A 112,143-nucleotide genomic window follows, 5' to 3' on the forward strand; every position below is an offset into this window, starting at 1 on the left:
CCGCTGGCGGCGCAGGAGCATGTGGCGTTGAGTGCGCTGGCCGGGCATACGTTGTTGATGCGCGAGTCGGGTTCGACCACCCGCCGTTTGACCGAGGAGTTGCTGGAGAGCGCCGGGGTCAGTTTCGGGCCGTTGCTGGAGATTGGCAGCCGCGAGTCGATCCGTGAGGCGGTGCTGCGCAATATCGGCATCAGCATCATTGCCCGCCAGGAAGTGCCGCATGATCCGCAACTGCGGGTGCTGACCATCGAGAATGCGCCGCAGATTCCCGAGTATCTGTATTGCCTCAAGGAGCGCAAGGGCGCGCGGTTGCCGGCGGCGTTCCTTGGCTTGGCTCAGGAAATGTCTCCGGCCTGAGATCTCCATCTATCTTGCTGGCCTCATCGCGAGCAGGCTCACTCCTACAATGGAATGCGTTCCCCTGTAGGAGTGAGCCTGCTCGCGATGGCGCCAGTCCAGACACCGAATAATCTGAACCAAAATCCCCGAATACCACTATCGGCCGTTTTTGCCTCACTGCCACATGACGGACGCATTACAACTCTAGGATTGGCCCCATCTGCTTGATGAGGTCTGTCCATGAATCCTGCCATCGCAACTGCCCTGACCAACCCCGGTGCGCCGATGAAAGTGCGCGGCGTACAGAAGCGCTTCGGCGCGTTCACCGCGCTGGATAACGTCTCCCTCGATGTCGCCGCCGGCGAGCTGGTGTGCCTGCTCGGCCCGTCGGGTTGCGGCAAGACCACGCTGCTGCGCTGCATCGCCGGGCTGGAGAAGCAGGACAGCGGCGAGTTGTACCTCGGTGATCGCGATGTCTCGCACCTTGCACCGCAGGCCCGGGACTACGGCATCCTGTTCCAGTCCTACGCGCTGTTCCCCAATCTGACGGTCGAAGCGAACATTGCCTACGGCCTCGCCGGCAGTGGTCGCGACGAAGTGCGCCGTCGCGTCGGGCAGATGCTGGAACTGGTCGGCCTCAGCGGCAGTGAGAAAAAGTACCCGGGCCAACTGTCCGGTGGCCAGCAACAGCGAGTCGCGCTGGCTCGCGCCCTGGCCCCGGCGCCGTCGCTGCTGTTGCTCGATGAACCGATGTCGGCCCTCGACGCCCGTGTCCGCGAGCATCTGTGCACCGAACTGCGCCAACTGCAGCGCAACCTCGGCATCACCACCCTGATGGTCACGCACAATCAGGACGAAGCCATGCTGATGGCCGACCGCATCGCCGTGATGAACAACGGCCGCGTCGAGCAGTACGCCACCCCACAGGAAATCTACAATCGCCCGGCCACGCCGTTCGTGGCCGAGTTCGTCGGGCAGGGCAACTGGCTGCCGTTCCAGCGCAGCAGCGCCAGTCACGCCCGGGTTGGCGGGATGGATGTGCGTCTGGCCGATGGCAGCGTGAGTGGCGCTTCGGGCCGACTGTTCTGCCGTCCGGAAGCAATCAGCGTCAATCCGTTGGTGCACGAAGAAAACCTGTTCCCTGCGAAAGTCCGTGAGATCACTTTCCTCGGCAATCGCTGCCGCATGAGCTTCGAACTCGACCAGTTGCCGGGCCATTCGCTGCTCGCCGAACTGGCGCCGGAAGCCATGCCGCGCCTCGGCGCCCAGCAGATCATGGTCGCCTTGCCACCGCGCAGCCTGCAGGTGTTCGCCTGATGAGCGCGAACATCGCACTGCCGCTACCGCACAAGCAGGCGCGGCAGGTGTCCGGCGCCGAGGTCGGTGACCGGATTTTTGTCCTCGGCGGCAAACTCCTGCTGCTGTTGCTGCTCGGTGTCGCGGTGCTGCTGCCGTTGCTGGCAATCTTTTGGCGCGGTTTCAGCAGCGAGGCCGGGCAGGGCGGTGGCTGGCTCGCCGCCAAGGATCTGGTGAGCAGCGAGAATTTCCACTGGCTGCTCGGCAACAGCCTGAAAGTTTCCCTCAGCGTCGCGGCCATCGTCGTACCGCTGGCCTACCTGTTTGCCTACGCCCTGCAACGCACCCTGATTCCGGCCAAGGGCATCTGGCGCGGGATTTCCCTGCTGCCATTGATGGCGCCATCGATGCTGCCGGGGATCGCGCTGGTCTATCTGTTCGGCAACCAGGGCATGTTGCGCGGGCTGCTCTCGGACAACATCTACGGGTTCTGGGGCATTGTGCTGGGCGAGGTGATCTACACCTTCCCGCATGCGCTGATGATTTTGCTGTCGGCGCTGTCGCTGGCGGATGCTCGGCTGTTCGATGCGGCGTCGAGCATGGGTGCCAGTCCGGCCAAGGCTTTTCGCAGCATCACCTGGCCGGCGACCCGCCAGGCTGTATTCGCCGCGTTCTGTCTGGTGTTCACCCTGACCATCACCGATTTCGGTGTGCCGGTGGTGGTCGGTGGCGACTATCAAGTGCTGGCGCTGGAGGCCTACAAAGCCGTGGTCGGCCAGCAACAATTCGGGCGCGGCGCGCTGATCGGCATGGTGCTGTTGCTGCCGGCGCTGTTCAGCTTTGGCGTCGATGCCTGGCTGCGTCGTCGTCACGGCGACTCCATGAGCGGCCGTGCGCAAGTGTTCAAACCAGTGCCGTCGAAATTGCGCGATGCCTGCTATCTGGCGATTGTTTTGCTGATCAGCGCGGCGTTGCTGCTGGTGTTCGGCATGGCGGTGTTTTCGTCGCTGGTGAAGTTCTGGCCTTACAACCTGTCGCTGTCGCTCAATCACTACCAGTTCAACGAGACTGCCGGCGGTGGCTGGCTGGCCTACGGCAACAGCTTGAAGATGGCGCTGGGCACGGCATTGATCGGCAGCGTGCTGATCTTCACCGGCGCTTACCTGATGGAGAAAACCCGCAGCCAACGCGGCCTCAACCTGACGTTGCGCATGCTCAGTTTCATCCCGATGGCAGTGCCGGGGCTGGTGCTCGGTCTGGGTTACGTCTTCTTCTTCAACCTCAGTGGCAACCCGCTGCACGTGCTGTACGGCACGATGACCCTGCTGATCGTCTGCACCATTGCGCACTACCTGACCACCGCACAAATGACCGCCACCACCGCGCTGCGTCAGCTCGACGCCGAGTTCGAAGCCGCCGCGCTGTCGCTCAAGGCGCCGCTGTACCGCCATTACCTGCGGGTCACCGTACCGATCTGTTTGCCGGCGCTGCTGGATATCGTGCGCTACCTGTTCGTCTCGGCGATGACCACGGTGTCGGCGGCGATCTTCCTCTACAGCCCCGACACCATCCTCGCAGCGGTCGCGGTGCTGAACATGGATGACGCCGGCAACGTCGGTGGTGCGGCGGCGATGTCGACCCTGATTCTGTTCACCTCGGCGGGCGTGTCCTTGCTGCTGGCGTGGGCTTCGCGCGGCTTGCTGCGCCGTTCCCAGGCCTGGCGGCAAACCGCGCCCGGTCACTGATTTTCCCAACCTCAACTCAAGACAGGAAAACGATCATGTTCAAGCCTATGGCCCTGGCCGCTGCTGTGCTCGCTACTTTCAGCCTGAATGCCTTCGCGGCAAAAACCGAGTTGACGGTGTACACCGCCCTCGAAGCCGAGCAACTGACCGCCTACAAGGCTGCGTTCGAAAAGGCCAACCCGGACGTCGAGATCAAGTGGGTGCGCGATTCCACCGGGATCATCACTGCCAAACTGCTGGCCGAGAAGGCCCGTCCGCAGGCTGACGCGGTGTGGGGCCTGGCCGCGTCGAGCCTGGCGATCCTCGACCAGCAGGGCATGCTGCAAAGCTATGCACCGAAGGATCTGGGCAAGATCGGCGCGAACTACCGCGACGCCGCCAACCCGCCAGCCTGGGTCGGCATGGACGTGTGGGCCGCGACCATCTGCTTCAACACCGTCGAAGCCGAGAAGCAGGGCTTGAGCAAACCGGTGAGCTGGCAGGATCTGACCAAGCCTGAGTACAAGGGCAAGATCGTCATGCCGAACCCGGCTTCGTCCGGCACCGGTTTCCTCGACGTCAGCGCCTGGCTGCAAACCTTTGGCGAGAAGCAGGGTTGGGCCTACATGGACGGTCTGCACCAGAACATCGGCCAGTACGTTCATTCCGGTTCCAAGCCATGCAAACTTGCGGCGGCGGGTGAATTCCCGATCGGCATTTCCTTTGAGTATCCAGCCGTACAGCTGAAGCGCCAGGGCGCGCCGCTGGACATCATTCTGCCGAAGGAAGGCCTGGGCTGGGAAATCGAAGCCACAGCGGTGATCAAAGGCACGCCGCATGAAGAGGCAGCGAAGAAACTCGCGGACTTCTCCGCCAGCGCCGAGGCGATGGACCTGTACAAGGAGAACTTCGCGGTTCTTGCCCAGCCGGGCATCGCCAAGCCGCAGACCGAACTGCCGGCCGACTACGAGCAGCGCCTGATCAAGAACGACTTCGCCTGGGCCTCGAAGAACCGCGACGAGATCCTCACCGAGTGGCGCAAGCGGTATGACGGCAAGTCCGAGAAAGTTGTCGCGAAGTAAGATCTTTATCGACTGACAGGGCCCCATCGCTGGCAAGCCAGCTCCCACAGGGTTTTGCGGTGAACACGAATTTTGTGCACACCTCGATACCTGTGGGAGCTGGCTTGCCAGCGATGACGGTCTCTCATTCAGAGCACCTCTAAATGACCCAACACCAAGACCTGCTGATCGTCGGCGCCGGCATCCTCGGCCTGTCCCACGCCTACGCCGCCGCCAGACGCGGCCTCAAGGTCAGCGTTTTCGAGCGCACCGCCACACCCCTTGGCGCCTCGGTGCGCAACTTCGGTCAGGCGCTGGTCACTGGTCAGCCACCCGGCTCGATGCTTGAACTGGCCAAGGCCAGCCGCGAGATCTGGGGCGGCTGGGCGCAACTCGCTGGTCTCAAGATCAAGCGCAACGGCTCGTACCTGTTCGCTCGCACGGAAGCCGAAGAGCAACTGCTCGAAGCGTTCTGCGCCGGTCGCGCCGTGGAACACGGCTATAACGTCGACTTGCTGCGCGGCGCCGCACTGCGTGATCTGTACCACGGCCAGTTCAGCCACCACCGCGCCGCATTGCACGGCCTCGACGATCAACAGCTGTACTCGCGCGAAGCAATCCCCGCGTTGATCGACTATCTGCGCCGCGACCTCGGCGTCGAGTTTCACTTCAGTACGCTGGTGCGCGACGTCGAACCGGGGCACCTGCACAGCACTGCCGGCAGTTACACGGCGAAGCAGATCATCGTCTGCTCCGGCCACGATTATCAGACCCTGCTGGCCGAGCCGATTGCCGCGCTCGACCCGCAGATCTGCCGCCTGCAAATGCTCCGCGCCAAACCGCAGATCGAGCTCAACCTGCAACACGCCTTGCTCACCGGTCTGAGCTGCGTGCACTACGGCGCCTTCGCCGATCTGCCGCAAGCGGCGGCGGTGCAGGCGCAGATCCTGCGCGAGCAACCGCACTTGCACGACAACGGCATTCACCTGCTGATCAGCCCGACGCCGTATGGCGAGCTGATCATCGGCGACTCGCATCATTACGGCAGCGATCCGTCGCCGTTCAACGCCGAGCAGATCGACAACTGGATGCTCGAACTGGCCGAACAGACGCTGGGCTGCAAGGTGCAAGTGGTCGAGCGCTGGCAGGGCGTCTATGGTGCACGGGGGCCGGGGCCGTTTTCGTTGCTGCGCCCGGCCCCGGGGCTGAGTGTGGCGCTGATGCACACCGGCGTCGGCATGAGCGTCGGCCCGGCACTGGCCGAACGCAATGTCGCGCAGCTGCTGGAGGAAATCTGATGGATCACCAACAAGTCGTCGCTCGGGTATTCGGGTTGTACGAGCGCTTCGGCACCAGCGATTACATCGGCGAGCCGGTGTCGCAGATCGAACACATGTCCCAGGCTGCGGAACTGGCGATTGCCGAAGGCTTTGATGATGAAGTGGTGCTGGCGGCGTTCTTTCATGACATCGGCCATTTGTGTGCCGAGGGGGCGCAGAACATGGGCGGTTATGGCGTGGTCAGCCATGAACGCCTCGGTGCGGATTATTTGCGTGAGGCCGGATTCAGCGAGCGCCTGGCGCGGCTGGTGGAGTATCACGTACAGGCCAAGCGGTATCTGACGCTGCGTGAGCCGGGGTATTTCGAACGCCTGAGTGAAGCGAGTCGCCGGACGCTGGAATATCAGGGCGGGGTGATGACCGAGGCAGAGGCGGATGCGTTTGAGCGCGATCCGTTGTGTACCGTGAGTTTGCGCATGCGGCAGTGGGATGAGTTGGCCAAGGAGATGGATGTACCGGTGATTGACCTTCAGGTGTTGAAGGAGAAAGCGGCGCGTCTTTTGTCTTCTTAGGTCTTGGAACTGAGTGGCTGCCATCGCTGGCAAGCCAGCTCCCACAGGTATCTCGGTTGATCACAAAAATAGTTTGCACCGAGAGCTCTGTGGGAGCTGGCTTGCCAGCGATAGCGTCAGTCCGGGCGCTACAGATCTGCAGCCAAAGACTCAATCTGCTCCTGCCGCTCCGCCTGATTCAGCTTCGCATGCGGATTGAGCGAAGACCACTGCGGATGCGCCCGGGCCTTGCTCAGCGCATCCGGCAACTTGCCCTCGCGCCAGGTCTTGTCCTGCGGGGTGGCGACCTGAACCGCGTCCATCGCCGCATGCCCGCGCTGATCGAGCGCCAACAGCAACTGCCGTTGCCGCAGCGCCAACAACCGCAGCACCCCGTCATCCACGGTCAACTCCCGCTGGCCCTTGATCTTGCCGAGCAGGCGACTGCCATAACTGCGCGCGGTTTGCAGCGCACCGCCGGCAATCGCACCGGCCAAAGCCGCCGCACCGAGGGTAATCCCGCCGACCAGCAGATCCACGCCAGCCCCGGCTGCAGCGCCTGCTGCAATTCCGCCGCCAACACGTACACCGAGTTGCTTCAATGTTTCCGGGTTGAACAAGTCGTCGCCCCAACGCCCGTCGAGTAACGGCAAATCACTGGCCGCCGCGTCCTGCGGGCGAAACGCGTAGAGCTTGAGCAATGCCTCGACGCATTTCTGTTCGCGCTGGCGCACGGCTTTGCGCAGGTCGCTGATGGCTTGCTGTTCCTGCTCGGCCTCGCTGACCACACTGCGCCGGCACGCCGCACAATCGATCAGCAGTTCAGCGATCAGGCGCGCCGCACTTTGCTGACGGGCGAGACGCTGGGCCTGTTGATCGGCGATCAGGCGCTCCAGTTGCGGACGGGCGTTTTCCAGCAACAGCGCAAGGCTTTCGTACAGGCGCCGCTCGCCATCTTCCGGCGGTGCAACGCTGTCGAAGCGCACCAGCGCATGCAGGCCAAGCCGCGCCAACGCTTCGCGCCAGTCCGGTTCGCGATGGTTGGCGCTGCTGACGAAATTCAGTACCGGCAGCAGCGGTTTGCCGCAACTGGCGAGCACTTCCAGTTCGTCGCGATATTTGGCCAGCACCGGTTCGCGGGCGTCGATCACATACAGGCCGGCGTCAGAGGCGAGCAGTTGCCGCAGCACTTTGGCTTCCTGTTCGAAACGCTGGCGCGCCTCGCTGCCGTCGAGAAACCGTGCCAGTCGCGCCGGGCCGTCGAGGCGTTCGCCGGGGCGCTCCAGACGCTCGAGGAAATCCAGCAGGGCGATGGCATCTTCCAGACCGGGCGTGTCGTAGAGATCGAGCAGCGGCTCGCCGTCCACCGACAACCGCGCACCTTCGACATGCCGGGTGGTGCTCGGGCGGTGCGAGACTTCGCCGAAGCCGACGTCGCGGGTCAGGGTGCGCAGCAGCGAAGTCTTGCCGACGTTGGTGTGGCCGACCACCGCGAGTTTCAGCGGCGCTTTGTGGGCATCAGTCATGACCGTTCTCCAGCCAGTTCATCGGCGCGCAATCGGCGAACGGCAACTCCAGTTGTTGCAGCGCCACGTGCCAGTCGCCGAGGCGGGCGCTGTCCAGCGCTTCACCGGGCGGTGCTTGCAACAGCCAGACCCGGGTGGCGCCGGCGTTGCGCGCCAGTTCGGCGATCAGCGCGAGGCTGCCGCGATCCGGCGAGCGCCGTGGGTCGCAGGCGATCAGCAGGCGCTCCGGGGGGAAACGGCTGAGTTGTTCCAGGAGTTTGTTGCGCGATTCGCGGCTGTCGAGGATTCCGGCGTTGCTCACGGTTTTCGGCAGGGCCGGCGGCCACGAGCGTTGATCGTCGAGTTCGATGCCGACCAGCAGGGCGCCGTCGCTGGCGTGTTCGCTGACGCTGCTTTCGACCCGATGCAACTGCTGCGGTGCGGCGTCGTTGATGCCCAAGCGTTCGCTGGTGGGCATCAGGCGTTCGCGCAACTGGGCATAACCGGGCAGGTTCAGGTCCAGGGTCAGCGCGGCTTTGCCGCGATTCCAGCGCCAGAAACACAACGCGGCCAGCAGCAGGCGCGGCAGCACGCCGTAGACCACCAGCACGCCGACCAGCCAGGTCGCCCAGGCCTGTCGCGCGCTTTCGATGTCCAGCGCGGCGGCGCCGCTGGCGCGGATCATCTCTACGGTCGGCACGTTGAAGCCGAGCAGCGCCGGCAGCGCGCCGAGGGCTTGGGTCAGGTTGATAAAGGTGTCGGCGCTGAGGATTGTGGTTTCCCAGACGAAGCCGTAGCGCCGGGTCGCCATCAGCGTCAGCAATAGCACCAGTGCGCTGAGCATCGCCAGCAACCACAGGCCATTGACCAGTGTACCGAGGACCCAGTGATTGAGTTTCCTGCGTTGCAACATCAGCAGCAGGGCCGGCGCCAGTTGCGCAGCTTTCGCGTCACGGGCGAGTTTTTCACTGAGCCACAGCCACAATCGGCCGAGGGTGGCGCCGTGTTCGCCGGCAAAGACCAGCCCCAGCGCCCAGCTCAGCAGCAGAATCAGGTTCAATCCGAGCAGGCTGCCCAAGGCCCAGAATACATTGACCGGTGTCTGGCTCAGCGCGGCGAAGGCCAGACCGGCACCGCTCAGCAGCGCGAAAATCACCAACAGCACCAGCGCCAGACGCGCGCCTTGCAGCCAGTGCTTGAGTGCTGCGCTCAGCCCGTCACGCTCGGCCAGCCACACGGCGCGGCGCTGAATACGGCCCGGCAGATCGCCGCCGGCCGCGCGGGCCAGTCGATTGGCTTCCAGATCCTCCAGGGGACCTGCGTGTTCTTCGCGCAGGCGGATGGTTTCCGTCAGCCAGAGGTTTTGCAGTGGAGTCAGTTCAGTCACGCGCCATTCCGTTGCTCGATTGAGCAGTGAGCATAACCGCTGTGGCGCTTATCGGGTCAAGCGAGGCTCTGGTATCCTCGCCGGCATGACTAAATCACTCCCCCTCAGCCTGATCGCAGCCCTCGGTGAAAACCGCGTGATCGGCGTCGACAACAGCATGCCCTGGCACCTGCCGGGGGACTTCAAATACTTCAAGGCCACGACCCTCGGCAAGCCGATCATCATGGGCCGCAAGACCTGGGACTCCCTCGGTCGTCCGCTGCCGGGGCGCTTGAACATCGTGGTCAGCCGTCAGGCAGACCTGGTGCTGGAAGGCGCGGAGGTTTATCCGTCGCTGGAAGCCGCGGTGGTGCGCGCCGAAGAGTGGGCGAAAGCGCAGGGCGTCGATGAGTTGATGCTGATTGGCGGCGCGCAGTTGTATGCGCAAGGGCTGGCGCAGGCCGATCGTCTGTATCTGACCCGTGTGGCGCTTAGCCCGGAAGGCGATGCGTGGTTTCCGGAGTTCGATCTGAACCAGTGGAAGCTGGTGTCGAACGTGCCGAATCCGGCTGAGGGCGACAAGCCTGCGTACAACTTTGAAGTCTGGGAAAAGGCTTGATTAACCTGTGGCGAGGGAGCTTGCTCCCGCTGGCCTGCGCAGCAGGCCCAAGATGTTGGGGTCGCTTCGCAACCCAGCGGGAGCAAGCTCCCTCACCACAAGTGTGTGTTGCTGTCAGGCCTGAGCAAGCTCCGCATGCTCATCCGCATCCAGCAGTGCTTTATCCGTCTGCTGCATCACTTGGCTGGTGATCGCACCCGCGGTGATCGAACCACTCACGTTCAACGCCGTACGACCCATGTCGATCAGCGGCTCAACCGAAATCAGTAGCGCCACCAGCGACACCGGCAAGCCCATCGCCGGCAGCACGATCAGTGCCGCGAATGTCGCGCCGCCACCGACCCCGGCCACACCGGCCGAACTCAAAGTCACAATCGCCACCAGCGTCGCGATCCACAGCGGATCCAGCGGGTTGATGCCGACCGTTGGCGCAACCATCACCGCCAACATCGCCGGGTACAGACCGGCGCAACCGTTCTGGCCGATGGTCGCACCGAACGAGGCGGCGAAACTGGCGATCGACTGCGGAATGCCCAGACGACGGGTCTGCGCTTCGATGCTCAGCGGAATGCTCGCCGCGCTGGAGCGGCTTGTGAACGCGAACGTCAGCACCGGCCAGATCTTGCGGAAGAAACGCAGCGGGTTGATACCAGCGGCCGACACCAGCAGGCCATGCACGACAAACATCAGGCCCAGACCGAGGTACGAAACCACGACGAAACTGCCGAGCTTGATGATGTCCTGCAGGTTGGAACCGGCCACCACTTTGGTCATCAGCGCCAGCACGCCGTACGGGGTCAGCTTCATCACCAGACGCACCAGACGCATCACCCAGGCTTGCAGGGTGTCGATGGCGTTGATCACTTTCTGACCTTTTTCGACGTCATCCTTGAGCAGTTGCAGTGCTGCAACCCCGAGGAACGCAGCGAAGATCACCACACTGATGATCGAGGTCGGCTTGGCCCGGGCCAGATCGGCGAACGGGTTCTGTGGAATGAACGACAGCAGCAGCTGCGGCACATTCAGGTCGGCGACCTTGCCGGCGTAGTCGGTCTGGATGGTTTGCAGACGGGCCATTTCCTGCGTGCCGGCGACCAGGCCTTCGGCGGTGAGGCCGAACAGGTTGGTCAGGCCGATACCGATCAGCGCCGCGATCGCGGTAGTGAACAGCAGGGTGCCGATGGTCAGGAAGCTGATCTTGCCCAGCGATGAGGCGTTGTGCAGACGCGCAACCGCGCTGAGGATCGAGGCGAACACCAGCGGGATCACGATCATTTGCAGCAGCTGCACGTAGCCGTTGCCGACCAGATCGAACCAGCCGATCGAGGCTTTCAGTACCGGGTTGCCGGCACCGTAAACGGTGTGCAGGGCAACACCGAAGGCTACGCCCAGCACCAGCGCGAGCAGGACTTTTTTCGCCAGGCTCCATGTAGTGTGGCGGGTTTGCGCCAGACCGAAGAGCAGGGCGAGGAACACCAGCAGATTGAGGATCAGCGGCAGATTCATGAAGACTCCGATAAGACTTGTGCCAGTCGCCTTCTTGGGCAACTGCGAACCGGCAAGCCTAACAGTTTGATTTCCAATGAATTAATACCGAAATCGCAGGTTGTCCGTCGTTTTTGGAATAAGCGCTTGTCGCTCTCGGCAATGCAACTGGCGTTGAGGAGACGTAAGCGGTCGCTGACAGACGAGGACTGTCACACTTATTTGTTAGCGTCGATGTCTTTCAGTCAGGGAGAAAACGCCGATGAAGTTCGCACCGAAAATGCTCGCTGTGGTTCTTGGATTGGGCTTGGCCGCTCACGCATTCGCCACCGACCTGAAGCACTGGCCGGCGGATCAGGCCAAGGCACTCGACGCGATGATCGCCGCCAATGCCAACAAGGGTAACTACGCGGTGTTCGACATGGACAACACCAGTTACCGCTACGACCTCGAAGAGTCGTTGTTGCCGTTCATGGAAAACAAGGGCCTGATCACCCGCGACAAACTCGATCCCTCGCTGAAACTGATGCCGTTCAAGGACACCGCCGAGCATAAGGAAAGCCTGTTCAGTTACTACTATCGCCTGTGCGAAGTCGATGACATGGTCTGCTACCCGTGGGTAGCGCAGGTGTTCTCCGGCTTCACTCTCAAGGAACTCAAGGGCTACGTCGATGAGCTGATGGCGTCTGGCAAACCGGTGCCGGCGACCTACTACGAAGGCGATGTAGTGAAAAACATCGACGTGCAGCCGCCGAAAGTCTTCACCGGCCAGGCCGAGCTGTACAACAAGCTGATGGAGAACGGCATTGAGGTCTATGTGATGACCGCCGCCTCGGAGGAACTGGTGCGTATGGTCGCGGCTGATCCGAAGTACGGCTACAACGTCAAACCGCAGAACGTGATCGGCGTGACCACGTTGCTGAAGAACCGCGAAACCGGCGAGCTGACGACCGCGCGCAAGCAGATCACCGCCGGCAAGTATGACGAGAAGGCCAACCTCGGCCTCGAACTGACCCCGTACCTGTGGACCCCGGCGACCTGGATGGCCGGCAAGCACGCGGCGATTCTGACCTACATCGACGAGTGGAAAAAACCGGTGCTGGTGGGCGGCGATACCCCGAGCAGCGACGGTTACATGCTGTTCCACGATGTGGATGTGGCCAAGGGCGGCATTCACTTGTGGGTCAACCGCAAGGACAAATACATGACCCAACTCAACGGCATGATGGCCAAACACGCAGCGGCGCAGGCGAAGGAAGGGTTGCCGGTGACGGCGGACAAAAACTGGGTGATCGTTAAACCCGAGGAAATTCAGTAAGACCGGGTCGCTCCCATCGCTGGCAAGCCAGCTCCCACAGGGTCCAAGGTCAAACACAAATGGTGAGAGCACCATAAATCCCTGTGGGAGCTGGCTTGCCAGCGATGGGGCCCTCATGTTCACCCATTGATTCGATCAGGCAAAAAAATGCCCCGCACTTGGCGGGGCATTTTTGTTTTGGCGATTCGACGCTTACAGCCCGTCGAGCATCGCCTTGTTACGCACCGCACCCTTGTCGGCGCTGGTCGCCAGCAGGGCGTAGGCCTTCAGCGCGGTGGTCACTTTGCGGGGACGTTGTTCGACCGGTTTCCAGCCTTTCTTGTCCTGCTCGACCCGGCGCGCAGCCAGTTCTTCATCGCTGACCAACAGGTTGATCGAGCGGTTCGGAATGTCGATCAGCACTTTGTCGCCGTCCTGCACCAGACCGATCGCGCCGCCGGCCGCAGCCTCTGGCGAAGCGTGGCCGATCGACAGACCGGAAGTACCGCCGGAGAAACGACCGTCGGTGAGCAACGCACAGGCTTTGCCCAGACCTTTGGACTTCAGGTACGACGTCGGGTAGAGCATTTCCTGCATGCCCGGGCCGCCTTTCGGGCCTTCGTAGCGAATGATGACGATGTCGCCTTCCTTCACTTCGTCGGCGAGGATGCCGCGCACGGCGCTGTCCTGGCTTTCGAAGATCTTCGCGTTGCCTTCGAAGACGTGGATCGACTCGTCGACGCCGGCGGTTTTCACCACGCAGCCATCAAGAGCGATGTTGCCGTACAGCACGGCCAGGCCGCCTTCTTTCGAATAGGCGTGTTCGAAGCTGCGGATGCAGCCGTTTTCACGGTCGTCGTCGAGGGTTTCCCAGCGGGTCGACTGGCTGAACGCAGTCTGGGTCGGGATGCCCGCCGGGCCGGCCTTGAAGAAGTGATGCACGGCTTCGTCGGTGGTCTGGGTGATGTCCCACTTGGCGATGGCTTCTTCCATGCTGCGGCTGTGCACGGTCGGCAGGTCGGTGTGCAGCAGGCCGCCACGGGCCAGGGAACCGAGGATGCTGAAGATGCCGCCAGCGCGGTGCACGTCTTCCATGTGGTACTTCTGGATGTTCGGCGCGACCTTGCACAGTTGCGGCACGCTGCGCGAGAGACGGTCGATGTCGCGCAGGTCGAAATCGATCTCGGCTTCCTGGGCGGCAGCCAGCAAGTGCAGGATGGTGTTGGTCGAACCGCCCATGGCGATGTCGAGCATCATTGCGTTCTCGAACGCCTTGAAGTTGGCGATGTTGCGCGGCAGTACCGATTCATCGTTCTCGCCGTAGTAACGCTTGCACAGCTCGACGATGGTGCGGCCGGCCTGCAGGAACAGCTGCTCGCGGTCGCTGTGGGTGGCCAAGGTCGAACCGTTGCCCGGCAGTGCGAGACCGAGGGCTTCGGTCAGGCAGTTCATCGAGTTGGCGGTGAACATGCCGGAGCAGGAGCCGCAGGTCGGGCAGGCGCTACGTTCGTATTCAGCGACTTTCTCGTCAGAAGCGCTGGAGTCGGCGGCGATCACCATGGCGTCGACGAGGTCGAGGCCGTGGGAAGCGAGTTTGGTCTTGCCGGCTTCCATCGGGCCGCCGGATACGAAGATCACCGGAATGTTCAGGCGCAGGGCGGCCATCAGCATGCCCGGGGTGATCTTGTCGCAGTTGGAGATGCAGACGATGGCGTCGGCGCAGTGAGCGTTGACCATGTATTCGACGGAGTCGGCGATGATCTCGCGGCTCGGCAGCGAATACAGCATGCCGTCGTGACCCATGGCGATGCCGTCATCCACGGCGATGGTGTTGAATTCTTTCGCGACGCCACCGGCACGTTCGATTTCCCGGGCAACCAGTTGACCGAGGTCCTTGAGGTGCACGTGGCCCGGCACGAACTGGGTGAAGGAGTTGGCAATGGCGATGATCGGCTTCTTGAAGTCGTCATCTTTCATCCCGGTGGCACGCCACAGTGCGCGGGCGCCGGCCATGTTGCGGCCGTGGGTGGATGTTTTCGAGCGGTAATCTGGCATGGAGCACTCCGGGCGGCTAATCAGGTATCAAAAGGGAGTGAGCTTCTATTGACGTCTGGAACACTCAGAAATGGCCGTGTGTCCTGGATGTTGCCGATGACTTTGCGGGATCGCCGCTTGCCTCAGCCTGAGCTCATAAACCCGCCGGGGGATGAATGGCGATGAATCAGCCGATTCTACACCGCTGGCGTCTGGAGGGAATGGCGCAAAGCATTGTTCCAGTGCCGACGGTGCGTGTGGCATGACGACCGGCAGGCTCAATCGCTGCCAGAGGGCGTGACGGCGCCGTTCTCGATGATGCTGGCGCGATGGCTGATCCGCTTGTTCAACGCCAGCGCGATGCAGCTGAGCAGGACAAAACAGTAGCCGAGGGTGGCTTGCAGGTTGCTTGGGCTCAGGCTGATCAAGGCGCTGATCAAGCCACCACAGATGAAAATGATCGTACTGCCTGCCGAAGCCGAGGTGCCGGCATTCTCGGGAAACAGGCTCATGGCCCGCGACGTGGCTGCGGGGCGTGCGATGGTGGTGCCGGCGGTGCAGATCAACATCGGAATCAGCACCGTGGCCGCCGAGAGCGCAAGGTGCCTGGCCATGAACAGCATCACCAGCCCCGCCAGCAGAATCAGGCTCAGCCCGACCACCATTTGCTGTCCGGGCGAGATTCGCCGGCTCAACAGCGTGGCGACGATCCCGCCAGTGACATAGGCCGCACCGTAGATGAGCAGGATCAGCGAGAAGTCGTAGGCTGAGAGCTGCAATTGATCCATGAAGATCAGCGGCGAAATGACGATGAAAGAGAAGTGGCAGGCGAATGCGAAAGCCGAAATCAACCAGTAGCCGACGAACTCGAAATCCCCCAGCACCCGTCGATAGGCGCGGAGAAAGTTGAGCGGTGTAGCTTTGACGGCGGGCCGACCACCGTCCAGAAACAGCCAGGCCTTGAGCAACACCACCACTGCCAGAGCGATGAACAGCCAGAAACTGCCACGCCAGCCCAGGGTCGCCTGCAGAAAGGTGCCGGCCAGCGGTGAGATCGAGATAAAGATCCCCGATGCCGTGACCATCAGGATCCGCAGACGATCACGCTCGGCGCCCTCGAACAGATCCTGCACCAGAGCCTGTGACAGGACGAAACAGCCACAACCGATGGCCTGCACGATGCGAAAGGTCATGAACAGCATGTAGTCACTGGTCATTACACAACCGATGGCGCCGAGGATCGAGACAGCCATGCCGGCGAGCAACAAGCCCTTGCGCCCGATAACGTCGGACAACGGCCCGATCAACAGTTGGGCAAAGGCAATCCCCACCGCGAACAGGCTGATCGACAGGGCGATGTCGGTCGGAGTGCTGGCGAAGTGTTCAGCCAGCGCCGGGAACGACGGCAGCAGGACGTCCAGCGGAAACACCCCCAGCAGCACCATGGCCAAAAGCAGGCTGACCGCCCCGCGTCGTTGTCGGGTCGTTACCACTGTTCTTCCTTCAAGCATCGATCAGTCCTGCCTTGGCGAAAAGTTTGCGGTTGTTGGGTAGCGCGAAGAATCCGGCTTTTTCGAGTGCAGCAAGCGTAGCCGTTGCTCCGGATCTGGCACGCTCACGGCTGGCCTGTTCGTTGGTCAGGCTTTCGAGGATTTCCCTGATTGCGCCTTCGCCAATGCCGGCACGGCGCAGGCTTTGGTGCAGCCATTGCTCGTCGACTTCGAAGAAGGTCGCCAGGGTCTCCAGCAAGGTTCTGGCCGCGAAGGCGCGCTGGCGGCTGTTCAGGGTCAACCAGAGGTAGTGGAAGACCTCGGAAAAAAACCGGCTGTGGCGCGCTTCATCAGCGAGATGGTCGCGCAACATGTCATTCACGCTGCTGACCAGCGTTTCCCGACACACATCCAGCAGTTCCCGGGCAATGATGGTTTCTGAAACGAAACCGAGCAGAAACCATGCCAGCGGGCGTTTGCTTTCCGGCGTTCGGGCGATCTGACCGGTCAGGCGGGTAATGCGCAGCGGTATCTGCGGACGACCGGTGAAACCATGCAGTTCGGCGATCTGTTCGGCCAGACGATGGGAGAACAGCGCGTGATAACCCTCGTCGGTATAGAGCTGCAGCGCGGCGGTTTTCATCCGTGAAGGAATGTATGCGGGTAACTCGCCGTGGACGATGGTTTCCACGGCGCGGTTGACGATGCGGTGCTCGAGCAGCGTGGTGTAGTCGAGAAAGTGCACCAGGTGACTGGCTGCGAGCCGATGCATGACCCTGCTGCCTGCGGCTTCGATGGCCGGGTGGGACAGGTACGGCAGGAATGCCGGCGGAAACCAGAAGCGCGTTTGCAGTTGCAACGGCAGGTCTGCGGGTAACTGGTAGGCGTGCCGGCTGTTGCGCACCGAAGCGTGGTTGTCCCAATCGCCGAGGGTGAATCGAAGCGCCGAGGACTCTGGCGCTTCGGGCTGATCCGCGGTTGGCGCACTCATGGACGCGTCTCCTGCAACAGGTCACGCATTTCCTGACACATCGCCTGACCGTCACTGGCACCGCAGCCGACAAAGAACAATGGTTGTTCAGCGCTGCCTTCGAGTTTGAGCAGGGCTTCGACCTGACGATCGGCAAACGCCCCTGTCAGCCACGTTCCCAGGCCCAGCGCCGTGGCCACCAGTTGAAAGGTCTGCGACAAGTGACCGGCCTCGACGAACGCCATGCGATAGGCGCGCGAGTGTTCATACTTCCACCAGAGCTTGTCGAAACGAGCGGTGATGAACAGACCCAGCGGCAGATTGTTGATGAAGTGCTGACCCGCCAGCAAATGGCCGAGCGCGGGTTCGGGCAATGGATTGACCCGGCTGAGCGCATGTTCTGCCGGGTGATAGGCGTAAATGCCCGGTTCCAGGCCCTCGATATTGCGTGCCAGAAGAAATCCTTCACAGGCATTCAACCCGCCACCTGAAGGACTGCTGCGACGGGCGCCGAGTCCTTCGGCGATGCTCTCGTCGCGGTCATTGTCGCGATGGCGAAGAAAGCCCAGCGAGAGATACAGCAGCGTGCCGACGTCATTGAGGGTGATCGCTGCGCCAGTGAATGAGCGGCAGGTTTTTCTCAGACGCAGGACATTGCCCAGGCTGGCGACGGTCAGAGCCGCAGAGGCGGGCAGGGTGATCAGAGGTTTGTCTTGATGGATCGGGCGATCTTGCGTGGGTGCCGGTGTGGTCAGCACGGCGCTGCAATGGTTCAGGTATTGCCTGGACCACTCTTGAATATTCTGGGGTATCTGTTCGCAGGGAATGTTCTGGGTGCCGATATGATAAATCTTCGACAATTCATCCCAGCCCCATGGCGGACTGTCTATTTTTGCAACGGTTAATATGCCCGCGTTCAGAAGTCGTGAGTCTATTATGTTGCGTCTGTCGAACTGTTCCGGGTTATTGATAAGTTGTGCAAGTCGACAAGAGTAAGTCAGGTCCAGTTCGTGTTGGGTGTGATCTTTATAGTTCCAGACAATTTGTCCGGGTGTGCGCGGCAATATGAATAAATAAGGATTGATGTGCATGTTGTATTGATCACTCTGGAAAAGGGTCGAAAGAACGCTGGGGTGCCGGCACTCCCCAGCGTTCTGGCTCACTTAGCGGGCTTTAGGCGCAACCAGGAAGGCCAGGTTTGCGATTTGGTTGGTTTCCAGAGTAATTGCTTTCATAAGTATGAACTCCTTGTTCATTGAGAGTGAGTGTCACCGTCGTGGTGACAACTTAATAATAGGTTGTAATGAATTATTGGCAAGCGATACTTGGGTAGGAAATTTCTATTAATTTTGTCGGAGTGGGCGTGTTGCAAAGGCGGGCTTGTAAGTTTTAACTCTTGAAATTTAACGCGCAGGGAAATGTCCTGCGTACAGGTAGGAAGTTTGTTGTAGGAAAAGGAAGTGGATTCGACGACATTGCATCGTCGTTAGGCCAACGGGGAGCCCGCAGGCTCCCCGTTCATGGGCCGATCAGCTGTTCGGCAGCAGGCGGCAGGTGATGCTCTTGATGTAGCGAGTCTCGGCGATGGCCGGGTGTACCGGGTGATCCGGACCCTGACCGCCGCGCTCGAGCATCTGGATGTTGCGGTCCAGGTGACGGGCGCTGGTCAGCAGGATGTTCTGCAGATCGTCCTCCGGCAGGTGCATGGAGCACGAAGCGCTGACCAGAATGCCGTCCTTGGTCAGCAGGCGCATGGCTTGCTCGTTCAGACGACGGTAGGCACCTTCGCCGTTCTTCATGTCTTTCTTGCGCTTGATGAACGCTGGCGGGTCGGCAACGATCACGTCGAAACGTTCTTCGCTGGCCTTGAGTTCCTTCAGCGCTTCGAAGACGTCGCCTTCGATGCAGGTCATCTTTTCGGCGAAGCCGTTCAGCGCGGCGTTACGCTCAACGCCGTCGAGGGCGAAGCCCGATGCGTCGACGCAGAACACTTCGCTGGCGCCGAACGCGGCAGCCTGCACGCCCCAGCCACCGATGTAGCTATAAAGGTCGAGGACGCGTTTGCCTTTGGCGTAAGGCGCGAGGCGGGCGCGGTTCATGCGGTGGTCGTAGAACCAGCCGGTTTTCTGGCCACCAATGACTGGCGCTTCAAACTTCACGCCGTTCTCTTCCAGGGGCACCCACTCCGGCACCAGACCGAACACGGTTTCGACGTAGCGATTGAGGCCTTCGGCGTCACGGGCGGCGGAGTCGTTCTTGAACAGGATGCCGCTTGGCTTGAGCACTTGGGTCAGCGCTGCAATCACGTCATCTTTATGCGCTTCCATGGTCGCCGAGGCAATCTGCACCACGAGGATGTCGCCGAAGCGGTCGACCACCAGACCCGGCAGCAGGTCGGAGTCGCCGTAGACCAGGCGGTAGAACGGCTTGTCGAACAGACGCTCGCGCAGCGACAGGGCCACGTTCAGGCGATGCACCAGCAGCGACTTGTCCAGCGCCAGTTTGATGTCGCGTGACAGCAGACGCGCGCAGATCAGGTTGTTCGGGCTCATCGCGACGATGCCCAGCGGCTTCCCGCCAGCGGCTTCGAGGATTGCCTGGTCGCCGGCCTTGAAGCCGTGCAGTGGCGTGGCAGCCACATCGATTTCGTTGCTGTAGACCCACAAGTGGCCGTTGCGCAGGCGACGGTCGGCGTTGGCTTTGAGGCGCAGGCTAGGCAGGGACATGACGTCGCTCCGGAAAAAAGAGCGGGAGTATACCGTGTTGATGCGTGTGCAGGTTCAGCGCTGGACATGTGGCGAGGGAGCTTGCTCCCGCCGGGCTGCGAAGCGGCCCCAATTCATGCCACTCGATTCATCAGGAAGAACCGGTTGGCAGGGCTTGCGACTGCTGCGCAGCCGAGCGGGAGCAAGCTCCCTCGCCACAGAGGCGCGTCAGGCAGAGAGCGCGTCGATCAACTCACGGCTGAACGCCGGTATATCATCCGGCTGACGGCTGCTGATCAGGTGGCCGTCCTTGACCACGTCTTTATCGACCCAGTTGGCCCCGGCATTCACCAGATCATCCTTGAGCGTCTTGTAGCTGGTCATGGTCTTGCCATTGACCAGCCCGGCGGAAATCAGCAGCCAGCTGCCGTGGCAGATCACGGCGATCGGTTTGCCGGCGGAGGCGCCGGTCTTGACCAGATGCTGGGCATCCTGGTCGATGCGGATGGTGTCGGAGTTCTGCACGCCGCCCGGCAGGACGATCGCGTCGTACTGCTCGCTGCTGGCGCCTTGGAAGGTCTGATCGACCTTGAAGTCATCCGCCGGCTTGTCGTGGTTCCAGCCTTTGACCTTGCCGGCCTCGGCCGAAAGTATGTCGACCTGAGCGCCGGCCTGCTCCAGTGCTTGTTTTGGCCCGGTCAGTTCGACCTGTTCGAAACCGTCTGTTACTAAAATGGCGACGCGTTTGCCAGTGAGGGAAGTAGCCATCGATAAGCTCCTGAGTCTGCGGGAAATTACCGCCGAGCCGGTGCTTGATTGTCCGGTCGGCCTTACAAAGTCCGAAGCCTGAGCGTGAATGAAAGTTCCTGACAATTGCCCACTGGTGTGTCTTCGTGCGGTTTTTAGAGGTTAGAATCGCCGCCTGTCCCAGAGTGTGTACTTATGTCCCAAGAGCTGACCACCGAACAGATTCAACAATCCCTGCAGGGCATCAGCGTGCCCGCGCAGCCGCAGATCATGGTGGATCTGCAAATGGAGCAGTACATGCCCGACCCGGACCTGGAGGTGATCGCCAAGCTGATCGCCCAGGATCCCGGCCTGTCCGGTTCTCTGCTGAAAATCGTCAACTCGCCGTATTACGGCCTGAGCAACAAGATCACTTCGATCCAGCGCGCGGTGAACCTGCTGGGCAGCCGCTCGATCATCAACCTGATCAACGCGCAGTCGATCAAGGGCGAGATGAACGACGACACCATCGTCACCCTCAACCGTTTCTGGGACACCGCCCAGGACGTGGCGATGACCTGCCTGACCCTGGCCAAGCGCATCGGCACCCAGGCTGGCGATGAAGCCTACGCCTTGGGCCTGTTCCACGACTGCGGTGTGCCATTGATGCTGCAACGCTTCCCCAATTACATGTCGGTACTGGAAAAAGCTTACGCCAACGCCAGCGCCGAATGCCGGGTGGTGGATACCGAGAACGCCGAGTTCAATACCAATCACGCCGTGGTCGGCTACTACACCGCCAAGTCGTGGCGCCTGCCGGAACACGTCAGCACGGCGATCGCCAATCACCACAATGCGCTGGCGATCTTCAGCGACGAGTCCTCGCGCAACAGCCAGATGAAAAATCTGCTGGCGATCCTGAAGATGGCCGAGCACATCTGTGCGTCTTACCGGGTACTGGGCAATCAGACCGAAGACCACGAATGGAACAGCATCGGCGCGCTGATTCTCGATTACGTGGGTCTGTCGGACTACGATTTCGAAACCCTCAAACAGACGATCCGCGACCTCGGCGCGCATTGATTCGAGAACGCCATGCCTGAATTGCCGGAAGTCGAAACCACCCGCCGGGGCATTGCTCCGCACCTGGAAGGCCAACGCGTCAGCCGGGTGATCGTGCGTGACCGCCGGCTGCGCTGGCCAATCCCCGAAGACCTTGATGTGCGCCTGTCCGGGCAGCGCATCGTGCTGGTCGAGCGGCGCGCCAAGTACCTATTGATCAATGCCGAGGTCGGCACGTTGATCAGTCACTTGGGCATGTCGGGCAACTTGCGGTTGGTCGAAGTCGGGTTGCCGGCGCTCAAGCACGAGCACGTCGATATCGAGCTGGAATCTGGTCTGGCGTTGCGCTACACCGACCCACGGCGCTTCGGCGCGATGCTGTGGAGCAACGATCCGCTCAATCACGAGTTGCTGATTCGCCTCGGGCCGGAGCCATTGACCGATCTGTTCGACGGCGAGCGCCTGTTCCAGTTGTCGCGCGGGCGTTCGATGGCGGTCAAGCCGTTCATCATGGACAACGCGGTGGTGGTGGGCGTCGGCAATATTTACGCGACCGAAGCGTTGTTCGCCGCCGGGATCGATCCACGCCGTGAGGCCAAGAGCATCTCCCGGGCGCGGTATCTGAAGCTGGCGATCGAGATCAAACGCATCCTGGCCGCAGCCATTGAGCGCGGCGGCACTACGTTGCGGGATTTCATCGGCGGCGACGGGCAGCCCGGCTACTTCCAGCAGGAACTGTTTGTCTATGGTCGCGGCGGTGAGCACTGCAAGGTCTGCGGCACCGGCCTGTGCGAAGTGAAGCTCGGTCAACGGGCCAGTGTGTTCTGTCCGCGTTGCCAGACCTGAGGCAAAAAGCTGAAAAAGTCCTACGGTCTATAGTGAGTTGTCTCACTGTTCAGCCCGAAGGATCGTGCCATGAAGTCCTTGCAAGTCCTGTTTTCCGCACTGCTGCTGTGTTCCAGCCTGGCCGTTCAGGCCACGGAAAACGGCAGCGGTGATCCGCGTTACGCCATCCAGAACCCTCCCGCCTACGCCATGATTGGCGATTTGCTGATTGCCCGGCCTTTATTGGTGGTGGCAACGGTGCTGGGTGCGGGGGTGTTTGTGGTGTCATTGCCGTTCACCGCGCTGGGTGGCGGGGTGGGCGATGCGGGGCAGGCGTTGGTGGTGGACCCGGCGAAAGCTGCGTTTGTGCGGTGTCTGGGGTGTACGGGGGAGGGGTTTGAGCAGCGTGAGTGAGCTGATCCGAGATCAGCGGTGTTATTGATGGCCTCATCGCGGGCAAGCCCGCTCCCACAAGGATTTCGGTGTTCACACGATTTGTGTATCACCACACAACCCTGTGGGAGCGGGCTTGCCCGCGATGGCGTCGGAACAGGCGCTGAAGAACTCAGGCCTTGCCGGTGATCTTGCGGTACTTCTCCATCAACTGTTCTTCAGTCTCTGGATGCGCCTCGTCCAGTGGAATGCAATCCACCGGGCAGACCTGCTGGCACTGCGGCTCGTCGTAGTGGCCGACGCACTGGGTGCACAGGTTCGGGTCGATCACGTAGATCTCTTCGCCTTGGGAAATGGCGGCGTTCGGGCACTCGGGTTCGCAGACGTCGCAGTTGATGCAATCGTCGGTGATGATCAGGGACATGCTAACTCCAGCCGGGGCGGCAGGCCCGGGCGCTATCAATCAATGCGCGCAATTGTGCCGCATTGGCGAGCGCAGTGCACGCGGCTGCGATCAAGGGCACAGACAGCTGCGATCAAAAAACAAAGATCGCAGCCTTCGGCAGCGCCTACTTTTTGAAGCGCAGGGTCAGCGCGTCAGCCACGGCGGGGTGGACGAATTTGCTGATATCGCCGCCCAGCGCGGCAATTTCCCGCACCAGGGTCGAGGAAATGAACGAATAACGCTCGGACGGAGTAAGAAACAGACTCTCCACGTCCGGGGCCAGTTGGCGGTTCATGTTGGCCAGCTGGAATTCGTATTCGAAGTCCGACACCGCACGCAGGCCACGCAGGAACACATTGGCGTTCTGCTCTTTGGCGAAATGCGCCAGCAGCGTCGAGAAGCCGACCACTTCGACGTTGGGCAGGTGCTTGGTGACCTCGCGAGCCAGTTCAACCCGTTGTTCCAGCGGGAACAGCGGATTTTTCTTCGGGCTGGCGGCGACCGCAATGATCACGTGATCGAACAGGCGCGAGGCGCGTTCGACCAGATCGCCATGGCCCTTGGTAATAGGGTCGAAGGTACCTGGGTACAACACTCGGTTCATCGCGTCGTCCTGGCGGGAGTCCGTTGGGGAGTCGGATGGTATCGCAGCCGTCCCGGTCGGCCAAGTCGCCTGTTGGGTAAGAAAGCACTATAGACGCCGTGATAAACCGGTTTTTTCACGGATTTCTCAGTCGATCGGCGAGGGATGTCGCCAATTGCGCGGTCAGGCCATACACCGACAATTGCGGGTTGGCGCCAATGCTGGTGGGGAACAGCGAGCCATCGTGAATCGACAGATTGCTCAGTTGATGATGCCGACCGAGGCTGTCGGTGACCGCGTTTTTCGGATCTTCGCCCATCGCGCAACCGCCCATTACGTGGGCGCTGCCCAGGCGTGTGCGATACAGCTCAAGGCTCAAACTGTCGATCAATGTGCGCGCTTCGGCCAGATTCTTCACGTAGCGTGCGTCGGCGTGCATCGGCATCACGGTTTTGGCGCCGCCGGCAAACTGGATCTCGGCCATGCTGTGAAAGGCGCGGCGCAGGCCTTCCCAGGCGTAAGGGGAGACCTGATAGTCAAGCACTGGCGAGCCATCGCCGCGCAACTCGACACTGCCGCCGGGGCTGTCCGGATGGAAACCGTCGCGCAGCAACGCGAGCATCGCGTGGGTGTGCGGCAGATCAGCCATGTGTTCGGCGTTCTGCTGGCCGAAGCCACCGAGCAGCGTCGCCGCCAGCGCGGGTTGCAGCGGCGGCACTTCGAGTTTGTAGCCCATCGGCCCGCTGGTGCCGTCCTTCCATTGGAAATGATCCGAGTAGATCGACTGCGGCGCGCCGTAGAACGGGTTGATCACTTCGTCGAAACGCCCAGCGGACATGTTCACCAGATGCAGAAAGGTACGTTTGCCGAGGCGCTGATGCGGATCCGGTGCATCCGAGCGCAGCAACAGGGCAGGACTGTTGATGCCACCACCGGCCAGCACGTAATGCCGCGCCTTGATCGTGATTTTGCGTCCGGTCGGCGCGACGCAACGTTCGTCCATCGCCACGCATTGCAGGCCGGTGATCTTGTCGCCGCTGATCAGCAGTTTTTCCGCGCGGGCCAGGTACAGCAACTCGCCGCCCTTTTCCAGGGTTGCCGGGATGGTCGTGACCATCATCGACTGCTTGGCGTTGGTCGGGCAGCCCATGCCGCAGTAACCGAGGTTCCAGCAGCCGCGCACGTTGCGCGGGATCACGTGCCAGCTGTAGCCGAGTTGTTCACAGCCTTTGCGGATTACGTCGTTGTTGGCATTGGGCGGAACCATCCACGGCGCGACGCCCAGACGCTGTTCCATTTTCTCGAACCATGGCGCCATTTCGGCAGGGCTGTGGCCTTTGACGTTGTGCTCTTTCGCCCAGTGTTCGAGGGTCGGCTCGGGTGTGCGGAAGCTCGATGTCCAGTTGATCAGCGTGGTGCCGCCCACCGCACGGCCCTGGAGGATGGTGATCGCGCCGTCCTTGCTCATGCGGCCGATGCCTTCCTGATAGAGGCTGCTGTAGGCCTGGTCTTCGAGCATCTTGAAGTCGGAGCTGGTCTTGAGCGGGCCTTCCTCGATCAGCAGCACCTTGTAGCCGGCGGCGCTGAGGATTTCTGCGGTGGTGCCGCCACCGGCACCGCTGCCGATGATGGCCACGTCGGCTTCCAGCGTCAGGTCGCCGGTCAGTTGTGCGCCGTTGTAGGTTTTCCAGCCACGGGCGAGGCCTTCGCGGAACGGGTCGGGTACGGGCATTGATCAGGTTCTCTTTATTATTCTGGGTGCGGTGGTGTGCCGGCTGGCGCCTTCGCGAGCAAGCCCGCTCCCACATTGAAATGCATTCCCTTGTGGGAGCGAGCTTGCTCGCGAACGGCGCGACTCGATTTCAGACCGTGGGCGGGCCGGGATAGCCGCAATGCGCCCAGGACTCAGCGCGGGTGTACCAGGCCATCATCACCATTTGCTGCAATGAGCTGTGGCCCATGCGCAGCAGGCTCAATGAACTGTTCTGCCAGCGCTCGAGGAAGTTGCGCATCGCCTCGGGGCTGGCGTTTTCCCAACTGCCCCAAATGCCCGTGAGCGGCCCGCGGGTGACCGCCATGCCGAGCACATCGAACAATTGCCGGGTGAGTTTGAGCATCTCTGGCGACAGGTGATCGAGGCTGTAATCCAGCGACTTGAGGGTGCCATCGACGGCGCCGGGCATTTTTTCGCTCGCCACGGCGCCTTCGAGCATCACCGGAATCAGTGCGCGCAAAAACAGCAGGTCGCCGTCGCGCAGGGTGACGAAGCCATTGGCCGCGACACTCGATGAACAACCACTGAGGCTGGCGCCGAGGCCGGCGGTGGCGAGAAATGCTGTGGCGCCGAGGCTGAATTTCAGCAGGCCACGGCGCGACAGGGCAGGTGTTTCGGTCAGGCTTGGGTGCATTGTTGTTATTACCCGGCGGTGACGACGATTAGCGGATGAACAGCTTCTGGATCAGTTTCTGGATCGATTTGCCGTAAGGCGGGTAGATCAGCTTCGCGGCATTGAAGCGCTGTTTGATCAGCACGCCCTTGGCCTTGCTGAAAGTCAGGAAACCTTCGTGGCCGTGATAGTGGCCCATGCCCGACGGGCCGATGCCGCCGAATGGCATGTCATCCTGCGCCACGTGCAGCAGGGTGTCGTTCAGGCACACGCCACCGGAATGGGTTTCGTGCAGCACGCGGTTTTGTTCGCGCTTGTCGTAGCCAAAGTAATAAAGCGCCAGAGGTCGCGGGCGTTGATTGATGTAGGCAAACGCCTGATCGAGATCCTGATACGGCACGATCGGCAGCAACGGGCCGAAGATTTCGTCCTGCATCACGGTCATCTCGTCAGTGACGTTGAGCAGCAGGCTGTGCGGCATGCGCCGGCCCTGGCCCTGTTCGAACAGCGGGATCAGCAGCGCGCCCTTGCTCGTGGCGTCGCTGACATAACCGTTGAGCCGGGCCATTTGGCGCTCGTTGATGATCGCGGTGTAGTCCGGGTTGTCAGCGAGGGTTGGATAGAAATTGTTCACTACCTGGCGATAGGCTTCGACGAACGCACCGACGCGGTCTTGCGGCACCAGCACGTAATCGGGGGCAACGCAGGTCTGCCCGGCATTCAGGGTCTTGCCGAAGGCGATGCGTTCGGCGGCGTCCTTGAGCGGCACGTCGCGGGAAACGATGGCGGGGGACTTGCCGCCCAGTTCGAGGGTCACCGGGGTCAGGTTTTCCGCTGCGGCGCGCATCACGTGTTTGCCGATGCTGGTGGCGCCGGTGAACAGCAGGTGATCGAAGCGCAGACGGGAAAACGCCACGCCGATGTCGGCCTCGCCGAGCACCACGCAGACCAGGTCTTCGGGGAAAATCCGCCCCAGCAGAGTCTTGAGCAACTGGCCGGTGGCCGGGGTCGATTCGCTGAGCTTGAGCATCACCCGGTTGCCCGCCGCGAGTGCGCCGACCAGCGGGCCGATGGCCAGATACAACGGGTAGTTCCACGGGACGATGATGCCGACCACCCCGAGCGGCTGGTACACGACCTTGGCCGACGCCGGCTGAAAGGCCATGCCGACTTTGCGCCGTGACGACTTCATCCAGCCGTTGAGGTGGCGGCTGGCGTAATGGATGCCGTGCAGGCTGGGCATCAGCTCGGCGAGCAGGGTTTCATCAGCGCTGCGATGACTGAAATCCGCGCTGATGGCATCGACCAGCGCCTGCCGCTCGTTGCTGAGCAACTCACGCAACGCCTTGAGCCACTGTTGGCGTTGTTCTGCCGCTGGCATGGGGTTGGCGGCATAGGCGGCGCGTTGTGCCGCGAACAGCCGATCAAGCTCTTCCAGAGGCTGTTGCAGCGTTTGCAGATAAGCAATGTCGGCAGTCATGGTCGGCTCCGGATTTATTGTAGTGATGACTTTCTAGAGTCTATGCTCTAGAAAGTCAAATGACTTCCCGACACAGCTTTGTTTTATCAAGTTCCGGTTAGGTCGTAAGATGCCCCTCACCGCACTCTGAATTAAAGCTCAAGCCATGGCCCCACGAATAAAAACCAGCGAGCGCATCGTGCAGAACAGCCTCGAACTGTTCAATCAGCAGGGCGAGCGCAGCATCAGCACCAATCACATTGCCGCGCACATGGAGATTTCTCCGGGCAACCTGTACTACCACTTCCCCAACAAGCAGGCGATCATCGCCGTGCTGTTCAGTGAGTACGAGAGCCTTGTGGACAGCTTTCTGCGCCCGCCGCAGGGGCGCGCCGCCACGGTCGAAGACAAGCGCTATTACCTCAAGGAGTTGCTGTCGGCGATGTGGGGCTACCGCTTTCTGCATCGCGATCTCGAGCACCTGCTCGACAGTGACCCGGATCTGGCCGCGCGCTACCGGCGTTTCTCCCAGCGCTGCGTGATCCAGGGCATGGCGATCTACGAGGGTTTCGTCGCCGCCGGCATCCTCAAGATGGACCGGGTGCAGATCGAATCCCTGACGATCAATGCCTGGATCATCCTCACCTCGTGGGTGCGCTTTCTGTGCACCACCCGGGAAAACTCCAACCACCTCAGCGAACAGGCCATCAAGCGCGGCGTGTATCAGGTGCTGGTGCTGGAAGCCGGATTCGTCACCGATCAGGCCCGCGAAGAGGTGAATGCCTTGTTCGACGAGTTCTACGTGCCGCTGGCCCAGGCCCTCGAGGAAGGGCGCTAAACCATTTCGAAGTCGCTCACAGGAGTCCGTTATGCCGATTGCGCAACTGCTCAGCCCGAATGCACTGGATGCCCGCAAGGAGCAGCCGGGGCTGGTGATTCTCGATTGTCGTTTTGCCCTCGAAGACCCGGACTACGGGCAGCGCAGCTATGCCGAAGGACACATCGCCGGCGCCCGCTTCGCCGACCTTGAGCGCGATCTCAGCGGCAAGGTGATCAAAGGCGTCACCGGACGTCACCCGCTGCCTGAGCCCGCGGCGTTGATCGAGCGTCTGCAGGCCTGGGGCATCAATGCCGACAGCGATGTGGTTTTGTACGACGACGGCCCCGGTGCCTATGCGGCCCGCGCCTGGTGGTTGCTGGCGTGGCTGGGCAAGCGCGACGGCGTGTTCATTCTCGACGGCGGGCTCAAGGCCTGGCACGCCGCCGGTCTGCCGCTGAGCCTGGATGCGCCGTCGGTCAGCCGGGGCAATTTCAGCGGTCAGCCGGACATGAAACTGCTGCTGAGTGCCGAACAATTGCACAAGCGGCTTGATCAGCCATCGCTGACGTTGCTCGACGCCCGGGCCTTGCCGCGCTTCAAGGGTGAGGTGGAGCCGATCGATCCGATCGGCGGGCACATTCCCGGCGCGCAATGCGCAGCGTTTACCGAAAACCTTGGCAGCGACGGACGCTTCCTGCCGGCGGAGCAGCTCAAGCAGCGCTTTGCCGCGAAACTAGGTGATCGTTCGCCAACAGAACTGGTCGCCTATTGCGGCTCCGGGGTGACGGCGTGTCACAACCTGTTTGCGTTGTGCCTGGCGGGGTATCCGCTGGGTTCGCTGTATGCCGGGTCGTGGAGTGAGTGGATCAACGAGCCTTCCCGGGGCATAGCCACGGGCGAGTAATCCCGACTGTAGGAGTGAGCCTGCTCGCGTTAGCGTTGTGTCTGTCGACATCAATGTTGCCTGATCAGCCGCCATCGCGAGCAGGCTCACTCCTACAAGGGTTATTCGGTGTTTGAAGAGGGGCGTCGGGCACTGCGATACGCCGCCGGCCCCACGCCATAAACCTGCTTGAACTGCCGGCTCAGATGACTCTGATCGGCAAAGCCCAACTGCATGGCGACTTCCACCGGCAGACAACCACTCTGCAATAAACCCCGGGCGGTGGCGATGCGCTGCTGCATCAGCCAGGTGTGCGGCGGCATGCCGGTGGCGCGGCGAAATACCCGGGCGAAGTGGAAGGGCGACAGGTTCACCGCAGCCGCCAGTTCTTCCAGCGACGGCGGCGCAGCCAGTTGCGCATGCAGCAGCTCCTTGGCCATCACCACCGCGCGGTGCTCCTTGCCCGGTTTGCCGTTGATCTGCACCGCCGCATGTCGCTGCAACAGCAACATCATCATTTCGCGCCACATCGTTTGCTGTTGCAGCGCGGTGGCCGGGCTTTCCAGCAAGCGATGCAACTGACAGAAACCGTTGACCAGATCCGGGTCGCGGTACAGCGTCGCGCCAAACGCCGGCATCGGTGCGGTAGGCAGTTCCAGTTCTTCGAGCAGGGACACGATCTGCCCGGTATCGGGATAAAACGCCCGGTACAGCCAGCCGTCTTCGGTGCCCTTGTGGCCGGTGTGCAATTCGTCCGGGTTGATCAGCACCAGGGTGCCGCTGCCCGCAAGGTGTTCGGCGCCGCGATAGCGATAACGCTGGGCACCGGCCATGATCATACCGATCACATAACCGTCGTGGACGTGCGGGGCGAAGCGATGCTCGATGTAGCGCGCCGACAGCAACTCGACCCCGGCCAGCGGCGCGGTTTGCCAGAAACGGATCGACTCGCCCTGATCGCTCATGACGTCACACGGGCCAGCCATTGCGGGATGCGCCGTTCCAGGTAGTAACCGGGTTGGCGGAATGTGCCATCGACAAAGCCGACATGCCCACCCTTGGCCTGCAGCTCGAACCGGGTGCTGGCGGACAACTCCTCGGCGGTCGGCAGGCTGTGGGGAAACACGAACGGATCGTCAGCGGCCTGAATGATCAGGGTCGGCGTGCGGATTTCGCCGAGAAAGTAGCGACTCGACGCCCGGCGATAGTAATCCTCGGCATCGGTAAAGCCATGCAACGGTGCAGTGATTCGGCCATCGAAGTCCCAGAAGGTGCGCATGTTCTCCAGCGAACCGAGCGCCGCCAGAGCCGCCAGGCCATCCTCGCGCCCGTCGTGCTGGAACTGGCGTTGCTTGTTCTTGATGTAGGCGACCATCTCGCGCATGAAGTGCGCCTGATAGACCTTGGAAAACCCCTGGCCAATGCGGTCGGCACACTGATCAAGCCGAAACGGCACCGACACCGCCACTGCACCGAGCACGCCGCTGTCGCTGCCGGTCTCGCCCAGATGCTTGAGCAACACATTGCCGCCCAGGGAATAGCCCACCGCATACAGCGGCGCCAGCGGGCGCTTGGCGCGCAGGTGTCGGATGGCTTCGGCGAGGTCTTCGCTGGCGCCGGAGTGATAGCTGCGCGGCAAAAGATTGGGTTCGCCGGAGCATCCGCGCCAGTTCAGCGCGACACTGGCCCAGCCTTGCGCGGCGAGTGCCGCCTGGATCCCGGCAACGTAAGGCGAATTGGATGAACCGGTCAGCCCATGCAGCACCAGCACCAGCGGCGCCTCGGCGCTGTGCGGGCCGTGCCAGTCGAGATCGAGGAAATCCCCGTCGTCCAGCCACAGGCGTTCACGCTTGCGATCAAGGTGCACGGTTTTGCGCCACAGCGGCCCCCACAAGGTTTGCAGGTGCGGATTGCCGAGGCCGAAGGCGGGGGTGAAGCGTTCAGTTTCCAGAGGGCACACACCTTTTGTGGCGAGGGAGCTTGCTCCCGCTGGGGCGCGAAGCGGCCCTTTTTTGGGACTGCTGCGCAGTCCAGCGGGAGCAAGCTCCCTCGCCACAGGGTTGTTCAATACGTTCAGTTAACAGCCATACGTTGCCACAACGCGTAGTACACCCGCCCGGATTTCTGTTCGCGGTGCAGGCGCCAGTTGCCCGGCAGGCCCAGCGTCGAAGGCGCGGTTTCGCTTTCAGTGTAGATCCACGAATCCGGCGCGAGCCATTGGCGCTCTTCCAGCAAAGTGCAGACCGCTGGCAGCAGGTTCTGGTTGAACGGCGGATCGAGAAATACCAAGTCGTACGGCGTGGCGACCTGGGTTTCCAGATAGCGCAGCGCGTCCGCGGTCTGCACCTGGCCGTTGGTGCAGCGCAGGGTGCCGAGGTGTTCCTTCAGGCTCGATACCGCGACGTGGCTGGCATCCAGCGCCTGACCCATGGCTGCGCCACGCGACAGTGCCTCGAGAAACAGTGCGCCGCTGCCGGCGAACGGGTCCAGCACCTTGGCCCCGGCCACATACGGTGCGAGCCAGTTGAACAGGGTCTCACGCACGCGATCCGGTGTCGGGCGCAGGCCCGGCGCATCGGGGAAGCTCAGTTTGCGGCTGCGCCATTCGCCGCCGATGATGCGCAACTGGTTCACACCGTTGTGAACGTTCTGCGCAGGTTTTTTAGGACGAGTAGCCATTAATGCTCCGGAACCCCGAGCGGTTGCTCGGCAGGTTTATCAGATGGGGCCGGTAACGGCTTTTGCGGCACGGTCGGGCCAGCGCTGACGATGACCAGTTTGTCCGTGCTCAGGTGTTTGTTCATCGCGTCTTTGACCTGCTCGACAGTCAGGCTCTGGGACTGACGCATGAAGTCATCCAGATAGCTCAACGGCAGATTATAGAAGCCCATGGCGCCCAGCTGGCCGACGATATCGGCGTTGCTCGCGGTGGACAGCGGGAAGCTGCCGGCCAGTTCGCGTTTGGCGTCGTCGAGTTCTTTCTGGGTCGGGCCGGTCTTCAGATAATCGGCGAGCACGTCCTGCACCAGTTTCAGGGTGCCTTCGCTCATTTCCGCGCGGGTCTGCAGGTTGATCATGAACGGGCCGCGAGCCTGCATCGGGCTGAAACCCGAGTACACGCCATAGGTCAGGCCACGCTTTTCGCGCACTTCGCTCATCAGACGCGTGCCGAAGCCGCCGCCACCGAGGATCTGGTTGCCCATCGACAGCGCCGCGTAATCCGGGTCGTCACGGTCGATACCCAGTTGCGCGAGCAACAGGTTGGTCTGCTTCGACGGAAACTCGATGTGATTGACGCTGGCCTTCGGTTCCTGCGGCTGGGCGATCTTCGCCAGCGCCGGGCCTTTAGGCAGGGCGCCGGAGACCTGATTGGCAATCGCCTCGGCTTCAGCACGCGACAGGTCGCCGACCAGTGCGATCACCACGTTGCCGGCCGCATAGGCCTTGGCGTGGAACTCACGCAGTTGCGCCAGTGTGATCTTCGGCACGCTCTGCGGGTTGCCGTCGCTGGAATGCGCATACGGGTGGTCGCCGTACAAACGCTTCATCAACTCAAGGCTGGCGAGTTTGCCGGGGTTCTGTTTCTGGTATTCGAAACCGGCGAGCATCTGGTTCTTGATGCGCGCAAAGGAATCGGCCGGGAAGGTCGGTTTGCCCACCACTTCCGAGAACAGCTTCAGCGCCGGTTCACGTTGCTCGGCGGCACTCAGGCTGCGCAGCGAAGCCAGCGCCATGTCCTTGTAGGCACCGTTGCCGAAATCCGCACCGAGGCCTTCGAAGCCTTGGGCGATGGCGCCGACGTCCTTGCCGGCCACGCCTTCGTTGAGCATGGCGTTGGTCAGGACTGCCAGACCCGGTGCATTGCCGTCCTGGCTGCTGCCGGCGGCGAAGATCAGACGCATGTCGAACATCGGCAGCTCATGGGCTTCGACGAACAGCACCTTGGCGCCTTCAGCAGTGTTCCAGGTCTGCACGTCGAGCTTGCGGCTGGCCGGAGCCTTGCCATCGAGTTCGGCCAGCGATTGCAGTTTCTGGCTGGTCTTGGCGTTATCCAGCGCTTCGCTGGCGTCGGTTTTGACACCGGGCATCAGATAGAACGCGGCAGCGCCGATCACTGCAATGGCGATCAGGCCGAGCAACAGGCGTGGGGATTTGCGCTCACTCATGAGTCGTCTCCAGTGGCAGGACATGGGCGACGCTGAGACGTTCGCGGGTGAAATACAGCTTGGCGGCGTTCTGGATGTCTTGCGGGGTCACGCTTTCCAGATCGGCGAGTTCGGTGTCCATCAGTTTCCACGACAGCCCGACCGTTTCCAGTTGGCCGATGGCGGTGGCCTGGCTGGTGATTGAATCACGTTCGAATACCAGGCCGGCAATCACTTGTGCCCGCACGCGCGCCAGTTCTTCGGCGGACGGTGCGGTGGTTTTCAGCTGTTCCAGCAATTTCCACAGACCGGCTTCAGCTTGCGCCATGGTCTTTTTCTTCTGCGTGTTCGGTGTCGCCGACAGGGTGAACAGGGTGTCGCCCCGGGTGTAGGCGTCGTAGCTCGAGGAACCGCCGGAAACCAGCTCTTCGCCGCGTTCCAGTTGCGTCGGGATGCGCCCGCTGTAGCCGCCGTCGAGCAGCGCCGAAATCAGCCGCAGGGCGTTGACCGAGCGCTTGTCTTCAGCGGTGGCGATGCTGGGCACGTTGAAACCGAGCATCAGGCTGGGCAGCTGGGTCTGCACATGCAGGGTGATCTGGCGCTCACCCGGCTCGGCCAGTTCCAGCGGTTTCTTCGCCGATGGCACGTCGCGCTTGGCAATCGGCCCGAAGTAGCGTTGGGCGAGGGTCTTCACTTCGTCCGGGGTGACGTCGCCGACCACCACCAGCGTGGCGTTATTCGGCACATACCAGGACTGATACCAATGCCGCAGCTCTTCGACCTTCATCCGGTCCAGGTCCGCCATCCAGCCGATGGTCGGCGTGTGGTAGCCGCTGGCCGGGTAAGCCATCGCCTTGTAGCGCTCGTAGGCCTTGGACATCGGCTTGTCGTCGGTGCGCAGGCGACGCTCTTCCTTGATGACTTCGATTTCCTTGGCGAATTCGTCGGCCGGCAGGCGCAGGTTGGCCATGCGGTCGGCTTCCAGTTCGAAGGCCACGCCCAGACGGTCGCGGGCCAGCACCTGGTAATAGGCGGTGAAGTCGTCGCTGGTGAAGGCGTTCTCTTCGGCGCCCAGGTCGCGCAGGATCAGTGAGGCTTCGCCGGGGCCGACTTTCTCGCTGCCCTTGAACATCATGTGCTCGAGCGCGTGGGACAGACCGGTCTGCCCCGGGGTTTCGTAGCTGGAACCGACCTTGTACCAGACCTGCGACACCACCACCGGCGCGCGATGATCTTCGCGCACGACGACCTTGAGGCCGTTGTCGAGGGTGAATTCGTGGGTCGGTTGCGGGTCGGCCGCCAGGGCCGAAAGGGGCAGGCAGACTGTGCTGAGCAGCAGGCCTGCAGCGCGGCGGGCTAGAGCATTCATTCGTTTTTTAACCTGTTGGGCTGCCCGCTTGGTCTTAGCGTCGGCGGGCGAGAGGGTGCTAGGATACTGATCCGTTTTACCGGCGACCACGCCTATCAGGTTTTCAGGCCTGATGCGGTTGTATAGGTTGGCGGCAGAAAGCTGCGGTTTATCGACTAGACTTCGCTTTTTCGCCGATTTTGCCGGTTTAGTCCTTCGTTAATACGAATCTTTGGGGTGCCGCTGGCGCCTCGACAAAATGTTGCGCGTGAACAAGCTGGATGAAACACAGTCTGTTCTGCATCGAATATTTATTTGCCGGGGCGCCCTTATGGCGCGTCGCTACCGTGAGATAGCCGTCCTCCATGTTTGGTTCCAACGACGACAAGAAGACCCCAGCTGCGGCTGGCGAGAAGAAAAGCCTGTTCGGATGGCTGCGTAAGAAACCGCAGGAACCCGTCGTCGAACAGCCGCCCGCGATTCCTGAACCGGCTCCGACGCCAGCGCCTGCCATAGAAGAAGAGCCGGCGCCGATCGTGCTGCCGATTGCCGAGCCGGTGCTGCAACCGGTCGAGCCCGAGGCAGAACCTGAAACCCCGGTGGCGGCCGAGCTGCCACTGACGCCGGCGGCCGAGCCGTGGCTCACCCTGCCAGTGGCAGAGGAGCCGGTGGCCTTGGTCGAAGAGGCCGCGCCGCATGTGACACCGCCGATTCCGGCGCCTGCCGCGTTCGTCCCTGAAGTCGCTCCGGCGCCAGTGGTTGAGCCGGTTGTCGAGCCTGCGCCGGTTGTTCCCGAGCCAGTGACCCCGGTGGTCGTCGCCCCTGTTGCGCCGGTCGTTCAGCAGCCCGAGCCTGCACCTGCACCTGCACCTGCACCTGCACCTGCACCTGCACCGGTCGTCGCTGCTCCGGTGGTGCCGGTGGAAGTGGTTGCTGAAACGCCAGTGGAAGCCCCGCGCAGCGAAGAAACCAAAGTCGGCTTCTTCGCCCGCCTCAAGCAAGGCCTGTCGAAAACCAGCGCCAGCATCGGCGAGGGTATGGCCAGCCTGTTTCTCGGTCGTAAAACGATTGATGACGATTTGCTCGATGAGCTGGAAACCCGTCTGCTGACCGCTGACGTCGGTGTCGAAGCCACTACGCAGATCATTCAGCGTCTGACCCAGAAGGTCGCCCGCAAAGAATTGGCCGACGCCGACGCGCTGTACAAGTCGTTGCAGGCCGAGCTGGCGGCGATGCTCAAGCCGGTCGAGCAGCCGCTGAAAATTGCCTCGCAGAACAAGCCGTTCGTGATTCTGGTGGTCGGCGTCAATGGCGCTGGCAAGACCACCACTATCGGCAAACTGGCGAAGAAGCTGCAACTGGAAGGCAAGAAAGTCATGCTCGCCGCCGGTGACACCTTCCGCGCCGCTGCCGTTGAGCAGCTGCAGGTCTGGGGCGAGCGCAACAAGATCCCGGTGATCGCCCAGCACACCGGCGCCGACTCTGCTTCGGTGATCTTCGACGCCGTGCAAGCCGCCAAGGCCCGTGGCATCGACGTGTTGATCGCCGACACCGCCGGTCGTCTGCACACCAAAGACAACCTGATGGAAGAGCTGAAGAAGGTGCGCCGGGTGATCGGCAAGCTCGACGCCGACGCGCCGCACGAAGTGCTGCTGGTACTTGATGCCGGCACCGGTCAGAACGCGATCAACCAGGCCAAGCAATTCAACCAGACCGTCGAACTGACCGGCCTGGCGCTGACCAAGCTCGACGGTACCGCCAAGGGTGGGGTGATTTTCGCCCTGGCCAAGCAGTTTGGCCTGCCGATCCGCTACATCGGCGTCGGTGAAGGCATCGACGATCTGCGTACCTTTGAAGCCGAACCCTTTGTCCAGGCACTGTTTGCCGAGCGGGAGCGTTCATGATTCGTTTCGAACAGGTCGGTAAACGCTACCCGAACGGTCACGTCGGCTTGCATGAGCTGAGCTTTCGAGTCCGTCGTGGCGAATTTCTGTTTGTCACCGGCCACTCCGGTGCCGGTAAATCCACGCTGTTGCGCCTGTTGCTGGCGATGGAGCGTCCGACCAGCGGCAAACTGCTGCTGGCCGGGCAGGACCTGAGCACCATCAGCAACGCGCAGATTCCGTTCCTGCGTCGGCAGATCGGCGTGGTGTTCCAGAACCATCAGTTGCTGTTCGATCGCACGGTGTTCAACAACGTCGCGCTGCCGCTGCAGATTCTCGGCTTGTCCAAGGCTGAGATCGCCAAGCGCGTCGATTCGGCGCTGGAGCGCGTGGCGCTGTCGGATAAAACCGATCTGTACCCGGGCGACCTGTCCACCGGTCAGCAACAGCGCGTCGGCATCGCTCGCGCCATCGTCCACCGTCCAGCCCTGCTGCTGGCGGACGAACCGACCGGTAACCTCGACCCGCGTCTGGCGGCCGAGATCATGGGCGTGTTCGAAGACATCAACCGCCTGGGCACCAGCGTGCTGATCGCCAGTCACGACCTGGCCCTGATTGCGCGTATGCGTCACCGCATGCTGACTCTGCAACGCGGCCGATTGATCGGCGACGGGGAGGCCGGCGTATGAGTGCGACACGCAGTCCAAAGGTTTCCGAGCGCGTGGCCCCGAAGGCCGCCGATCCGCAACCGCCAAAGAAGAAAAAACACGACGATGACGACGGCCCGGACTTTTCCACGCTGTTGCGTTCGTGGATCGAAAGTCACCGCGCCAGCCTGCTGGACAGCCTGCGGCGCCTCGGCAAGCAGCCGATCGGCAGCTTCTTCACCTGCATGGTGATGGCCGTGGCGCTGAGCCTGCCGATGGGCCTGTCGCTGCTGATCAACAACGTTGAGCGTCTGGGCGGTTCGTGGCAGCGTGCGGCGCAGATTTCGCTGTACCTGCAGCTGGATGCCACGCCCGCGCAGGGTGAATCGTTGCGCGAGCAGATCAAAGGCATGCCCGGCGTCGCTGATGCCGAATATGTTGGTCGTGATCAGGCGCTGGAAGAGTTTCAGCAGCAGTCCGGTCTGGGCGAAGCTCTGCGCGAGCTGCCGGAGAACCCGCTGCCAGGCGTGGTGCTGGTGACCCCGAACGAGGTCGACAAGCCGACTCTGGAAGCATTAAGACAAAAACTTTCCGAGCTGCCGAAGGTACAACAGGCGCAACTTGATCTAGTCTGGGTCGAGCGTCTGGCCGCCATCCTCAAGCTCGGTGACCGTTTTGTCTTCGGTCTGACGGTGCTTTTGGTGTCTGCATTACTTTTGGTGATAGGCAATACCATTCGTCTTCATATTGAAAACCGCCGCACAGAGATAGAAGTGATTAAACTCGTCGGCGGCACTGACAGCTATGTACGTCGCCCCTTCCTTTATATGGGCGCGTTGTATGGCTTCGGTGCGGGGGTTCTGTCCTGGGGTGTGCTGGCGTTCGGCCTGAACTGGCTGAACGACGCGGTGGTTGGACTGGCCGGCTTGTACGGCAGTGATTTCGCGCTGGCCGGAGTGCCAGTTGCCGACGGTCTGTCGCTCTTGCTTGGCGCGGTGCTGTTGGGTTATATCGGTGCATGGATTGCAGTCGCACGTCATCTCAGGGAGCTGGCGCCGAAGTAGAATCTTTTTTGCGCGTGATTGACCTTGCGGTTTTTTTGGGAACTTGTACTTGAATTCCCGGTCAATTTTTCGCAGTGCCGAGAGGCACGAGTATGTAAGTGGGAGGTTTTTTCGCATGACCAATTCTTTGCAACCTGCGTACGCGTTGGTTCCGGGTGCGAACCTGGAAGCCTATGTGCACACCGTCAACAGCATTCCATTGCTGACGCCGGAGCAGGAGCGTGAACTGGCCGAGAGTCTCTACTATGAGCAGGATCTGGGGGCGGCTCGGCAGATGGTGCTCGCCCACCTGCGATTTGTCGTACACATTGCCCGTAGCTATTCCGGCTATGGTCTGGCTCAGGCTGACCTGATCCAGGAAGGTAACGTCGGCTTGATGAAGGCGGTAAAACGCTTCAACCCGGAAATGGGTGTGCGTCTGGTGTCGTTCGCCGTGCACTGGATCAAGGCGGAAATTCACGAGTTCATCCTGCGCAACTGGCGCATTGTGAAGGTCGCGACCACCAAGGCCCAGCGCAAGCTGTTCTTCAACCTGCGCAGCCAGAAGAAACGTCTGGCGTGGCTGAACAACGAGGAAGTTCACCGTGTGGCGGAAAGCCTCGGCGTTGAACCACGTGAAGTGCGCGAGATGGAAAGTCGCCTGACCGGCCACGACATGGCTTTCGACCCGGCTGCTGAAGCCGACGACGACAGCGCTTTCCAGTCGCCGGCCAACTACCTGGAAGACCACCGGTACGACCCGGCGCGTCAACTGGAAGATGCCGACTGGAGCGACAACTCCAACCACAACCTGCACGAAGCGCTGGAAGTGCTGGACGAACGTAGCCGCGACATCCTCTACCAGCGCTGGCTGGCAGAAGAGAAAGCCACGCTGCACGACCTGGCGCAGAAGTACAACGTGTCGGCCGAGCGGATCCGTCAGCTCGAGAAGAGCGCGATGAACAAGCTCAAATTGTCGATCGCCGCCTAACCGGCGCCTCGGCAAACAAAAACGCCCCGATCAGTGATGATCGGGGCGTTTTTGTTTAGAAGATCAAAAGATCGCAGCCTGCGGCAGCTCCTACACGGGACTGCTTTGCACCTGTAGGAGCTGCCGCAGGCTGCGATCTTTTGCTTTTAGCTACTGCGCCCAAGGCGCCCGGCGCGAATCATCCAGCCCCAGCAAATAACTGGTCCCGCCCAACTGATTCATTTGCTGCCGAATCCACCCGGCCCGCCGCGATACATACGCTGTCGGATGGCTGGCGCTCCACACTCGCGGGTTAGGCAACACCGCCGCCAGATAACTCGCCTGCTGCCGCGACAGTGACTTGGCGCTCACACCAAAGTGATGACGTGCTGCGGCTTCGGCACCAAACACCCCGTCATCCCACTCGACGCTGTTCAGGTAAACCTCAAGAATCCGCTGCTTGGGCCACAACACCTCGATCAGTGCGGTAAACCATGCTTCCAGGCCTTTGCGCAGATAGCTGCGACCGGACCACAGAAACAGGTTCTTGGAGACTTGCTGACTCAAGGTACTGGCACCGCGAATCGAACCGCCGAGTTCGTTGTGGGTCAGCGCAGCCTGAATCGCGCCGAAGTCAAAACCCCAGTGCTCGGGAAACTTCTGATCTTCGCCGGCCATGACCGCGACCTTAAGGTCGTCGGAGATCTCGTCCCACGGTTTCCAAGTGCGCTGCAGGTCAATCGGCTCGCCGTCGACCCAGGATTCGATCTTGCGCTCGACCATCAGCGCCGTGCCCGGCGGCGGCACGAAGCGAAACAGCAACACCAGCAATACGCTGCCGCCCGCGAACCAGAGCAGGGCCTTCGTGAGACGACGCAAAAGTGAACGCAGCATAGAGATGGCTTGGCCGAACCGATAGAGCGGGCCATTATACAGACCCTGCCGAACGAGTCTGACTGGAGTTCCACATGCTGCGTGGCTTTTTGATGCTGGCCGCTTTCTTTGGTTTTACCGGCGTCGCCCTCGGCGCATTCGCCGCCCATGGCCTGAAAAATCGCCTCACGCCTGAGTATCTGGCGATCTTCCACACCGGCGTGACCTATCAACTGGTGCACACCCTGGCGTTGTTCGGTGTGGCGCTGCTCGCCACGCAGATTCAGGGGCGGCTGGTGACCTGGGCGGGTATTTCGTTCACTGTCGGCATTCTGCTGTTCTCCGGCAGCCTGTATGTGCTGACCACCACCGGCATCAGCAAGCTCGGCATCATCACTCCGTTCGGCGGTCTGGCGTTTCTGGTTGGCTGGCTGTGTCTTGGACTTGCCGCCTGGCGCCTGCAGTAAACCGCTTGACGCTTGGTGCTGACCTTTAGGTCATGATCGGGCTAGAATGCCACCCCCTAAAAATGATGGCGGCCAGGCGCATGCGCATTCAGTTGAACGGCGAATCCCTTGAACTGCCCGACGGTGAAACCGTTGCGGCCCTGATTGCCCGTATGGACCTGACCGGTCGCCGGGTGGCAGTCGAACTCAATCTGGATATCGTCCCGCGCAGCCAGCATGCCGACACCATCCTCAACGATGGCGACAACGTCGAAGTGGTGCACGCCATCGGCGGCGGCTGATCGCCGGCCCGCAAGGGCACAGAATTCTGCAAGACCCTCACCCCTAAAGAGGATTCCCCATGAGCATCGTTCGCAGCGACAAGCCTTTTGTTCTGGCCGGTCGTACTTACCAGTCGCGTTTGCTGGTCGGTACCGGCAAGTACCGTGACATGGAAGAAACCCGTCAGGCCATCGAAGCCTCGGGTGCCGAGATCGTCACCTTCGCCGTGCGCCGTACCAACCTCGGACAGATCGAAGGCGAGCCGAACCTGCTCGAAGTGCTGTCGCCGGATCGCTACACCTTCCTGCCGAACACTGCCGGTTGCTACGACGCTATCGAGGCCGTGCGCACTTGCCGCCTGGCCCGTGAGCTGCTCGATGGTCATAACCTGGTGAAGCTGGAAGTGCTGGCCGACCAGAAAACCCTGTTCCCCAACGTGATCGAAACCCTCAAGGCCGCCGAAACGCTGGTCAAGGAAGGCTTCGACGTGATGGTTTACACCAGTGATGACCCGATCATCGCTCGCCAACTGGCGGAAATCGGCTGTATCGCGGTCATGCCGCTGGCCGGTCTGATCGGTTCCGGTCTGGGGATCTGCAACCCGTACAACCTGCAGATCATCCTCGAAGAAGCGAAAATTCCGGTGCTGGTGGATGCCGGTGTCGGCACCGCCTCCGACGCCACTATCGCCATGGAACTGGGCTGTGACGCGGTGCTGATGAACTCGGCCATCGCCCACGCCCAGCAACCGGTGATGATGGCCCAAGCCATGCAACACGCGATCGTCGCGGGCCGTCTGGCCTATCTCGCCGGTCGCATGCCGAAAAAACTCTATGCCAGCGCCTCTTCGCCGCTGGATGGTCTGATCAAGTAAGAGCCATTGATGACTGAATCGAACGACACGCCTCTCCAGACGGAAGAGGGCGACGAGCGCCAACACCGCCGCATCAAGAGTTTCGTGATGCGCGCCGGGCGCATGACCGAAGGCCAGCAACGCGGTCTGGATCAGGGCGCGCCGCTGTTCGTGCTGCCGCTGGCCGACGCGCCGGTGGATTACGATCAGGTGTTCGGCCGTTCCGCGCCGCGTTCGCTGGAGATCGGTTTCGGCATGGGCCACTCGCTGCTGGAAATGGCTGCGGCGGCACCGGATCAGGACTTCATCGGTGTTGAAGTGCACCGTCCGGGTGTTGGCGCGCTGCTCAATGGCGTGCTGACTCAGGGTCTGACCAACCTGCGGGTCTACGATTGCGATGCGATCGAAGTGCTCAACCGCTGCATCGCCGACAACAGCCTCGATCGCCTGATGCTGTTCTTCCCGGATCCATGGCACAAGAGCCGTCACCACAAGCGTCGCATCGTTCAGGCGTCCTTCGCCGAGCTGGTGCGCAGCAAGCTGAAGGTTGGCGGCATCCTGCACATGGCCACCGACTGGGAACCGTACGCCGAGTACATGCTGGAAGTGATGAACGTCGCTCCGGGCTACCGCAACCTCGCCGAAGACGGCAAATGCGTACCGCGCCCGGCCGAACGCCCGATCACCAAGTTCGAACGCCGCGGCGAACGTCTGGGGCATGGCGTGTGGGATCTGAAGTTCGAAAAACTGTCCTGAGCCCCGCGCAATATCCAATGTAGGAGCTGCGGCACGCTGCGATCTTTTGATCTTGATTTGAAGATCAAAAGATCTCAGCGTGCCGCAGCTCCTACAGTTGTTTTGGGGGTGGCGAAAGATCAGCGGCGGTCAGCGACGACGCCGATAAGGACGAGCACCACCAACAACACCGGCGCCAGGCTGTAGTTGTTGAACTGGCTCAAACCCTTGACCACCCACGGCGTCGCATAGATCAGCGCGGCGCCGCTGCCGATCACGCACAGCAGGGCCATCAGTGGTACGCGCAGAGCGCCGGCGATGCTGCCCAGACGTTGCTCGACCCAGCCTTTGAAGTCGGCGCCGAACAGCACCAGCAGGCAGCCCACCAGGGCCAGGGCGATTTCCGAGAGGTTGCTGCGGCTCCAGCGGGACACGGTGGCGAGCAGGTCGAGTATCAAATCCATGCGGTTTTCCTTGGGGCGGCCGTCAGGCTCAGCTCAGAAAGTTCTGCAGCAAGTCGTTGAGGAACAGTTGTCCGCGCTCGGTGGCCGCCAGACGTGACGGTTCGACCTGCATCAGGCCGCTTTGTTCGGCCTCGCGGCGGTGCTCGGCGAGACTTTCCAGCGGCAGGCCGGTGCGCTCGGGATACAGGCGCGATTCCACGCCTGCCGTCAGACGCAAAGCGTTCATCAGGAACTCGAACGGCATCTCGTCATTGCTCAGGGCTTTCTCGCCAGCCTGGAAGCTCTTGGCCGGGTTGAGATAGTCCTTCGGCAAGCGCGTCTTCCAGGTGCGCACAATACGCCCGTCCGGATGGCTGAGCTTGCCGTGCGCGCCAGCACCGATGCCGATGAAGTCGCCGAAACTCCAGTAATTGAGGTTGTGCCGTGCCGGCCGCCCGGGCTGGGCATAGGCAGAGACTTCGTATTGCGCGTAACCGTGTGCGGCCAGCAGCGCTTGTCCGGCTTCCTGAATGTCCCACAGCGTGTCGTCTTCCGGCAGCACCGGCGGCTGGTTCCAGAACACCGTGTTCGGCTCCAGCGTCAGCTGATACCAGGAGATGTGCGTCGGTTGCAGTTCGATGGCCTGGCGCAGATCGCTCAAGGCATCTTCCAGCGACTGGTCGGGCAGGCCGTGCATCAGGTCGAGGTTGAAGTTATCGAACCCGGCCTGACGCGCCATTCCCGCCGCACGCACCGCTTCGTCGCCGTTATGGATACGCCCGAGGGCTTCGAGTTTCTGCTGCTGGAAGCTCTGGATGCCGATCGACAAGCGATTGATCCCCAGCTTGCGATACGCGACGAACTTCTCTTGCTCGAAGGTGCCGGGGTTGGCTTCCAGGGTGATCTCGATGTCGTGCGCAAACGGGATGCGCTGCTCGACGCCTTTGAGCAAGCGCCCGAGGGCTTGCGCGCTGAACAGGCTCGGCGTACCGCCGCCGAAGAAGATCGAACTGATTTCACGGCCATACACCGCGTGCAGGTCCTGATCGAGATCGGCCAGCAACGCGTCGACGTATTCCTCTTCTGGCAGCACCGGGCTGGCGGTGTGCGAGTTGAAATCGCAATACGGACATTTGCGCACACACCACGGAATGTGGATGTACAGCGCCAGGGGCGGCAGCGTTGGCAGCGGCGCCCGAGGCGAAGAGGCGGCGCCGCCGATGATCAGCGACGACGCGAGGTGGCTGTCGGTCATTTCAGGCCCAGACGCTGGCGCAGCAGATCCATTGCACGGGCGCGGTGGCTGATCTGGTTCTTGTCGGCCGGGCTCAGTTCGGCGCTGGACACGTCACGCTCCGGCACCCAGAACAGCGGGTCGTAGCCGAAACCGTGCTCGCCACTGGCGGCGGTCAGGATGCGCCCGTGCCACAGGCCTTCGCAGAGAATCGGCAGCGGATCATCGGCATGCCGCACCAGTGCCAGCACGCAGACGAACTGCGCGCCGCGCTCGTCTTGCGGCACGTCTTTGAGGGCGTCGAGCAGTTTGGCGTTGTTCGCCGCATCGCCCTTGCCATCGGCATAACGCGCCGAGTAGATGCCCGGCGCACCGCCGAGGAAGTCCACCGCCAGACCGGAATCGTCGGCCAGCGCCGGCAGACCGGAGATGCGCGCGGCATTGCGCGCCTTGAGGATCGCGTTCTCGACGAACGACAGACCGGTTTCCTCCGGTTCGACCTTGCTCCATTCGCCGATCGAGCGCAGTTGCACCGAATCGCCGAGCATGGCCTGGAGTTCTTTGAGTTTGCCGGCGTTATGGCTGGCCAGTACGAGCTGCTTGAGGTTCATCATTCGCCGGGGAAAAGTTCTTGGTTGAAGTTGATGGTGTTGATCTTGTCGCCGTTCTGCACCTTGATTTCAAAGGTGCGGGTTTCCTGCTGCTCCACCGGATACTGGGCGATGTAGTAGATGGCGCCCTGTTCGGTGACCTGGCGGAAGTTCAGCGGCACGCTCTGGCTGGTCAGGTCCTTGACTGTGCCGGTGACATTGGCGCTCAGCGGTTTGCCGTCCTTGATCACCGAGACGTTGATCACGCCCTGGTTCTTGCTGCGGATCAGCTCGGCTGCTTTGGCGATGTCGGGTGTCAGGAAGGTCGAGTTGAAAGTGTTGTAGTGCACGGTAACGTCGCCGAACACTTCCTTGCGTTCGCCCTTGATGGTATCGGCGGCCACCGCCGACAGACTCAGGCAGGCGGCCAATAGCACAGTAATCAAGCGACCCATGATCGTTCTCCTCGAAATGTCGTGGTTCAGACCGCGATCCGGTGATCTGCAAGGCCCGGACTGCTGACGCGGTAGATACCGATCTCACCTAACAGATTAGGCCATAGCTTACTGGCCCACCCGTGGCGGTGCTGTTGATCCACGGCAAGCCGATCAATGACCTTCGCATCACGTTCGCGACAAAGTTCTTCAAAGTCTTCGAAGGTGCAGAAGTGAATGTTCGGCGTGTTGTACCACGTGTACGGCAGGAACTCCGACACTGGCATGCGGCCCTTGCTCGCCAGATACCAACGGCAGCGCCAGTGACCGAAGTTGGGGAAGGTGATGATGCATTGACGACCGACCCGCAGCATTTCGTCGAGGATCTTGTCCGGGTAGTGCACGGCCTGCAGGGCCTGGGTCATGACCACGATGTCGAAACTGTTGCTGGCGAAGTTGCCCAGGCCCTTGTCCAGATCCTGCTCGATGACGTTGATGCCCTTGGCCACGCACTCGGCGATGTTGTCGGCGTCGTTTTCCAGGCCATAGCCGGTGACGTTCTTGTTGTCGCGCAGCCAGGTCAGCAGTTCGCCGTCGCCGCAACCGAGGTCGAGCACGCGGCTGCCGGCGGGGATCCATTCCTGGATGATTTCCAGATCAGCTCTCATGGCTTGTTCACACCGTAATTCGGTTCATGTAATTGCCGAACGCCTGCAAATAGCGCGGGATCGGAATCAGGAAGGCGTCGTGGCCCTGGGGGGCATCGATTTCCAGATAGCTGACGTCTTTGCGTGCCGCCATCAGCGCGTCCACCAGTTCTCGCGAGCGGGCCGGGGAGAAGCGCCAGTCGGTGGTGAACGACATCACGCAGAACTTGGCGGTGGCGTTTTCGAAAGTTTTCGCCAGGTTATCGTCGAAGTTCGCCGCCGGATCGAAGTAGTCCAGCGCCTTGGTCATCAACAGATAGGTGTTGGCATCGAAACGCCCGGAGAATTCTTCACCCTGATAACGCAGGTAGCTTTCAACCTGGAACTCGACGCTGTGGAAGTCGTAGTTGAGCTTTTCGCTCTTCAGGCCACGGCCGAATTTCTCGCCCATCGAGTCGTCGGACAGGTAGGTGATGTGCCCGACCATCCGCGCCAGCATCAGCCCGCGCTTGGGGATCACACCTTGTTCCTGGAACGAACCGCCGTGGAATTCCGGGTCGGTGAGGATCGCCTGACGCGCGACTTCGTTGAAGGCGATGTTCTGCGCCGACAGCTTGGGCGCCGAAGCGATGGCGAGGCAGTGACGCACGCGATCCGGGTAGGTAATGGTCCACTGCAAGGCCTGCATGCCGCCGAGGCTGCCGCCGATCACGGCGGCGAACTGGCGGATGCCGAGTAGATCGGCCAAGCGCGCCTGACTGTGCACCCAGTCTTCCACGGTGAGCACCGGGAAGTCGGCGCCGAACGGCTTGCCGGTCTCCGGGTTGATACTGCTCGGGCCGGTGGAGCCGTTGCAGCCGCCCAGATTGTTCAGGCTGACCACGAAGAACTTGTTGGTGTCGATCGGTTTGCCGGGGCCGATGCAGCTATCCCACCAACCGGGTTTGCGGTCGTCCGCGCTGTGATAGCCGGCGGCATGGTGATGTCCGGACAAGGCGTGGCAGATCAGCACGGCGTTGCTCGCCTGCGCGTTCAGCGTGCCGTAGGTTTCGTAGATCAGGTCGTAGGCGGGCAGCGAACGGCCACAGGCCAGGGCCAGAGGTTCACTGAAGTGCGCCGTTTGCGGCGTCACCAGACCAACAGAATCGGGGGGAAAGGCAGCTGGCATCGACCCTGCTCTCGTTGAAATGAGGCGTAAGTCTAAAGACCGGGGGGGTTAGCGGCAAGCGGCCCTCACCCTAGCCCTCTCCCAGAGGTAGAGGGGACCGACCGAGGTGTTCTTTTGAGCTACACCGACCTGATCTATCCGGGGTGAACTCAGGTTCTGAAAACACCCTGGATCGGCTCCCTCTCCAGGGGGAGAGGGCTGGGGTGAGGGGTACAGACGCCGCAAAAACTCAAGACAAGCGCCCAACCAACCCAGGCAACTCCGGCAGCTTCTTCGGCGCACAGATCTTCACCCGTTTCTGCCGGTTCAATTCGCCGCTGAGCAAGCTGACCTGGCTCTTGGACACGCCAAACGCCTTGGCCAGAAAGCCCATCAGATAAGCATTGGCCTTGCCCTCGACCGGCGGCGCGGTGAGGCGTATCTTCAGGCGGTCACCGTGCAGCCCGGCGAAATCATCGCTTCGGGCTGCCGGTTGCAGATGACATTCGAGGATCAAGTCCTCCCCGTCCCAGCGAAACCAGCTCACATCAGCAGGCGCAGGATTTCCGGCATCATGGTCATCGCCGCCAGATTATTGATCACCAGCATGTCGATCAGCTTCAGCGCGAGAAAGGCGAAGATTGGCGACAGATCCAGACCGCCGAGGTTCGGCAGAATCCTGCGGAACGGTGCCAGCGCCGGCTCACAGATCTGGTTCACCAGTTCAGCGCCCGGGTTGTGGCTGCCCGGAGCGACCCACGACAGGATCACGCTGATGATCAGGGCGAAGAAGAAGATCTTCAGGAACAGCGCGGTCACGCCGATGATCGACCAGATGAACAGCTGCAGCGGGTTGCCGGTGGTGCCATAGGTCAGCAGCAGGGTCAGGGCCATCAGCGCCAGTTGCACGAGGATCGCCAGAACCAGCGACGACATGTCCAGGCCGAACAGGCTCGGGATGATCCGGCGCAGTGGTTTGAGCAGCGGCTGGGTGGCCTTGACCACGAACTGGCACAGCGGGTTGTAGAAGTTCGCGCGCACCAGTTGCAGGACGAAGCGCAGCAGCACGATCAGCAGGTACAGACTGCCGAGGGTTTGCAGCACGTAAACCGCTGCGGTGTTCAATCCAATCATGTAAGGCTCCTTATTTGCCCAGTTGTTCGGCCATTTCGGCCGAGCGGTGCGCGGCGGCGCCGAGTGCTTTTTCTACCAGGGCTTCGAAGCCATCAGCCTGGAATGATTTGATCGCGGCCTCTGTGGTGCCATTTGGCGAGGTCACGCGGCGGCGCAGTTCGGCGGCGTCGACATCGCTGGATACCGCCATGTGCGCGGCGCCCAAGGCCGTCTGCACAGTCAGTTGCTCGGCGATTTCCTTGGGCAGGCCGAGTTTGACGCCGGCGGCGGTCATCGCTTCGATCAGCAGGAAGAAATACGCCGGGCCGGAGCCGGAGACCGCAGTCACGGCATCGAGTTGCTGTTCTTCGTTCAGCCACAGCGCGATGCCGACGGCGGACAGCAGCTCTTCAGCCTGCTGACGCTGTTCGGCGGTCACTTCGCTGGTGGCGTACAGGCCGCTGACGCCCTGACGCAGCAGCGCCGGGGTGTTCGGCATGCAGCGCACGATTGGCTGCTCGCCGAGCCACGCAGTCATGCTCGCGCAGGTGATGCCGGCGGCGATCGACACCACCAGTTGCTGCGGTTGCAGGCTCGGGCGGATGGCTTCGCACACGGCTTTCATCGCCTGTGGCTTGACCGCCAGCACGATCACGTCAACGCCGTCGATGGCCTGGGCGTTATCGGCGAAGGTTTCGATGCCGTGTTCGGCGCTGACGCGTTGGCGGGTCTCTTCGCCCGGATCGCTGGCGCGAATCTGGCTGGCTTGCAGACCCTTGGCCCGCAGGCCGCCGATCAGGCTGGCGGCCATGTTGCCGGCACCGATAAAGGCAATGCGTGTGTTGCTCATGTCAGGTCCTTTTTCAGATGGCTGTCGGTCATTGCTGACCGTAATCTCTGGCGCCAAACAGGGCGGTACCGATCCGCACCCAGGTGGCGCCTTGGGCGATGGCGGACTCGAGGTCGTGGCTCATGCCCATGGAAAGTGTGTCGAGCGGCAGATTCAGGCTGGCCTGCAAACGTTGCACGGCAGCGAAAGCGGCATCTTGTTCGGCGCGATCTTCGGTCGGCTCGGGAATCGCCATCAGCCCGCGCAGTTTCAGGCGCGGCAGGGTGCTGATGGCCTCGGCCAGCGCCGGCAGGTCGGCCGGGGTGCAGCCGGACTTGCTCGCCTCACCGCTGACGTTGACCTGAATGCAGATGTTCAGCGGCGGCAGCTCGGCCGGGCGCTGTTCGGACAGGCGTTGGGCAATTTTCAGGCGATCCACGGAGTGCACCCAGTCGAAATGCTCGGCGATGGCGCGAGTCTTGTTCGATTGAATGGGGCCGATGAAGTGCCAGATCAAGGGCAGGTCGGCCAGTTCGAGCTGTTTGCCCAGGGCTTCCTGCAGATAGTTCTCGCCAAAGTCACGCAGGCCGGCGGCGTAGGCTTCACGTAGGTCCGACGCGGGTTTGGTTTTGCTGACCGCCAGCAACTGCACGCTGTTTTCACTGCGCCCGGCCGCTGCGGTGGCAGCCTGGATGCGCGAACTAACCAGTTGGATGTTGTCTGCTATCGTGGACATCAAGAGGCGCCGGCGGTCTGAAGGTTCGCGGCATTCTACTGGAATTGAGGGACGCTATGGATATCACTGAACTGCTGGCGTTCAGCGCCAAACAGGGCGCTTCCGACCTGCACCTGTCGGCGGGTCTGCCGCCGATGATCCGCGTCGACGGCGATGTGCGGCGGATCAATCTGCCGGCGCTGGATCACAAGCAAGTGCACGAATTGATCTACGACATCATGAACGACACCCAGCGCGTCGACTTCGAGAAACACCTGGAAACGGATTTCTCGTTCGAAGTCCCCGGCGTGGCGCGTTTTCGGGTCAATGCGTTCAACCAGAACCGGGGCGCCGGCGCGGTGTTCCGCACCATTCCCTCGAAAGTGCTGAGCATGGAAGACCTTGACATGGGCGACGTCTTTCGCAAGATCACCGATGCGCCGCGCGGGCTGGTGCTGGTGACCGGGCCGACCGGGTCCGGCAAGTCGACCACGCTGGCGGCGATGATCGATTACCTCAATACCCATCGCCATCACCACATTCTCACCATCGAAGATCCGATCGAGTTTGTCCACGAATCGCGCAAATGCCTGATCAATCAGCGCGAAGTCCATCGCGATACCCGCAGCTTCGCCACGGCGTTGCGCTCGGCGTTGCGCGAAGACCCGGATGTGATTCTGGTGGGCGAGATGCGCGACCTGGAAACCATTCGCCTGGCCCTGACCGCTGCCGAGACCGGGCATCTGGTGTTCGGCACGCTGCACACGACGTCAGCCGCCAAGACCATCGACCGTGTTGTCGATGTATTTCCGGGCGACGAGAAGTCGATGGTGCGTTCGATGTTGTCCGAGTCGCTGCTGGCGGTGGTGTCGCAGACGCTGATCAAGAAGATCGGCGGCGGGCGGGTGGCAGCCCACGAGATCATGCTGGGAACGTCGGCGATCCGGAACCTGATCCGCGAGGACAAGGTGGCGCAGATGTATTCAGCGATTCAGACCGGCGGGTCGTTGGGGATGCAGACACTCGACATGTGCCTGAAGGAGTTGGTGACCAAGGGCTTGATCAGTCGCGAGCATGCGCGGGAGAAGGCGCGTACGCGGGATAATTTCTAAAGGCTGGAATGCACCTGTGGCGAGGGAGCTTGCTCCCGCTTGAGCGCGTAGCGCTCACAAGATTTTGGGGCTGCTGCGCAGCCCAGCGGGAGCAAGCTCCCTCGCCACAGTTGATCGTGTTTCAGCGTTGAACTACACGCATCTGCTTGCCAGCCGGTTCTTTCGGCAACACACGCTTGGCAACCACGTAATGCTGTTCCCAGTATGGCTTGTTCAGCGTATCGATGCTCACCGCTTTGCCACGACGTGGTGCGTGGATGAAGCGGTCGTTGCCCAGGTAGATGGCAACGTGGTTGACCCGACGACTCTTGATGTTGAAGAAAATCAGGTCGCCCGGTTTCAGATCCTTGCGCTCGACTTTCTCGCCATGCCCGCTGGCCATCGCATTGGAAGTGCGTGGCAGGTCGAACGTGGCGTCGTTGAACGCATATTTCACCAGACCGCTGCAGTCGAAGCCTTTACTTGGGCTGCTGCCGCCCCAACGATAGGGAGTACCGAGGACGTTCACCGCACGGCTCAGGACGTTGCTGCTTTCCTTGTTGGCCATCGGTGGCACCAGCTTGCCGTGACTCTTGCTGGCAAGCGTGGTGTGTTTCGTTTGTTTGCTGCTCTTGCTCGAAGGAGCCGAAGCATGGGATTTAGGGGTGAAACCGTTGACGTTGGGAAGACGTTGCTCACGATTGGTGGCGTGGGCGGCCAGTGGCATTAATAGGCAGATGGTTAGCCATGTCTTGAAAAATGGTCGCATTAGGCGTGGCTCTTATGTGTTAGCGCGCAACTTTATAACAGCTTTTTTGTCCCTTCCGAGGCCGTTGGTCGATTCCATCGGAGGGCAACGGAACCAAACAAGCGGCAAATGGACGCAATTGTCGGACAGAAGTCCGGTGCTACAAGGCTTTGACGGACGACACGGTAACATTTGCCGTACGTCGGCTACATGTAAAAAAGTCACAAAGAATTAAAGAAAATTTATCTATCGTGTGAATCGAGGTCTTCATGAACCGCTATCAGCAGGTCGCTGCACCGCAGGATACACACAGCAAAATCATCGGTTATCTGCTGTGGATTTTTGGTTTTACCGGCGCTCACCGCTTCTATTACGGCAAACCGGTGACCGGCACGATCTGGTTTTTCACCTTCGGTCTGCTGGGCATTGGCTGGCTGATCGACGTGTTCCTGATCCCGGCAATGGATCGCGAGGCGGACCTGCGCTTTGCCGCAGGGCCGATCGAATACAACGTGGCGTGGATACTGCTGACGTTCCTGGGCGTATTCGGCGTGCACCGGATGTACCAGGGCAAGTGGATCAGCGGGTTGCTGTATCTGCTGACCGGCGGGTTGTTCTTTATCGGGGTGCTGTATGACTTCTGGACCCTGAATGATCAGGTTTCGGTGCGCAACGCGCAGAATCGCGGCGCTTTCCAGTAATTGTGGCGAGGGAGCTTGCTCCCGCTGGGTCGCGAAGCGGCCCCTCTCTTGATCCAAAAGAAGGTCTGCTGCGCAGCCCGGCGGGAGCAAGCTCCCTCGCCACAGAGTTACGCCTGGTGGCTGATCCGCCCATCGACCAAGGTGTAACGCACTACACCCGGCAGGGTGTGCCCAAGGAACGGACAGTTCTCGCCCTTCGACAGCCAGCCTTCACCGGCCACGGTGGATGCCTTCGGATCGAACAGCACGATATCCGCCGCGCCGCCCACCGCCAGTTTGCCCGCCGGCAGACGCAACGCGTCCGCAGGCCCAGCGCTCAGGCGCGCCAGCAGGGTCGGCAGATCCAGCAAGCCGTCTTCAACCAGCGTCATCGCCAGCGGCAGCAGCAATTCCACGCTGCTGATGCCCGGCTCGGTCGCGCCGAACGGCGCCAGTTTGGCGTCGCGTTCATGCGGCTGGTGATGGCTGGAGATCGCCGAAATCACCCCGGACTTCACCGCTTCACGCAGGCCGTCGCGGTCGGCGCGGGTGCGCAGCGGCGGTTGCACGTGATACAGGCTGCTGAAGTCGATCAGCGCTTCATCGGTGAGAATCAACTGATACAGGGCGACATCCGCCGTGACCTTCAAGCCACGGGCCTGGGCCTGGGCGATCAGAGCCACGCCGCGCGCGCTGGTCAGTTGGCTGAAGTGCGCGCGCACGCCGGTCTGCTCGACCAGCAGCAGATCGCGGGCCAGGGCGACGGTTTCCGCCGTTTCCGGAATCCCCGGCAAGCCGAGGAAACTGGCGACTGCACCTTCATGGGCCAGACCGCCATCCGCCAGATCGTGATCCTGCGAGTTGAAGATCACCGTCAGGTCGAAGGTCGCCGCGTACTCCAATGCCCGGCACAGGGTGCGGGTGTTGCGGAAACTCTCCAGACCATTGCCGAACGCCACACACCCGGCGTCACGCAGGGCCACCAGTTCGGCCAGTTGTTCGCCATCCAGGCCTTTGCTCAGCGCGCCGATGGGGAACACCTTGGTGTTGCCGGCTTCGCGGGCGCGGTCGAGGATCAGTTCGGCCACGGCCGAGGTGTCGAGTACCGGTTTGGTTTTCGGCGGGCAGCACAGGCTGGTCACGCCGCCAGCCGCCGCGGCGCGGGTTTCGCTGGCGATGCTGCCTTTGCGGCTGTAGCCCGGCTCGCGCAGAGCCACGTTAAGGTCGACCAGCCCGGGCGCGGCAACGAGGCCTTGGGCGTCGATGGTTTCCACAGCGGTGAAACCGGCCGGTGCGGCGCCGAGGGCGACGATCTTGCAGGCTTCAACGTGAATGTCGGTGATTTGATCCAGGCCGCTGCTTGGATCGATGACGCGGGCGCCGAGAATGCTGAGCTTCACTGGGCGTTCTCCTGCTCGAATTGACGTTGCGCTGTTTGCCCGCTCATGGCCATCGACAACACAGCCATGCGGATGGCGATGCCGTAGGTGACTTGATTGAGGATCACCGAATGCGGGCCGTCGGCCACTGCCGATTCGATCTCCACGCCACGGTTGATCGGCCCCGGGTGCATGACGATGCAATCGGGTTTGGCCCCGGCCAGACGCGCGGTGGTCAGGCCGAACAGACGGTAGAACTCGCCTTCGCTCGGCAGCAGGCCGCCGGTCATGCGCTCACGCTGCAGGCGCAGCATGATCACCACGTCGACGTCCTTCAGGCCTTCGTTCATGTCGGTGTAGACCTTGACGCCGTACTGCTCGATGCCGATCGGCAGCAGGGTCTTCGGCGCGATCACGCGGATGTCCGGGCAGCCGAGGGTCTTCAGGGCGAGCATGTTTGAGCGCGCCACCCGCGAGTGCAGGATGTCGCCGACGATCGCCACCGAGAGGTTTTCGAAACCACCCTTGTGCCGACGGATGGTGAGCATGTCGAGCATGCCCTGGGTCGGGTGCGCGTGCCGGCCGTCGCCGCCGTTGATGATCGCCACCTGCGGGCAGACATGCTCGGCGATGAAGTGCGCGGCGCCGGAATCACCGTGGCGCACGACGAACATGTCGGCGGCCATCGCTTCGAGGTTGCGCAGGGTGTCGAGCAGGGTTTCACCTTTGCTGGCCGACGAGGTCGACACGTTCAGGGTGATCACGTCCGCCGACAGTCGCTGGGCCGCCAGTTCGAAGGTGGTGCGGGTGCGGGTGGAGTTTTCGAAGAACACGTTGCACACGGTCTTGCCGCGCAGCAACGGGACCTTCTTCACCGCCCGGGCGCCGACTTCGAGGAACGAGTCGGCAGTGTCGAGGATTTCCGTCAGCAACTCGCGGCGCAGGCCATCGAGCGAGAGGAAGTGGCGCAGCTGGCCCTGATCATTGAGCTGCAGCGGGCGCTTGGTATCTAGAGGCGTCATCGCGAGGGGGACTCTCAATAAGGGCGGGTTAGGAATTCAGGTCTTGCAGTTCGAGCGTCAGCGGCTCCGGGCCAGACAGTTTGACCCGCTCGTTGGCGGCCAGCGACAGGGTCGCACCCACCACGTTCGGGCGGATCGGCAGCTCGCCGGCGTCCAGGTCGAGCAGGCAGACCAGGGTCACGCTGGCCGGGCGGCCGTAGTCGAACAGTTCGTTCATGGCGGCGCGGATGGTCCGACCGCTCATCAATACGTCATCGATCAGCACCAGGTGCTGGCCTTCGATCTCGAAGGGCAGGGCCGAGGGGCGCACTTGCGGGTGCAGGCCGTTCTGGCTGAAGTCGTCGCGGTAGAAGGAAACATCCAGCGTGCCCAATGGCGCGTCGCTGCCCAGTTCCTTGAGCAAGGCCTGCGCGACCCAGATGCCGCCAGTGCGGATGCCGATGTAACGCGGTTCGCTGATATCACGCTGTGCCAGGTGCGCCTTGAGGCGGGTCGCCATCTGGCTGATCAGATCGGCGGGATTGGGCAGGCTCATGGTTGCTCCTTCGTGATTCCGAGCCGCGTCCTGCCGGACGTGGCTGGGTTTATAACCAAAAGAAAAGCGCCGAAGCGCTTGTCAGGATTCAAACAATGCAGTGTTTTCATCGAGCCAGCCCTGCAACAGCAGGGCGGCGGCGATGGCGTCCACTGGGTTGTCGCGGTAACTGCCTTTCTGCCCGCCGCGCACCAGTCGTTCACCCTTGGCTTCAAAAGTGGTCAGGCGTTCGTCGTGGGTATAGAAGGGCACATTGAAGCGGCCATTGAGGCGTCGGGCGAATTTTTCGGCGCGCAGGCACATTTCGCTGGGCGTGCCGTCCATGTTCAGCGGCAGGCCGACCACCACGGCGTCGGGTTTCCATTCCTTGAACAGCGCTTCAACCTGATTCCAGTCGGGTACGCCGTTCTGCGCTTTCAGGGTGCACAGCTCGCGGGCCTGGCCGGTAATCACCTGGCCGACCGCAACGCCGATCTGTTTGGTGCCGTAGTCGAAGCCGAGAATCAGGCGCAGGGCCATCAGGCGTGCCCCGCCTGACTGGTCAGCAGGCTGAGGTTGATCCCCAGGTGCCGGGCCGCCGCTTCCAGACGCAGTTCGCTGCTGGTGTTGAACAGGATGTCGGCGTCGTACGGGCAGGTCAGCCAGGCATTGTCGGCCAGCTCGGCCTCCAGTTGCCCGGCTTCCCAACCGGCGTAACCGAGGGCGATCACGCTTTTCGCCGGGCCTACGCCGTCGGCGATGGCGAACAGCACGTCCTGCGAGGTGGACAGCGCCAGATCACCGTCCAGCTCGACGGTGGCCTGAAAGGTCTTGCCCGCCGGGTGCAGGACGAAACCGCGATCGGTCTGCACCGGGCCGCCAATGAAGATCGGCACATGCTGGCACAGCGCTGGCGGATCGATGTCCGGGCGCAATTGCTCGAGGATGTCAGCCAGATTCAGCTCTTGCGGTCGATTGACCACCAGCCCCATGGCGCCATTGGCCGTGTGCTCGACGATGTAGGTCAAGGTGTGGGCAAAGTTCGGGTCGGCCATGTGCGGCATGGCGATCAGGAAATGATGCTTGAGGTAGCTGGGGCTGACGTTTTTCATGAGCGATAGTGTGGCGTCGTAGGGGCAAACTGACAAGCTGACGATGCGTTGCAACTGGTCTTCACCGGACCTCTGTGGCGAGGGAGCTTGCTCCCGCTCGGCTGCGCAGCAGTCGTAAAACCTGACAACGCGGTGTGTCCGGAAAAAGCAGGGGGCCGCTTCGCAGCCCAGCGGGAGCAAGCTCCCTCGCCACAAAAGCTCGCTTGGCGCTGGTCAGTTACTGGACAGCTTGTCGCCCCGGGCAAATTTCCAGGTGCGGATGATTTCCAGTCGGTCGATATCCGACAGATCGCCGGTAAACGGTGCAAACGGTGCCGCCAGCCGGACGATGCGCTGCGCCGCCTGATCCAGCAACGGCTGGCCGGACGATTCCAGCACCAGCACTTCATACAGCGAGCCATCGCGGTTGATCGAGACCATCAGCCGCAGGTTGCCGTAGATCTGCTTGCGCCGCGCTTCTTCCGGGTAATTGAGGTTGCCGATGCGCTCGACTTTCTTGCGCCAGTCATCCTTGTACCAGGCGCCCTTGTCGCGCATGGTCGAGGCTGCGCTCAAACGGTGGATACGCGGGCGCTTGGCATACAGCTGTTGTTCGTTGGCCAGTTCCGCTTCGAGGCTGGCGATGTCGCTGGACAGCTGCGAGCTGTCGAACGTCGGTGCGTTGACCGCAGGTTTGGTCTCGGTCTTGGTTTCTTCTTTCTTGGTCGGCGCCTTTTGCTGTTTCGGCGCCACGGTGGTCACCGCAGCCTTGGGCGCCGCTTCGCGGACTTCCGGTTTGGCGGCCGGTGGCGGGGTGACCTTCTTGACCTGATTGTCCTGGAACGGCGCGACCTCGGTGGTCTTGGGGATCGCCTTCTTGTCGAGGGTGCCGCTGCCTTCCTGGTTTTCCTGAGCGAGGAAATCAGCCTTTTTCGGCTTGGTCTCACTCTTGAACGTGGCGAGGGTGATTTCCAGAGTTTTGCTGATCTGCTTGGGCTCGACCATGGTGAAGCCAACGCCAAGCAGCAGCGCCAAATGAATCAGCGCCGCGAGAAACAGGGTAAATCCGAGGCGATCGGCCGGGCGCACGCCACGATGGGCGAGTTCTGCGGGCAGATCGGACGGGAGGGTCATGACAAGAAAACCAACATCGCGTTTTTCAGAGGCTGCGCATGATAACGCAATGTTGGTTTCGCGCCTTGGGCTTCACGCTTCAAGCGACAGACTGCATGTGACACACGTCAAGCTTGCGGCTTTTTGCCGGCGGCTTGCAGCTTCTTGTCGATCGCATCCATCAGCATGCCGCCGATGTCGGTGCCGAAAGCATTGTCGATTTCGCGGATGCAGGTCGGGCTGGTGACGTTGATTTCGGTGAGGTGCTCACCGATCACGTCCAGACCGACGAACAGCAGGCCTTTCTCGCGTAAAGTCGGGCCGACTTGCGCGGCGATCCAGCGATCCTTGTCGGTCAGCGGACGCGCTTCTCCACGACCACCGGCGGCGAGGTTGCCACGGGTTTCGCCTTGAGCCGGAATTCGCGCCAGGCAGTAATCCACCGGCTCGCCGTCGATCATCAGGATGCGTTTGTCGCCATCGACGATGGCCGGCAGGTAGCCCTGAATCATGATCTGCTGCTTGCCGTGCAGGGTCAGGGTTTCCAGGATCACCGACAGGTTCGGGTGACCGGAGGTGTGGCGGAAGATCGACGAACCGCCCATGCCGTCCAGCGGCTTGAGGATCACGTCGCCATGGTGGTCGGCGAATTCGCGCAGCACATCCGGGCGACGGCTGACAATGGTCGGTGGCGTGCACTGCGGAAACAGCGTGGCGAACAGCTTTTCGTTGCAGTCGCGCAGGCTCTGCGGCTTGTTGACCACCAGCACGCCGACGGTTTCGGCCTGTTCCAGCAGGTAGGTGGAGTAGACGAACTCCATGTCGAACGGCGGATCCTTGCGCATCAGGATCACGTCCAGATCACTCAGCAGGTTGTCCTGCTCGGCGTCCAGTTCGAACCATTTTTCCGGGTTGGCGAAGACTTTCAGCGGCTTCATGCGTGCCCGGGCCTGACCTTCGGCCTGATACAGGTCGCGCTGCTCCATGTAGAACAGTTCCCAGCCCCGTTTCTGCGCGGCCAGCAGCATGGCCAGCGAGCTATCCTTTTTATAGGAAATGCTGGCGATAGGGTCCATGACAATCCCGACGCGAACGCTCATTGGGTTTTCCTCGAAAATTGGCTACCGGATCGGTATTGAAAAAGTGCCGCCAGAGTGGCTCCGGGCGGGTTTTCGGTCAAGGGAAAACCCGTCGATAGATTGGACCGGGAGACTGTGCTAAAAAGGCTGCCATGCGGTGCTGGCCCTTGAACATCAAGGGTTTCCAGCCATTACTCATCGCAAAACGGACAATTTGATTCGCAAAGGCGACGGTAGAGCCCCCTTATGGAACAGCAGTCCAGCGCCTTGAAGGTCATGGTCATCGACGACTCGAAAACGATTCGTCGCACCGCCGAAACGCTGTTGAAGAATGTGGGCTGCGAAGTCATCACGGCCATCGACGGTTTCGACGCCTTGGCGAAAATCGCCGACCACCACCCCGGGATCATTTTTGTCGACATCATGATGCCGCGCCTGGATGGTTATCAGACCTGCGCTTTAATCAAGAACAACAGCGCGTTCAAGGGCACGCCGGTGATCATGCTGTCGTCGCGTGACGGGCTGTTCGACAAGGCCAAGGGGCGGATTGTCGGTTCTGATCAGTTTTTGACCAAGCCTTTCAGCAAGGAAGAGCTGCTTGACGCGATTCAGGCCCACGTTCCGGGCTTCGCCGCCGTTTTGCCGCAGTAAGACACGTACAGTGACGCTCGGCCAACGGGCCGGATGTCGACAAGAAAAATGGGGAAGACCATGGCACGTATCCTGATCGTCGATGATTCGCCGACTGAAATGTACAAACTCACCGGCATGCTGGAAAAGCACGGCCATGAAGTGCTCAAGGCCGAAAACGGTGCCGACGGCGTGGCCCTGGCCCGTCAGGAAAAGCCCGATGCGGTCTTGATGGACATCGTCATGCCCGGCCTCAACGGCTTTCAGGCCACCCGCCAGTTGACCAAGGATGCCGAGACCAGCCACATCCCGGTGATCATCATCACCACCAAGGATCAGGAAACCGACAAGGTCTGGGGCACCCGTCAGGGCGCGAAGGATTACCTGACCAAACCGGTCGAAGAAGACATGCTGATCAAGACCCTGAACAACGTGCTCAAAGGCTGATCGCGTCGCCATGAACGAATCGCTGACTGCGTTCGAACTGCTGTGGCAGATCGACCAGCGCTGCCGCCTGCTGGCGGCGGACCTGCCGTCGCAGCCCGGCCGTCAGGATCGCTGGAGCGGCATCGGTTTTCGCCTCGGCGAGCATTGGTATGTGACGCCGATGGGCGAAGTCAGCGAAGTGCTGCACGAACCGCGCTGCACTCAGTTGCCCGGGGTCAAGCCGTGGGTCAAAGGGGTGGCTAACCTGCGTGGACGCTTGCTGCCGATCATGGACCTGTGCGGATTCTTCGGCCACGAGCTGTCGCCGTTGCGCAAACAGCGCAGGGTATTGGTGGTGGAGCACAACGACGTGTTCGCCGGGTTGCTGGTGGATGAGGTGTTCGGTCTGCAGCACTTCGAGCAGGACAGCTTCGAGCCGATCTCCATCAGCAAACGGCAGGGCTCCAAGGCCGAGTTCGTCAAAGGCTATTTCCGGCGCGAGCAGAACTGGCGGGTGTTCAGCCTGTTTGCACTGGCGAAATCGCCGGTGTTCATGAGCGTCGCGATTTAGTGGAAACACCACCCAAACCTGTGGGAGCGGGCTTGCCCGCGATGGCGTCAGATCAGTCGCCATAGATGTCGGATGTGCTGGCCTCTTCGCGGGCAAGCCCGCTCCCACAGGGTTTTCGGTGAGCTTTAAATGGCGCGGGAATAGGCGAGGACCGATGACAAAAGCAAAAACAGTAAAATCGGCAGAAGGGTCGCGCAGTCGCTCGCAGATCATCGTGCTGTTCATCGCACTGATCGTGTTCATCATGCTGCTGTTCGCCAACTTCGCCTACCTCAACACCCAGGCCAACTACGACAAGCAGTACATCGGCCACGCCGGTGAGCTGCGCGTGCTGTCGCAACGCATCGCCAAGAACGCCACCGAAGCCGCCGCCGGCAAGGCCGCTGCGTTCAAGCTGCTGAGCGATGCGCGCAACGATTTCGCCCAGCGCTGGGGTTACCTGAAGAAGGGTGACCCGGCCACCGGCCTGCCGCCCGCGCCCGCCACCGTGCGCCCGGAAATGCGCGCGGTGCAGCTGGACTGGGAACGCCTGCTGAAAAATACCGATGCGATTCTCTCCAGCGAACAGACCGTGCTCTCGCTGCATCAAGTCGCCGCGACCCTCGCCGAAACCGTGCCGCAGTTGCAGATCGAATACGAAAAAGTTGTCGAAATCCTTCTGCAACGCGGCGCCCCGGCAGCGCAAGTGGCAATGGCCCAGCGCCAATCGCTGCTCGCTGAACGTATTCTCGGCGCGGTCAACACCGTGCTCGCTGGCGACGAGAATTCGCAGCAGGCCGCCGATGCCTTTGGCCGCGACGCCACGCGTTTCGGCCAGGTGCTAAACGGCATGCTGCAGGGCAACCCGACCCTGAAAATCAGCCAGGTTGAAGACCGTGATGCCCGTGCGCGGCTGAGTGAAATTTCCGAGCTGTTCCAGTTCGTCTCCGGCTCCGTGGATGAAATCCTCGAAACCTCGCCGGAGCTGTTCAAGGTCCGGGAGTCGGCGAGCAATATCTTCAGCCTGTCGCAGACCCTGCTCGACGAAGCCTCGCACCTCGCCAGCGGTTTCGAAAACCTTGCCGGCGGGCGCAACACCGACACCATTGGCGGCTACGTGCTGGGCTTGCTGGCGCTGGCTTCGATCATCCTGATCGGCATGGTCATGGTTCGTGAAACCAACCGCCAGTTGCGCGAGACCGCCGAGAAGAACGAACGCAATCAGAACGCGATCATGCGCCTGCTGGACGAAATCGAAGACCTCGCCGACGGCGACCTGACGGTGACCGCCTCGGTGACTGAAGACTTCACCGGGACCATCGCCGATTCGATCAACTACTCGGTCGATCAACTGCGCGATCTGGTCGCGACCATCAACCTCACCGCCGGCCAGGTCGCCGCCGCCGTGCAGGAAACCCAGGCCACCGCCATGCACCTGGCCCAAGCCTCGGAGCATCAGGCGCAGCAGATTTCCGAAGCCTCGACCGCGATCAGCGATATGGCCCAGTCCATCGATCAGGTCTCGGCCAACGCCGCTGAATCCTCGGCGGTGGCCGAGCGTTCGGTGGAGATCGCCAACAAGGGCAACGAGGTGGTGCACAACACCATCCACGGCATGGACAACATCCGCGAACAGATTCAGGACACCGCCAAGCGCATCAAGCGTCTGGGCGAGTCGTCCCAGGAAATCGGCGATATCGTCAGCCTGATCGACGACATTGCCGACCAGACCAACATCCTCGCGCTCAACGCGGCGATTCAGGCGTCGATGGCCGGGGACGCCGGGCGCGGCTTTGCCGTGGTTGCCGATGAAGTGCAGCGACTGGCCGAGCGCTCGTCCGCCGCCACCCGGCAGATCGAAACCCTGGTGCGGGCGATCCAGACCGACACCAACGAAGCGGTGATTTCCATGGAGCAGACCACCACTGAAGTGGTGCGCGGCGCGCGGCTGGCGCAGGATGCCGGTGTGGCCCTGGAAGAAATCGAAGGCGTTTCGAAAACCCTCGCCGCGCTGATTCAAAGCATCTCCAACGCGGCGCAGCAGCAGACCTCGTCGGCCGGGCAGATCTCGCTGACGATGAACGTGATCCAGCAGATCACCACGCAGACCTCGTCCGGCTCCACTGCCACCGCCGAGAGCATCGGCAACCTGGCGAAAATGGCCAGTCAGCTGCGCCGTTCGGTATCCGGTTTTACCTTGCCGTCGGCGTCCGCGACGGACAAGGCGTGAGTGGAGTGGTTATGGGTGACCGGCATGACTACGTGGCCCTCGAATGGGTCAAGGGTGAAATTGCCGAAACGCTGAGGCTGGCGCATCAGGCGATTGAAGCCGTGCTCGATGACCCGCAGGCCGCGCCGGGGCTGGATGAGTGCCTGGCCTATATTCATCAGGTGCACGGCAGTTTGCAGATGGTCGAATTCTACGGCGCGGCGTTGCTGGCCGAAGAGATGGAGCATCTGGTCCAAGCCCTGCAGCAGGAGCGCGTCAGCCACCGCGACGAAGCCCTGCACCTGCTGCTGCAAGCCTTCGGGCAATTGCCGATCTATCTCGATCGGGTGCAGAGTGCCCGCCGCGATCTGCCGCTGGTGGTGCTGCCGCTGATCAATGACCTGCGCAGTGCGCGCGGCGACAGCCTGCTCTCGGAAACCAGCCTGTTCAGCCCGCCACTGCCGGATTTGCCGCCGTTGAGCGCAGAAGCCCTGGCCGCGCTGGAGCCGGCCGACCTGCCCAACGTATTGCGCAAGTTGCGCCAGATGCTGCAAATGGCGCTGGTCGGTTTGCTGCGCGAGCAGGATGACCAGACGCACCTCGAATACCTGGCGAAAGTCTTCCAGCGCCTCGAAGCGCTCAGCGCCGATGCGCCGTTGAGCCCGCTGTGGCAGGTCGCTTCCGCGCTGGTCGAAGGCATGCGCGAAGGCGCCATCGCCAACAGCCCGGCATTGCGCAGCCTGTTCAAGGACGCCGACAAAGAGCTCAAGCGCCTGCTCGAACAAGGCCCGCGCGGCCTCAATCAGCCGCCCCCGCCGGAGCTGCTGAAAAGCCTGCTGTTCTATATTGCCAAAGCCGAACATCCCACCGGGCAGATGCTGACCATGAAAGATCGCTACTCCCTGGACGACGCGTTGCCCGACAGCGCGATGGTCGACGAAGAACGTGCGCGTCTGGCCGGCCCTGACCGCGATGCGATGCGCTCGGTGCTGGCGGCGCTGTGCGAAGAGCTGGTGCGGGTCAAGGAACGTCTCGACCTGTTCGTCCGTAGCGACCGTCAGCACACCTCCGACCTGGAGAGCCTGCTGGCGCCGTTGCGGCAGATCGCCGACACCCTCGCGGTGCTCGGTTTCGGCCAGCCGCGCAAAGTCATCATCGATCAATTGGCGGTGGTGCTCAGCCTCGCTCAGGGCCAGCGTGAACCGAATGACGCGACCCTGATGGACGTGGCCGGCGCGCTGCTCTACGTCGAAGCCAACCTCGCCGGAATGGTCGGCACCGTCGAGCCGGAAAGCCCCGAAGGCGCGCGCCTGCCGACCACCGATCTGACGCAGATCCATCAGATCGTGATCAAGGAAGCACGCATCTGCCTGCAACAGGCCAAGGACATGATCGTCGATTACATCGACGCCGACTGGGATCGCCAGCAACTGCAACCATTGCCGGAACTGCTGACTCAGGTGCGCGGCGCGCTGGCGATGATTCCGCTGAGCCGGGCGGCGAGTCTGGTCGAGGCCTGCAACAGCTTCATCCGCGAACACCTGCTGCTCGATCCGCACCAGCCGGGCTGGCAGCAACTGGATAATCTGGCCGACGTCATCACCAGCCTCGAGTATTACCTCGAACGCCTGAGTGACGACCCGCAAGCGCCGAATGAACAACTGCTGGATGTCGCGCAAAAGAGCCTTGCCAGTCTGGGGTTCTTTCCACATGAGCCGCACGTGCCGCTGCTCGACGATGTGCTCAGCCCCAGCGAAGCGCTGGTGATGCAGGACCTGCAGGCGCTGGATGACCCCGAGACCGTGCAGTCGCTGGCAGATGTATTGGCCAGCCCGGTGTCGGCGCTCAACCCGCCGGCCTTGATCACCCCCGGCAGCCTGATGCCGCCGCCGGCCGATGAGGAGCCGGTGGACGATGAATTGCGCGAAGTGTTCCTCGAAGAGACCGACGAGGTGCTTGAAGTCCTGCACGAATACCTGCCGCGCTGGACGGCCGACACCCACGACCGCGCCGCCCTGACCGAACTGCGCCGCGCCTTTCACACCCTGAAGGGCAGCGGGCGTATGGTGCGTGCGCTGATCCTTGGCGAACTGGCCTGGGCGGTGGAAAACCTGCTCAACCGCGTGCTGGAACACAGCGTCGAACCTGGCGCGCAGGTGCAGCAGTTGCTCACTGACACGGTGTTGTTGCTGCCGGAACTGATCAGCGAATTTGCCACGCACCGCCAGCGTCAGCGCAGCGATGTCGATCAACTGGCGGCCCGCGCGCATGCGCTGGCCAAAGGTGTCGAGCCACTGGCGGCCGAAGACGTCGAAGATGTGGCCGCCCTCGATCCGCTGTTGCTGGAGATTTTCCGCAACGAGGCCGAAACCCACCTCGCCAGCCTCAACCGCTTCCTCGATCAGGCCGCCGAGCATGTGCCGCTGCCGGCCAGCGACGAATTGCAGCGCGCCCTGCACACGCTCAAGGGCAGTGCGTCGATGGCCGGGGTGTTGCCGATTGCCGAACTGGCGGCGCCACTGGATAAACTGGCGCGCGAGTTCAAGGCGCATCAGTTGCCGCTGGATCTGGATGAAGTGGAACTGCTGCTTGAAGCCGAAGGCCTGTTCCGCGTAGGTCTGCGCCAGCTCAAGCACGATCCGCTGGCGCCGATTGTCGGTGCGCAGTCGCTGATCAAACGCACCGAAACGCTGCTCGCCGAACGCCTGGAAGCGATCCTCAGCGCACCCAATACCGGCCTGCGGATCAAGCGCGACCCGCAACTGATCAACAACTTCCTCGCCCAGGGCATGGACATCCTGCTCGACGCCGAAAGCCTGTTGCAGCGCTGGCAGCAGCACCCCGGCGAGCGTCAGGAACTCAGCGCGTTGCTCGATGAACTGACCACCCTCGGCGAAGGCGCACACCTCGCCGATCTGCTGCCGGTGGACGTGCTGTGCGAAGCCTTGCTCGACCTCTATGGCGCCGTCGAAGAAAGCAGCCTGGCGGTCAGCGACCGGTTTTTCCACGAGGCGCAGAACGCCCACGAAGCGTTGATCAACATGCTCGACGAACTGGCCGCCGGCCAGGAAATCACCCCGCAGCCGCAGCGCATTCGTGCCTTGCACGAACTGCTCGATGAAAGCCTCGACCCGACGGCGATGGGGCTGATCCGCAGCGACGGCAGCCGTACCTTGAGCATCCATGAGCTGGGCGCCGCCACCGCCGAACTGTCCCACGCCAATGCCGAGACGGCGCCGGACGACGAGATCGTCGAGATCTTTCTCGAAGAAGCGGTGGACATCCTCGACAGTGCCGGGCAAGCCTTGCAACGCTGGTTGAGCGACCCGGACAACGCTGCGCCGCTGTCGTCCTTGCAGCGCGATTTGCACACCCTCAAGGGCGGTGCGCGAATGGCCGAGGTCGATGCCATCGGCGATCTGGCCCATGAGCTGGAAGGACTTTACGAAGGGCTGGTGGATCGTCGCTACAGTCACAGCGAGGCGCTGGGGCGCTTGCTGCACAAGGGCCATGATCGCCTGGCCTTGTTGCTGGAGCAGTTGCAGGCGCATCAACCACTGCGCCCGGCGCAGGATCTGATCGAGACAATCCGCCAGTTCCGCCAGGGTGCCTCCGCCACTGCCGAAACGGCGCAACCGGCCGCCGACCATGACAGCGCTGCACATGACCCGGAACTGCTGGAAATCTTCCTCGAAGAAGGTTTCGACATCATCGAAAACTCCGGCGCCGCGCTGCAGCGCTGGCAGGCCGAGCCGGGCAATCGCCAGGAAGTGGAAACCCTGCTGCGCGATCTGCACACCCTCAAGGGCGGTGCGCGGATGGTCGAGATCGGCCCGATCGGCGACCTCGCCCATGAGCTCGAATACCTTTACGAAAGCCTCGCCACCGGCGTGCTGCAACCGTCCGCCGAACTGTTCGCGCTGGTGCAGCGCGGGCATGACCGGTTGGCGCAGATGCTCGATGGCGTGCGCGCCGGGCAGCCATGCCCGCCGGCGGATCGGCTGATCAATGCGATCCAGAATTTCAGCCACCCGGCGACCCCGGACACGCCGCCGTCGTTGCCGCTTCCGGCCAAAACCGAGCCCGCAACACCCGCAGCTGATGCCGGCGCGGACATGGTCAAGGTCTCCGCCGAACTGCTCGATGACTTGGTCAATCTGGCCGGCGAAACCTCGATTTTCCGTGGACGTATCGAGCAGCAAGTCAGCGATGCGCAAACCGCGCTGAACGAGATGGAAACCACCATCGAACGCATGCGAGATCAGTTGCGCCGACTCGACACCGAAACCCAGGGACGGATCCTCAGCCGTCAGCAAGTCGATGCCGAACGCCTTGGTTACGAAGAATTCGACCCGCTGGAAATGGACCGTCATTCGCAGTTGCAGCAACTGTCGCGGGCGCTGTTCGAGTCCGCCTCCGACTTGCTCGATCTCAAGGAAACCCTCGACCGCCGCAATCACGACGCCGAAAACCTGTTGCAACAACAGGGGCGGATCAACACCGAATTGCAGGAAGGCCTGATGCGCACGCGCATGGTGCCATTCGAACGCATGCTGCCGCGCCTCAAACGCATCGTGCGGCAGGTCGCCGAAGAGCTGAACAAAGACGTCGCGTTCATCATCGGCAACGCCGAAGGCGAGATGGATCGCAATGTGCTGGAGCGCATGGTTGCGCCGTTGGAGCACATGCTGCGCAACGCCGTCGACCATGGTCTAGAGTCAGCCGAAGTGCGGCTGGCGGCGGGCAAACCGGCGCAGGGCACGATCACCCTCGACCTGACCCGCGAGGGCGGCGACATCGTTTTCGATATTCGCGACGATGGCGCCGGGGTGCCGCTGGAAGCGGTGCGGCGCAAGGCGATCAAGCGTGGTCTGCTCGCACCGGACGCCGAACTCAGCGACCGCGACGTGCTGCAATTCATCCTGCAGCCGGGGTTTTCCACGGCGGAAAAGATCACCCAGATCTCCGGGCGCGGCGTCGGCATGGACGTGGTTCACGAAGAAGTCCGTCAGCTCGGCGGCACCATGAGCATCGACTCGGTGCCGGGGCAGGGCGTGCATTTCCGTATTCGTCTGCCGTTCACCGTGTCGGTCAACCGCGCGCTGATGGTGCAGTGCGGCGAGGATCAATACGCGATTCCGCTGAACACCATCGAAGGCATCGTCCGCGTGCTGCCGAATGATCTGGAAGGGCACTACCGCAACGATCCGCCGAGCTACCACTACGCCGGCCAGCGCTATGAGTTGTGCTATCTGGGCGAACTGCTGAAAACCGCGCCACGCCCCAAATTGCTTGGCCAGAGCCTGCCGTTGCCGGTGCTGCTGGTGCAGTGCAATGACCGGCACATCGCGGTGCAGGTCGATGCGATGGCCGGCACTCGCGAGATCGTGGTCAAGAGCCTCGGTCCGCAGTTCGCGGCGGTGCAGGGCGTGTCCGGGGCGACGATTCTTGGCGATGGCCGGGTGGTGCTGATTCTTGACTTGCTCGCACCGATCCGCGCGATGCAGGCGCGGGTTGCGCAGCGTCCGGCCCATGCGGAAATCGATAGCGAACCGCAGAAACCACTGCTGGTGCTGGTGGTCGATGACTCGGTCACCGTGCGCAAGGTCACCAGCCGTTTGCTCGAACGCCACGGCATGAACGTGCTGACTGCCAAGGACGGTGTCGATGCCATGCTGCTGCTCGAAGAGCACATGCCCGACCTGATGCTGCTCGACATCGAAATGCCGCGCATGGACGGCTTCGAAGTCGCTACCCAAGTGCGCAACGATGAACGCCTGCAACACCTGCCGATCATCATGATCACCTCGCGCACCGGGCAGAAACACCGCGACCGCGCGATGGCCATCGGCGTCAACGACTACCTCGGCAAGCCGTATCAGGAATCGGTGCTGCTCGAAAGCATTGCCCACTGGAGCAAGAAACATGCATGAGCGCCGCCACAACGCGCGCACCAGCCAACTCACCGGCCTGCTGCTGCCACTGGCCGACCGCAGTCTGATCCTGCCCAACGTCGCCGTGGCCGAGCTTATCGACTACCAGGCCAGCGCCTTCGATCTGGACACACCGCCGTGGTACCTGGGGCGGGTGAGCTGGCGTGAGCGACAGATTCCGCTGCTGAGTTTCGAGTCCGCCTGTGGGCAGAAAATCGTCATCGGCGAACGCGCGCGGATCGTCATCCTCAATGCCCTTGGTGGTTTGCCGCAGCTGAAATTCATTGCGCTGCTGGTGCAGGGGATTCCGCGCTCGTACAAGCTCGACAGTCAGTTGAGTTATGTCGATGTGCCGTTGTGTGCGCTGGAGCAGGCGGCGGTGCAGGTCGGGGAGCAGGTGGCCAAGGTGCCGGATTTGTTGGGGTTGGAGCAGTTGTTGGTGGAGGCTGGGCTGGTTCACTGATTTAGAGTTTTGTGGTGCTTTGACTGGCCTCATCGCTGGCAAGCCAGCTCCCACAGTGTCCGAGCCGTATTCGGATTTTGTGAATCACCCAAAACCCTGTGGGAGCTGGCTTGCCGGCGATAGGGCCAGTTGAGTCAGCAAATTCTTACAGGCAAATCCTCAATCTCTACGGCGCAATAAACACCTTCCTGCACAGCTGTTTAAAGACACCCAGTGTTACGCCTCAACAGCCTACAAATCCTTGCGCCGCTGCCTACGCATGCACCAGAATCCGCCGGCTTGTGCGCCCTCGGCAGGCTGCGTAACTTGATTGCGTCACTGATTCCCAGTGATCGGGTTTAGCAGCCCGGCTTTGTCCTTTCCCCGGTGCACGAGATTCATCCAGTCAGGCATTCGCCTGCGCTTGATGGTGGCTGTGCGCATGGCACCTTCGGGTGCGCCGGGTTGGGGATTGACCGGTCTGCTAACTTGCGCATAGCCGCCACCCTATCGTTTAGCAGCGGGATGGTGCGGCCTAATAGAGGTTTATCCCCATGTTCAAAGTAACGCCAAACCCGCCGGTCACCGACACGGCATCCCCTTACGAGACCCCCGAATCAAAGAAATTTCACGAAGCCGCCGAACGTGCCCTCGACCATTACCTCGGCCCGCCAAAACCCGACCTCATGGCCACGCCCTACACCCCCAATACGCTCTATATGGTCAATCCTGAAGCCGACAGCGAATCCCTGCTGGCCGACGCCAGCGAATCCCTCGGCTCCGCTACGGTCATGCTCAACAACCATGCGGCGCTGGTGCAAGGCACGCACCGCAAGACGCTGCAGGGCATTGCTCAGGTGGTGATGGTGGCGGAGATGGCGGTGAATCGGGTGTTGGATAGGTTGGTGCCGACGGAGTGATTAAAAGCCGACCCTCACCCCAGCCCTCTCCCGGAGGGAGAGGGGGCCGACCGAGGTGTCTGAAGTTGTACATCGACTTGAAAAACCGAGTCGATTATGGATTTGGTAAACCTGGTGAATTCCGGATTCAGTACAACACTCCCAGGTCGGCGTATCCCTTGAGCAACCCCCAATCAGTCCCCTCTCCCTCCGGGAGAGGGCTAGGGTGAGGGCAGCTCTCGATCGTTACCCTGACCGTAACGATCCACCACCGCGCTTGATTGATGCGCCCCGCTCACACGCCTACCTTGGCTCCACGACAGCGAACCCCGTGGAGTGAGCATGACAACAACAATTTCCCCCGACTCGCGCTGGACGCGGCGGCGTGACGAGAAGCAGCGGCGTCTGGACAAGGTGCGCGGGCTGGCCGACGGTGTGGTGTTGCCCAGCGACAAGATCGTCGCCGCGCTTGAAGCGTTGATCCATCCCGGCGACCGGGTGGTGCTGGAAGGCAACAACCAGAAGCAGGCGGATTTCCTTTCCCGTTCGCTGGCCAAAGCCGATCCGGAAAAGCTGCATGATCTGCACATGATCATGCCCAGCGTCGGTCGCTCCGAGCACCTCGATCTGTTCGAACGCGGCATCGCCCGCAAGCTCGATTTCTCCTTCGCCGGCACCCAGAGCCTGCGCATCAGCCAGTTGCTCGAAGACGGCCTGCTGGAAATCGGCGCGATTCACACTTACATCGAACTCTACGCGCGGCTGGTGGTGGACCTGATCCCCAACGTCGTGCTCTCGGCTGGGTTCATGGCCGACCGTGCCGGCAACATCTACACCGGCCCCAGCACCGAAGACACCCCGGCACTGATCGAACCGGCGGCCTTCAGCGACGGCATCGTCATCGTCCAGGTCAACCAACTGGTGGATGACGTCAGCGAACTGCTGCGCGTGGATATCCCCGCCTCATGGGTCGATTTCGTGGTGGTGGCGGACAAGCCGTTCTACATCGAACCGCTGTTCACCCGCGACCCGCGGCACATCAAGCCTGTGCACGTGTTGATGGCGATGATGGCGATTCGCGGGATCTACGAAAAACACAACGTGCAGTCGCTGAACCACGGCATCGGTTTCAACACCGCCGCCATCGAATTGATCCTGCCGACCTACGGTGAATCCCTCGGCCTCAAGGGCAAGATCTGCCGCAACTGGACGCTCAACCCGCACCCGACGCTGATCCCGGCGATCGAGAGCGGCTGGGTCGAGAGCGTGCACTGCTTCGGCACCGAACTGGGCATGGAAAACTACATCGCCGCCCGCCCCGACGTGTTCTTCACCGGCCGCGACGGCTCGCTGCGTTCCAACCGGATGTTCTGCCAACTCGCCGGGCAATACGCGGTGGATCTGTTTATCGGCGCGACGTTGCAGGTCGATGGCGACGGCCATTCCTCGACCGTGACCCGTGGTCGCCTCGCCGGTTTCGGCGGTGCGCCGAACATGGGCCACGACCCGCGCGGTCGGCGTCACGGCACCCCCGCGTGGCTCGACATGCGCCACGACGACGCGCAGCAACCGATGCTCGAACGCGGCAAGAAACTCGTGGTGCAAATGGTCGAGACCTTCCAGGAGGGCGGCAAACCGACCTTCGTCGAAACCCTCGATGCGGTGGAAGTGGCGAAGAAAAGCGGCATGCCGCTGGCGCCGATCATGATCTACGGCGACGACGTTACCCACCTGCTCACCGAAGAAGGCATCGCCTACCTGTACAAAGCGCGCTCGCTGGAGGAGCGTCAGGCGATGATCGCAGCGGTGGCCGGCGTGACCGCCATCGGTCTGCGCCACAACCCGAAAGACACCGAACGCATGCGCCGCGAAGGCCTGATCGCCTTGCCCGAAGACCTCGGCATCCGCCGCACCGACGCCACCCGCGAACTGCTGGCGGCGAAAAGCGTGGCCGATCTGGTCGAGTGGTCCGGTGGCCTCTACAACCCGCCCGCCAAGTTCAGGAGCTGGTAATGCACGCACTCAACCTGCAAGCGAAACCCCTGAGCCTGAGCGAACGCCTGGCGGATCTGGCAGTGGATGCGCTGATCGACGAAGCCGATCTGTCGCCGAAACCGGCGCTGGTCGATCGGCGTGGCAATGGCGCGCACACCGATCTGCACTTGGGTTTGATGCACGCCTCGGCGCTGTCGTTGTGGCCGGCGTTCAAGGAAATGGCCGAAGCGGCTGTTGAAATCGGCGAAGTCGATTCCACGTTGCGCGAAGCGATTGGCCGCATCGGTCGCGAAGGCGAGCAAGCCATGCTAGCCACCACCAACGGGGTGAATACCCATCGCGGCGCCATTTGGGCGCTGGGATTACTGGTGACCGCCGCTGCGCTGGAACCGAAATCCTCCAGCGCCAACGCAGTCTCTGTTCGCGCCGCACGTCTGGCCTTGCTGGATGATCGCTACGCACCAAAACCGCTGAGCCACGGCGCTCAGGTCGCCCTGCGTTACGGCGCACGCGGTGCCCGTGAGGAAGCGCAACTCGGCTTTCCGTCCGTGCTGCAACGTGGCCTGCCGCAACTCAAACGCAGCCGCGCCAGCGGCCACGGCGAACAGAACGCCCGGCTCGATGCGCTGCTGGCAATCATGACCGATCTGGCCGACACCTGCGTGCTCTACCGCGCCGGTGAACAAGGTCTGCAGGCCATGCAACATGGCGCGCAAGCGGTGCTCGACGCTGGCGGCAGCGCCAGCCTCAGCGGGCGTCGTCGCCTGCACGAACTGGATCAACAACTCATCGCATTGAATGCCTCGCCCGGTGGCGCCGCCGACTTGCTCGCCGCCACGCTGCTGCTCGATCGAATCGAGCGCGACGGCATCCTTCAGGGAGCGTTTTGATGGAAACCTTATCCTTTGAATTCCCCGCCGGGCAGCCGCCACGCGGGCGGGCGCTGGTCGGTTGTGTCGGCTCGGGCGATCTGGAAGTGCTGATCGAACCGGGGCTGGCCGGCAAGCTGACGATCAATGTGCAGACCTCGGTCAACGGTGCGCAGCAGCGCTGGCAGCATCTGTTTGCGCGGATGTTCGACGGCACCACGCCACCGGCGATGGCCATCGATATCCACGATTTCGGCGCCACGCCGGGGGTGGTGCGTCTGCGTCTGGAACAAGGTTTCGAGGAGATCGGCCATGACTGACAGCGCAGCGCTGTTGCACAAGCACAGCTTCGTCGAACTCGGTGCACGGCAACGGGCGAAAGCCTTGCTCGATGCCGGGACCTTCCGTGAATTGCTCGACCCGTTTCAACGGGTGATGTCGCCATGGCTGGAGCGTCAGGGCGTGGTGCCGCAAGCCGATGACGGCGTGGTGATTTCCAAGGGCAGCCTCGACGGTTTGCCGGTGGTGATCGCCGCCATCGAAGGCGCGTTTCAGGGCGGCAGCCTCGGCGAAGTCGGCGGGGCGAAGATTGCCGGCGCGCTGGAACTGGCCGCCGAAGATAACCGCAAAGGCATTCCGACCCGCGCCGTGTTGCTGCTGGAAACCGGTGGCGTGCGCTTGCAGGAAGCCAATCTCGGGCTGGCGGCGATTGCCGATATTCATGCGGCGATTGTCGATATGCAGCAGTACCAACCAGTTGTCGGTGTGGTGGCGGGCAGCGTTGGTTGTTTCGGCGGCATGTCGATTGCCGCTGCGCTGTGCAGCTATTTGCTGGTGACTCAGGAAGCGCGCCTCGGCCTCAACGGCCCCCAAGTGATTGAGCAGGAAGCCGGGATCGAAGAGTACGACTCCCGCGACCGGCCCTTCATCTGGAGCCTGACCGGCGGCGAGCAGCGTTTCGCTAGCAGCTTGGTGGATCGTTACGTCGCCGATGATGTGGCGCAGATTCGTCAGCAGGTGGGCGAGTTGTTGCAACAAGGCTTGCCTGCTCAGCCGCGCAGTCAGCGCGCCGAATGGTTCCTGCAACGTCTGGCGAGCCTGGACACCGATAAGCAAATCGAACCGTCGGTGGTTCGCGATCTGTATCAAGGAGAGCGCTCATGAGTGGTTATTCCGTGCGCGGTTTGAACTGGTTCAACGCCCTGAGCGCGGGCGCGAAAGCCGTAGAAGGTTTGCCGCCATCGTTGCAAGTGGCCGATGGCGAACTTGGACGCTTTATTGCGGTGGTCGTTGACCCCGACAACCGTTTCCCACGGGCTCGCAACGGCGAAGTCGGTTTGCTCGAAGGCTGGGGCCTGGCCAAGGCTGTGGATGACGTGATCACTGCCGACCGCGACAAAACACAGAAACGCCCGATCATCGCTATCGTCGATGTGCCGAGCCAGGCTTACGGTCGTCGCGAAGAAGCCCTCGGCATTCATCAAGCGCTGGCCGGTGCGGCGGACAGTTATGCCCGCGCACGTCTGGCCGGGCATCCGGTGATTGCGCTGCTGGTGGGCAAGGCCATGTCCGGTGCGTTTCTCGCTCACGGTTATCAGGCCAACCGCTTGATTGCCCTGCGCGATCCCGGGGTGATGGTGCATGCGATGGGCAAGGCCTCGGCGGCGCGGGTGACTTTGCGCAGTGTCGAGGAGCTGGAAGCACTGGCCGCCAGCGTGCCGCCGATGGCCTATGACATCGACAGCTACGCCAGCCTCGGATTGCTCTGGGAAACCTTGTCGGTGCAGCAGATCGAACAGCCGACGGCGGAGGATCTGGCGCGGGTGACCGAGTGCCTGAAACAGGCCATCGGCGATATCGCCAGCACTGACTTGAGCAATCGTCTCGGCGCAAAAAATCGCCAAGCCTCCAGCCGCGTGCGCGAACTGTTGAGGGCGCAGTGGTGAACCTGCCACTGGCCCACGATCTTCTGTGGGGCATGACCCCGGCGCAGCTGCCGGCGGGTGCGCCGCAGTGGGCGATCGAGTCGCTGGCTGCCGGGCAACCGGTGGTGGTGCGGCGGGCGGTGAGCGCTGAAGGTTTTGTGGCGGTGGGCGTGCGCGGTGTGGTGCGTGAGCAGCGGCTGGCGGCGTTCCTGAGCCTTGATGCGATAGTGCGTCGGGTCAGTCCGGAAGCGCTTTGTCATGTCGGTTGCGAGCGCGATTTGCCAGTGATGCAGGCGCTCAAACAACTGCGCCCAATGCTTGATGACTGCGGTTGGGTCTGGGGTGTCAGCGGCAGTGTCGGGTTTGAATTGGCCAGTGGTTTTAGAGCGATGCACGCGGCCAGCGATCTCGATCTGATTCTGCGTACACCGCAACTGATCACTCGTAATCAGGCTCGCAAACTGGTCGAGCGTTTCGATCAGGCTGTGTGCCGAGTGGATATGCAATTGCAGACGCCGTTCGGTGCAGTGGCGCTGCGCGAATGGGCCAGCGGTTCGGCCCGGGTGCTGCTGAAAAATCAGCATCAGGCCTGTCTGGTGGTTGATCCGTGGAACCCGCAGGAGCAGGCAGCGTGAGCAGCCTGTTGGTGTTCCCCGGCCAGGGTGCGCAACAACCGGGCATGCTCCAGCGTTTGCCTCGGGAGACCTTGACCGAGGCCAGCGACGTGCTCGGTGAAGATGTCGCGCGGCTCGATTCTGCCGATGCGTTGCGCAGCACCCGGGCGGTTCAGCTGTGTCTGTTGATCGCTGGGGTCGCTGCCTCGCGGCAGTTGCTACAGGACGGACTCACGGCGGATTACGTCGCCGGCCTGTCCATCGGTGCGTACCCGGCAGCGGTGGGCGCCGGGGCCTTGAGTTTCAGCGATGCGCTGCATCTGGTCAGTCTGCGTGGCGAGTTGATGCAGCAAGCTTATCCACAGGGCTATGGCATGACCGCAATCATCGGTCTGCAATTATCCACCGTCGAAACGCTGCTGGCGCAGGTGCACAGCGTGGAGTCGCCGGTGTATCTGGCCAACATCAATTCCGATAACCAGGTGGTGATTGCCGGCAGCGACGCGGCGATGCAAGCGGTGGCGGAGCTGGCGCGCAGTCAGGGCGCCGGTCTGGCCAAACGCCTGGCGGTGAGTGTGCCATCGCACTGTCCGTTGCTGGAGGCACCGGCGCAAACCCTCGCCGAAGCCTTTGCCAAGGTTGCACTGAAGACCCCGAAAATCGCTTACCTGAGTGGCAGTCGCGCGCGTCCGCTGATCAAGACTGACGCCCTGCGCGACGATCTCGCGTTCAACATGTGCCGCGTGGTGGACTGGCGCGGCACCGTGCAAAGCGCTTACGAGCGCGGCGTACGTTTACAAATCGAACTGCCGCCCGGTGCGGTGCTGACCGGGCTGGCGCGCCGGGCGTTCGAATCGGGCACGGTCACTGCCTTTGACGGTGCGCGTCTGGACACCTTGCAGGCGCTGTTGCGTGAGGAGGGAAATCGCCGACCCTAAACCGCCGCGACTCAGGCTTCGAACAACAAAAACAACATTCGACGATGCACTTTGAGGACTACAACAATGATTATTTACGGTGTGGCGCTGTTGGCGATCTGTACGCTGGCAGGGGTGATCATGGGTGACATGCTCGGCGTGTTGCTGGGCGTCAAATCCAACGTCGGCGGGGTCGGCATCGCCATGATCCTGCTGATCTGCGCGCGGTTGTGGATGCAGAAACGCGGCGGCATGACCAAGGATTGCGAGATGGGCGTCGGCTTCTGGGGCGCGATGTACATTCCGGTGGTGGTGGCGATGGCCGCGCAACAGAACGTCGTCACCGCCCTGCACGGCGGCCCGGTGGCGGTGCTGGCGGCCATCGGATCGGTGGTGGTGTGTGGCTGCACCATTGCTCTGATCAGCCGCACCCACAAGGGCGAACCGTTGCCCGACGAACCGGTGGAAGTCACCCCGGTCGGCACCCCGGTAGGAGGTCGCTGACATGTGGGCACTCATTGAAAACGGTCTGGAACACAACGGCCTGATCACCGCGTTCGCCTTCGTCGGTGTGATCATGTGGGTCTCGGTGATTCTCTCCAAACGTCTGACCTTCGGGCGCATTCACGGCTCGGCCATTGCCATCGTCATCGGTCTGGTGCTGGCCTGGGTCGGCGGCACCCTGACCGGCGGCCAGAAAGGCCTGGCGGATCTGACGCTGTTCTCCGGCATCGGTCTGATGGGCGGGGCGATGCTGCGGGATTTCGCGATCGTCGCCACGGCGTTCGAAGTGCAGGCGACCGAAGCGAAGAAGGCCGGGTTGATCGGCGTGATTGCGCTGTTGCTTGGTACGATCCTGCCGTTCATTGTCGGCGCGTGCATGGCCTGGGCTTTCGGTTATCGCGATGCGGTGAGCATGACCACCATCGGCGCCGGTGCGGTGACTTACATCGTCGGCCCGGTGACCGGCGCGGCGATTGGCGCGACCTCGGATGTGATGGCGTTGTCGATTGCCACCGGGTTGATCAAGGCGATTCTGGTGATGGTCGGCACGCCGGTCGCGGCGCGCTGGATGGGCCTGGATAACCCACGCTCGGCGATGGTGTTCGGTGGTCTGGCCGGGACGGTGAGTGGGGTTACCGCGGGGCTGGCGGCGACGGATCGGCGGTTGGTGCCTTATGGGGCGTTGACGGCGACGTTCCACACCGGGCTTGGGTGCTTGCTGGGGCCTTCGCTGCTGTTCTTCATTGTTCGCGGGATTGTGGGCTGATTGCCGAGTGTTTTTGTGGCGAGGGAGCTTGCTCCCGCTGGGCTGCGCAGCAGCCCCAACTTCAACCACTGAGGTGTATCAGACACACCCGGTGGTCTGATTTGCGGGTGCTGCGCACCCGAGCGGGAGCAAGCTCCCTCGCCACAGGGTCTCAAGCCTGGCGATTGGCATACATCCGACACTCCGCCAGCAACGCCAGCAGATTTGGATCACGCTCCTTGGCCTTCAAGAACACCACGCCAATGTGCTGCTGCAACCGGTACTTCTCCTGCAACGGAATCAGCTTCACCCGGTTCTCGTACACCGCCGCAATCCTTCCTGGCAGCAACGCATAACCCACCCCCGAGCTGACCATGCTCAGCAGGGTGAAGATGTCGTTGACCTGCATCGCTACCTTCGGCTCGAACCCCGCCTGTTTGAACACCCGAATGCCGTCCTGATGGGTGGCGAAGCCCTGGGTCAGGGTGATGAAGGTTTCATCGCGCACTTCAGCCAGATCGACTTCCTGACGCTGGGCGAATCTTGAATCTGCCGGCGTGGCGAGGAAAATGTCGTCGGAAAACAGCGGGATCTGCTCGCAGTCCGGGTCGCTGACCGTGTCGTCCAGCGACACCAGGATCGCGTCGACTTCCATGTTCTTCAGCTTGTAGAGCAGGTCGATATTCGAGCCGAGAATCAGGTCGATGTTGAGTTCGCTGCGGCGGATCTTCAGGCCCATGATCAACTGCGGTACGGTTTTCACCGTCAGCGAATACAGCGAGCCGAGCTTGAAGCGTTCAGCGGAGAACCCGGCGGCTTCGCGGGTCAGGCGCACGCTTTCGACCACGTCCTGAATCAGTTTCTGCGCGCGCTCTTCGAGCACGTAGGCGCTTTCCAGTGGCGTCAGGTTGCGCCCTTCATGCTTGAACAGCGGGCAGCGCAGGGCGCTTTCCAGCGAATGGATCGCCCGGTGCACGCTGACATTGCTGGTCTGCAACTCGACAGCGGCGCGCGCCAGGTTGCCGGTGCGCATGAAGGCGAGGAACACCTCGAGTTTTTTCAGGGTCAATTCTTCGTCGATCAGCATGGCGCGGACTCTTTTTAGAATGCGTCGATTGTGCCTTGAAGATCAAAAGATCGCAGCCTTCGGCAGCTCCTACCTGTGGAATGCGATCTTCCTGTAGGAGCTGCCGCAGGCTGCGATCTTTTGATCCTGGCTTTGAACAGAAACATTGCGCTTTTACGCTCAAGGCCCGAGCCTTGCGCGCTGCGGTAACGAATAACGAGGTGAGCGACACATGTATCACGGGGAAAAACTCAACGCCTGGACGCATCTGGTCGGGGCAGTGGCCGCATTTATCGGCGGCGTGTGGATGCTGGTGATTGCCAGCCTCGACGGCAGTCCGTGGAAAATTGTCAGCGTGGCGATCTACGCCTTTACCTTGCTGGTGCTCTACAGCGCCTCGACCGTGTACCACAGCGTGCGCGGGCGCAAGAAAGCGATCATGAAGAAGGTCGATCACTTTTCGATCTACCTGCTGATCGCCGGCAGTTACACGCCGTTTTGTCTGGTGACGCTGCGCGGACCGTGGGGCTGGACGCTGTTCGGGATTGTCTGGGGGCTGGCGCTGATCGGCATCTTGCAAGAGATCAAGCCACGCTCGGAGGCGCGGATCCTGTCGATCGTGATCTACGCAGTGATGGGCTGGATCGTGCTGGTGGCGGTCAAGCCGTTGATCGCAGCGCTGGGCACGGCAGGCTTTGCCTGGCTGGCGTCGGGCGGGGTGCTGTACACCGTGGGCATCATCTTCTTTGCCCTGGATCACCGGTTACGGCATGCGCACGGGATCTGGCATCTGTTTGTGATCGCCGGGAGTCTGCTGCACTTTGTGGCGATTCTGTTTTATGTCTTGTAGACCGAGTTGCTGCCAATCGCTGGCAAGCCAGCTCCCACAGGTTTTTATGTTGAACACATCAGCGTGTTCCAACCTCATTCCTGTGGGAGCTGGCTTGCCAGCGATGGGGCCCTAGAAGTCACCCCAAAGCTGCTGGGCCACCGCCAGTGCAACCACCGGCGCGGTCTCGGTGCGCAGCACCCGCGGCCCAAGGCGTGCGGCATGGAAGCCGTTGCCCTTGGCCTGCTCGACCTCGGCATCTGACAAACCACCCTCCGGCCCGATCAGAAACGCCAGCGTCGCCGGTCTGGCATGGCTGACCAACGGCTCGGCCACCGGGTGCAGCACCAGTTTCAGTTCGGCTTCGGTCTGCTTGATCCAGTCCGCCAACAACACCGGCGGATGAATCACCGGCACCCGCGAACGACCGCACTGCTCACAGGCGCTGATCGCCACCTGACGCCAGTGCAGCAGGCGTTTGTCGGCGCGTTCGTCCTTCAGGCGCACTTCGCAGCGGTCGCTGAAGATCGGGGTGATTTCCGTCACGCCCAGCTCGGTGGCTTTCTGGATCGCCCAGTCCATCCGTTCGCCCCGGGACAGGCCTTGGCCGAGGTGGATCTGCAGCGGCGATTCAATCTGTCCGGCTAACTGCTCGTCGATCTGCACGACGACGCGTTTCTTGCCGACTTCCACCAGCGAGCCGCGAAACTCATGGCCGGAACCGTCAAACAACTGCACCGCATCGCCCTCGGCCATGCGCAGCACGCGGCTGATGTAATGCGCCTGGGCTTCCGGCAGTTCGTGTTCGCCAGTGCTCAGGGGGGCGTCGATAAAGAAGCGGGACAGTCTCATGGTGGGTCTCTAAAAATTGGCTCAGAGTGATGGCTTACTGATGTCTTGCTTTTGTGGCGAGGGAGCTTGTCGAATCGTCGCACCGTCCCGCTCGGCTGCGCAGCAGTCGCAAATCCTGTCAGCGCGGTATGTCTGTAATACCGCATCGCTCGGGATAGGGAGTCCTTCGGCCTCCAGCGGGAGCAAGCTCCCTCGCCACAGGGGGCAAAGCGAAGGCTTAGCCCGGATCACGGAAACCGGGGTGGAAATCTTTTGGCACCGCGACGCTGACGCTGTCACGGGTGGCGATGTCGATGCCTTCGCTGGCGACTTCGGCGAGGAAGTCGATCTGCTCCGGGGTGATCACGTACGGCGGCAGGAAATACACCACACTGCCCAGCGGGCGCAGCAACGCGCCGCGCTCCAGCGCATGCTGGAACACCTTCAGGCCACGGCGTTCCTGCCAAGGGTAGGCCTCTTTGGTGGCTTTATCCTTGACCATCTCGATCGCCAGGACCATGCCGGTCTGGCGCACTTCGGACACGTTCGGGTGATCGACCAGATGCGCAGTGGCCGAGGCCATGCGCCGGGCCAGGGCCTGGTTGTTTTCGATGACGTTGTCTTGCTCGAAGATATCCAGCGTCGCGAGCGCCGCCGCACAGGCCAGCGGGTTGCCGGTGTAGCTGTGCGAATGGAGGAAGGCGCGCAGGGTCGGGTAGTCGTCGTAGAACGCGCTGTAGACCTCGTCGGTGGTCAGGCACGCCGCCAGTGGCAGGTAGCCGCCGGTCAGGGCCTTGGACAGGCAGAGGAAGTCCGGGCGGATGCCGGCCTGCTCACAGGCGAACATGGTCCCGGTACGGCCGAAGCCAACGGCGATTTCGTCGTGGATCAGGTGCACGCCATATCGGTCGCAGGCCTCGCGCAGCAGCTTGAGGTACACCGGGTGATACATGCGCATGCCGCCGGCACCCTGAATCAACGGCTCGACGATGACTGCCGCAACGCTGTCATGATGTTCTGCCAAGGTTTGTTCCATGGCGGCGAACAGGTTGCGTGAATGCTCTTCCCAGCTCATGCCTTCGGGGCGCAGGTAGCAATCCGGGCTTGGCACCTTGATGGTGTCCATCAGCAGCGCTTTGTAGGTCTCGGTGAACAGCGGCACGTCGCCGACCGCCATCGCTGCCATGGTTTCGCCGTGGTAGCTGTTGGTCAGGGTGACGAAGCGCTTCTTGTTCGGCTGGCCGCGGTTGAGCCAGTAGTGAAAGCTCATTTTCAGCGCGACTTCGATGCAGGACGAACCGTTATCGGCGTAGAACACCCGGTTCAGGCCTTCCGGGGTCATCTTCACCAGACGTTCGGACAGTTCGATCACCGGTTGATGGCTGAAACCGGCGAGAATCACGTGTTCCAGCTGATCGACCTGATCCTTGATGCGCTGGTTGATGCGCGGGTTGGCGTGGCCGAACACGTTGACCCACCAGGAGCTGACGGCGTCGAGGTAGCGCTTGCCTTCGAAGTCTTCGAGCCAGACGCCTTCGCCGCGTTTGATCGGGATCAGCGGCAGCTGTTCGTGGTCTTTCATCTGGGTGCAGGGATGCCACAACACCGCGAGGTCGCGTTGCATCCACTGGTTATTCAGGCCCATTTACAGTCTCCTCGAGGCGGCTCGCGTCAGGCGCGGGCAAACAATCGCGCAAGCCTATGCAATGCATCGCGCCGGGACAACCCATTGCGTCGATTGAGCTACTTTGTATGGGCCGATAGACGTCGCTGGCGGCGTTTTGATGGCTGACGTATTCTTCGCGGTTCTTTGGGTCGTCTGACCCGCAAAACTGCTTTTTCCTACGTGTATTTCCGGAGTTCGCTGAATGTCTGTCGGTTGGCTGCGCGCCTGTGCGCTGGTGATGTTGGGGCTGTTCAGCGTTACGGCGCTGGCGAAGGATAAAACCGCAATCGTGATCGGCGGCGGCCTGTCGGGCCTGACCGCAGCTTACGAGCTGCAAAACAAGGGTTGGCAGGTCACCCTGCTGGAAGCCAAACCGAGCCTTGGCGGTCGCTCGGGCATGGCCACCAGCGAGTGGATCGGCAACGACAAGACCCAGCCGGTGCTGAACAAGTACGTCTCGACCTTCAAGCTGAGCACCACGCCGGCCCCTGAATTCGTGCGCACACCGGGTTATCTGATCGACGGCGAGTATTTTTCCGCTGCCGATCTGGCGACCAAGCAACCGGCGACCGCCGATGCCTTGAAGCGCTACCAGAAAACCCTCGACGATCTGGCGCGCTCGATCGACGACCCGCAGAACCCGGCCGCGACCAACACGCTGCATGCGCTGGACCAGATCAACGTGTCGAGCTGGCTCGACAAGCAGAATCTGCCGGCCACCGCGCGTCAGTTGATCAACCAGGACATCCGCACCCATTACGACGAGCCTTCGCGTCTGTCGCTGCTGTATTTCGCCCAGCAGAACCGCGTGTATCGCGGCGTCTCCGACCGTGACCTGCGCGCCTCGCGTCTGGTCGGCGGCAGCCAGGTATTGGCCCAGGCGTTCGTCAAACAGATCAAGACCATCAAGACCAACTCGCCGGTTTCCGCGATCACTCAGGACAAGGACGGCGTGACCGTCAAGGTCGGCAGTGTTGGCTACCAGGCTGACTACGTGGTGCTGGCCGTGCCGCTGCGTGCGCTGAACAAGATTGCGCTGACCCCGGCACTGGACGCTCAGCACCTGGCCGCGATCAAGGGCACCAACTACGGCTGGCGCGACCAGATCATGCTCAAGTTCAAGACGCCGGTGTGGGAAAGCAAGGCGCGCATGTCCGGTGAGATCTACAGCAACGCAGGTCTGGGCATGCTCTGGATCGAGCCGGCGCTGAAGGGCGGCGCCAACGTGGTGATCAACCTCTCCGGCGACAATGCCCGTGTGATGCAGGCGTTCGGCGACAAGCAGATGGTCGATCAGGTGCTGATCCGTCTGCACGCGTTTTATCCACAGGCCCGTGGCTCGTTCACCGGTTATGAAATCCGCCGCTACAGCACCGACCCGTCGATGGGCGGCGCCTACCTGGCTTACGGCCCGGGCCAGATCAGCAAGTTCTGGCGCATGTGGGAGCGCCCACTGCAACGTGTAACGTTTGCCGGCGAACACACCGACACCTTGTACCCGGGCACGCTGGAAGGCGCGCTGCGCACCGGTCAGCGTGCGGCCAGTCAGGTTGAAGACCTGGCGGCCGGCAAGTCGTTTGAGCCGGTCAAAGTGGTTCCGGCCGCAGCAGCGGCAGGCGCGGCGGGTGCCGTGGCGGCGAAGAAGGGCAACTTCTTCAGCAACCTGTTTGGCGGTTCGGATGACGAGAAGAAGCCAGAGCCAGTGAAGGCACCTGAGCCGGCTCCAGCGCCAGCGGCTCCGGCGCCTGTACCGGCTCCAGCCCCTGCGCCAGCTCCGGTGGAAGCGCCGAAACCAGCCGCTCCGGTGAAGGCCGAGCCGGCGAAGAAAGCGCCAGCCAAGCCTGCGGCGAAGAAGCCTGCAGCGAAAACCGAGGCGAAGAAGGCCCCGGCCAAGCCTGCGGCGAAAAAGGCTGAACCGGCGAAGAAGCCTGCGGCGAAACCTGCTGCTGCTCCGGCTCCAGCAGCAAGCACCGACAGCAAAGCGCAGTAAGGCTTTGCGGTGAATGAAAAGCGCGGCTCAGGCCGCGCTTTTTTATTGCCTGTGAGAACCTCATCGCGGGCAAGCCCGCTCCCACAGGTTTTGCGGTGAACGCAGAGTTTGTGTGCGCTATTGTCCACTGTGGGAGCGGGCTTGCCCGCGATGAGGCCTGTTCAAACAGCACATCATCAAGATCTTCCACCTGACACCCCGCGACACTTTCGCCTTTAATCTTTCCTTAACACGCCACTTACAGACTCTTGATCGTATTTCTCGATCTTTCAAAGCGAAATTTTCCGCTTTAATTCGATAGATAACTCGCTAGTCTTGGTTCGCAGTTCTCACAGGATTTGGGCAATGCAGCTACGTAATTCTGCTTCACGCTATGGTTGGGTCAGCATCTTCATGCACTGGGGCGTGGCGCTGGCGGTCTACGGACTGTTCGCGCTGGGTCTGTGGATGGTGGGGCTGGATTACTACAGCAGCTGGCGCAAAGACGCGCCGGATCTGCACAAGAGCATCGGTCTGGTGCTGCTGGGTGTGATGGTGTTGCGGGTGTTGTGGCGCTTTATCAGCCCACCGCCACCGACGCTGCAAAGCTACAGCCGCATGACCCGCATCGGCGCGAAATTCGGCCACGGGTTTCTGTACGTCGGGCTGTTCGCTGTGATGCTTGCCGGTTACCTGATTTCCACCGCAGACGGTGTCGGGATCCCGGTGTTTGGCCTGTTTGAAGTTCCTGCACTGGTTTCCGGGCTACCGGATCAGGCAGATACCGCTGGGGTGATTCATCTCTGGCTGGCATGGGCGCTGGTAATTTTTTCCGGTCTCCATGCGTTGGCAGCATTGAAGCACCACTTTATCGATCGTGATGCGACCCTGACGCGAATGCTCGGTCGCAAAGCCTGAAATTCAACCTCGACTCAAAGGAAAAGAAAGCATGTTGAAAAAGACTCTGGCCGCTCTGGCAATCGGTTCGGCCGTACTGTCCGCGAACGTGATGGCTGCTGATTACACCGTCGACAAGGAAGGCCAGCACGCCTTCGTCGACTTCAAGATCAGCCACCTGGGCTACAGTTTCATCACCGGTACCTTCAAGGACATCGACGGCAAGTTCAGCTTTGACGCCGCCAAGCCTGAAGACAGCAAAATCGAATTCAACGTGAAAACCGCCAGCGTGTTCACCAACCACGCCGAGCGCGACAAGCACATCTCCAGCAAAGACTTCCTGGACGTGGGCAAATACGCTGACGCCAAGTTCGTCTCCACCAGCGTCAAATCCACCGGCAAGAACGCCGCTGGCAAAGACACTGCAGACGTGACCGGCGACCTGACCCTGCACGGCGTGACCAAGCCAATCGTGGTCAAGGCTGTGTTCCTGGGTGAAGGCAAGGATCCATGGGGCGGCTACCGTGCCGGCTTCGAAGGCACCACCAGCATCAAGCGCTCTGATTTCGGCAAGATGATGGACCTGGGTCCACAGTCCGACAACGTCGATCTGTACATCTCGTTTGAAGGTGTGAAAGCGAAGTAATTTTCGCCGCCATACAAAAACGCCCCCGGTCGCAAGGCCGGGGGCGTTTTTTATTGCCCGCCACAATCCGGAGCCCCTGTAGGAGCTGCCGAAGGCTGCGATCTTTTGAGGTTGGTTTTTTCAGGATCAAAAGATCGCAGCCTTCGGCAGCTCCTACATAAAGCGGGTTCTGGGACATCCATAAAAAATGCCCCGGCTCTTTCGAGTCGGGGCATTTTTCAGGGCAGCGATAACTCAGCGATTGCGGGTCAGCAAGGCTGGTTTTTCACCGCGCGGGCGGGTCGGCAGTTGATCGAGCTGCTCGGGTGTCGGGAAGCGGTCGGCTTTCGATTCCTTGTGCATGATCTTCGGCCCGGTGCTGCGAGGGTTCTGCACGGCCGGTTCGGCGCGTTGCTGATCGTCGCGAGCCGGGCGGCGGTTGCGCGAGGACTCGTCACGACGGCCCTGGCCATCACGCGGAGCACCGTTGCGCGGGCCGCTGCGTTTGCCCGGTGGGGTGCCGGTGCTCGAACCGTTGCTGTTGCGCGGACCGTTCTGGCGACCCTGCGACTGACCGCCGCGTGGAGCGCCTGCGCCTGCACCTTGTGCCGGAGCACCCGGACGACGGCCACGGCCACCGGCTGGAGCAGCTTTCGGCACGTAATCAACGCGGTTACCGAAGTTATCGATATCGTCGTCGAGGAACTCGTCCGGTGCACGATCAGCCGCCGCACGCGGTGGCTGGCTTGGGCGCTGTTCGCGGCTCGGCGTGCCTTCACGTGGCTTCTGCTGACGGGCAGGGCGCTCGCCGCGTTCGCCGGCGGGTTTTTCCTTGCCCTTGTCTTTGCCTTTGTCCTTGCGGCCGCCGCCACCACCGCCGCCATTCGGACCGTCGCCACGCGGGCCACGGGAGTTGCGCGGGTTGCGCATGTCCGGGCGCTCGCGCACTTCAGGCTTCTCGGCCTCGATGGTGCTGGCGTCGAAGCCCATCAGGTCGCCGTCGGCGATTTTCTGCTTGGTCATGCGTTCGATGCTTTTCAGCAGTTTTTCTTCGTCCGGGGCCACCAGCGAGATCGCTTCGCCCGAACGACCGGCGCGGCCAGTACGGCCGATACGGTGCACGTAGTCTTCATCGACGTTCGGCAGTTCGAAGTTGACCACGTGTGGCAACTGATCGATGTCCAGACCGCGCGCGGCGATGTCGGTCGCGACCAGAATGCGCACTTCACCGGCCTTGAAGTCGGCCAGGGCTTTGGTGCGGGCGTTCTGGCTCTTGTTGCCGTGGATCGCCACGGCCGGCAGGCCGTGTTTGTCCAGGTATTCGGCCAGACGGTTGGCGCCGTGCTTGGTGCGAGTGAACACCAGCACTTGTTCCCAGGCACCGGCGGTGATCAGGTGCGCCAGCAGGGCACGCTTGTGGCTGGCCGGCAGACGGAACACGCGTTGCTCGATGCGCTCGACCGTGGTGTTCGGCGGCGTGACTTCGATGCGTTCCGGGTTGTGCAGCAGCTTGCCGGCAAGATCGGTGATGTCTTTGGAGAAGGTCGCCGAGAACAGCAGGTTCTGCCGCTTGGCCGGCAGACGTGCGAGGACTTTCTTCACGTCGTGCACAAAACCCATGTCGAGCATGCGGTCGGCTTCGTCGAGGACGAGGATTTCGACGTGGGATAGATCGACACTGCCCTGGCCGGCGAGGTCGAGCAGACGACCCGGGCACGCGACGAGCACGTCAACGCCACGGGACATGGCCTGGACCTGCGGATTCATGCCGACGCCGCCGAAGATGCAGGCGCTGACGAATTTCAGGTCACGGGCGTAGATCTTGAAGCTCTCGTGTACCTGGGCCGCGAGTTCGCGGGTCGGGGTCAGGACCAGTACGCGCGGTTGGCGCGGGCCATGACGCTGGGATTTGTCCGGGTGACCGTTGGGGAACAACCGCTCCAGGATCGGAAGGGCGAAGCCGCCGGTTTTACCGGTACCTGTCTGTGCCGCAACCATCAGGTCGCGACCTTGCAACACGGCGGGAATGGCCCGCTGTTGCACCGGAGTAGGCTCGGTATAGCCCGCATCTTCGATGGCACGGACTAAAGCCTCGGAGAGACCGAGGGAAGCAAAGGACATGAGTAATCCTGTTTTAGTTAGGGCTTGGCCCAATGGGAGTCTTGCCTGGCGCGAATCGCGTTTAAGAGGACGCGATCCCGTCCGGTCCTGCTGCGGTTCCGAAGGCACGTCAGGAGCGCTCGCGCGGGCTGAAAGCTGCGCTGTAGCGGGTCGAGAGGCCTGTTACGGTTCCGGGCGTCCGGGCGTGAGCCTGGCGGGAACGCCGGAGTATAACAGAGCAATCACTGCGCGCTGCTTTCCTGCTGCTCAACGGTTTTGCGGCTGGCTGAGGCGTTGCCCAGCGGAGCGGTATCGGCAGGGGCCGCGCCATAGCGTGCGCTGAGCTCGGCGTAGGCCGGTTCGCGCTTGAAACGCTTGAGTTCGGCGCCGAAACGCGCCACCAGCAGATCCATCCCGGCATTGCGCCGAACCGCCAGATATTGGCTCTGACGGCTGATGACCGTGGGATTTTCGGTGATTTGATCGCGGATATTCAATTGATCGAGCAAATGCTGACCCACGCGGCGATCGGTGATCAGCAAGTCGATGCGTCCGCGCAGCAGTTTGCCGAAGTTGGCTTCGTGGGTCGGTGCCGGCTCGCGGGTGAACAGTGTCGACTGACTGAAATCCGGGCTGTACAGATAGCCCGGCGAAGTGCCGATGGTCAGGCCTTTGAGGTCTTCGAGCTGGCGGAAAGGATGGGGTCGGTCGTTGGCGTAGAACATCACGAACTCGACGTCCGACAGCGGTTCAATGGGATAAAGCAGGGTGGCATCGCGCTCGTCGCTGTGAAAAATGTCCAGCGCGCCGTCAGCCTGGCCGGTTTCTAGCATCGACAGACAGCGTTTCCACGGCAGGAACTGCCATTCGACTTCGATTCCCAGGCGCTTGAACACGATGGCGGTGGTTTCGTAGTCCAGCCCGAGGTTCTTGCCATCTTCTTCGTATACGTAAGGTGCCCACGGCTCGGTGACAATACGCAGCTTCTCGCCCCGAGCGGCAAAGCTCAGGCAAGCAAAAACCAGCACGGTGAGTAACTGCGCGAAAAAAGGCATGGCTTGAGATTACGACGAGAAACGCGAAAGAGCCAGAAAGTGCCTGCACAAGCTCTAATTCGGGGATTCAAAAGCAAAAAATCGCAGCAACGACACCCCTGTAGGAGTTGCCGAAGGCTGCGATCTTTTGATCTTTCTTTCAATGCTTAGCGCGGCAACTTCAGGTTATTCCAGATCGCCAGACTAGGCTCAGCCTGGTTCATGGAATAGAAGTGCAGCCCCGGAGCGCCACCCTGCAGCAGGCGTTCGCACATTTCGCTGACAACTTGCTCGCCGAAGCGCTGAATGCTCTGGCTGTCGTCGCCGTAAGCTTCCAGTTGCTTGCGGATCCAGCGCGGGATTTCCGCACCGCAGGCATCGGAGAAACGCGCCAGTTTGCTGTAGTTGGTGATCGGCATGATCCCCGGCACCACCGGAATGTCCACACCCAGCGCCTGCAAGCGGTCGACGAAGTAGAAGTAGCTGTCGGCGTTGAAGAAGTACTGGGTGATCGCGCTGTCGGCGCCGGCGCGGGCCTTGCGCACGAAGTTGGCGAGATCGTCTTCGTAGTTGCGTGCTTGCGGATGCATCTCCGGGTAAGCGGCGACTTCGATGTGGAAATGATTGCCGGTTTCTTCACGAATGAATTCCACCAGTTCATTGGCGTGACGCAGCTCGCCGCTGGTCATGCCCATGCCGGACGGCAGGTCGCCGCGCAGGGCCACGATGCGCTTGATGCCGGCAGCCTTGTACTCGTTCAGCAGGCCGCGCAGGTCGTCCTTGCTGTCTCCGACGCACGACAGGTGCGGGGCGGCCGGAACTTTGACTTCACTTTCCAGCTGCAGAACGGTGTTGAGGGTGCGATCACGGGTCGAACCACCAGCGCCATAGGTGCAGGAGAAGAAGTCGGGATTGTACGTTGCCAACTGACGGGCAACGTTGAGCAGTTTTTCATGCCCAGCATCGGTCTTGGTCGGGAAGAACTCGAAGCTGTAGCGACGGTCTTGGGACATGGTCATACCCTTGGAAACACGAAAGCCTACGGTATGTTTCATCTGTAGGAGCGTGCTTATATGGCGAGGGAGCTTGCTCCCGCTGGAGCGCGCAGCGCTCCCAAAATCCTGGGGCCGCTTCGCAGCCCAGCGGGAGCAAGCTCCCTCGCCACAACAAGCCAGTCCGACAAATAAAGCAGCCGGTTACTTAGTAGCGGTAAGCGTGCGGCTTGAACGGGCCTTCGACGGTCACGCCGATGTAGTCAGCCTGTTGCTTGGTCAGTTGGGTGACCACGCCGCCGAAGCCGCGAACCATTTCCAGGGCCACTTCTTCGTCGAGTTTCTTCGGCAGTACTTCAACGGTCAGACGCTCGGCTTTCTGGGCCGGCGACAGGTCGGCGTACTTCTGGCCGAACAGGAAGATCTGCGCCAGTACCTGGTTGGCGAACGAACCGTCCATGATGCGGCTCGGGTGACCAGTGGCGTTGCCCAGGTTCACCAGACGGCCTTCGGCCAGCAGGATCAGGTAGTCGTCGTTCTGCGCGTCGAAAGCGCCCGGGCCGGTACGGTGGATCTTGTGTACCTGTGGCTTCACTTCTTCCCATGCCCAGTTCTTGCGCATGAAAGCGGTGTCGATTTCGTTGTCGAAGTGGCCGATGTTGCAGACAACAGCGCGCTTCTTCAGGGCTTTGAGCATGTTCGCGTCGCAAACATTGACGTTACCGGTGGTGGTCACGATCAGGTCGATCTTGCCCAGCAGCGCTTTGTCGATGCTCGCTTCGGTGCCGTCGTTGATACCGTCGATGAACGGCGAAACCAGTTCGAAACCGTCCATGCAGGCTTGCATGGCGCAGATCGGGTCAACTTCGGAAACCTTGACGATCATGCCTTCCTGACGCAGGGACTGCGCGGAGCCCTTGCCCACGTCACCGTAACCGATGACCAGCGCTTGCTTGCCGGACAGCAGGTGGTCGGTACCACGCTTGATCGCATCGTTCAGGCTGTGACGGCAGCCGTACTTGTTGTCGTTCTTGGATTTGGTCACCGAGTCGTTGACGTTGATCGCAGGGATCTTCAGCTCGCCCTTGGCCAGCATGTCCAGCAGACGGTGAACGCCGGTGGTGGTTTCTTCGGTCACGCCGTGAACGCGATCCAGTACTTGTGGGTACTTGTCGTGCAGCAGCTGAGTCAGATCGCCGCCGTCGTCGAGGATCATGTTGGCGTCCCATGGCTGGCCATCCTTCAGGATGGTCTGCTCCAGGCACCACTCGTACTCTTCTTCAGTCTCGCCTTTCCAGGCGAAAACCGGGATGCCGGCGGCAGCGATGGACGCAGCGGCCTGATCCTGAGTCGAGAAAATGTTGCAGGACGACCAGCGTACTTCGGCACCCAGGGCAACCAGGGTTTCGATCAGCACGGCAGTCTGAATGGTCATGTGGATGCAGCCGAGGATTTTCGCGCCCTTGAGCGGCTGCTCGGAAGCGTACTTGCGGCGCAGACCCATCAGGGCCGGCATTTCCGATTCGGCGATGATGGTTTCGCGACGGCCCCAGGCAGCCAGGGACATGTCGGCAACTTTGTAATCGTTAAAATCTGCAGGCGTGATAACAGCGCTCATGAAGAGCCTCCATTCGTAATGTATGCGAATGGGCGCCGTTGTGCGTTTAGTGTCCGGCCGTGGCCAGTCAACGCCCCATCCGAGCCTGACAGGTTGATCCTGCTGCAGCGCCCCTCGGACAGGTGGCGGGAAAACGGTAGCAAGTGAAGGTTACCGTTTTGAAACGGGGGCGATTATAGCCGTCTAGACTGATCTTCCAAAGGGTTTCTGTCGGCCAGATGAAGATCGTTAATAGCGACCATAGTAGAAGGCTCATGGAGCCTGACCGCCCGGTCTGCCAAGATGGCGCCATCTTTCGGCAAACGCTCAGGAGTGAACATGAATTTCCACACCCGCAAATGGGTAAAACCCGAAGACCTGAACCCCAACGGCACCCTGTTCGGCGGCAGCCTGCTGCGCTGGATCGACGAAGAAGCGGCGATTTACGCCATCGTCCAGTTGGGCAATCAGCGCGTGGTGACCAAGTACATTTCCGAAATCAACTTCGTCAGCGCCTCGCGCCAGGGCGACATCATCGAACTGGGTATCACCGCCACCGAGTTCGGCCGCACCTCGATCACCCTGACCTGTGAAGTGCGCAACAAGATCACCCGCAAGAGCATCCTCACCGTCGAGAAGATGGTCTTCGTCAACCTTGGCGAAGACGGCTTGCCAGCGCCGCACGGGCGGACCGAGATCAAGTACGTCAAAGACCAGTTCAAGGAAGATGAGCTGGTAACCAAGTAGTCGGTGAATTGTGGCGAGGGAGCTTGCTCCCGCTGGACTGCAAAGCAGTCCAAAAACCGGTGAGTGTTGTTTATCTGAAACACGAGACGACTGCTGCGCAGCCGAGCGGGAGCAAGCTCCCTCGCCACAGGTAATAGTTTCGGTTGGGGGGAGTGAACAGCCAGGAACCGCAGGGGTCGTAGCTGAAAGCCCCCCACCGGTTACCACGCCATGACCACCCCGACAGACGGCAAGACCCCCAACCTCTCGACCGATGAACAGCACGAAGTCGAGAAAAACCAGCCGCCCCGCGCGGCGGTTCTGCATGAAATCATCCGCACCCAAGGCGATCAGGAACTGGAGCGCAGCATCGCCGCGTTGTGGTGGTCGGCGCTCGCCGCCGGGCTGACCATGGGCCTGTCACTGATGGGTATGGGTCTGCTCAATTCGCGCCTGCCCGAGGGTGATGAATTCAAGGTCATCGCCAGCTTCGGCTACTGCGCCGGGTTCCTTGCGGTGATTCTCGCCCGTCAGCAACTGTTCACCGAAAACACCCTGACCGCCGTTCTGCCGGTGATGACCAAGCCAACCCTGAAAAACTTCGGCCGGCTGATCCGCTTGTGGGGCGTGGTCCTGTTCGGCAACTTGTGCGGGACGATTCTGGTGGCGTACGTGATGCTCGAGCTGCCGATCTTCGACAGCAAGACTGATCACGCCTTCCTTGAAATCGGCCGCAAGGTCATGGAAAACCACGCCAGTCAGATGTTCGCCAAAGGCATCGTTTCCGGCTGGATGATCGCCACCATGGTCTGGATGATCCCTTCCATGGAGAGCGCGAAGATGTGGATCATCATCCTCATCACCTACCTGATGGCGCTGGGCGACTTCACCCACATCGTGGTGGGTTCGGCGGAAGTGTCGTATCTGGTGTTTGCCGGCGAGCTGCCGTGGAGTGATTTCTGGATGGTGTTTGCCGGGCCCACGTTGGCGGGGAACATCATCGGCGGCAGTTTCATCTTCGCCCTGATCAGCCATGCACAGATCCGCAGCGAGAGCGGCGCGCCAAAGGAAACGGGCAAAGGGAAACAATCTGCGGATCAGGCCGAACAGCCCGATCCGCAGCAGATCAAGAAATGATCAGTGGTGTGCGGGCTCGGCCGCTGGGGCCGGCTCGTCACGGGTGGCGTGCTTGACCAGTTTGCCGATGGTCAGACCCTGCAACAGGATCGACGACAGCACCACGATGTAGGTGATGCTCAGCAGCAGGTCGCGCTCCGGGCCTAATGGCAGGGCCAGCGCCAGTGCCACCGAGACCCCACCGCGCAAACCGCCCCAGGTCAGGATGCGAATGGTGCCACGCGGCACTGTGCGCCAGCGCCGCAGCAGAACGATGGCCGGGGCCACGGTGAGCAGGCGCGACAGCAGAATCGCCAGCGCCAGCAAACTGGCCGCCGCCACGTGCGCCCAGTTGAACGGCAGCAGCAACAGCTCCATGCCGATCAGTGCAAACAGCAGCGCATTGAGCATGTCATCGAGCAGCTCCCAGAAGCCGTCGAGGTACTTGCGGGTCATGTCGTTCATCGCCAGGTTGCGTCCCAGGTTGCCGATGATCAGACCGGCGACCACCATCGCAATCGGCGCCGAAACGTGCAGCTCGGTGGCCATCGCCGAACCGCCGATCACCAGCGCCAGGGTCAGCATCACGGTGATCTGATGCTGCTGGACGCTTTTGATCATCCGGTACACCCCATAACCGATCAGCCCGCCGAACAGCACGCCGCCAATGGCTTCGTGCACGAACAGCATGGCCGTGGCGCTGAGGGTCGGCGTCTCGCCCAGCTGAGCGATGCCCAGCAGCACGGTGAACACCACCACCGCAGTGCCGTCGTTGAACAGCGACTCGCCGACGATGGTGGTCTTCAGTGGCTTTGAGGCATTGGCAGTACGCAGTACGCCGAGCACCGCAATCGGGTCGGTCGGCGAAATCAGCGCGCCGAACAGCAGGCAGTAAAGGAAGCTCACGTGCCAGCCAAACAGGGCAAAAATGTAGTAGGCGAGGCTGCCGATCACGGCGGTGGCGATCAATACGCCAAAAGTGGCCAGCAGGCCGATCGGCCAGCGGTAGCTGCGCAGGTCGTTGAGGTTGACGTGCAGGGCGCCGGCGAACAGCAGGAACGACAGCATCCAGTTCATCAGCAGATCGCCGAAGTCGATCTGGCCGATCAGTTGCTGCACGCGTTCTTCGAGGCCGGGATAACCGAGCACGCTCAGGCCTTGCAGCAACAGGGAGAACATCAGCGCGGTGACCATCACGCCGATGGTCGGCGGCAGGCCGATGAAGCGGTAATTGACGAAGGTGAGAAGGGTGGTGAGGCAGATAAAAGCGGCGACAAGTTCTAGCATCCGGGCTCCATTGGATGGGGGTGGAAAGACAGCGCCCCGATTCTTCGGTGCAAAGGTTGGATGGGCTGATTCGGGGTGGGGACACAATCGAGTCCCCTCGGTTGGTCAGCCGCAGACATTGGTGTAGGGTCAGCAAAAAAATCAAGGAGTGGGACGTGGCGGCGACAGTTCTGGTGTTAATGGCGGCGCTGTTGCATGCGACGTGGAATACCCTGATCAAGTTCAGTGCCGAACGGTTGCTGGTGGTGGCGTGCATGGACACGGTGGCGCTGTTGTTCGTGGCGCTGGCATTTCCATTCATCAGTCTGCCGCCGCTGGAGATCTGGCCGTGGATTCTGGCGTCGGCAGCATTCGAGCTGCTGTATCGCTATCTGCTGATACAGGCCTATCGGGTCGGCGACCTCGGGTTGGTTTATCCGCTGATGCGCGGCTTGTCGCCATTGGTGGTGCTGGCGCTGACCCTGATCTTCGCCGGCGAAGTGCTCACCGCGCAGCAGATCTTCGGGATCATGCTGATTCCGCTGGGCATGGTCTGCCTGCTCTGGCAGGGCGGTGGCGGCAAGCATCTGCCGTGGTCGATGCTGCCGGTGGTGGCGCTGATCGGCCTGTGCATCGGCTGCTACACCTACATCGACGGTCAGGCTCTGCGGCGCTGGTCGCATCCACTGGATTACCTGGTCTGGGTCACGCTGCTCAGCGCCTGGCCGTTTCCGTTGCTGGCGTGGGTCGCCAAACGCCCGGCGTTCCTGGTGTTCTGGCGCGAGCAGTGGAAGCTGGGCCTGGCGGTCGGGTTCTGCGTGTTGTTCAGCTACGCTCTGGTGCTGTGGGCGATGCAGTTGGGCTCGATTGCCGAAGCGGCAGCGCTGCGAGAAATCAGCGTGATTCTGGTGGTGCTGTTCGGCATGCGATACCTCAAAGAACCTTTCGGCAAGCCACGGCTCTTAGCCTGTGGGCTGGTACTGATCGGCATGCTGGTGATGAAGTTCTGACTGCCCGCCATTTCTATCACTTGAAGTAGGACGGCTCTATGACGGTAGCTCTGTGGTGCGTGTTGATCGCGATTTTCCTGCCCTATATCTGCACGGGCGTGGCCAAGGCAGTGGGCGGCTACCGACTGAGCGACAACCATGATCCCCGGGACTTTCTGGAAAGTCTCAACGGCGTGGCCCGACGGGCGCATGCGGCGCAGTTGAACAGCTTCGAAGTGACCCCGGCGTTTGCCGCGGCGGTGATCGTTGCGCATCTGGTAGGCACCGCGCAGTTGGTGACGGTGAATGTGCTGGCGGTGATGTTTATCACCAGTCGCCTGCTGTACATCATCTGCTACCTGGCGGACTGGGCGATTCTGCGGTCGCTGGTATGGTTTGTCGGGATGGGGCTGATTGCTGCGTTCTTCTTTGTGTCTGCCTGAATCTCGGGTGTTGCTGCTGGCCTCTTCGCGGGCAAGCCCGCTCCCACAGGGTTCTTTGGTGTACACAGGATTTGTGCTCGCCATGGATACCTGTGGGAGCGGGCTTGCCCGCGAAGGCGATAGCTCAGGCACCGAAGTGCTTAAGGTTTGCCCTTAACCGTATCAGCCACCTGCGGCACTTGCGGCAACGCCGCGCCTTTGGGCCAGAGCATCCAGATCTGCCCCTGCTGCTTCATGTCCCCGGCCAATTGCCCGGCCGCATCGCCAGTACCCCAGAACAGGTCCGCACGCACCTCGCCGGCAATCGCGCCGCCGGTGTCCTGCGCTGCGACCGGACGCACCAGCGCCGTGCCATCGGGGCGGGTGGTCGATAGCCACAGCAGGCTACCCAACGGAATCACCTTGCGGTCCACCGCCGCGCTATAACCCGCCGTCAGCGGTACGTTCAACGAGCCGCGCGGGCCTTCGTTGCTGTCCGGGTTGCGGGTGAAGAACACGTAGCTCGGGTTGCTGCCCAGCAGTTCCGGGATGCGCGACGGGTTGGCCTTGGCCCAGTTGCTGATGGCGCCCATGGTCACATCTTCTTTCTTCAGCTCGCCTTGCTCGACCAGCCAGCGGCCGATCGGTCGATACGGGTGGCCGTTCTGGTCGGCGTAGGCGATGCGCAGTTGTTTGCCGTCCGGTGTCTGGATCCGCCCGGAACCCTGGATCTGCAAAAATTGCAGGTTCATCGGATCGGTCAGGTACGCCACCACCGGGGCTTTGACGCCTTTGGACTCAATGGTCGCCGCGTCGTCGTAAGGCTTGAGTACCCGGCCTTCAAGGCGACCACGCAGGCGTTTGCCCTTGAGCTCCGGGTAAATGCTGTCCAGCGAGACGATGATCATGTCTTCCGGCACGCCGTACACCGGCACGTTTGCCACCTCGGTGGGCGTCAGACTGCCCGGGTAGACCGGTTCGTAGTAACCGGTGATCAGGCCGTTCGGGTTTTCATGCTCGGCGCGTAGCCCGAACACGTCGAGGTTCTGCTTGAGGAAGGCGCGAATCTCGTTGGCGCTCTGCGGCACGTTGGCGGCTGCGGCGCAGGTGCCGCCCCAGACCGGATCAGCCTTGAGCCGGGTGCAGGCACTGCGCCATGAACCGAAACCGGCGACCAGATCGCTGTCGGATACGGTCGGCAGGGCTTCCCAGCTAGCGCTGGAGTAAGTAGCCAAGGCGTGGGTTTTCGGTTTGGCGGTATCGCCGCCCGTGCAACCGGCAAGAATTGCCAACAGCGGCAGGGTTGCGATCAGTGGGTGACGCCAGGCCTTGAAGCGGCTGTTCATGGAGTGATTCCTGTGCCGGTTGCCGAAGTGCTCCATGCGCTCCGGCAACCCGTATTTTTAATAGGGCTATTGGTGTTTGTCAGCGACGCGAGGATACTGGCCGCCGAATTCCGTGACCTGAAGCCACCATGACTCTTAAAAGAATTGCTGTTGTATTGCTGGCCTGTCTGACTTTGTCCGCCTGTGGCGGCGTCGATCCGAATTCGCCGCTGGGGCAACGCAAGGCGATCTTCAAACAGATGCTCAAGACCGGCGAAGACCTGGGTGGCATGTTGCGCGGACGCATTCCGTTCGACGGGCCGAAATTCGCCGAAGGCGCAGTGAAGCTCGATGCGTTGTCCCATGAACCGTGGAAGCATTTCCCGCAGGTGCGTGAAGAAGATCACACCAGTGCCAAGGACGATGTGTGGCTGCGGCAGGCCCGCTTTCAGGAATTGGCCCGCAACCTTGAGGCGGCCACCGGTGAACTGGTGATCGCCAGCAAGGTTCAGCCGTACAAAGCCAGCAACCTGGGGCCGGCGGTGCAGAAGGTTGAAGATGCCTGCAGCGCTTGCCATAAAGAATTTCGCGATCATTGATTGTCGGAGACTGCCGGACGATTGTGGCGAGGGAGCTTGCTCCCGCTCGGCGGCGCAGCCGTCGTAAACCCATTCAACCGAGTTGAGTTTGCTGCAGCGCCATTGAATGGAGTTGGGGCCGCTTCGCGACCCAGCGGGAGCAAGCTCCCTCGCCACAGGAAATCTCATTCAACGCTGGTTACTTGTCGATCTGGTCCAGCGCATCCTGCAGCTCTTTGCGCGACTCGGCGAGCTTGTCCTTGCGCTTGTTGATCTTCTCCGGATCACCTTTCTTCATCGCCTTGTCGAGATCCGCCTGACGCTTGCTCACTTCGTGCTTGGCTTCCAGCACTTTGTTTTCGCGTTCTTTCTTCAGCCCGGCATCGGTGCAGTTCTTTGTCACTTCATCCAGCGCGGTCTGCAGACCGGCCTGCTGGTCGGTGTTGCCACGGGACTTGGCCTGTTCGAGCTGATTGATGATGCCCTGCTTCTTGGCGGCGCAACCGGTCAGGCCCGGTGCATCTTCGTCGGCCATCACAGGCGCGGCCAGGACGCCACAGAGAGTCAGCAAGGCAAGCGGTGCAAGAAATTTCATAAAAGCTCCATGTGCAAAGGCAGTCGGGTCGGGGGCACTGCGCTGTTTGAGCGTCTGGTGGCCCTTGGGTTCCCGGCTGCCGGGGATTGCGTGATCAGAAACCGTCGATTCCGGCGGCGCGTAATGTGTCACTCAAGGCCAGCACCTGCGGGTCGCGGAAGAATGCGCTCAATTGCGCCGCGCGGCCCGGGCCGATTCCGGCTTCTGCCTGCCATTGTTCGGTGTCGCGTTGTGCCAGCGCCTGCCACGAGTCGACCAGTTGTGCCTGCCCCGTCGGCGGTAAACCCAATGCTTTGAGCCACTGGGTGAACGGCCGTTGGCGGGCGCTGTGAAAGCTGTTGATCAGACGTGCGCTGCTGCGTTCGCCGAAGCCGGCAATGTTAGCAAGCTCTGGCTCGTCGAGGGTCAACCAATCCAGCAGGTTGTTCAGGCGGCCTGTTTCCAGAAGTTTCTCCCAGGTGCCGCGTCCGACATTCTGCAGCGCCAGCCCTTGCTTGCCACTGAGCCAGGTCAGGCGCGCGAGAAACTGGCTTTCGCAACCGGGTGTCGGTTGCCAGCAGCTCAAGGCGTGAAAGTCGCCACTGGCCGGAATGTCGATGTCTGCGCGCTCGGTGGTTCGTAGCACCACGCTGTCGAGACGCGGAATCGTCAGCCCGGCCAGGCTGATTGCCACCTGATCACCGGGGCGGATGTCCAGGGCCTGCCAGCGCTTGAGTGAACCGGCGCTGACCCGTTTGATCTCGCGGTCATCGAGCCTGACGGGCGACAACTCCAACACCGGCGTGATGCGTCCGCTGCGGCCGATCTTGAAATTCACTTTACGCACCTCGGCCAGCGCTCGGACAAACGGATATTTCCAGGCGATGGCCCAGTAGGGCGCGCTCGCCTGCCAGCGCTCGGCGGGTGGGCGCTGGCTCTGGCGCAGGACAATGCCGTCAGTGGCGAAGGGCAGGGGCGATCGATACCAGTGCTCGCGCCATTTTTGCACGTCGGCAAAGTGGGCGATGACCTGACTGAATGGCGCTGTCGTGGCGAAGCCCAGCGTCGCTAGCGTCGATATTCTTTCAGGCAGATTCGCCGGGCCCTGCGGCCAGTCCCAGACGAACAGACCGATCCCGGACGCCTGTTCTGCGCTCAAGGTTTTACGGCTCATCAGCCCGGCAACGGTGGCGCGCGCGTTGACGCTGCCGGCGCTGGCTTGCACATGTTGATCAAGGCGCCAGTAGAGTTCGCCCTGCACCAACAGGTCCAGCGGTTGGGTCAGTTGTTGCGGAATGGCAGCGATCTTTTGCGCCGCTGCCGTCCAGTCCTGACCGCTGATCCCGTCGCCGCGACTGATCGCCTGCTGCAACAGGCCGCGACGGTAAATCAGCGTCACTGCGACGCCATCGACCTTGGGTTGTACCCAGACGTCCTGGCGATCCTTTAGCCATGCTTGAACGGCGGCCGCTTCGTGAAGCTTGTCCAGGCCGGTGTGGGCGATTGGATGCGCGAGGGAGCCAGACGCACTGCGCAACGGCTCGGGCGCTGCGGGCTGCTGGAAGCACTGGCGCCATTCGTTGAGCCGCAGGCGCGATTGGTCATAGAGATCGTCGGCAATGAGGGAGCGGCCTTCGCGGTGGTAGGCGTCGTCCCATTGGTCTATCTGCTGTTGCAGGGCGGTGATTTCGTTTTGCGCCTGAGCGGCAGGCCAGTTCGGACATTGAGTGGCGTGGCTGCTCAGGCATATGAGACTGAGAAAAAGCAAAACATGAAAGCGCATCGTGAGCGTCCTTGCTCATAGGGAGAACTTGAAGGCTAGTCCGGATTTCCAGTGAGGTCGGTCAGGTGTTTTTCGGCGTATTTCGGGATCTAAGAAGCAAAAGATCGCAGCCTTCGGCAGTTCCTACAGGGGGATGCGTTGTGCAGGAGCGGCCGCAGGCTGCGATCTTTTGCTCTTGGCAAACATGAAAAAGCCCCGCACGGCGCGAACCGTGCGGGGCTTTTTTGCAGCCAGGGAATTACAGGCCAGCGGCTGAACGCAGTGCGTCGGCGCGGTCGGTTTTTTCCCAGGTGAAGGTGGTGAAGGTGTCTTCGCCAACAGTCTTGGTCTGCGGAGCACGACCGAAGTGGCCGTAGGCTGCAGTTTCCTGGTACATCGGGTGCAGCAGGTCAAGCATGGTGGTGATCGCGTATGGGCGCAGGTCGAACACTTCACGCACCAGTTTGATGATCTTGTCATCGCTGATCTTGCCAGTACCGAAGGTGTTCAGCGAGATCGAAGTCGGCTGGGCCACGCCGATGGCGTAGGACACCTGAATCTCGCAACGCTCGGCCAGGCCGGCAGCGACGATGTTCTTGGCAACATAACGGCCAGCGTAGGCCGCCGAACGGTCAACCTTCGATGGATCCTTGCCGGAGAATGCGCCGCCGCCGTGACGGGCCATGCCGCCGTAGCTGTCGACGATGATCTTGCGACCGGTCAGACCGCAGTCACCTACCGGGCCGCCAATGATGAACTGGCCGGTCGGGTTGATGTGGAACTGGGTGTCCTTGCTCAGCAGTTCGGCAGGCAGCACGTGCTTGACGATCAGTTCCATCACGCCTTCGCGCAGGTCTTTGTACGACACTTCAGGGTTGTGCTGGGTCGACAGAACCACGGCGTCGATACCAACCACCTTGCCGCCTTCGTAACGGCAAGTCACTTGTGACTTGGCGTCCGGACGCAGCCAAGGCAGCAGACCCGATTTGCGGGCTTCGGCCTGACGCTGCACCAGCTGGTGCGAGAAGGTGATCGGTGCTGGCATCAGCACGTCGGTTTCGTTGCTGGCGTAGCCGAACATCAGGCCCTGGTCGCCGGCGCCCTGATCTTCAGGCTTGGCACGGTCAACACCCTGGTTGATGTCAGGGGACTGCTTGCCGATGATGTTCATCACGCCGCAGGTAGCACCGTCGAAGCCGACTTCGGAGCTGGTGTAGCCGATGTCGCAGATCACGTCACGAACGATCTGCTCCAGGTCGACCCAGGCGCTGGTGGTCACTTCACCGGCCACGATGGCCACGCCGGTCTTGACCAGGGTTTCCACGGCAACGCGTGCGTGTTTGTCCTGGGCAATAATGGCGTCCAGCACCGCATCGGAAATCTGGTCGGCGATTTTGTCCGGATGTCCTTCAGACACGGACTCGGAGGTGAAGAGGGAGTATTCGCTCATCTCGATGTTTTCCTGAATTTACCGATGGTGAGTGTCGCCAGCCGGTCGCTGAAAGTGGCGAACCTGGATCTGGAAACCATTACGTAAGCCTACATAGAGGCTTTCCCCGGGAACGAGTCCCGCAGCGGTGGCCCAACGGGCCAAATCGTCCTGTTCAAACCCCAACCACAGATCACCGCAGGCCTCCCTGGCCCAACTCTGGTTGTGGCTACATAACTCTGTCACGAGCAGGCTACCGCCCGGTTGCAGCAGGCCGGCCATGTGCTTGAGCGCTTCGGCCGGCGCGGCGAAATGGTGCAACACCATGTTCAGTACCACGCAATCGGCCGTCAGGCTTGTGCCATTCAATGCATCGGCCAATTGCAGGCTGACGTTAGCCAGCCGTTCACGTTCACATACCTGACGCGCCAGTTCGAGCATCGCCGGGCTGTTGTCCAGCGCGGTTACGGTGCCGAAACGACGGGCCAGTTCCGGCAAAAAAGCACCATCACCGGGGCCGACTTCAATGGCCGTGGCTGCACCATTGAAGTTCAGTTTGTCGAGCAGGGCCAGCACGCTGTCGCGGTACTGCGGCAGGCCTGCGATCAAGTCTTGCTGGGCGCGGAATTTTTCCGCAACCCGGGTGAAGAAATCCTGGCTGGCGGCTTCACGTTGTCCGTGGACCTGCGCGATGCGCGTCTGCACGTCGTCCGGCAGCGCCAGATTGTCGACTTCTTCTAACAATGCGGCGTGCAACTTGCCGCCCAGCAATTCGGTGTGGGGCAGGGCGCGGCGATAAAAAATCGCGTTGCCTTCACGGCGTGTCGCCACCAGGTCGGCCTGGGCCAGCACCTTGAGGTGGTGGCTCATGCCGGACTGACCGATACCGAAAATCTGCGCCAGCTCCAGTACGCCGAACGAGTCGTTGGCCAGCGCGCGCAATACATTCAGGCGCAGCGGATCTCCACCGGCCTTGCACAGGGCCGCCAGCTCGTCGCAGTCGTCATGGCGAATGGAAGGCACGCGTAAGTTCATGGGGCAGCAGTCTAGTGACGGTGGGAAAGCGCCGCAAGGGCAATATCAAAAAGTTTTGATATTGCTCGATAGATGGCACTTCTCACTGGCTGGTTAACTCTACAAACGAACAGCGGAAAGGTTTCACCAGACGAAACCGCCGCCCAGCACGGGAAAAACGCCTCTGGATGACTATCTGTCATTGCCCCGAAGCGCTCCGGTGAGGGAAAATGCCCTCCTTTTTTCCGTTTCAATCTATTCACACCCAGGAGATCAGCGATGCCTAGCCGTCGTGAGCGTGCCAACGCCATTCGTGCCCTCAGCATGGATGCCGTGCAAAAAGCCAACAGCGGCCATCCCGGTGCCCCTATGGGTATGGCAGATATCGCCGAAGTACTTTGGCGCGACTACCTCAAGCACAACCCGAGCAACCCGTCTTTCGCCGACCGTGACCGCTTCGTGCTGTCCAACGGCCACGGCTCGATGTTGATCTACTCGTTGCTGCACCTGACCGGTTACGACCTGTCGATCGACGACCTCAAGCAGTTCCGTCAACTGCACAGCCGCACCCCGGGTCACCCGGAATTCGGCTACACCCCGGGCGTCGAAACCACCACCGGCCCGCTGGGTCAGGGTCTGGCCAATGCTGTCGGCTTCGCCCTGGCGGAAAAAATCCTGGGCGCGCAGTTCAACCGTCCTGGCCACGATATCGTTGATCACCACACCTACGTGTTCCTCGGTGATGGCTGCATGATGGAAGGCATTTCCCACGAAGTCGCTTCCCTGGCCGGTACGCTGGGTCTGGGCAAGCTGCTCGCCTTCTACGATGACAACGGCATCTCCATCGACGGCGAAGTCGAAGGCTGGTTCACCGATGACACGCCGAAGCGTTTCGAATCCTACAACTGGCAGGTAATCCGCAACGTCGACGGTCACGATCCGGAAGAGATCAAGACCGCCATCGAGACCGCGCGCAAGAGCCCGCTGCCGACCCTGATCTGCTGCAAGACCACCATCGGTTTCGGTTCGCCGAACAAGCAGGGCAAGGAAGATTGCCACGGCGCCCCACTGGGTGACGCGGAAATCGCTCTGACCCGTCAGGCGCTGAACTGGAACTACGGCCCGTTCGAAATCCCGGCCGACATCTATGCCGAGTGGGATGCCAAGGAAAAAGGTCGCGCTGCCGAAGCCGAGTGGGATCAGCGTTTCGCTGCCTACTCCGCTGCGTTCCCGACCGAAGCCAACGAACTGATCCGTCGTCTGAGCGGCGAACTGCCGGCTGACTTCGCGGAAAAAGCCTCGGCTTACATCGCTGAAGTGGCGGCCAAAGGTGAAACCATCGCCAGCCGTAAAGCCAGCCAGAACACCCTGAACGCGTTCGGCCCGTTGCTGCCGGAACTGCTCGGCGGTTCGGCTGACCTGGCCGGTTCCAACCTGACCCTGTGGAAAGGTTGCAAAGGCGTCAGCGCTGAAGATGCCAGCGGCAACTACATGTACTACGGCGTGCGCGAATTCGGCATGACCGCGATCATGAACGGCGTATCCCTGCACGGCGGTCTGGTGCCTTACGGCGCGACCTTCCTGATGTTCATGGAATATGCGCGCAACGCCGTGCGCATGTCGGCGCTGATGAAGAAGCGTGTGATCCACGTCTACACCCACGACTCCATCGGTCTGGGCGAAGACGGCCCGACGCACCAGCCGATCGAGCAACTGACCAGCCTGCGTACCACGCCGAACCTCGACACCTGGCGTCCAGCCGATGCCGTTGAATCGGCGGTGGCCTGGAAAAATGCGCTGGAGCGTAAGGACGGCCCTTCGGCGCTGATCTTCTCGCGTCAGAACCTGCAGCACCAGGAGCGCGATGCCGGCCAGATCGCCGATATCAGCCGCGGTGGCTACGTGTTGAAGGACTGCGCAGGCGAGCCTGAGCTGATCCTGATCGCCACCGGTTCGGAAGTTGGTCTGGCCGTTCAGGCCTACGACAAACTGACCGAGCAAGGCCGCAAGGTGCGTGTGGTTTCCATGCCTTGCACCAGTGTGTTCGATGCGCAGGACGCCGGCTACAAGCAATCGGTTCTGCCGTTGCAGGTCAGCGCCCGTATCGCGATCGAAGCGGCTCACGCCGACTTCTGGTTCAAGTACGTGGGTCTGGAAGGTCGTGTGATCGGCATGACCACCTATGGCGAATCGGCTCCGGCTTCGGCACTGTTCGAAGAATTCGGTTTCACCCTGGACAACATCCTGGGTCAGGCTGAAGAACTGCTGGAAGACTAAGCCGCAACACGGTGATCGAGCGGTCACCGCAATTCCCTGTGGGAGCTGGCTTGCCAGCGATAGCGTCCTATCAGTCAGCATTTATGTTGAAGCGGATGGCCCTATCGCTGGCAAGCCAGCTCCCACAAGGGATGTGTCGCAAATAAGCACTGTGTCTGCCCGCGTACTATCGAGAACCCCATGCCTCAACCGCGTCCCTACAAAGTTGCACTCAACGGCTACGGCCGGATTGGTCGTTGCGTCTTGCGTGCGTTGTTCGAGCGTGGCGAGAAGGCCGGGTTTGAAATTGTCGCGATCAACGATCTGGCGGACATGGCCAGCATCGAATACCTGACACGCTTCGACTCCACCCACGGCCGCTTTCCCGGCGAAGTGCGAGTAGAAGGCGATTGTCTGCATATTAATGGCGACTGCGTGAAGGTCCTGCGCAGTGCCACCCCCGAGGGCATCGACTGGGCGGCGCTGGGTGTCGACCTGGTGCTCGAGTGCTCCGGCGCTTACCACACTCGCGAAGACGGCCAGCGGTTCCTCAATGCCGGCGCGCCACGCGTGCTGTTTTCGCAACCGATGGCCAGCGAGGCGGATGTGGACGCCACCATCGTCTACGGCGTCAATCAGGATTGCCTGACCGGCGATGAGCTGCTGGTGTCCAACGCCTCCTGTACCACCAACTGCGGCGTGCCGCTTTTGCGTCTGCTGGACAAGGCGATCGGCCTGGATTACGTGTCGATCACCACGATTCACTCGGCAATGAACGATCAGCCGGTGATCGACGCCTATCACCACGAAGACCTGCGTCGCACCCGTTCGGCGTTCCAGTCGGTGATCCCGGTGTCCACTGGTCTGGCGCGTGGCATCGAGCGCCTGCTGCCGGAACTTGCCGGGCGAATTCAGGCCAAAGCCGTACGCGTGCCGACGGTCAACGTGTCCTGCCTCGACATCACGATGCAGACTGCCACCGCGACCGATGCCAGCGAGGTCAACCGGATCCTGCGCGAAGCCGCCACCAACGGCCCGCTCAAGGGGCTGCTGGCCTACACCGAGTTGCCGCACGCCAGCTGTGATTTCAACCATGACCCACATTCGGCCATTGTCGATGCCAGTCAGACCCGTGTTTCCGGCCCCAAACTGGTGAACATCCTGGCCTGGTTCGACAACGAATGGGGTTTTGCCAACCGAATGCTCGACGTTGCAGACCACTATCTGCAAACAGCGATTTCAAAAAAACCTGCTCTCTAAGAACAGTTACTCAGGAAGTGCGACCCATGACCGTGTTGAAGATGTCCGACCTCGATCTGCAAGGTAAGCGCGTATTGATCCGCGAAGACCTCAACGTCCCAGTCAAGGACGGTGTTGTCACCAGCGATGCGCGTATCCTGGCTTCGCTGCCGACCATCAAGCTGGCCCTGGAAAAAGGTGCGGCGGTGATGGTGTGTTCGCACCTGGGCCGTCCGACCGAAGGCGAGTTCTCCGCCGAGAACAGCCTCAAGCCAGTCGCCGACTACCTGAGCAAGGCCCTGGGCCGCGAAGTGCCGCTGGTGGCCGATTACCTGGGCGGCGTTGACGTCAAGGCCGGCGAGATCGTGCTGTTCGAAAACGTACGCTTCAACAAGGGCGAGAAAAAGAACGCCGACGAACTGGCTCAGCAATACGCCGCCCTGTGCGACGTGTTCGTGATGGACGCTTTCGGCACCGCGCACCGCGCCGAAGGTTCGACGCATGGTGTTGCCAAGTTCGCCAAGGTCGCCGCTGCCGGCCCGCTGCTGGCGGCTGAGCTGGACGCACTGGGCAAGGCGCTGGGCGCACCGGCCAAGCCGATGGCGGCCATCGTTGCCGGCTCCAAGGTGTCGACCAAACTCGACGTCCTCAACAGCCTGAGCCAGATATGCGATCAGCTGATCGTCGGCGGCGGCATCGCCAACACCTTCCTGGCTGCAGCCGGTCACCCGGTCGGCAAGTCGCTGTACGAGCCGGACCTGCTGGACACCGCGCGCGCCATCGCCGCCAAGGTCAGCGTACCGCTGCCGGTAGACGTGGTGGTGGCCAAGGAATTCGCCGAAAGCGCCGAAGCCACCGTCAAGCTGATCGCTGACGTTGCCGCTGACGACATGATTCTGGACATTGGCCCGCAAACCGCGGCCAACTTCGCCGAACTGCTGAAATCGTCGAAAACCATCCTGTGGAACGGCCCGGTCGGCGTGTTCGAATTCGACCAGTTCGGCAACGGCACCAAAGTGCTGGCCCAGGCCATCGCTGACAGCGCCGCGTTCTCCATTGCCGGCGGTGGCGACACCCTGGCGGCCATCGATAAATATGGCGTGGCCGAGCAAATCTCCTACATTTCCACCGGTGGCGGCGCGTTCCTCGAATTCGTCGAAGGCAAGGTGCTGCCAGCCGTTGAAGTCCTGGAAAGCCGGGCCAAGGCCTGAGGCCGCCCGTTTGGCCAGGCAAAGGAGTGTTCACATGGTCAAGTCGTTAGCGCTGTTGTTGCTGACCGGTACGCTGGCGGCCTGCGGGAGTAACCCGAAGGCCGAAGCGACGCCTGCGCCGGATGCGGCACAGAAAGGCTGCTATCAGGCCGACTGGCAGGCCGAAACCAACCCGGTGCTGAACAAGCGCTCGGGGCCGGACGGTCTGGACAAATACGAGACGCAAACCCCGGCCAAGGAACATGGTTGTCCTTGACCGGTCTGACTCTTTAACTCAGGGCTGGCGGCGTTGGCTGTCAGTCGAGGAACACGGATGAAAGGCTTGATCGCCATTGCGGCGTTGGCATTGTTGGGCGGTTGCGCGCAGATGAACCTGTTTCAGTCGTCCGCGCCTGCGGACAACTGGACCACCTGGACCTGCGACAGCCAGGCCAAAGTGCTGTGGCGCTACGCCGATGCCAGCCAGAAGGAAGTCGATGTACGGCTGGGCGGCGGTGATCAGGTCTATCACCTGAAAGAAGAGCCGGGCGCCTCGGGCGTGCTGTACAGCGACGGCATGCTGGCGTTTCACGTCAAGGGTGACGAAGGCCTGGTGTACTGGGTCGCCACCAATGACCTGATTGGCCGCGGCTGCAAGGCCGAGTAAACGAATACGCCGCAGATTCATTGTGGCAATGGCTTTTGTGGCGAGGGAGCTTGCTCCCGCTGGAGCGCGAAGCGATCCCAAAACCTTTCGGCGCGGTGTTTCGGAATGACCGTGTTGGCAGGTTTGACGACTGCTTCGCAGCCGAGCGCGAGCAAGCTCGCTCGCCACAGGTCGGTACACCTGCAGGTTTGGCTTTATCGAATCACCAGACCGGGCCTCAACCCCCGATCTGCAATCACTTGAATAGCCGCCGCCGCTCCGGCAGGCTGGCACGATTAACGACCCTCAACCGGGAGAGACACACACAATGGCACTTATCAGCATGCGCCAGATGCTGGACCACGCAGCCGAGTTCGGCTACGGCGTTCCAGCCTTCAACGTCAACAACCTTGAGCAGATGCGCGCCATCATGGAAGCCGCTGACAAGACTGACTCCCCGGTGATCGTCCAGGCTTCGGCCGGCGCCCGTAAATACGCCGGCGCGCCGTTCCTGCGTCACCTGATCCTGGCCGCGATCGAAGAATTCCCGCACATCCCGGTGTGCATGCACCAGGACCACGGGACCAGCCCTGACGTCTGCCAGCGCTCGATCCAGCTGGGCTTCAGCTCGGTCATGATGGACGGCTCCCTTGGCGAAGACGGCAAGACCCCGACCGACTACGAATACAACGTCCGCGTGACCCAACAGACCGTAGCCATGGCTCACGCCTGCGGCGTTTCGGTAGAAGGCGAGCTGGGCTGCCTGGGTTCGCTGGAAACCGGCATGGCCGGTGAAGAAGACGGCATCGGCGCTGAAGGCGTTCTGGATCACAGCCAGATGCTCACCGACCCGGAAGAAGCCGCTGACTTCGTCAAGAAGACTCAGGTCGATGCCCTGGCCATCGCCATCGGCACCAGCCACGGCGCCTACAAGTTCACCAAGCCACCTACCGGTGACGTGCTGGCGATCGACCGCATCAAGGAAATCCACAAGCGCATCCCGAACACCCACCTGGTGATGCACGGTTCTTCCTCGGTTCCGCAAGAGTGGCTGGCGATCATCAACCAGTACGGCGGCGACATCAAAGAAACCTACGGCGTGCCGGTTGAAGAAATCGTCGAAGGCATCAAGTACGGCGTGCGCAAGGTCAACATCGACACCGACCTGCGCCTGGCATCCACTGGCGCCATGCGTCGCCTGATGGCCACCAACCCGAGCGAATTCGACCCACGTAAATTCTTCGGCGCGACCGTGACGGCGATGCGTGACGTGTGTATCGCTCGTTATGAAGCGTTCGGTACTGCCGGTAATGCTTCGAAGATCAAACCGATCTCGTTGGAAGCGATGTATCAGCGTTATTTGAAGGGTGAGTTGAACGCGAAGGTTAACTAAGCCTGAACGTTAAGCTGCGCTGATAAAAAACCCGCCGAGAGGCGGGTTTTTTGTGGGTGGTGATTTCTTCGCGTAGCGCCACTGTTCATGAGGAGTGCCTGACAAGTTGATCTAACTGAGCTTTGCTTATTTCCAATAGATCTCAATGACTGTCAGATCTGACAGTAGGCAGCCTCAAGCGATACTCACAAGACAAGACTCCACCTCGTAATGGAGTACACAGCAATGACTATTAAGGACGTTAAACCCAAAGGCCCGGCCCCGGCGACCCTGCCAGTTGAGCCAAAAACGGAAGACCTCAAAAACTCCAAGGGGCCAGCTCCTTTCACACGCCCTAAGCGAACGGAGTAACCCCCCCCGGCTTTAGAATCCACAGACATGTGGATTCTTTTTTGCCTTGGGATTGATTGAGTCAATAGCTGTCTATGTGAGAAACCCGCCGAGAGGCGGGTTTCTTTGGGTGGTAGCATGAAAGAGATTAATTTCTATCTACTCGTCTCTGAAGTATTTTTAGAGAGAATTTTGAACCTCTACCCATTGTTGTGAGTGTGGTTACTATCGGTGCCAGAAATTCAGTTTTGTCATAGAAATGAAGTTTGCTTTTTTTACCGATCAGTAATCCACCATGCTTGCAGGTGATTTCGACTTCTGTTGTTTGGTTTGGAAGGTTGCTGAGTGTAACTGGGTAGTCATCTACCAGGATGTTGAAGCCAGTAACTTCGTTATCGTTGTTGGTCAGAGCAATTGTGCCGTTGTCTTCTCTACTAAGACGCTTAGGTTCGCTAAGAGGTCTATATACAAGATATATAGTGTAGGATTTGCCCATCCACTTGAAATAGAAGGTGTCATTTTCGTTAAATTCTAAGTGGTATGTCGATGCGTAAAGCATGTTTGTATAATCGTAGACAAGTGGCTTGCCCTCATTAAGTATGTTCTCGGTTTTAGGTATCATAAAGCCAATATTTGCAGTAACTGGCGCTCCGCCCTCTGTCGTGGAATGAAATAATTGTGCAGTGAAAGATTCGTCCTTGTCATAAATATCCATGGCGGCCTCGATTAGTGTGTGTTTGTGACTACGATAGTTTCAATGAGAAGAATAGATCTTTGGCAGTGATGGCGTGACTGTCAGAGTTGACAGGTTTTAAGATGATTTTGCTGTGATTGATATTGCGGAAAGTTTGATAGCGAAAGAAATTTCAAGAACTGGAGTATTAGCTTCGAACGTTGTACTTAAATTCCGCCTGAGGGGTAGTTACTTTGGGTTAAGGCTTGTCGGTCGTGCGCTCGTCCTACAGACATTGGCATTCGTCAGGAATATTCCGACAGGTTGCGTCGGTTGTCCCTCGGAAGTCGGCTGGATAGGCTGGTCGTGTCGCTGAAGCATCAGTGACCGGGTCTGGAAAACCCGATTCATACCAACTCGGCCCGTGGCATACTGCGGCGCTTTTCTGCTCGCGATGTAATGGCGGCTGTGCGCGGGAGGCCTTTGGGCCTGCCGGTTTGGGTTGGTTGACCGGTTTTTCCAGTCCGCGCTCAGCTGCCACCCTTTCGCCTGGAAAACGAAAATGGCGGCTGCAATTCAACCAGCCATGAATATGTTTACGATGATCAAACCAACACCCAATCCCCCCGAGGCGGAATCTACGTCGCCCTACGAATCCCTCGACTCGAAAAAGCTTCACGACGCTGCCGAACGGGCGCTCAATCACTACCTCAAGCCGAACGCTACCACCCTGAAGTTTCACAAACCCAGCACGATGTTCCAGGTGGCCCCGGGCATGGACAACGAAAGTCTGCTGGTTCATGCCTGTGAGTCACTCGCCTCCGCGAGCATCATGACCAGTGATATCGCGGCGTATGTGGATAGCCCGCAGCGGCATACGATTCTGGCGATACAGCAGATCATCATGTTGGCGGAGCTGGCGGAGCTGGCGGTGATTCGGGTGCTGGATAATGTGGAAATCACATCTTCAGAACTCCGCTGAACCCTTGTAGGAGTGAGCCTGCTCGCGATTGCGATCTGCCATTTAGCATTGTTGGCGCCTGATACGCCGTCATCGCGAGCAGGCTCGCTCCTACAATTGTGGGTTAACTGTATTTGTTCTGACTCCCTTAACTCGCTTAACTCGTGCCCATGGTTCTGAATTCGTCGATCAGGAAAACTCATATAAAAATATCTGTTTCTTAAAGGGTGGATAGTATTCAGTTGTCAGGTGATTTCTTTTTAAACGCAGGTTGTTTATTCCGAAGAGGTATAAGTGCCTGTCAGATATTACAGGTGTGCCGAAATAGGAAGCCGCCTACTATCGGCTTTCACTTGTCCCTCGGAAAGATAGAAATGAAAAACGAAAAAGAAATAAAAGGTGACGCTGGCGTTGACGACTCTTTATTTGGATATATGAAAATCACCTACAAGCATCAAGAGTATGGTGAGCATCCGAAGGAATTTAAAGATTATGGATTTTTATTTAAGGGGGAGAAGTCTTTTAAACTTCTTCCAAAGTACCGGGAGTTTGAAGGCCACAGGTATTATTTGGCATTGGTCTTTAAGGCAGGCCTTGTTATCAACGAGGAATATGAGCTGGGTGGAAAAGATGCGCCCGTTAGTGCGCATTTGGAGATTGATGATATAGAAGGTGATCGGCAGGCTAGCGGTACGTTTAAATTGTCAAGAAGTGGCGAATATCCGAAGGGAACATTCGATATTTATGAAGAGGGTGTCTTTGCGGCAGTGGGCGAATTTGAGTTCAAGAAGGAACCTTAGTTGGTACTGACTCAACGCGCACCGGCAGACTCATGGAGTCTGCCGGCTTGTCGGGTTTTGCATCACCTGTTGGTACATGCGAGTGTTATTTATCGTGATCAATATCCAGCTTGGTAAACGTCACCTGCCCACCCTCACTGGTATACCCGGTGTTGTCCTGCACATACACCCCGGCCTTGAAGTACAGCGGCTTGTTGCGCCAGGTGGCGCTGATCTGTGAATCCCACTGGTAACCCGCCGCGCTCACGCCGAGCGCACCGCCGGGGCTCAAGTGGATGAGGTAGTTGAATTCGTTGTCCAGTTTGATGCCGGTGGCGAGGGTAATGACGCGGCTTTCCTTGTCGTCGGGGTGCATGCGGACCTTGATCACCAGGTTGCCGTTCTGGGTCTTTTCCTTGTACTGGTATTCGAGCTTGACCATCGGGCGCTGGCTTTCATAGGCGTGGATCTGGCCGATGACGATCTTGCCGGAGCTGGGCACCTTGTTCACCGCGAGGGTCGCGCGCAGGGTGTTGTCCGCATCCGGGTAGTACCAGTTGCGCAGGGTGCCGTTGCTGAAGGTTTCGCGCAGTTCGGTGCGCGGGTATATGGCGTTTTCGGTTTTTGACCCGGTAACCGGTGACCAGAAAAACAGCGTGCCGGTGTCGGAATGGAAGTACTGATCCTTGAAGCCATTCACCAGTTTGGAGGTTTCGACGGTGTACGGCGGACTGCCGACGGGAACGCTGAGGTTCCAGGTTGCGAGATCGATCATGTCGGTTCTTCCACTCAATTCATCCTGAACGCGAGTG

General features: G+C 61.3%; 109 protein-coding genes and 1 riboswitch (1 of these 110 cut by a window edge). Of the genes, 56 read left to right on the top strand and 53 right to left on the bottom strand.

Features of this window, described 5'->3' with window-relative positions; genetic code table 11:
- The 6 genes from ACU680_RS15800 to ACU680_RS15825 all read left to right on the top strand — a co-directional run.
- On the top strand, positions 1–357 hold the 3' end of the coding sequence (locus ACU680_RS15800) for a LysR family transcriptional regulator (protein ID WP_041072184.1). Its footprint begins 507 nt before the window's first position; the window shows 357 of its 864 coding nt (coding positions 508–864); its start codon lies beyond the left edge, outside the window; the stop codon is at positions 355–357.
- 222 nt (positions 358–579) lie between these two features.
- Positions 580–1,656 (top strand): putative 2-aminoethylphosphonate ABC transporter ATP-binding protein, encoded by a 1,077-nt coding sequence (locus ACU680_RS15805; protein ID WP_108589207.1) that lies wholly within the window; start codon positions 580–582, stop codon positions 1,654–1,656.
- A complete protein-coding gene (locus tag ACU680_RS15810; RefSeq protein WP_448179921.1) occupies positions 1,656–3,380 on the top strand; it encodes a putative 2-aminoethylphosphonate ABC transporter permease subunit in 1,725 nt (574 codons plus the stop codon). Before ACU680_RS15805 ends, ACU680_RS15810 begins: the two co-directional genes overlap by 1 nt.
- 35 nt (positions 3,381–3,415) lie before the next feature.
- Complete coding sequence (locus ACU680_RS15815) at positions 3,416–4,441, top strand: putative 2-aminoethylphosphonate ABC transporter substrate-binding protein (protein ID WP_103484310.1); 1,026 nt, start codon at positions 3,416–3,418, stop codon at positions 4,439–4,441.
- Positions 4,442–4,584: 143 nt separating this feature from the next.
- Positions 4,585–5,718 carry a TIGR03364 family FAD-dependent oxidoreductase gene (locus tag ACU680_RS15820; protein WP_448179922.1) on the top strand — a complete coding sequence of 378 codons (1,134 nt, stop codon included), beginning with the start codon at positions 4,585–4,587 and terminating at the stop codon, positions 5,716–5,718.
- Positions 5,715–6,272 (top strand): phosphonate degradation HD-domain oxygenase, encoded by a 558-nt coding sequence (locus tag ACU680_RS15825; protein ID WP_448180047.1) that lies wholly within the window; start codon positions 5,715–5,717, stop codon positions 6,270–6,272. Before ACU680_RS15820 ends, ACU680_RS15825 begins: the two co-directional genes overlap by 4 nt.
- Before the next feature lie 128 nt (positions 6,273–6,400).
- Here ACU680_RS15825 and ACU680_RS15830 read toward each other — a convergent pair whose 3' ends face one another.
- Together ACU680_RS15830 and ACU680_RS15835 are read right to left on the bottom strand one after the other, a co-directional pair.
- A complete protein-coding gene (locus tag ACU680_RS15830; RefSeq protein WP_448179923.1) occupies positions 6,401–7,777 on the bottom strand; it encodes a GTPase/DUF3482 domain-containing protein in 1,377 nt (458 codons plus the stop codon).
- Positions 7,770–9,143 carry a DUF2868 domain-containing protein gene (locus ACU680_RS15835; protein WP_448179924.1) on the bottom strand — a complete coding sequence of 458 codons (1,374 nt, stop codon included), beginning with the start codon at positions 9,141–9,143 and terminating at the stop codon, positions 7,770–7,772. The genes ACU680_RS15830 and ACU680_RS15835 overlap by 8 nt, the downstream gene beginning before the upstream one ends.
- 85 nt (positions 9,144–9,228) lie before the next feature.
- On the opposite strand from ACU680_RS15835, the gene ACU680_RS15840 reads away from it, so the two are divergent.
- A complete protein-coding gene (locus ACU680_RS15840; protein ID WP_083367642.1) occupies positions 9,229–9,741 on the top strand; it encodes a dihydrofolate reductase in 513 nt (170 codons plus the stop codon).
- A gap of 114 nt (positions 9,742–9,855) precedes the next feature.
- Here ACU680_RS15840 and ACU680_RS15845 read toward each other — a convergent pair whose 3' ends face one another.
- Positions 9,856–11,247 carry an L-cystine transporter gene (locus ACU680_RS15845; protein WP_096795779.1) on the bottom strand — a complete coding sequence of 464 codons (1,392 nt, stop codon included), beginning with the start codon at positions 11,245–11,247 and terminating at the stop codon, positions 9,856–9,858.
- Positions 11,248–11,488: 241 nt separating this feature from the next.
- On the opposite strand from ACU680_RS15845, the gene ACU680_RS15850 reads away from it, so the two are divergent.
- The gene (locus ACU680_RS15850) at positions 11,489–12,544 is read left to right on the top strand and encodes an HAD family hydrolase (RefSeq protein WP_448179925.1); all 1,056 of its coding nucleotides are present in this window, start codon (positions 11,489–11,491) and stop codon (positions 12,542–12,544) included.
- 192 nt (positions 12,545–12,736) lie between these two features.
- Here the strand turns inward: ACU680_RS15850 and ilvD are convergent, their stop codons facing one another.
- The 6 genes from ilvD to ACU680_RS15880 all read right to left on the bottom strand — a co-directional run bounded on the left by ilvD (position 12,737) and on the right by ACU680_RS15880 (position 20,490).
- Entirely contained in the window at positions 12,737–14,578 is a 1,842-nt protein-coding gene (gene ilvD, locus ACU680_RS15855) for a dihydroxy-acid dehydratase (RefSeq protein ID WP_007964170.1), read from the bottom strand.
- A 257-nt stretch (positions 14,579–14,835) separates the two neighbouring features.
- Complete coding sequence (locus ACU680_RS15860) at positions 14,836–16,068, bottom strand: MFS transporter (protein ID WP_448179926.1); 1,233 nt, start codon at positions 16,066–16,068, stop codon at positions 14,836–14,838.
- Complete coding sequence (locus ACU680_RS15865; protein WP_367086096.1) at positions 16,061–17,038, bottom strand: diiron oxygenase; 978 nt, start codon at positions 17,036–17,038, stop codon at positions 16,061–16,063. Before ACU680_RS15865 ends, ACU680_RS15860 begins: the two co-directional genes overlap by 8 nt.
- Positions 17,035–18,108, bottom strand: coding sequence for a SagB family peptide dehydrogenase (locus ACU680_RS15870; RefSeq protein ID WP_448179927.1), 1,074 nt, complete (start codon positions 18,106–18,108; stop codon positions 17,035–17,037). The genes ACU680_RS15865 and ACU680_RS15870 overlap by 4 nt, the downstream gene beginning before the upstream one ends.
- Before the next feature lie 438 nt (positions 18,109–18,546).
- Complete coding sequence (locus tag ACU680_RS15875) at positions 18,547–19,743, bottom strand: class I SAM-dependent rRNA methyltransferase (protein WP_448179928.1); 1,197 nt, start codon at positions 19,741–19,743, stop codon at positions 18,547–18,549.
- 207 nt (positions 19,744–19,950) lie between these two features.
- Complete coding sequence (locus tag ACU680_RS15880) at positions 19,951–20,490, bottom strand: type 1 glutamine amidotransferase domain-containing protein (RefSeq protein ID WP_448179929.1); 540 nt, start codon at positions 20,488–20,490, stop codon at positions 19,951–19,953.
- A gap of 228 nt (positions 20,491–20,718) precedes the next feature.
- Here ACU680_RS15880 and ACU680_RS15885 point away from each other — a divergent pair, with 228 nt between their 5' ends.
- From ACU680_RS15885 to ACU680_RS15895, 3 genes are all read left to right on the top strand, one after another.
- Positions 20,719–21,531: an HDOD domain-containing protein gene (locus ACU680_RS15885; RefSeq protein ID WP_177325698.1), complete on the top strand. Its 813-nt coding sequence runs from the start codon at positions 20,719–20,721 to the stop codon at positions 21,529–21,531.
- Between the two features lie 12 nt (positions 21,532–21,543).
- The gene (gene mutM / locus ACU680_RS15890) at positions 21,544–22,356 is read left to right on the top strand and encodes a bifunctional DNA-formamidopyrimidine glycosylase/DNA-(apurinic or apyrimidinic site) lyase (RefSeq protein ID WP_448179930.1); all 813 of its coding nucleotides are present in this window, start codon (positions 21,544–21,546) and stop codon (positions 22,354–22,356) included.
- A gap of 69 nt (positions 22,357–22,425) precedes the next feature.
- Positions 22,426–22,749: a multidrug transporter gene (locus tag ACU680_RS15895; RefSeq protein WP_448179931.1), complete on the top strand. Its 324-nt coding sequence runs from the start codon at positions 22,426–22,428 to the stop codon at positions 22,747–22,749.
- A 151-nt stretch (positions 22,750–22,900) separates the two neighbouring features.
- Here the strand turns inward: ACU680_RS15895 and ACU680_RS15900 are convergent, their stop codons facing one another.
- From ACU680_RS15900 to ACU680_RS15920, 5 genes are all read right to left on the bottom strand, one after another.
- A complete protein-coding gene (locus ACU680_RS15900; protein ID WP_003195146.1) occupies positions 22,901–23,152 on the bottom strand; it encodes a YfhL family 4Fe-4S dicluster ferredoxin in 252 nt (83 codons plus the stop codon).
- Positions 23,153–23,297: 145 nt separating this feature from the next.
- Positions 23,298–23,777 (bottom strand): pantetheine-phosphate adenylyltransferase, encoded by a 480-nt coding sequence (gene coaD, locus ACU680_RS15905; protein ID WP_003229157.1) that lies wholly within the window; start codon positions 23,775–23,777, stop codon positions 23,298–23,300.
- 115 nt (positions 23,778–23,892) lie between these two features.
- Positions 23,893–25,488, bottom strand: coding sequence for a GMC family oxidoreductase (locus ACU680_RS15910; RefSeq protein ID WP_448179932.1), 1,596 nt, complete (start codon positions 25,486–25,488; stop codon positions 23,893–23,895).
- Positions 25,489–25,618: 130 nt separating this feature from the next.
- Positions 25,619–26,164, bottom strand: a complete 546-nt coding sequence (locus ACU680_RS15915; protein ID WP_400762477.1) for a twin-arginine translocation pathway signal protein — start codon at positions 26,162–26,164, stop codon at positions 25,619–25,621.
- Positions 26,165–26,192: 28 nt separating this feature from the next.
- Positions 26,193–27,623, bottom strand: coding sequence for a coniferyl aldehyde dehydrogenase (locus ACU680_RS15920; protein ID WP_448179933.1), 1,431 nt, complete (start codon positions 27,621–27,623; stop codon positions 26,193–26,195).
- 145 nt (positions 27,624–27,768) lie between these two features.
- Between ACU680_RS15920 and ACU680_RS15925 the strand changes: the two genes are divergently transcribed.
- Both ACU680_RS15925 and ACU680_RS15930 read left to right on the top strand, forming a co-directional pair.
- Positions 27,769–28,440: a TetR/AcrR family transcriptional regulator gene (locus tag ACU680_RS15925; RefSeq protein WP_007964152.1), complete on the top strand. Its 672-nt coding sequence runs from the start codon at positions 27,769–27,771 to the stop codon at positions 28,438–28,440.
- Between the two features lie 31 nt (positions 28,441–28,471).
- Positions 28,472–29,326: a sulfurtransferase gene (locus ACU680_RS15930; RefSeq protein ID WP_448179934.1), complete on the top strand. Its 855-nt coding sequence runs from the start codon at positions 28,472–28,474 to the stop codon at positions 29,324–29,326.
- A gap of 101 nt (positions 29,327–29,427) precedes the next feature.
- Here ACU680_RS15930 and ACU680_RS15935 read toward each other — a convergent pair whose 3' ends face one another.
- From ACU680_RS15935 to ACU680_RS15955, 5 genes are all read right to left on the bottom strand, one after another.
- Positions 29,428–30,270: a helix-turn-helix domain-containing protein gene (locus ACU680_RS15935; protein WP_448180048.1), complete on the bottom strand. Its 843-nt coding sequence runs from the start codon at positions 30,268–30,270 to the stop codon at positions 29,428–29,430.
- Positions 30,267–31,265 (bottom strand): hydrolase, encoded by a 999-nt coding sequence (locus ACU680_RS15940; protein WP_448179935.1) that lies wholly within the window; start codon positions 31,263–31,265, stop codon positions 30,267–30,269. Before ACU680_RS15940 ends, ACU680_RS15935 begins: the two co-directional genes overlap by 4 nt.
- A gap of 113 nt (positions 31,266–31,378) precedes the next feature.
- Entirely contained in the window at positions 31,379–31,984 is a 606-nt protein-coding gene (rsmD, locus tag ACU680_RS15945; protein ID WP_367086087.1) for a 16S rRNA (guanine(966)-N(2))-methyltransferase RsmD, read from the bottom strand.
- Positions 31,984–33,471, bottom strand: a complete 1,488-nt coding sequence (locus tag ACU680_RS15950) for a M16 family metallopeptidase (protein WP_448179936.1) — start codon at positions 33,469–33,471, stop codon at positions 31,984–31,986. Before ACU680_RS15950 ends, rsmD begins: the two co-directional genes overlap by 1 nt.
- The gene (locus ACU680_RS15955) at positions 33,464–34,819 is read right to left on the bottom strand and encodes a M16 family metallopeptidase (RefSeq protein WP_448179937.1); all 1,356 of its coding nucleotides are present in this window, start codon (positions 34,817–34,819) and stop codon (positions 33,464–33,466) included. The genes ACU680_RS15950 and ACU680_RS15955 overlap by 8 nt, the downstream gene beginning before the upstream one ends.
- A gap of 344 nt (positions 34,820–35,163) precedes the next feature.
- On the opposite strand from ACU680_RS15955, the gene ftsY reads away from it, so the two are divergent.
- The 4 genes from ftsY (at position 35,164) to rpoH (ending at position 39,362) form a co-directional block, all read left to right on the top strand.
- Positions 35,164–36,702, top strand: coding sequence for a signal recognition particle-docking protein FtsY (gene ftsY / locus ACU680_RS15960; RefSeq protein ID WP_448179938.1), 1,539 nt, complete (start codon positions 35,164–35,166; stop codon positions 36,700–36,702).
- The gene (gene ftsE, locus ACU680_RS15965; RefSeq protein WP_003229148.1) at positions 36,699–37,370 is read left to right on the top strand and encodes a cell division ATP-binding protein FtsE; all 672 of its coding nucleotides are present in this window, start codon (positions 36,699–36,701) and stop codon (positions 37,368–37,370) included. The genes ftsY and ftsE overlap by 4 nt, the downstream gene beginning before the upstream one ends.
- A complete protein-coding gene (ftsX, locus tag ACU680_RS15970) occupies positions 37,367–38,392 on the top strand; it encodes a permease-like cell division protein FtsX (protein WP_007964135.1) in 1,026 nt (341 codons plus the stop codon). Before ftsE ends, ftsX begins: the two co-directional genes overlap by 4 nt.
- A 115-nt stretch (positions 38,393–38,507) precedes the next feature.
- Positions 38,508–39,362 carry an RNA polymerase sigma factor RpoH gene (rpoH, locus tag ACU680_RS15975; protein WP_003229146.1) on the top strand — a complete coding sequence of 285 codons (855 nt, stop codon included), beginning with the start codon at positions 38,508–38,510 and terminating at the stop codon, positions 39,360–39,362.
- A gap of 150 nt (positions 39,363–39,512) precedes the next feature.
- Here the strand turns inward: rpoH and mtgA are convergent, their stop codons facing one another.
- Complete coding sequence (mtgA, locus tag ACU680_RS15980; RefSeq protein ID WP_448179939.1) at positions 39,513–40,235, bottom strand: monofunctional biosynthetic peptidoglycan transglycosylase; 723 nt, start codon at positions 40,233–40,235, stop codon at positions 39,513–39,515.
- A gap of 74 nt (positions 40,236–40,309) precedes the next feature.
- On the opposite strand from mtgA, the gene ACU680_RS15985 reads away from it, so the two are divergent.
- The 4 genes from ACU680_RS15985 to trmB all read left to right on the top strand — a co-directional run bounded on the left by ACU680_RS15985 (position 40,310) and on the right by trmB (position 42,551).
- On the top strand, positions 40,310–40,681 hold the full coding sequence (locus ACU680_RS15985; protein WP_367086082.1) for a DUF423 domain-containing protein: 372 nt from the start codon (positions 40,310–40,312) through the stop codon (positions 40,679–40,681).
- Between the two features lie 80 nt (positions 40,682–40,761).
- A complete protein-coding gene (gene thiS, locus ACU680_RS15990; protein WP_167734067.1) occupies positions 40,762–40,962 on the top strand; it encodes a sulfur carrier protein ThiS in 201 nt (66 codons plus the stop codon).
- A 59-nt stretch (positions 40,963–41,021) separates the two neighbouring features.
- Positions 41,022–41,816 carry a thiazole synthase gene (locus ACU680_RS15995; RefSeq protein ID WP_007964131.1) on the top strand — a complete coding sequence of 265 codons (795 nt, stop codon included), beginning with the start codon at positions 41,022–41,024 and terminating at the stop codon, positions 41,814–41,816.
- A gap of 9 nt (positions 41,817–41,825) precedes the next feature.
- The gene (trmB, locus tag ACU680_RS16000; RefSeq protein ID WP_367086080.1) at positions 41,826–42,551 is read left to right on the top strand and encodes a tRNA (guanosine(46)-N7)-methyltransferase TrmB; all 726 of its coding nucleotides are present in this window, start codon (positions 41,826–41,828) and stop codon (positions 42,549–42,551) included.
- Between the two features lie 119 nt (positions 42,552–42,670).
- Here the strand turns inward: trmB and ACU680_RS16005 are convergent, their stop codons facing one another.
- The 10 genes from ACU680_RS16005 to ACU680_RS16050 form a co-directional block, all read right to left on the bottom strand.
- Positions 42,671–42,994: a DUF3392 domain-containing protein gene (locus tag ACU680_RS16005; protein WP_003229134.1), complete on the bottom strand. Its 324-nt coding sequence runs from the start codon at positions 42,992–42,994 to the stop codon at positions 42,671–42,673.
- Between the two features lie 28 nt (positions 42,995–43,022).
- Positions 43,023–44,228, bottom strand: coding sequence for a radical SAM family heme chaperone HemW (gene hemW / locus ACU680_RS16010; RefSeq protein WP_448179940.1), 1,206 nt, complete (start codon positions 44,226–44,228; stop codon positions 43,023–43,025).
- Positions 44,225–44,821, bottom strand: a complete 597-nt coding sequence (gene rdgB / locus ACU680_RS16015) for an RdgB/HAM1 family non-canonical purine NTP pyrophosphatase (RefSeq protein WP_448179941.1) — start codon at positions 44,819–44,821, stop codon at positions 44,225–44,227. Before rdgB ends, hemW begins: the two co-directional genes overlap by 4 nt.
- Complete coding sequence (locus ACU680_RS16020) at positions 44,818–45,252, bottom strand: DUF4426 domain-containing protein (RefSeq protein ID WP_448179942.1); 435 nt, start codon at positions 45,250–45,252, stop codon at positions 44,818–44,820. Before ACU680_RS16020 ends, rdgB begins: the two co-directional genes overlap by 4 nt.
- Positions 45,253–45,278: 26 nt before the next feature.
- Positions 45,279–45,899, bottom strand: coding sequence for a methionine biosynthesis protein MetW (metW, locus tag ACU680_RS16025; protein ID WP_367086078.1), 621 nt, complete (start codon positions 45,897–45,899; stop codon positions 45,279–45,281).
- Between the two features lie 7 nt (positions 45,900–45,906).
- On the bottom strand, positions 45,907–47,046 hold the full coding sequence (metX, locus tag ACU680_RS16030; RefSeq protein ID WP_103369352.1) for a homoserine O-succinyltransferase MetX: 1,140 nt from the start codon (positions 47,044–47,046) through the stop codon (positions 45,907–45,909).
- 229 nt (positions 47,047–47,275) lie between these two features.
- Positions 47,276–47,572 carry a DUF167 domain-containing protein gene (locus ACU680_RS16035; protein WP_448179943.1) on the bottom strand — a complete coding sequence of 99 codons (297 nt, stop codon included), beginning with the start codon at positions 47,570–47,572 and terminating at the stop codon, positions 47,276–47,278.
- Positions 47,569–48,159: a YggT family protein gene (locus tag ACU680_RS16040; RefSeq protein WP_047297137.1), complete on the bottom strand. Its 591-nt coding sequence runs from the start codon at positions 48,157–48,159 to the stop codon at positions 47,569–47,571. Before ACU680_RS16040 ends, ACU680_RS16035 begins: the two co-directional genes overlap by 4 nt.
- Before the next feature lie 10 nt (positions 48,160–48,169).
- Positions 48,170–48,988 (bottom strand): pyrroline-5-carboxylate reductase, encoded by an 819-nt coding sequence (proC, locus tag ACU680_RS16045; protein ID WP_448179944.1) that lies wholly within the window; start codon positions 48,986–48,988, stop codon positions 48,170–48,172.
- Positions 48,989–49,016: 28 nt separating this feature from the next.
- Positions 49,017–49,703, bottom strand: coding sequence for a YggS family pyridoxal phosphate-dependent enzyme (locus ACU680_RS16050; RefSeq protein WP_448179945.1), 687 nt, complete (start codon positions 49,701–49,703; stop codon positions 49,017–49,019).
- A 56-nt stretch (positions 49,704–49,759) separates the two neighbouring features.
- Between ACU680_RS16050 and ACU680_RS16055 the strand changes: the two genes are divergently transcribed.
- Positions 49,760–50,794, top strand: a complete 1,035-nt coding sequence (locus ACU680_RS16055; RefSeq protein ID WP_448179946.1) for a type IV pilus twitching motility protein PilT — start codon at positions 49,760–49,762, stop codon at positions 50,792–50,794.
- Positions 50,795–50,915: 121 nt separating this feature from the next.
- Here ACU680_RS16055 and ACU680_RS16060 read toward each other — a convergent pair whose 3' ends face one another.
- Positions 50,916–51,542 carry a C40 family peptidase gene (locus tag ACU680_RS16060; protein WP_108591856.1) on the bottom strand — a complete coding sequence of 209 codons (627 nt, stop codon included), beginning with the start codon at positions 51,540–51,542 and terminating at the stop codon, positions 50,916–50,918.
- A 248-nt stretch (positions 51,543–51,790) separates the two neighbouring features.
- On the opposite strand from ACU680_RS16060, the gene ACU680_RS16065 reads away from it, so the two are divergent.
- Positions 51,791–52,222 carry an NINE protein gene (locus tag ACU680_RS16065; protein ID WP_047596579.1) on the top strand — a complete coding sequence of 144 codons (432 nt, stop codon included), beginning with the start codon at positions 51,791–51,793 and terminating at the stop codon, positions 52,220–52,222.
- Positions 52,223–52,329: 107 nt separating this feature from the next.
- Here ACU680_RS16065 and ACU680_RS16070 read toward each other — a convergent pair whose 3' ends face one another.
- The 7 genes from ACU680_RS16070 to gshB all read right to left on the bottom strand — a co-directional run bounded on the left by ACU680_RS16070 (position 52,330) and on the right by gshB (position 58,420).
- A complete protein-coding gene (locus ACU680_RS16070) occupies positions 52,330–53,601 on the bottom strand; it encodes a dihydroorotase (RefSeq protein WP_448179947.1) in 1,272 nt (423 codons plus the stop codon).
- Positions 53,598–54,602 (bottom strand): aspartate carbamoyltransferase catalytic subunit, encoded by a 1,005-nt coding sequence (locus ACU680_RS16075; protein WP_003229107.1) that lies wholly within the window; start codon positions 54,600–54,602, stop codon positions 53,598–53,600. The genes ACU680_RS16070 and ACU680_RS16075 overlap by 4 nt, the downstream gene beginning before the upstream one ends.
- Before the next feature lie 28 nt (positions 54,603–54,630).
- Positions 54,631–55,137, bottom strand: a complete 507-nt coding sequence (pyrR, locus tag ACU680_RS16080; protein WP_007964111.1) for a bifunctional pyr operon transcriptional regulator/uracil phosphoribosyltransferase PyrR — start codon at positions 55,135–55,137, stop codon at positions 54,631–54,633.
- Positions 55,138–55,218: 81 nt separating this feature from the next.
- A complete protein-coding gene (ruvX, locus tag ACU680_RS16085) occupies positions 55,219–55,656 on the bottom strand; it encodes a Holliday junction resolvase RuvX (protein WP_003229101.1) in 438 nt (145 codons plus the stop codon).
- A complete protein-coding gene (locus tag ACU680_RS16090) occupies positions 55,656–56,228 on the bottom strand; it encodes a YqgE/AlgH family protein (protein WP_025109150.1) in 573 nt (190 codons plus the stop codon). Before ACU680_RS16090 ends, ruvX begins: the two co-directional genes overlap by 1 nt.
- A gap of 213 nt (positions 56,229–56,441) precedes the next feature.
- The gene (locus ACU680_RS16095; protein ID WP_007964106.1) at positions 56,442–57,341 is read right to left on the bottom strand and encodes an energy transducer TonB; all 900 of its coding nucleotides are present in this window, start codon (positions 57,339–57,341) and stop codon (positions 56,442–56,444) included.
- 107 nt (positions 57,342–57,448) lie between these two features.
- A complete protein-coding gene (gene gshB, locus ACU680_RS16100) occupies positions 57,449–58,420 on the bottom strand; it encodes a glutathione synthase (RefSeq protein WP_367086070.1) in 972 nt (323 codons plus the stop codon).
- 225 nt (positions 58,421–58,645) lie between these two features.
- Between gshB and pilG the strand changes: the two genes are divergently transcribed.
- The 16 genes from pilG to madM all read left to right on the top strand — a co-directional run bounded on the left by pilG (position 58,646) and on the right by madM (position 77,078).
- Positions 58,646–59,050, top strand: a complete 405-nt coding sequence (pilG, locus tag ACU680_RS16105; protein ID WP_448179948.1) for a twitching motility response regulator PilG — start codon at positions 58,646–58,648, stop codon at positions 59,048–59,050.
- A 60-nt stretch (positions 59,051–59,110) separates the two neighbouring features.
- A complete protein-coding gene (gene pilH, locus ACU680_RS16110) occupies positions 59,111–59,476 on the top strand; it encodes a twitching motility response regulator PilH (RefSeq protein ID WP_083367667.1) in 366 nt (121 codons plus the stop codon).
- 10 nt (positions 59,477–59,486) lie between these two features.
- The gene (locus ACU680_RS16115; RefSeq protein ID WP_108591852.1) at positions 59,487–60,026 is read left to right on the top strand and encodes a chemotaxis protein CheW; all 540 of its coding nucleotides are present in this window, start codon (positions 59,487–59,489) and stop codon (positions 60,024–60,026) included.
- Positions 60,027–60,180: 154 nt separating this feature from the next.
- On the top strand, positions 60,181–62,235 hold the full coding sequence (locus ACU680_RS16120) for a methyl-accepting chemotaxis protein (protein ID WP_448179949.1): 2,055 nt from the start codon (positions 60,181–60,183) through the stop codon (positions 62,233–62,235).
- A gap of 11 nt (positions 62,236–62,246) precedes the next feature.
- Positions 62,247–68,147, top strand: coding sequence for an Hpt domain-containing protein (locus ACU680_RS16125; protein ID WP_448180049.1), 5,901 nt, complete (start codon positions 62,247–62,249; stop codon positions 68,145–68,147).
- Positions 68,140–68,610 (top strand): chemotaxis protein CheW, encoded by a 471-nt coding sequence (locus tag ACU680_RS16130; protein ID WP_448179950.1) that lies wholly within the window; start codon positions 68,140–68,142, stop codon positions 68,608–68,610. The genes ACU680_RS16125 and ACU680_RS16130 overlap by 8 nt, the downstream gene beginning before the upstream one ends.
- Before the next feature lie 533 nt (positions 68,611–69,143).
- Positions 69,144–69,509 carry a DUF6124 family protein gene (locus ACU680_RS16135; RefSeq protein ID WP_448179951.1) on the top strand — a complete coding sequence of 122 codons (366 nt, stop codon included), beginning with the start codon at positions 69,144–69,146 and terminating at the stop codon, positions 69,507–69,509.
- Between the two features lie 321 nt (positions 69,510–69,830).
- Positions 69,831–71,501 (top strand): malonate decarboxylase subunit alpha, encoded by a 1,671-nt coding sequence (gene mdcA, locus ACU680_RS16140; RefSeq protein ID WP_448179952.1) that lies wholly within the window; start codon positions 69,831–69,833, stop codon positions 71,499–71,501.
- Positions 71,501–72,373: a triphosphoribosyl-dephospho-CoA synthase gene (locus ACU680_RS16145; protein ID WP_448179953.1), complete on the top strand. Its 873-nt coding sequence runs from the start codon at positions 71,501–71,503 to the stop codon at positions 72,371–72,373. Before mdcA ends, ACU680_RS16145 begins: the two co-directional genes overlap by 1 nt.
- The gene (locus ACU680_RS16150) at positions 72,373–72,672 is read left to right on the top strand and encodes a malonate decarboxylase subunit delta (RefSeq protein ID WP_003229075.1); all 300 of its coding nucleotides are present in this window, start codon (positions 72,373–72,375) and stop codon (positions 72,670–72,672) included. The genes ACU680_RS16145 and ACU680_RS16150 overlap by 1 nt, the downstream gene beginning before the upstream one ends.
- On the top strand, positions 72,665–73,516 hold the full coding sequence (locus ACU680_RS16155) for a biotin-independent malonate decarboxylase subunit beta (protein ID WP_448179954.1): 852 nt from the start codon (positions 72,665–72,667) through the stop codon (positions 73,514–73,516). Before ACU680_RS16150 ends, ACU680_RS16155 begins: the two co-directional genes overlap by 8 nt.
- Complete coding sequence (gene mdcE / locus ACU680_RS16160; protein ID WP_448179955.1) at positions 73,513–74,298, top strand: biotin-independent malonate decarboxylase subunit gamma; 786 nt, start codon at positions 73,513–73,515, stop codon at positions 74,296–74,298. The genes ACU680_RS16155 and mdcE overlap by 4 nt, the downstream gene beginning before the upstream one ends.
- On the top strand, positions 74,292–74,912 hold the full coding sequence (locus ACU680_RS16165; protein ID WP_448179956.1) for a malonate decarboxylase holo-ACP synthase: 621 nt from the start codon (positions 74,292–74,294) through the stop codon (positions 74,910–74,912). Before mdcE ends, ACU680_RS16165 begins: the two co-directional genes overlap by 7 nt.
- A complete protein-coding gene (gene mdcH / locus ACU680_RS16170) occupies positions 74,909–75,829 on the top strand; it encodes a malonate decarboxylase subunit epsilon (RefSeq protein WP_448179957.1) in 921 nt (306 codons plus the stop codon). The genes ACU680_RS16165 and mdcH overlap by 4 nt, the downstream gene beginning before the upstream one ends.
- Positions 75,830–75,895: 66 nt before the next feature.
- Positions 75,896–76,312: a malonate transporter subunit MadL gene (gene madL / locus ACU680_RS16175; RefSeq protein WP_003229065.1), complete on the top strand. Its 417-nt coding sequence runs from the start codon at positions 75,896–75,898 to the stop codon at positions 76,310–76,312.
- Between the two features lies 1 nt (position 76,313).
- Entirely contained in the window at positions 76,314–77,078 is a 765-nt protein-coding gene (gene madM / locus ACU680_RS16180; protein ID WP_103485191.1) for a malonate transporter subunit MadM, read from the top strand.
- A gap of 151 nt (positions 77,079–77,229) precedes the next feature.
- Here the strand turns inward: madM and ACU680_RS16185 are convergent, their stop codons facing one another.
- Complete coding sequence (locus tag ACU680_RS16185) at positions 77,230–78,144, bottom strand: LysR family transcriptional regulator (protein WP_108184070.1); 915 nt, start codon at positions 78,142–78,144, stop codon at positions 77,230–77,232.
- A 211-nt stretch (positions 78,145–78,355) separates the two neighbouring features.
- Here ACU680_RS16185 and trhA point away from each other — a divergent pair, with 211 nt between their 5' ends.
- Complete coding sequence (trhA, locus tag ACU680_RS16190) at positions 78,356–78,973, top strand: PAQR family membrane homeostasis protein TrhA (RefSeq protein ID WP_007964065.1); 618 nt, start codon at positions 78,356–78,358, stop codon at positions 78,971–78,973.
- A 111-nt stretch (positions 78,974–79,084) separates the two neighbouring features.
- Here trhA and ACU680_RS16195 read toward each other — a convergent pair whose 3' ends face one another.
- A complete protein-coding gene (locus ACU680_RS16195; RefSeq protein WP_448179958.1) occupies positions 79,085–79,804 on the bottom strand; it encodes a 16S rRNA (uracil(1498)-N(3))-methyltransferase in 720 nt (239 codons plus the stop codon).
- 217 nt (positions 79,805–80,021) lie between these two features.
- Positions 80,022–81,428 carry an adenosylmethionine--8-amino-7-oxononanoate transaminase gene (locus ACU680_RS16200; protein WP_024164438.1) on the bottom strand — a complete coding sequence of 469 codons (1,407 nt, stop codon included), beginning with the start codon at positions 81,426–81,428 and terminating at the stop codon, positions 80,022–80,024.
- Positions 81,429–81,651: 223 nt separating this feature from the next.
- Here ACU680_RS16200 and ACU680_RS16205 point away from each other — a divergent pair, with 223 nt between their 5' ends.
- The 3 genes from ACU680_RS16205 to ACU680_RS16215 all read left to right on the top strand — a co-directional run bounded on the left by ACU680_RS16205 (position 81,652) and on the right by ACU680_RS16215 (position 84,961).
- The gene (locus ACU680_RS16205; protein ID WP_448179959.1) at positions 81,652–83,439 is read left to right on the top strand and encodes a flavin monoamine oxidase family protein; all 1,788 of its coding nucleotides are present in this window, start codon (positions 81,652–81,654) and stop codon (positions 83,437–83,439) included.
- Positions 83,440–83,784: 345 nt separating this feature from the next.
- Positions 83,785–84,336, top strand: coding sequence for a cytochrome b (locus ACU680_RS16210; protein ID WP_007962073.1), 552 nt, complete (start codon positions 83,785–83,787; stop codon positions 84,334–84,336).
- Between the two features lie 31 nt (positions 84,337–84,367).
- On the top strand, positions 84,368–84,961 hold the full coding sequence (locus ACU680_RS16215; protein ID WP_346609180.1) for a YceI family protein: 594 nt from the start codon (positions 84,368–84,370) through the stop codon (positions 84,959–84,961).
- Between the two features lie 234 nt (positions 84,962–85,195).
- Here ACU680_RS16215 and rhlE2 read toward each other — a convergent pair whose 3' ends face one another.
- From rhlE2 to ahcY, 4 genes are all read right to left on the bottom strand, one after another.
- Positions 85,196–87,061 carry an RNA helicase RhlE2 gene (rhlE2, locus tag ACU680_RS16220; RefSeq protein ID WP_367086056.1) on the bottom strand — a complete coding sequence of 622 codons (1,866 nt, stop codon included), beginning with the start codon at positions 87,059–87,061 and terminating at the stop codon, positions 85,196–85,198.
- 221 nt (positions 87,062–87,282) lie between these two features.
- The gene (locus ACU680_RS16225) at positions 87,283–88,095 is read right to left on the bottom strand and encodes a substrate-binding periplasmic protein (RefSeq protein WP_448179960.1); all 813 of its coding nucleotides are present in this window, start codon (positions 88,093–88,095) and stop codon (positions 87,283–87,285) included.
- A gap of 146 nt (positions 88,096–88,241) precedes the next feature.
- Positions 88,242–89,087 carry a methylenetetrahydrofolate reductase [NAD(P)H] gene (gene metF / locus ACU680_RS16230; protein ID WP_108591836.1) on the bottom strand — a complete coding sequence of 282 codons (846 nt, stop codon included), beginning with the start codon at positions 89,085–89,087 and terminating at the stop codon, positions 88,242–88,244.
- 187 nt (positions 89,088–89,274) lie between these two features.
- Positions 89,275–90,684 (bottom strand): adenosylhomocysteinase, encoded by a 1,410-nt coding sequence (gene ahcY / locus ACU680_RS16235; RefSeq protein WP_007959684.1) that lies wholly within the window; start codon positions 90,682–90,684, stop codon positions 89,275–89,277.
- A gap of 23 nt (positions 90,685–90,707) precedes the next feature.
- Positions 90,708–90,806, bottom strand: a riboswitch (S-adenosyl-L-homocysteine riboswitch).
- Between the two features lie 196 nt (positions 90,807–91,002).
- Between ahcY and ACU680_RS16240 the strand changes: the two genes are divergently transcribed.
- Both ACU680_RS16240 and ACU680_RS16245 read left to right on the top strand, forming a co-directional pair.
- Positions 91,003–91,410: an acyl-CoA thioesterase gene (locus tag ACU680_RS16240; protein ID WP_003229043.1), complete on the top strand. Its 408-nt coding sequence runs from the start codon at positions 91,003–91,005 to the stop codon at positions 91,408–91,410.
- Positions 91,411–91,620: 210 nt separating this feature from the next.
- Complete coding sequence (locus ACU680_RS16245; protein ID WP_448179961.1) at positions 91,621–92,526, top strand: formate/nitrite transporter family protein; 906 nt, start codon at positions 91,621–91,623, stop codon at positions 92,524–92,526.
- Here ACU680_RS16245 and ACU680_RS16250 read toward each other — a convergent pair whose 3' ends face one another.
- Positions 92,527–93,792 (bottom strand): cation:proton antiporter, encoded by a 1,266-nt coding sequence (locus tag ACU680_RS16250; protein WP_448179962.1) that lies wholly within the window; start codon positions 93,790–93,792, stop codon positions 92,527–92,529.
- Positions 93,793–93,947: 155 nt separating this feature from the next.
- On the opposite strand from ACU680_RS16250, the gene ACU680_RS16255 reads away from it, so the two are divergent.
- A complete protein-coding gene (locus ACU680_RS16255; RefSeq protein WP_448179963.1) occupies positions 93,948–94,781 on the top strand; it encodes an EamA family transporter in 834 nt (277 codons plus the stop codon).
- 38 nt (positions 94,782–94,819) lie between these two features.
- Positions 94,820–95,203 carry an MAPEG family protein gene (locus ACU680_RS16260; RefSeq protein WP_367086052.1) on the top strand — a complete coding sequence of 128 codons (384 nt, stop codon included), beginning with the start codon at positions 94,820–94,822 and terminating at the stop codon, positions 95,201–95,203.
- Positions 95,204–95,343: 140 nt separating this feature from the next.
- On the opposite strand, the gene mltA is transcribed toward ACU680_RS16260, so the two are convergent.
- A complete protein-coding gene (gene mltA / locus ACU680_RS16265) occupies positions 95,344–96,528 on the bottom strand; it encodes a murein transglycosylase A (RefSeq protein ID WP_448179964.1) in 1,185 nt (394 codons plus the stop codon).
- Positions 96,529–96,656: 128 nt separating this feature from the next.
- Between mltA and ACU680_RS16270 the strand changes: the two genes are divergently transcribed.
- The gene (locus ACU680_RS16270; RefSeq protein ID WP_007961886.1) at positions 96,657–97,106 is read left to right on the top strand and encodes a c-type cytochrome; all 450 of its coding nucleotides are present in this window, start codon (positions 96,657–96,659) and stop codon (positions 97,104–97,106) included.
- Between the two features lie 178 nt (positions 97,107–97,284).
- Here ACU680_RS16270 and ACU680_RS16275 read toward each other — a convergent pair whose 3' ends face one another.
- The 4 genes from ACU680_RS16275 to ACU680_RS16290 all read right to left on the bottom strand — a co-directional run bounded on the left by ACU680_RS16275 (position 97,285) and on the right by ACU680_RS16290 (position 101,885).
- Positions 97,285–97,680, bottom strand: coding sequence for a DUF1090 domain-containing protein (locus ACU680_RS16275; RefSeq protein ID WP_007961884.1), 396 nt, complete (start codon positions 97,678–97,680; stop codon positions 97,285–97,287).
- Between the two features lie 94 nt (positions 97,681–97,774).
- Positions 97,775–99,442, bottom strand: a complete 1,668-nt coding sequence (gene ligB / locus ACU680_RS16280; RefSeq protein WP_448179965.1) for an NAD-dependent DNA ligase LigB — start codon at positions 99,440–99,442, stop codon at positions 97,775–97,777.
- A 238-nt stretch (positions 99,443–99,680) separates the two neighbouring features.
- A complete protein-coding gene (gene metK / locus ACU680_RS16285) occupies positions 99,681–100,871 on the bottom strand; it encodes a methionine adenosyltransferase (protein WP_003229025.1) in 1,191 nt (396 codons plus the stop codon).
- An 18-nt stretch (positions 100,872–100,889) separates the two neighbouring features.
- Positions 100,890–101,885, bottom strand: a complete 996-nt coding sequence (locus ACU680_RS16290) for an ArsR/SmtB family transcription factor (protein ID WP_108588985.1) — start codon at positions 101,883–101,885, stop codon at positions 100,890–100,892.
- Between the two features lie 258 nt (positions 101,886–102,143).
- Here ACU680_RS16290 and tkt point away from each other — a divergent pair, with 258 nt between their 5' ends.
- The 6 genes from tkt to fba all read left to right on the top strand — a co-directional run bounded on the left by tkt (position 102,144) and on the right by fba (position 108,588).
- Positions 102,144–104,141: a transketolase gene (tkt, locus tag ACU680_RS16295; protein WP_448179966.1), complete on the top strand. Its 1,998-nt coding sequence runs from the start codon at positions 102,144–102,146 to the stop codon at positions 104,139–104,141.
- 180 nt (positions 104,142–104,321) lie between these two features.
- Entirely contained in the window at positions 104,322–105,380 is a 1,059-nt protein-coding gene (gene epd, locus ACU680_RS16300) for an erythrose-4-phosphate dehydrogenase (RefSeq protein ID WP_448179967.1), read from the top strand.
- Positions 105,381–105,406: 26 nt separating this feature from the next.
- Positions 105,407–106,570 carry a phosphoglycerate kinase gene (locus ACU680_RS16305; protein WP_448179968.1) on the top strand — a complete coding sequence of 388 codons (1,164 nt, stop codon included), beginning with the start codon at positions 105,407–105,409 and terminating at the stop codon, positions 106,568–106,570.
- A gap of 34 nt (positions 106,571–106,604) precedes the next feature.
- On the top strand, positions 106,605–106,826 hold the full coding sequence (locus ACU680_RS16310) for a hypothetical protein (protein WP_007961876.1): 222 nt from the start codon (positions 106,605–106,607) through the stop codon (positions 106,824–106,826).
- Positions 106,827–106,883: 57 nt separating this feature from the next.
- Entirely contained in the window at positions 106,884–107,216 is a 333-nt protein-coding gene (locus ACU680_RS16315; RefSeq protein ID WP_448179969.1) for an MliC family protein, read from the top strand.
- Between the two features lie 307 nt (positions 107,217–107,523).
- Entirely contained in the window at positions 107,524–108,588 is a 1,065-nt protein-coding gene (gene fba, locus ACU680_RS16320; protein WP_003177554.1) for a class II fructose-bisphosphate aldolase, read from the top strand.
- Positions 108,589–109,066: 478 nt separating this feature from the next.
- On the opposite strand, the gene ACU680_RS16325 is transcribed toward fba, so the two are convergent.
- Positions 109,067–109,633 (bottom strand): hypothetical protein, encoded by a 567-nt coding sequence (locus ACU680_RS16325; protein WP_448179970.1) that lies wholly within the window; start codon positions 109,631–109,633, stop codon positions 109,067–109,069.
- A gap of 559 nt (positions 109,634–110,192) precedes the next feature.
- Here ACU680_RS16325 and ACU680_RS16330 point away from each other — a divergent pair.
- Both ACU680_RS16330 and ACU680_RS16335 read left to right on the top strand, forming a co-directional pair.
- Positions 110,193–110,573, top strand: a complete 381-nt coding sequence (locus ACU680_RS16330) for a DUF6124 family protein (protein WP_448180050.1) — start codon at positions 110,193–110,195, stop codon at positions 110,571–110,573.
- 353 nt (positions 110,574–110,926) lie between these two features.
- A complete protein-coding gene (locus tag ACU680_RS16335; RefSeq protein WP_448179971.1) occupies positions 110,927–111,352 on the top strand; it encodes a hypothetical protein in 426 nt (141 codons plus the stop codon).
- A gap of 85 nt (positions 111,353–111,437) precedes the next feature.
- Here the strand turns inward: ACU680_RS16335 and ACU680_RS16340 are convergent, their stop codons facing one another.
- Complete coding sequence (locus ACU680_RS16340) at positions 111,438–112,106, bottom strand: polysaccharide lyase family 7 protein (RefSeq protein ID WP_448179972.1); 669 nt, start codon at positions 112,104–112,106, stop codon at positions 111,438–111,440.
- Positions 112,107–112,143 lie beyond the last annotated feature (37 nt).

The organism is Pseudomonas sp. LF020 (assembly GCF_053456425.1).

Coding starts and splice junctions, on each gene's coding strand:
- ACU680_RS15805 (WP_108589207.1), top strand. CDS start 580: ATGAATCCTGCCATCGCAACTGCCCTGACCAACCCCGGTGCGCCGATG.
- ACU680_RS15810 (WP_448179921.1), top strand. CDS start 1,656: ATGAGCGCGAACATCGCACTGCCGCTACCGCACAAGCAGGCGCGGCAG.
- ACU680_RS15815 (WP_103484310.1), top strand. CDS start 3,416: ATGTTCAAGCCTATGGCCCTGGCCGCTGCTGTGCTCGCTACTTTCAGC.
- ACU680_RS15820 (WP_448179922.1), top strand. CDS start 4,585: ATGACCCAACACCAAGACCTGCTGATCGTCGGCGCCGGCATCCTCGGC.
- ACU680_RS15830 (WP_448179923.1), bottom strand. CDS start 7,777: ATGACTGATGCCCACAAAGCGCCGCTGAAACTCGCGGTGGTCGGCCAC.
- ACU680_RS15840 (WP_083367642.1), top strand. CDS start 9,229: ATGACTAAATCACTCCCCCTCAGCCTGATCGCAGCCCTCGGTGAAAAC.
- ACU680_RS15845 (WP_096795779.1), bottom strand. CDS start 11,247: ATGAATCTGCCGCTGATCCTCAATCTGCTGGTGTTCCTCGCCCTGCTC.
- ACU680_RS15850 (WP_448179925.1), top strand. CDS start 11,489: ATGAAGTTCGCACCGAAAATGCTCGCTGTGGTTCTTGGATTGGGCTTG.
- ilvD (WP_007964170.1), bottom strand. CDS start 14,578: ATGCCAGATTACCGCTCGAAAACATCCACCCACGGCCGCAACATGGCC.
- ACU680_RS15860 (WP_448179926.1), bottom strand. CDS start 16,068: ATGCTTGAAGGAAGAACAGTGGTAACGACCCGACAACGACGCGGGGCG.
- ACU680_RS15865 (WP_367086096.1), bottom strand. CDS start 17,038: ATGAGTGCGCCAACCGCGGATCAGCCCGAAGCGCCAGAGTCCTCGGCG.
- ACU680_RS15870 (WP_448179927.1), bottom strand. CDS start 18,108: ATGCACATCAATCCTTATTTATTCATATTGCCGCGCACACCCGGACAA.
- ACU680_RS15875 (WP_448179928.1), bottom strand. CDS start 19,743: ATGTCCCTGCCTAGCCTGCGCCTCAAAGCCAACGCCGACCGTCGCCTG.
- ACU680_RS15880 (WP_448179929.1), bottom strand. CDS start 20,490: ATGGCTACTTCCCTCACTGGCAAACGCGTCGCCATTTTAGTAACAGAC.
- mutM (WP_448179930.1), top strand. CDS start 21,544: ATGCCTGAATTGCCGGAAGTCGAAACCACCCGCCGGGGCATTGCTCCG.
- ACU680_RS15895 (WP_448179931.1), top strand. CDS start 22,426: ATGAAGTCCTTGCAAGTCCTGTTTTCCGCACTGCTGCTGTGTTCCAGC.
- ACU680_RS15900 (WP_003195146.1), bottom strand. CDS start 23,152: ATGTCCCTGATCATCACCGACGATTGCATCAACTGCGACGTCTGCGAA.
- coaD (WP_003229157.1), bottom strand. CDS start 23,777: ATGAACCGAGTGTTGTACCCAGGTACCTTCGACCCTATTACCAAGGGC.
- ACU680_RS15910 (WP_448179932.1), bottom strand. CDS start 25,488: ATGCCCGTACCCGACCCGTTCCGCGAAGGCCTCGCCCGTGGCTGGAAA.
- ACU680_RS15915 (WP_400762477.1), bottom strand. CDS start 26,164: ATGCACCCAAGCCTGACCGAAACACCTGCCCTGTCGCGCCGTGGCCTG.
- ACU680_RS15920 (WP_448179933.1), bottom strand. CDS start 27,623: ATGACTGCCGACATTGCTTATCTGCAAACGCTGCAACAGCCTCTGGAA.
- ACU680_RS15925 (WP_007964152.1), top strand. CDS start 27,769: ATGGCCCCACGAATAAAAACCAGCGAGCGCATCGTGCAGAACAGCCTC.
- ACU680_RS15930 (WP_448179934.1), top strand. CDS start 28,472: ATGCCGATTGCGCAACTGCTCAGCCCGAATGCACTGGATGCCCGCAAG.
- ACU680_RS15935 (WP_448180048.1), bottom strand. CDS start 30,270: ATGAGCGATCAGGGCGAGTCGATCCGTTTCTGGCAAACCGCGCCGCTG.
- rsmD (WP_367086087.1), bottom strand. CDS start 31,984: ATGGCTACTCGTCCTAAAAAACCTGCGCAGAACGTTCACAACGGTGTG.
- ACU680_RS15950 (WP_448179936.1), bottom strand. CDS start 33,471: ATGAGTGAGCGCAAATCCCCACGCCTGTTGCTCGGCCTGATCGCCATT.
- ACU680_RS15955 (WP_448179937.1), bottom strand. CDS start 34,819: ATGAATGCTCTAGCCCGCCGCGCTGCAGGCCTGCTGCTCAGCACAGTC.
- ftsY (WP_448179938.1), top strand. CDS start 35,164: ATGTTTGGTTCCAACGACGACAAGAAGACCCCAGCTGCGGCTGGCGAG.
- ftsE (WP_003229148.1), top strand. CDS start 36,699: ATGATTCGTTTCGAACAGGTCGGTAAACGCTACCCGAACGGTCACGTC.
- ftsX (WP_007964135.1), top strand. CDS start 37,367: ATGAGTGCGACACGCAGTCCAAAGGTTTCCGAGCGCGTGGCCCCGAAG.
- rpoH (WP_003229146.1), top strand. CDS start 38,508: ATGACCAATTCTTTGCAACCTGCGTACGCGTTGGTTCCGGGTGCGAAC.
- mtgA (WP_448179939.1), bottom strand. CDS start 40,235: ATGCTGCGTTCACTTTTGCGTCGTCTCACGAAGGCCCTGCTCTGGTTC.
- ACU680_RS15985 (WP_367086082.1), top strand. CDS start 40,310: ATGCTGCGTGGCTTTTTGATGCTGGCCGCTTTCTTTGGTTTTACCGGC.
- thiS (WP_167734067.1), top strand. CDS start 40,762: ATGCGCATTCAGTTGAACGGCGAATCCCTTGAACTGCCCGACGGTGAA.
- ACU680_RS15995 (WP_007964131.1), top strand. CDS start 41,022: ATGAGCATCGTTCGCAGCGACAAGCCTTTTGTTCTGGCCGGTCGTACT.
- trmB (WP_367086080.1), top strand. CDS start 41,826: ATGACTGAATCGAACGACACGCCTCTCCAGACGGAAGAGGGCGACGAG.
- ACU680_RS16005 (WP_003229134.1), bottom strand. CDS start 42,994: ATGGATTTGATACTCGACCTGCTCGCCACCGTGTCCCGCTGGAGCCGC.
- hemW (WP_448179940.1), bottom strand. CDS start 44,228: ATGACCGACAGCCACCTCGCGTCGTCGCTGATCATCGGCGGCGCCGCC.
- rdgB (WP_448179941.1), bottom strand. CDS start 44,821: ATGATGAACCTCAAGCAGCTCGTACTGGCCAGCCATAACGCCGGCAAA.
- ACU680_RS16020 (WP_448179942.1), bottom strand. CDS start 45,252: ATGGGTCGCTTGATTACTGTGCTATTGGCCGCCTGCCTGAGTCTGTCG.
- metW (WP_367086078.1), bottom strand. CDS start 45,899: ATGAGAGCTGATCTGGAAATCATCCAGGAATGGATCCCCGCCGGCAGC.
- metX (WP_103369352.1), bottom strand. CDS start 47,046: ATGCCAGCTGCCTTTCCCCCCGATTCTGTTGGTCTGGTGACGCCGCAA.
- ACU680_RS16040 (WP_047297137.1), bottom strand. CDS start 48,159: ATGATTGGATTGAACACCGCAGCGGTTTACGTGCTGCAAACCCTCGGC.
- proC (WP_448179944.1), bottom strand. CDS start 48,988: ATGAGCAACACACGCATTGCCTTTATCGGTGCCGGCAACATGGCCGCC.
- ACU680_RS16050 (WP_448179945.1), bottom strand. CDS start 49,703: ATGTCCACGATAGCAGACAACATCCAACTGGTTAGTTCGCGCATCCAG.
- ACU680_RS16055 (WP_448179946.1), top strand. CDS start 49,760: ATGGATATCACTGAACTGCTGGCGTTCAGCGCCAAACAGGGCGCTTCC.
- ACU680_RS16060 (WP_108591856.1), bottom strand. CDS start 51,542: ATGCGACCATTTTTCAAGACATGGCTAACCATCTGCCTATTAATGCCA.
- ACU680_RS16065 (WP_047596579.1), top strand. CDS start 51,791: ATGAACCGCTATCAGCAGGTCGCTGCACCGCAGGATACACACAGCAAA.
- ACU680_RS16075 (WP_003229107.1), bottom strand. CDS start 54,602: ATGACGCCTCTAGATACCAAGCGCCCGCTGCAGCTCAATGATCAGGGC.
- pyrR (WP_007964111.1), bottom strand. CDS start 55,137: ATGAGCCTGCCCAATCCCGCCGATCTGATCAGCCAGATGGCGACCCGC.
- ruvX (WP_003229101.1), bottom strand. CDS start 55,656: ATGGCCCTGCGCCTGATTCTCGGCTTCGACTACGGCACCAAACAGATC.
- ACU680_RS16090 (WP_025109150.1), bottom strand. CDS start 56,228: ATGAAAAACGTCAGCCCCAGCTACCTCAAGCATCATTTCCTGATCGCC.
- ACU680_RS16095 (WP_007964106.1), bottom strand. CDS start 57,341: ATGACCCTCCCGTCCGATCTGCCCGCAGAACTCGCCCATCGTGGCGTG.
- gshB (WP_367086070.1), bottom strand. CDS start 58,420: ATGAGCGTTCGCGTCGGGATTGTCATGGACCCTATCGCCAGCATTTCC.
- pilG (WP_448179948.1), top strand. CDS start 58,646: ATGGAACAGCAGTCCAGCGCCTTGAAGGTCATGGTCATCGACGACTCG.
- pilH (WP_083367667.1), top strand. CDS start 59,111: ATGGCACGTATCCTGATCGTCGATGATTCGCCGACTGAAATGTACAAA.
- ACU680_RS16115 (WP_108591852.1), top strand. CDS start 59,487: ATGAACGAATCGCTGACTGCGTTCGAACTGCTGTGGCAGATCGACCAG.
- ACU680_RS16120 (WP_448179949.1), top strand. CDS start 60,181: ATGACAAAAGCAAAAACAGTAAAATCGGCAGAAGGGTCGCGCAGTCGC.
- ACU680_RS16125 (WP_448180049.1), top strand. CDS start 62,247: ATGGGTGACCGGCATGACTACGTGGCCCTCGAATGGGTCAAGGGTGAA.
- ACU680_RS16130 (WP_448179950.1), top strand. CDS start 68,140: ATGCATGAGCGCCGCCACAACGCGCGCACCAGCCAACTCACCGGCCTG.
- ACU680_RS16135 (WP_448179951.1), top strand. CDS start 69,144: ATGTTCAAAGTAACGCCAAACCCGCCGGTCACCGACACGGCATCCCCT.
- mdcA (WP_448179952.1), top strand. CDS start 69,831: ATGACAACAACAATTTCCCCCGACTCGCGCTGGACGCGGCGGCGTGAC.
- ACU680_RS16145 (WP_448179953.1), top strand. CDS start 71,501: ATGCACGCACTCAACCTGCAAGCGAAACCCCTGAGCCTGAGCGAACGC.
- ACU680_RS16150 (WP_003229075.1), top strand. CDS start 72,373: ATGGAAACCTTATCCTTTGAATTCCCCGCCGGGCAGCCGCCACGCGGG.
- ACU680_RS16155 (WP_448179954.1), top strand. CDS start 72,665: ATGACTGACAGCGCAGCGCTGTTGCACAAGCACAGCTTCGTCGAACTC.
- mdcE (WP_448179955.1), top strand. CDS start 73,513: ATGAGTGGTTATTCCGTGCGCGGTTTGAACTGGTTCAACGCCCTGAGC.
- madL (WP_003229065.1), top strand. CDS start 75,896: ATGATTATTTACGGTGTGGCGCTGTTGGCGATCTGTACGCTGGCAGGG.
- madM (WP_103485191.1), top strand. CDS start 76,314: ATGTGGGCACTCATTGAAAACGGTCTGGAACACAACGGCCTGATCACC.
- ACU680_RS16185 (WP_108184070.1), bottom strand. CDS start 78,144: ATGCTGATCGACGAAGAATTGACCCTGAAAAAACTCGAGGTGTTCCTC.
- trhA (WP_007964065.1), top strand. CDS start 78,356: ATGTATCACGGGGAAAAACTCAACGCCTGGACGCATCTGGTCGGGGCA.
- ACU680_RS16195 (WP_448179958.1), bottom strand. CDS start 79,804: ATGAGACTGTCCCGCTTCTTTATCGACGCCCCCCTGAGCACTGGCGAA.
- ACU680_RS16200 (WP_024164438.1), bottom strand. CDS start 81,428: ATGGGCCTGAATAACCAGTGGATGCAACGCGACCTCGCGGTGTTGTGG.
- ACU680_RS16205 (WP_448179959.1), top strand. CDS start 81,652: ATGTCTGTCGGTTGGCTGCGCGCCTGTGCGCTGGTGATGTTGGGGCTG.
- ACU680_RS16210 (WP_007962073.1), top strand. CDS start 83,785: ATGCAGCTACGTAATTCTGCTTCACGCTATGGTTGGGTCAGCATCTTC.
- ACU680_RS16215 (WP_346609180.1), top strand. CDS start 84,368: ATGTTGAAAAAGACTCTGGCCGCTCTGGCAATCGGTTCGGCCGTACTG.
- rhlE2 (WP_367086056.1), bottom strand. CDS start 87,061: ATGTCCTTTGCTTCCCTCGGTCTCTCCGAGGCTTTAGTCCGTGCCATC.
- ACU680_RS16225 (WP_448179960.1), bottom strand. CDS start 88,095: ATGCCTTTTTTCGCGCAGTTACTCACCGTGCTGGTTTTTGCTTGCCTG.
- metF (WP_108591836.1), bottom strand. CDS start 89,087: ATGTCCCAAGACCGTCGCTACAGCTTCGAGTTCTTCCCGACCAAGACC.
- ahcY (WP_007959684.1), bottom strand. CDS start 90,684: ATGAGCGCTGTTATCACGCCTGCAGATTTTAACGATTACAAAGTTGCC.
- ACU680_RS16240 (WP_003229043.1), top strand. CDS start 91,003: ATGAATTTCCACACCCGCAAATGGGTAAAACCCGAAGACCTGAACCCC.
- ACU680_RS16245 (WP_448179961.1), top strand. CDS start 91,621: ATGACCACCCCGACAGACGGCAAGACCCCCAACCTCTCGACCGATGAA.
- ACU680_RS16250 (WP_448179962.1), bottom strand. CDS start 93,792: ATGCTAGAACTTGTCGCCGCTTTTATCTGCCTCACCACCCTTCTCACC.
- ACU680_RS16260 (WP_367086052.1), top strand. CDS start 94,820: ATGACGGTAGCTCTGTGGTGCGTGTTGATCGCGATTTTCCTGCCCTAT.
- mltA (WP_448179964.1), bottom strand. CDS start 96,528: ATGAACAGCCGCTTCAAGGCCTGGCGTCACCCACTGATCGCAACCCTG.
- ACU680_RS16270 (WP_007961886.1), top strand. CDS start 96,657: ATGACTCTTAAAAGAATTGCTGTTGTATTGCTGGCCTGTCTGACTTTG.
- ACU680_RS16275 (WP_007961884.1), bottom strand. CDS start 97,680: ATGAAATTTCTTGCACCGCTTGCCTTGCTGACTCTCTGTGGCGTCCTG.
- ligB (WP_448179965.1), bottom strand. CDS start 99,442: ATGCGCTTTCATGTTTTGCTTTTTCTCAGTCTCATATGCCTGAGCAGC.
- metK (WP_003229025.1), bottom strand. CDS start 100,871: ATGAGCGAATACTCCCTCTTCACCTCCGAGTCCGTGTCTGAAGGACAT.
- ACU680_RS16290 (WP_108588985.1), bottom strand. CDS start 101,885: ATGAACTTACGCGTGCCTTCCATTCGCCATGACGACTGCGACGAGCTG.
- tkt (WP_448179966.1), top strand. CDS start 102,144: ATGCCTAGCCGTCGTGAGCGTGCCAACGCCATTCGTGCCCTCAGCATG.
- epd (WP_448179967.1), top strand. CDS start 104,322: ATGCCTCAACCGCGTCCCTACAAAGTTGCACTCAACGGCTACGGCCGG.
- ACU680_RS16305 (WP_448179968.1), top strand. CDS start 105,407: ATGACCGTGTTGAAGATGTCCGACCTCGATCTGCAAGGTAAGCGCGTA.
- ACU680_RS16310 (WP_007961876.1), top strand. CDS start 106,605: ATGGTCAAGTCGTTAGCGCTGTTGTTGCTGACCGGTACGCTGGCGGCC.
- ACU680_RS16315 (WP_448179969.1), top strand. CDS start 106,884: ATGAAAGGCTTGATCGCCATTGCGGCGTTGGCATTGTTGGGCGGTTGC.
- fba (WP_003177554.1), top strand. CDS start 107,524: ATGGCACTTATCAGCATGCGCCAGATGCTGGACCACGCAGCCGAGTTC.
- ACU680_RS16325 (WP_448179970.1), bottom strand. CDS start 109,633: ATGGATATTTATGACAAGGACGAATCTTTCACTGCACAATTATTTCAT.
- ACU680_RS16330 (WP_448180050.1), top strand. CDS start 110,193: ATGATCAAACCAACACCCAATCCCCCCGAGGCGGAATCTACGTCGCCC.
- ACU680_RS16335 (WP_448179971.1), top strand. CDS start 110,927: ATGAAAAACGAAAAAGAAATAAAAGGTGACGCTGGCGTTGACGACTCT.
- ACU680_RS16340 (WP_448179972.1), bottom strand. CDS start 112,106: ATGATCGATCTCGCAACCTGGAACCTCAGCGTTCCCGTCGGCAGTCCG.